This is a genomic window from Pseudomonas sp. HN11, from assembly GCF_021390155.1.
GTDB lineage: Bacteria > Pseudomonadota > Gammaproteobacteria > Pseudomonadales > Pseudomonadaceae > Aquipseudomonas.
Genome location: NZ_CP089985.1, coordinates 983,122 through 1,097,404, shown reverse-complemented (window position 1 = coordinate 1,097,404; position 114,283 = coordinate 983,122). Strand labels below are relative to the sequence as shown.

107 protein-coding genes, 1 other RNA gene, 1 pseudogene and 1 riboswitch (2 of these 110 running past the window's edge) are annotated in these 114,283 nt (G+C 60.2%); of the genes and pseudogenes, 52 read left to right on the top strand and 57 right to left on the bottom strand.

The annotated features are described in order from the left end of the window. Together LVW35_RS04975 and LVW35_RS04970 are read left to right on the top strand one after the other, a co-directional pair. A protein-coding gene (locus LVW35_RS04975) for a DUF1120 domain-containing protein (protein ID WP_233894014.1) crosses the window boundary here: on the top strand, positions 1-316 show its 3' portion. 299 nt of this gene lie to the left of the window's left edge; only the last 316 of its 615 coding nucleotides appear in the window; its start codon lies beyond the left edge, outside the window; its stop codon occupies positions 314-316. Between the two features lie 10 nt (positions 317-326). Next, entirely contained in the window at positions 327-977 is a 651-nt protein-coding gene (locus LVW35_RS04970) for a DUF1120 domain-containing protein (protein WP_233894012.1), read from the top strand. A gap of 3 nt (positions 978-980) precedes the next feature. Here the strand turns inward: LVW35_RS04970 and LVW35_RS04965 are convergent, their stop codons facing one another. The 6 genes from LVW35_RS04965 to LVW35_RS04940 form a co-directional block, all read right to left on the bottom strand. Beyond that, positions 981-2,234 (bottom strand): CynX/NimT family MFS transporter, encoded by a 1,254-nt coding sequence (locus LVW35_RS04965; RefSeq protein ID WP_233894011.1) that lies wholly within the window; start codon positions 2,232-2,234, stop codon positions 981-983. After that, on the bottom strand, positions 2,224-2,883 hold the full coding sequence (locus tag LVW35_RS04960) for a FadR/GntR family transcriptional regulator (protein ID WP_233894010.1): 660 nt from the start codon (positions 2,881-2,883) through the stop codon (positions 2,224-2,226). Before LVW35_RS04960 ends, LVW35_RS04965 begins: the two co-directional genes overlap by 11 nt. 179 nt (positions 2,884-3,062) lie before the next feature. Further along, positions 3,063-3,827, bottom strand: coding sequence for an amino acid ABC transporter ATP-binding protein (locus tag LVW35_RS04955; protein ID WP_003171943.1), 765 nt, complete (start codon positions 3,825-3,827; stop codon positions 3,063-3,065). A gap of 11 nt (positions 3,828-3,838) precedes the next feature. Further along, positions 3,839-4,936, bottom strand: a complete 1,098-nt coding sequence (locus LVW35_RS04950) for an amino acid ABC transporter permease (protein WP_016978216.1) — start codon at positions 4,934-4,936, stop codon at positions 3,839-3,841. 10 nt (positions 4,937-4,946) lie between these two features. After that, a complete protein-coding gene (locus tag LVW35_RS04945; RefSeq protein ID WP_233894009.1) occupies positions 4,947-6,128 on the bottom strand; it encodes an amino acid ABC transporter permease in 1,182 nt (393 codons plus the stop codon). A gap of 72 nt (positions 6,129-6,200) precedes the next feature. Continuing rightward, positions 6,201-7,232 (bottom strand): amino acid ABC transporter substrate-binding protein, encoded by a 1,032-nt coding sequence (locus LVW35_RS04940; protein WP_233894008.1) that lies wholly within the window; start codon positions 7,230-7,232, stop codon positions 6,201-6,203. A gap of 346 nt (positions 7,233-7,578) precedes the next feature. Between LVW35_RS04940 and LVW35_RS04935 the strand changes: the two genes are divergently transcribed. Both LVW35_RS04935 and rhlB read left to right on the top strand, forming a co-directional pair. Then, on the top strand, positions 7,579-8,235 hold the full coding sequence (locus LVW35_RS04935) for an alpha/beta hydrolase (protein WP_233894007.1): 657 nt from the start codon (positions 7,579-7,581) through the stop codon (positions 8,233-8,235). A gap of 102 nt (positions 8,236-8,337) precedes the next feature. Beyond that, positions 8,338-9,789, top strand: coding sequence for an ATP-dependent RNA helicase RhlB (rhlB, locus tag LVW35_RS04930; protein WP_233894006.1), 1,452 nt, complete (start codon positions 8,338-8,340; stop codon positions 9,787-9,789). Positions 9,790-9,842: 53 nt separating this feature from the next. Here rhlB and moaE read toward each other — a convergent pair whose 3' ends face one another. The 5 genes from moaE to LVW35_RS04905 form a co-directional block, all read right to left on the bottom strand. Further along, positions 9,843-10,292 (bottom strand): molybdopterin synthase catalytic subunit MoaE, encoded by a 450-nt coding sequence (gene moaE, locus LVW35_RS04925; RefSeq protein ID WP_233894005.1) that lies wholly within the window; start codon positions 10,290-10,292, stop codon positions 9,843-9,845. A 2-nt stretch (positions 10,293-10,294) separates the two neighbouring features. Further along, positions 10,295-10,537 (bottom strand): molybdopterin converting factor subunit 1, encoded by a 243-nt coding sequence (moaD, locus tag LVW35_RS04920; protein ID WP_233894003.1) that lies wholly within the window; start codon positions 10,535-10,537, stop codon positions 10,295-10,297. Next, positions 10,534-11,007 (bottom strand): cyclic pyranopterin monophosphate synthase MoaC, encoded by a 474-nt coding sequence (gene moaC, locus LVW35_RS04915; RefSeq protein WP_233894002.1) that lies wholly within the window; start codon positions 11,005-11,007, stop codon positions 10,534-10,536. The genes moaD and moaC overlap by 4 nt, the downstream gene beginning before the upstream one ends. A 96-nt stretch (positions 11,008-11,103) precedes the next feature. Continuing rightward, positions 11,104-12,498, bottom strand: a complete 1,395-nt coding sequence (locus LVW35_RS04910; RefSeq protein ID WP_233894001.1) for a PhoH family protein — start codon at positions 12,496-12,498, stop codon at positions 11,104-11,106. Between the two features lie 341 nt (positions 12,499-12,839). Continuing rightward, a complete protein-coding gene (locus tag LVW35_RS04905; protein ID WP_233894000.1) occupies positions 12,840-13,964 on the bottom strand; it encodes a polysaccharide deacetylase family protein in 1,125 nt (374 codons plus the stop codon). 132 nt (positions 13,965-14,096) lie between these two features. Here LVW35_RS04905 and yaaA point away from each other — a divergent pair, with 132 nt between their 5' ends. From yaaA to LVW35_RS04830, 15 genes are all read left to right on the top strand, one after another. Then, positions 14,097-14,876 (top strand): peroxide stress protein YaaA, encoded by a 780-nt coding sequence (yaaA, locus tag LVW35_RS04900; RefSeq protein WP_233893999.1) that lies wholly within the window; start codon positions 14,097-14,099, stop codon positions 14,874-14,876. 899 nt (positions 14,877-15,775) lie between these two features. After that, on the top strand, positions 15,776-17,092 hold the full coding sequence (locus LVW35_RS04895) for a nucleotide sugar dehydrogenase (protein WP_233893998.1): 1,317 nt from the start codon (positions 15,776-15,778) through the stop codon (positions 17,090-17,092). A gap of 106 nt (positions 17,093-17,198) precedes the next feature. Then, the gene (alg8, locus tag LVW35_RS04890; RefSeq protein ID WP_233893997.1) at positions 17,199-18,680 is read left to right on the top strand and encodes a mannuronan synthase; all 1,482 of its coding nucleotides are present in this window, start codon (positions 17,199-17,201) and stop codon (positions 18,678-18,680) included. A gap of 38 nt (positions 18,681-18,718) precedes the next feature. Continuing rightward, a complete protein-coding gene (locus tag LVW35_RS04885; protein WP_233893996.1) occupies positions 18,719-19,885 on the top strand; it encodes an alginate biosynthesis protein Alg44 in 1,167 nt (388 codons plus the stop codon). A 2-nt stretch (positions 19,886-19,887) separates the two neighbouring features. Then, positions 19,888-21,288, top strand: a complete 1,401-nt coding sequence (gene algK, locus LVW35_RS04880) for an alginate biosynthesis TPR repeat lipoprotein AlgK (RefSeq protein ID WP_233893994.1) — start codon at positions 19,888-19,890, stop codon at positions 21,286-21,288. After that, a complete protein-coding gene (locus LVW35_RS04875; RefSeq protein WP_233893992.1) occupies positions 21,285-22,772 on the top strand; it encodes an alginate export family protein in 1,488 nt (495 codons plus the stop codon). Before algK ends, LVW35_RS04875 begins: the two co-directional genes overlap by 4 nt. Further along, positions 22,772-24,361, top strand: a complete 1,590-nt coding sequence (gene algG, locus LVW35_RS04870; protein ID WP_233893990.1) for a mannuronan 5-epimerase AlgG — start codon at positions 22,772-22,774, stop codon at positions 24,359-24,361. The genes LVW35_RS04875 and algG overlap by 1 nt, the downstream gene beginning before the upstream one ends. Positions 24,362-24,372: 11 nt before the next feature. After that, positions 24,373-25,821, top strand: coding sequence for an alginate O-acetyltransferase (locus LVW35_RS04865; protein WP_233896405.1), 1,449 nt, complete (start codon positions 24,373-24,375; stop codon positions 25,819-25,821). Positions 25,822-25,829: 8 nt separating this feature from the next. Beyond that, positions 25,830-26,939 (top strand): mannuronate-specific alginate lyase, encoded by a 1,110-nt coding sequence (locus LVW35_RS04860; protein ID WP_233893988.1) that lies wholly within the window; start codon positions 25,830-25,832, stop codon positions 26,937-26,939. Between the two features lie 88 nt (positions 26,940-27,027). Further along, the gene (locus LVW35_RS04855) at positions 27,028-28,560 is read left to right on the top strand and encodes an MBOAT family O-acyltransferase (protein WP_233893986.1); all 1,533 of its coding nucleotides are present in this window, start codon (positions 27,028-27,030) and stop codon (positions 28,558-28,560) included. A gap of 11 nt (positions 28,561-28,571) precedes the next feature. Then, entirely contained in the window at positions 28,572-29,741 is a 1,170-nt protein-coding gene (locus LVW35_RS04850; RefSeq protein WP_233893984.1) for an alginate O-acetyltransferase, read from the top strand. Positions 29,742-29,757: 16 nt separating this feature from the next. Continuing rightward, on the top strand, positions 29,758-30,414 hold the full coding sequence (locus LVW35_RS04845) for an alginate O-acetyltransferase AlgF (protein WP_233893983.1): 657 nt from the start codon (positions 29,758-29,760) through the stop codon (positions 30,412-30,414). Positions 30,415-30,520: 106 nt separating this feature from the next. After that, positions 30,521-31,972 (top strand): mannose-1-phosphate guanylyltransferase/mannose-6-phosphate isomerase, encoded by a 1,452-nt coding sequence (locus tag LVW35_RS04840; protein ID WP_233893982.1) that lies wholly within the window; start codon positions 30,521-30,523, stop codon positions 31,970-31,972. A 144-nt stretch (positions 31,973-32,116) separates the two neighbouring features. Then, the gene (locus LVW35_RS04835) at positions 32,117-32,581 is read left to right on the top strand and encodes a multidrug transporter (RefSeq protein ID WP_233893981.1); all 465 of its coding nucleotides are present in this window, start codon (positions 32,117-32,119) and stop codon (positions 32,579-32,581) included. Positions 32,582-32,595: 14 nt separating this feature from the next. After that, positions 32,596-33,408 (top strand): SDR family oxidoreductase, encoded by an 813-nt coding sequence (locus LVW35_RS04830; protein WP_233893980.1) that lies wholly within the window; start codon positions 32,596-32,598, stop codon positions 33,406-33,408. Here LVW35_RS04830 and LVW35_RS04825 read toward each other — a convergent pair. After that, on the bottom strand, positions 33,405-34,262 hold the full coding sequence (locus LVW35_RS04825; RefSeq protein ID WP_233893979.1) for a LysR family transcriptional regulator: 858 nt from the start codon (positions 34,260-34,262) through the stop codon (positions 33,405-33,407). The two genes, LVW35_RS04830 and LVW35_RS04825, sit on opposite strands and share 4 nt — an antisense overlap. A gap of 111 nt (positions 34,263-34,373) precedes the next feature. Here LVW35_RS04825 and LVW35_RS04820 point away from each other — a divergent pair, with 111 nt between their 5' ends. The 5 genes from LVW35_RS04820 to LVW35_RS04800 all read left to right on the top strand — a co-directional run bounded on the left by LVW35_RS04820 (position 34,374) and on the right by LVW35_RS04800 (position 37,436). After that, positions 34,374-35,558 (top strand): MFS transporter, encoded by a 1,185-nt coding sequence (locus LVW35_RS04820; protein WP_233893978.1) that lies wholly within the window; start codon positions 34,374-34,376, stop codon positions 35,556-35,558. Continuing rightward, positions 35,555-35,956 carry a DUF4440 domain-containing protein gene (locus LVW35_RS04815; protein ID WP_233893977.1) on the top strand — a complete coding sequence of 134 codons (402 nt, stop codon included), beginning with the start codon at positions 35,555-35,557 and terminating at the stop codon, positions 35,954-35,956. The genes LVW35_RS04820 and LVW35_RS04815 overlap by 4 nt, the downstream gene beginning before the upstream one ends. Before the next feature lie 105 nt (positions 35,957-36,061). After that, entirely contained in the window at positions 36,062-36,532 is a 471-nt protein-coding gene (locus LVW35_RS04810; RefSeq protein WP_233893976.1) for a hypothetical protein, read from the top strand. A gap of 69 nt (positions 36,533-36,601) precedes the next feature. Continuing rightward, a complete protein-coding gene (locus LVW35_RS04805) occupies positions 36,602-36,988 on the top strand; it encodes a hypothetical protein (protein WP_233893975.1) in 387 nt (128 codons plus the stop codon). Then, entirely contained in the window at positions 36,978-37,436 is a 459-nt protein-coding gene (locus tag LVW35_RS04800; protein WP_233893974.1) for a hypothetical protein, read from the top strand. Before LVW35_RS04805 ends, LVW35_RS04800 begins: the two co-directional genes overlap by 11 nt. A 6-nt stretch (positions 37,437-37,442) precedes the next feature. Here the strand turns inward: LVW35_RS04800 and LVW35_RS04795 are convergent, their stop codons facing one another. From LVW35_RS04795 to LVW35_RS04780, 4 genes are read right to left on the bottom strand one after another with little or no spacing between them, the layout of a single operon-like run. Further along, the gene (locus LVW35_RS04795) at positions 37,443-38,306 is read right to left on the bottom strand and encodes an efflux RND transporter periplasmic adaptor subunit (protein WP_233893973.1); all 864 of its coding nucleotides are present in this window, start codon (positions 38,304-38,306) and stop codon (positions 37,443-37,445) included. A gap of 10 nt (positions 38,307-38,316) precedes the next feature. Then, positions 38,317-38,517 carry a DUF1656 domain-containing protein gene (locus LVW35_RS04790; protein ID WP_034102272.1) on the bottom strand — a complete coding sequence of 67 codons (201 nt, stop codon included), beginning with the start codon at positions 38,515-38,517 and terminating at the stop codon, positions 38,317-38,319. Next, positions 38,507-40,696 (bottom strand): FUSC family protein, encoded by a 2,190-nt coding sequence (locus LVW35_RS04785; RefSeq protein ID WP_233893972.1) that lies wholly within the window; start codon positions 40,694-40,696, stop codon positions 38,507-38,509. The genes LVW35_RS04790 and LVW35_RS04785 overlap by 11 nt, the downstream gene beginning before the upstream one ends. 10 nt (positions 40,697-40,706) lie before the next feature. Further along, the gene (locus LVW35_RS04780) at positions 40,707-42,218 is read right to left on the bottom strand and encodes an efflux transporter outer membrane subunit (protein ID WP_233893971.1); all 1,512 of its coding nucleotides are present in this window, start codon (positions 42,216-42,218) and stop codon (positions 40,707-40,709) included. Between the two features lie 182 nt (positions 42,219-42,400). Here LVW35_RS04780 and LVW35_RS04775 point away from each other — a divergent pair, with 182 nt between their 5' ends. From LVW35_RS04775 to LVW35_RS04755, 5 genes are all read left to right on the top strand, one after another. Then, entirely contained in the window at positions 42,401-43,369 is a 969-nt protein-coding gene (locus LVW35_RS04775; RefSeq protein ID WP_233893970.1) for a LysR family transcriptional regulator, read from the top strand. A 62-nt stretch (positions 43,370-43,431) separates the two neighbouring features. After that, entirely contained in the window at positions 43,432-44,406 is a 975-nt protein-coding gene (locus LVW35_RS04770; RefSeq protein WP_233893969.1) for a 2-hydroxyacid dehydrogenase, read from the top strand. A gap of 107 nt (positions 44,407-44,513) precedes the next feature. Next, positions 44,514-45,416: a chemotaxis protein CheV gene (locus tag LVW35_RS04765; RefSeq protein WP_016974976.1), complete on the top strand. Its 903-nt coding sequence runs from the start codon at positions 44,514-44,516 to the stop codon at positions 45,414-45,416. After that, positions 45,413-45,895, top strand: a complete 483-nt coding sequence (locus LVW35_RS04760; protein WP_233893968.1) for a GNAT family N-acetyltransferase — start codon at positions 45,413-45,415, stop codon at positions 45,893-45,895. The genes LVW35_RS04765 and LVW35_RS04760 overlap by 4 nt, the downstream gene beginning before the upstream one ends. 108 nt (positions 45,896-46,003) lie before the next feature. Then, positions 46,004-46,747 (top strand): YkgJ family cysteine cluster protein, encoded by a 744-nt coding sequence (locus tag LVW35_RS04755; RefSeq protein WP_233893967.1) that lies wholly within the window; start codon positions 46,004-46,006, stop codon positions 46,745-46,747. A 104-nt stretch (positions 46,748-46,851) separates the two neighbouring features. Here LVW35_RS04755 and LVW35_RS04750 read toward each other — a convergent pair whose 3' ends face one another. Both LVW35_RS04750 and LVW35_RS04745 read right to left on the bottom strand, forming a co-directional pair. Next, a complete protein-coding gene (locus LVW35_RS04750) occupies positions 46,852-47,622 on the bottom strand; it encodes a transporter substrate-binding domain-containing protein (RefSeq protein WP_233893966.1) in 771 nt (256 codons plus the stop codon). A 164-nt stretch (positions 47,623-47,786) separates the two neighbouring features. Continuing rightward, entirely contained in the window at positions 47,787-48,020 is a 234-nt protein-coding gene (locus LVW35_RS04745; RefSeq protein WP_233893965.1) for a hypothetical protein, read from the bottom strand. A gap of 217 nt (positions 48,021-48,237) precedes the next feature. Between LVW35_RS04745 and LVW35_RS04740 the strand changes: the two genes are divergently transcribed. The 6 genes from LVW35_RS04740 (at position 48,238) to LVW35_RS04715 (ending at position 57,718) form a co-directional block, all read left to right on the top strand. Continuing rightward, positions 48,238-49,404, top strand: a complete 1,167-nt coding sequence (locus LVW35_RS04740) for an efflux RND transporter periplasmic adaptor subunit (RefSeq protein WP_233893964.1) — start codon at positions 48,238-48,240, stop codon at positions 49,402-49,404. Then, positions 49,401-52,490, top strand: a complete 3,090-nt coding sequence (locus LVW35_RS04735; protein WP_233893963.1) for a multidrug efflux RND transporter permease subunit — start codon at positions 49,401-49,403, stop codon at positions 52,488-52,490. Before LVW35_RS04740 ends, LVW35_RS04735 begins: the two co-directional genes overlap by 4 nt. Before the next feature lie 26 nt (positions 52,491-52,516). Next, on the top strand, positions 52,517-53,194 hold the full coding sequence (locus LVW35_RS04730) for a heavy metal response regulator transcription factor (protein WP_233893962.1): 678 nt from the start codon (positions 52,517-52,519) through the stop codon (positions 53,192-53,194). Beyond that, the gene (locus tag LVW35_RS04725; protein WP_233893961.1) at positions 53,184-54,548 is read left to right on the top strand and encodes a heavy metal sensor histidine kinase; all 1,365 of its coding nucleotides are present in this window, start codon (positions 53,184-53,186) and stop codon (positions 54,546-54,548) included. Before LVW35_RS04730 ends, LVW35_RS04725 begins: the two co-directional genes overlap by 11 nt. Before the next feature lie 265 nt (positions 54,549-54,813). Further along, positions 54,814-56,136, top strand: a complete 1,323-nt coding sequence (locus LVW35_RS04720) for an OprD family porin (protein ID WP_233893960.1) — start codon at positions 54,814-54,816, stop codon at positions 56,134-56,136. A gap of 85 nt (positions 56,137-56,221) precedes the next feature. Next, positions 56,222-57,718, top strand: coding sequence for a sensor domain-containing diguanylate cyclase (locus LVW35_RS04715; RefSeq protein ID WP_233893959.1), 1,497 nt, complete (start codon positions 56,222-56,224; stop codon positions 57,716-57,718). 53 nt (positions 57,719-57,771) lie between these two features. Here the strand turns inward: LVW35_RS04715 and lpxC are convergent, their stop codons facing one another. The 18 genes from lpxC to rsmI all read right to left on the bottom strand — a co-directional run bounded on the left by lpxC (position 57,772) and on the right by rsmI (position 77,357). After that, positions 57,772-58,683 (bottom strand): UDP-3-O-acyl-N-acetylglucosamine deacetylase, encoded by a 912-nt coding sequence (gene lpxC, locus LVW35_RS04710; RefSeq protein ID WP_003171886.1) that lies wholly within the window; start codon positions 58,681-58,683, stop codon positions 57,772-57,774. 112 nt (positions 58,684-58,795) lie between these two features. Continuing rightward, complete coding sequence (ftsZ, locus tag LVW35_RS04705) at positions 58,796-60,001, bottom strand: cell division protein FtsZ (protein WP_016974964.1); 1,206 nt, start codon at positions 59,999-60,001, stop codon at positions 58,796-58,798. 130 nt (positions 60,002-60,131) lie between these two features. Next, the gene (ftsA, locus tag LVW35_RS04700) at positions 60,132-61,394 is read right to left on the bottom strand and encodes a cell division protein FtsA (RefSeq protein ID WP_233893958.1); all 1,263 of its coding nucleotides are present in this window, start codon (positions 61,392-61,394) and stop codon (positions 60,132-60,134) included. Between the two features lie 15 nt (positions 61,395-61,409). Then, positions 61,410-62,279 (bottom strand): cell division protein FtsQ/DivIB, encoded by an 870-nt coding sequence (locus LVW35_RS04695; RefSeq protein WP_233893957.1) that lies wholly within the window; start codon positions 62,277-62,279, stop codon positions 61,410-61,412. Between the two features lie 4 nt (positions 62,280-62,283). Continuing rightward, positions 62,284-63,240, bottom strand: coding sequence for a D-alanine--D-alanine ligase (locus LVW35_RS04690; RefSeq protein ID WP_233893956.1), 957 nt, complete (start codon positions 63,238-63,240; stop codon positions 62,284-62,286). Beyond that, positions 63,237-64,682, bottom strand: coding sequence for a UDP-N-acetylmuramate--L-alanine ligase (murC, locus tag LVW35_RS04685; RefSeq protein ID WP_020301253.1), 1,446 nt, complete (start codon positions 64,680-64,682; stop codon positions 63,237-63,239). Before murC ends, LVW35_RS04690 begins: the two co-directional genes overlap by 4 nt. Next, a complete protein-coding gene (murG, locus tag LVW35_RS04680) occupies positions 64,675-65,745 on the bottom strand; it encodes an undecaprenyldiphospho-muramoylpentapeptide beta-N-acetylglucosaminyltransferase (RefSeq protein ID WP_233893955.1) in 1,071 nt (356 codons plus the stop codon). The genes murC and murG overlap by 8 nt, the downstream gene beginning before the upstream one ends. Beyond that, positions 65,735-66,958, bottom strand: a complete 1,224-nt coding sequence (gene ftsW, locus LVW35_RS04675) for a putative lipid II flippase FtsW (RefSeq protein WP_058422954.1) — start codon at positions 66,956-66,958, stop codon at positions 65,735-65,737. The genes murG and ftsW overlap by 11 nt, the downstream gene beginning before the upstream one ends. Beyond that, positions 66,955-68,301 carry a UDP-N-acetylmuramoyl-L-alanine--D-glutamate ligase gene (gene murD / locus LVW35_RS04670; protein ID WP_233893954.1) on the bottom strand — a complete coding sequence of 449 codons (1,347 nt, stop codon included), beginning with the start codon at positions 68,299-68,301 and terminating at the stop codon, positions 66,955-66,957. The genes ftsW and murD overlap by 4 nt, the downstream gene beginning before the upstream one ends. A 6-nt stretch (positions 68,302-68,307) precedes the next feature. After that, the gene (gene mraY / locus LVW35_RS04665; RefSeq protein WP_233893953.1) at positions 68,308-69,390 is read right to left on the bottom strand and encodes a phospho-N-acetylmuramoyl-pentapeptide-transferase; all 1,083 of its coding nucleotides are present in this window, start codon (positions 69,388-69,390) and stop codon (positions 68,308-68,310) included. Continuing rightward, positions 69,390-70,760 (bottom strand): UDP-N-acetylmuramoyl-tripeptide--D-alanyl-D-alanine ligase, encoded by a 1,371-nt coding sequence (locus tag LVW35_RS04660; protein WP_233893952.1) that lies wholly within the window; start codon positions 70,758-70,760, stop codon positions 69,390-69,392. The genes mraY and LVW35_RS04660 overlap by 1 nt, the downstream gene beginning before the upstream one ends. Then, on the bottom strand, positions 70,753-72,216 hold the full coding sequence (locus tag LVW35_RS04655; RefSeq protein WP_233893950.1) for a UDP-N-acetylmuramoyl-L-alanyl-D-glutamate--2,6-diaminopimelate ligase: 1,464 nt from the start codon (positions 72,214-72,216) through the stop codon (positions 70,753-70,755). The genes LVW35_RS04660 and LVW35_RS04655 overlap by 8 nt, the downstream gene beginning before the upstream one ends. After that, positions 72,216-73,958 (bottom strand): peptidoglycan D,D-transpeptidase FtsI family protein, encoded by a 1,743-nt coding sequence (locus LVW35_RS04650; protein ID WP_233896404.1) that lies wholly within the window; start codon positions 73,956-73,958, stop codon positions 72,216-72,218. Before LVW35_RS04650 ends, LVW35_RS04655 begins: the two co-directional genes overlap by 1 nt. After that, on the bottom strand, positions 73,958-74,251 hold the full coding sequence (gene ftsL / locus LVW35_RS04645) for a cell division protein FtsL (RefSeq protein WP_003216203.1): 294 nt from the start codon (positions 74,249-74,251) through the stop codon (positions 73,958-73,960). The genes LVW35_RS04650 and ftsL overlap by 1 nt, the downstream gene beginning before the upstream one ends. After that, positions 74,248-75,195 (bottom strand): 16S rRNA (cytosine(1402)-N(4))-methyltransferase RsmH, encoded by a 948-nt coding sequence (gene rsmH / locus LVW35_RS04640; RefSeq protein ID WP_442799600.1) that lies wholly within the window; start codon positions 75,193-75,195, stop codon positions 74,248-74,250. Before rsmH ends, ftsL begins: the two co-directional genes overlap by 4 nt. Beyond that, positions 75,192-75,647 carry a division/cell wall cluster transcriptional repressor MraZ gene (gene mraZ / locus LVW35_RS04635; RefSeq protein WP_004371993.1) on the bottom strand — a complete coding sequence of 152 codons (456 nt, stop codon included), beginning with the start codon at positions 75,645-75,647 and terminating at the stop codon, positions 75,192-75,194. The genes rsmH and mraZ overlap by 4 nt, the downstream gene beginning before the upstream one ends. Positions 75,648-76,001: 354 nt before the next feature. Beyond that, positions 76,002-76,355: RNase P RNA component class A (rnpB, locus tag LVW35_RS04630), an RNA gene on the bottom strand. 96 nt (positions 76,356-76,451) lie between these two features. After that, positions 76,452-77,357: a 16S rRNA (cytidine(1402)-2'-O)-methyltransferase gene (gene rsmI / locus LVW35_RS04625; protein WP_233893949.1), complete on the bottom strand. Its 906-nt coding sequence runs from the start codon at positions 77,355-77,357 to the stop codon at positions 76,452-76,454. Between the two features lie 176 nt (positions 77,358-77,533). Between rsmI and LVW35_RS04620 the strand changes: the two genes are divergently transcribed. The 4 genes from LVW35_RS04620 (at position 77,534) to LVW35_RS04605 (ending at position 80,980) form a co-directional block, all read left to right on the top strand. Continuing rightward, a complete protein-coding gene (locus LVW35_RS04620; RefSeq protein WP_233893948.1) occupies positions 77,534-79,345 on the top strand; it encodes a penicillin-binding protein activator in 1,812 nt (603 codons plus the stop codon). Then, positions 79,345-79,716 (top strand): YraN family protein, encoded by a 372-nt coding sequence (locus tag LVW35_RS04615; protein ID WP_233893947.1) that lies wholly within the window; start codon positions 79,345-79,347, stop codon positions 79,714-79,716. Before LVW35_RS04620 ends, LVW35_RS04615 begins: the two co-directional genes overlap by 1 nt. A gap of 92 nt (positions 79,717-79,808) precedes the next feature. Beyond that, positions 79,809-80,402, top strand: coding sequence for a phosphoheptose isomerase (locus tag LVW35_RS04610; protein WP_233893946.1), 594 nt, complete (start codon positions 79,809-79,811; stop codon positions 80,400-80,402). Further along, the gene (locus LVW35_RS04605; RefSeq protein ID WP_012722284.1) at positions 80,399-80,980 is read left to right on the top strand and encodes a BON domain-containing protein; all 582 of its coding nucleotides are present in this window, start codon (positions 80,399-80,401) and stop codon (positions 80,978-80,980) included. Before LVW35_RS04610 ends, LVW35_RS04605 begins: the two co-directional genes overlap by 4 nt. 58 nt (positions 80,981-81,038) lie before the next feature. On the opposite strand, the gene LVW35_RS04600 is transcribed toward LVW35_RS04605, so the two are convergent. Beyond that, complete coding sequence (locus LVW35_RS04600; protein WP_233893945.1) at positions 81,039-81,812, bottom strand: OmpA family protein; 774 nt, start codon at positions 81,810-81,812, stop codon at positions 81,039-81,041. Between the two features lie 192 nt (positions 81,813-82,004). Beyond that, complete coding sequence (locus tag LVW35_RS04595) at positions 82,005-82,649, bottom strand: MBL fold metallo-hydrolase (protein WP_233893944.1); 645 nt, start codon at positions 82,647-82,649, stop codon at positions 82,005-82,007. Between the two features lie 191 nt (positions 82,650-82,840). Here LVW35_RS04595 and LVW35_RS04590 point away from each other — a divergent pair, with 191 nt between their 5' ends. Together LVW35_RS04590 and LVW35_RS04585 are read left to right on the top strand one after the other, a co-directional pair. Continuing rightward, positions 82,841-84,166, top strand: coding sequence for an AAA family ATPase (locus tag LVW35_RS04590; protein ID WP_233893943.1), 1,326 nt, complete (start codon positions 82,841-82,843; stop codon positions 84,164-84,166). Positions 84,167-84,171: 5 nt separating this feature from the next. Then, entirely contained in the window at positions 84,172-84,861 is a 690-nt protein-coding gene (locus tag LVW35_RS04585) for a retron system putative HNH endonuclease (RefSeq protein ID WP_233893941.1), read from the top strand. Between the two features lie 41 nt (positions 84,862-84,902). Here the strand turns inward: LVW35_RS04585 and LVW35_RS04580 are convergent, their stop codons facing one another. The 5 genes from LVW35_RS04580 to LVW35_RS04560 form a co-directional block, all read right to left on the bottom strand. After that, positions 84,903-87,632 carry a LuxR C-terminal-related transcriptional regulator gene (locus LVW35_RS04580; protein WP_233893939.1) on the bottom strand — a complete coding sequence of 910 codons (2,730 nt, stop codon included), beginning with the start codon at positions 87,630-87,632 and terminating at the stop codon, positions 84,903-84,905. Positions 87,633-87,818: 186 nt separating this feature from the next. Continuing rightward, on the bottom strand, positions 87,819-89,183 hold the full coding sequence (locus tag LVW35_RS04575) for a DUF1329 domain-containing protein (protein ID WP_233893938.1): 1,365 nt from the start codon (positions 89,181-89,183) through the stop codon (positions 87,819-87,821). Between the two features lie 27 nt (positions 89,184-89,210). Next, positions 89,211-91,070 (bottom strand): DUF1302 domain-containing protein, encoded by a 1,860-nt coding sequence (locus tag LVW35_RS04570; RefSeq protein ID WP_233893937.1) that lies wholly within the window; start codon positions 91,068-91,070, stop codon positions 89,211-89,213. Between the two features lie 332 nt (positions 91,071-91,402). Beyond that, positions 91,403-93,085, bottom strand: coding sequence for a fatty acid--CoA ligase (locus tag LVW35_RS04565; protein ID WP_233893936.1), 1,683 nt, complete (start codon positions 93,083-93,085; stop codon positions 91,403-91,405). 131 nt (positions 93,086-93,216) lie between these two features. Beyond that, positions 93,217-93,849 carry a LysE family translocator gene (locus tag LVW35_RS04560; protein ID WP_233893935.1) on the bottom strand — a complete coding sequence of 211 codons (633 nt, stop codon included), beginning with the start codon at positions 93,847-93,849 and terminating at the stop codon, positions 93,217-93,219. A gap of 85 nt (positions 93,850-93,934) precedes the next feature. Between LVW35_RS04560 and LVW35_RS04555 the strand changes: the two genes are divergently transcribed. The 3 genes from LVW35_RS04555 to LVW35_RS04545 all read left to right on the top strand — a co-directional run bounded on the left by LVW35_RS04555 (position 93,935) and on the right by LVW35_RS04545 (position 96,774). Continuing rightward, positions 93,935-94,900 carry a 2-hydroxyacid dehydrogenase gene (locus LVW35_RS04555; protein ID WP_233893934.1) on the top strand — a complete coding sequence of 322 codons (966 nt, stop codon included), beginning with the start codon at positions 93,935-93,937 and terminating at the stop codon, positions 94,898-94,900. 30 nt (positions 94,901-94,930) lie between these two features. Continuing rightward, positions 94,931-95,929 (top strand): class I SAM-dependent methyltransferase, encoded by a 999-nt coding sequence (locus LVW35_RS04550; protein WP_233893933.1) that lies wholly within the window; start codon positions 94,931-94,933, stop codon positions 95,927-95,929. Between the two features lie 50 nt (positions 95,930-95,979). Next, positions 95,980-96,101, top strand: a riboswitch (yybP-ykoY riboswitch). A gap of 88 nt (positions 96,102-96,189) precedes the next feature. Then, positions 96,190-96,774, top strand: coding sequence for a TMEM165/GDT1 family protein (locus LVW35_RS04545; RefSeq protein ID WP_016978300.1), 585 nt, complete (start codon positions 96,190-96,192; stop codon positions 96,772-96,774). A 43-nt stretch (positions 96,775-96,817) separates the two neighbouring features. Here LVW35_RS04545 and LVW35_RS04540 read toward each other — a convergent pair whose 3' ends face one another. Further along, positions 96,818-97,636 carry a M48 family metallopeptidase gene (locus tag LVW35_RS04540; protein WP_233893931.1) on the bottom strand — a complete coding sequence of 273 codons (819 nt, stop codon included), beginning with the start codon at positions 97,634-97,636 and terminating at the stop codon, positions 96,818-96,820. Between the two features lie 243 nt (positions 97,637-97,879). On the opposite strand from LVW35_RS04540, the pseudogene LVW35_RS29070 reads away from it, so the two are divergent. After that, positions 97,880-99,160, top strand: a pseudogene (locus LVW35_RS29070) (HAMP domain-containing protein); the annotation flags it as partial. 15 nt (positions 99,161-99,175) lie between these two features. After that, positions 99,176-100,018: a methyl-accepting chemotaxis protein gene (locus tag LVW35_RS29065; RefSeq protein ID WP_442799664.1), complete on the top strand. Its 843-nt coding sequence runs from the start codon at positions 99,176-99,178 to the stop codon at positions 100,016-100,018. Between the two features lie 121 nt (positions 100,019-100,139). Here the strand turns inward: LVW35_RS29065 and LVW35_RS04530 are convergent, their stop codons facing one another. The 3 genes from LVW35_RS04530 to LVW35_RS04520 are packed head-to-tail and all read right to left on the bottom strand — an operon-like array spanning position 100,140 to position 101,251. Continuing rightward, positions 100,140-100,760 (bottom strand): SOS response-associated peptidase, encoded by a 621-nt coding sequence (locus tag LVW35_RS04530; protein WP_233893929.1) that lies wholly within the window; start codon positions 100,758-100,760, stop codon positions 100,140-100,142. Between the two features lie 36 nt (positions 100,761-100,796). Further along, a complete protein-coding gene (locus tag LVW35_RS04525) occupies positions 100,797-101,057 on the bottom strand; it encodes a putative signal transducing protein (RefSeq protein WP_033899411.1) in 261 nt (86 codons plus the stop codon). A gap of 11 nt (positions 101,058-101,068) precedes the next feature. After that, positions 101,069-101,251, bottom strand: a complete 183-nt coding sequence (locus LVW35_RS04520; RefSeq protein WP_010213079.1) for a CPXCG motif-containing cysteine-rich protein — start codon at positions 101,249-101,251, stop codon at positions 101,069-101,071. A gap of 132 nt (positions 101,252-101,383) precedes the next feature. Between LVW35_RS04520 and LVW35_RS04515 the strand changes: the two genes are divergently transcribed. Next, positions 101,384-102,547 carry a 1-acyl-sn-glycerol-3-phosphate acyltransferase gene (locus tag LVW35_RS04515; protein WP_233893928.1) on the top strand — a complete coding sequence of 388 codons (1,164 nt, stop codon included), beginning with the start codon at positions 101,384-101,386 and terminating at the stop codon, positions 102,545-102,547. A gap of 3 nt (positions 102,548-102,550) precedes the next feature. On the opposite strand, the gene LVW35_RS04510 is transcribed toward LVW35_RS04515, so the two are convergent. Then, positions 102,551-102,808: a hypothetical protein gene (locus tag LVW35_RS04510; protein ID WP_233893927.1), complete on the bottom strand. Its 258-nt coding sequence runs from the start codon at positions 102,806-102,808 to the stop codon at positions 102,551-102,553. A gap of 183 nt (positions 102,809-102,991) precedes the next feature. Between LVW35_RS04510 and LVW35_RS04505 the strand changes: the two genes are divergently transcribed. Beyond that, positions 102,992-103,201, top strand: a complete 210-nt coding sequence (locus LVW35_RS04505; RefSeq protein ID WP_233893926.1) for a hypothetical protein — start codon at positions 102,992-102,994, stop codon at positions 103,199-103,201. A gap of 57 nt (positions 103,202-103,258) precedes the next feature. On the opposite strand, the gene LVW35_RS04500 is transcribed toward LVW35_RS04505, so the two are convergent. Further along, complete coding sequence (locus tag LVW35_RS04500) at positions 103,259-103,846, bottom strand: YajG family lipoprotein (RefSeq protein ID WP_233893925.1); 588 nt, start codon at positions 103,844-103,846, stop codon at positions 103,259-103,261. Positions 103,847-104,040: 194 nt separating this feature from the next. Here LVW35_RS04500 and LVW35_RS04495 point away from each other — a divergent pair, with 194 nt between their 5' ends. Both LVW35_RS04495 and mqo read left to right on the top strand, forming a co-directional pair. After that, positions 104,041-104,274 (top strand): hypothetical protein, encoded by a 234-nt coding sequence (locus tag LVW35_RS04495; RefSeq protein ID WP_233893923.1) that lies wholly within the window; start codon positions 104,041-104,043, stop codon positions 104,272-104,274. 718 nt (positions 104,275-104,992) lie between these two features. Further along, positions 104,993-106,501 (top strand): malate dehydrogenase (quinone), encoded by a 1,509-nt coding sequence (mqo, locus tag LVW35_RS04490; protein ID WP_233893922.1) that lies wholly within the window; start codon positions 104,993-104,995, stop codon positions 106,499-106,501. Between the two features lie 62 nt (positions 106,502-106,563). Here the strand turns inward: mqo and LVW35_RS04485 are convergent, their stop codons facing one another. The 4 genes from LVW35_RS04485 to LVW35_RS04470 all read right to left on the bottom strand — a co-directional run bounded on the left by LVW35_RS04485 (position 106,564) and on the right by LVW35_RS04470 (position 108,476). Continuing rightward, complete coding sequence (locus LVW35_RS04485) at positions 106,564-106,851, bottom strand: PA4642 family protein (protein ID WP_233893920.1); 288 nt, start codon at positions 106,849-106,851, stop codon at positions 106,564-106,566. A 75-nt stretch (positions 106,852-106,926) separates the two neighbouring features. Beyond that, on the bottom strand, positions 106,927-107,412 hold the full coding sequence (locus LVW35_RS04480; protein WP_233893919.1) for a hypothetical protein: 486 nt from the start codon (positions 107,410-107,412) through the stop codon (positions 106,927-106,929). Positions 107,413-107,447: 35 nt separating this feature from the next. Next, positions 107,448-107,915: a WbuC family cupin fold metalloprotein gene (locus tag LVW35_RS04475; protein ID WP_233893918.1), complete on the bottom strand. Its 468-nt coding sequence runs from the start codon at positions 107,913-107,915 to the stop codon at positions 107,448-107,450. A 3-nt stretch (positions 107,916-107,918) separates the two neighbouring features. Further along, complete coding sequence (locus tag LVW35_RS04470) at positions 107,919-108,476, bottom strand: hypoxanthine-guanine phosphoribosyltransferase (RefSeq protein WP_010213093.1); 558 nt, start codon at positions 108,474-108,476, stop codon at positions 107,919-107,921. 164 nt (positions 108,477-108,640) lie between these two features. On the opposite strand from LVW35_RS04470, the gene upp reads away from it, so the two are divergent. Continuing rightward, on the top strand, positions 108,641-109,279 hold the full coding sequence (gene upp, locus LVW35_RS04465) for a uracil phosphoribosyltransferase (protein ID WP_010213094.1): 639 nt from the start codon (positions 108,641-108,643) through the stop codon (positions 109,277-109,279). A gap of 2 nt (positions 109,280-109,281) precedes the next feature. Then, entirely contained in the window at positions 109,282-110,556 is a 1,275-nt protein-coding gene (locus tag LVW35_RS04460) for a uracil-xanthine permease family protein (RefSeq protein WP_233893917.1), read from the top strand. A 123-nt stretch (positions 110,557-110,679) separates the two neighbouring features. Here LVW35_RS04460 and hisC read toward each other — a convergent pair whose 3' ends face one another. From hisC to murA, 4 genes are all read right to left on the bottom strand, one after another. Next, on the bottom strand, positions 110,680-111,732 hold the full coding sequence (hisC, locus tag LVW35_RS04455; RefSeq protein WP_233893916.1) for a histidinol-phosphate transaminase: 1,053 nt from the start codon (positions 111,730-111,732) through the stop codon (positions 110,680-110,682). A gap of 3 nt (positions 111,733-111,735) precedes the next feature. Beyond that, positions 111,736-113,058, bottom strand: a complete 1,323-nt coding sequence (gene hisD, locus LVW35_RS04450) for a histidinol dehydrogenase (protein ID WP_233893915.1) — start codon at positions 113,056-113,058, stop codon at positions 111,736-111,738. 127 nt (positions 113,059-113,185) lie between these two features. After that, entirely contained in the window at positions 113,186-113,821 is a 636-nt protein-coding gene (hisG, locus tag LVW35_RS04445) for an ATP phosphoribosyltransferase (RefSeq protein WP_003188599.1), read from the bottom strand. Positions 113,822-113,977: 156 nt separating this feature from the next. After that, on the bottom strand, positions 113,978-114,283 hold the end of the coding sequence (gene murA, locus LVW35_RS04440) for a UDP-N-acetylglucosamine 1-carboxyvinyltransferase (RefSeq protein WP_010213103.1). 960 nt of this gene lie beyond the right edge of the window; the window shows 306 of its 1,266 coding nt (coding positions 961-1,266); its start codon lies off the right edge, out of view; the stop codon is at positions 113,978-113,980.

The following is a 114,283-nucleotide window of genomic DNA, read 5'->3' as shown; positions in this document are numbered from 1 at the left end:
TTTCGGCCTGGGGCTGATCAACGAAAGCATACCGTTGGGCTACATGCGGCTGAACCTCAACTCGATCGTGGCCGACGGCGTCAGTATGTACCCCATAGGCTCCAGCGGTCCTTCAACCTGGGCGCCCACGAGCGTGCTGTCCCATTATTTTCTCTCCGCATTTTCACTGACCCCAAATCCGACAGTCCCGGCACCGGTGCAGCAAGTGACAGCAGGCGTGCTGATCACACCCACTATCGCCCCAAGTGAAACGCTGCCTTTGACTGAAGCAGTCCCTATCGACGGTTCCGTGACCCTATCCATGCACTACCTGTAGGAACTTGATCATGAAAACGTTATTGATGCCTTTGGCGACCTGTGCGTGGCTGGCCTACATCGGAGCCGCCCAAGCCGCCTCCACCGTCGAACTGACCGTCGGCGGTTTGATCACCCCCATGGCCTGCACACCGGTGCTGTCCGGTGGCGGCTTGATCGACTTTGGCAAGATCTCCCAACAAGATCTAAACCAGGCCACGGGCACCCGGCTACCGCTCAAATCGTTAAGCCTGACTGTTAACTGCAATGCCCCCGGTCGCTACGCACTGCGCATGCGCGATAACCGCGACGGCACCGCCCACGTCAACAGCGAGATCTACTATGGCCTGGGCCTCGATAGCGCCGGCAATAAGATTGGGGTGTACTCGGTGAAGTTCGACCCCAAGCAAACCGTGGCCGACGACCTACCCGTGACCTATGGCACCGAGTCCACCACCGGCGGTCTGGCCTGGCGCACCTCCAATCTTAATCCCATCGACATCGGTTCACGCAGCCTGCTGGGCTTTACCGATGTGGCCGGCAGCACCGCAGGGCCTTCGGCGATCCAAAACCTGGCGAGCACCCTGACCCTGGAGGCGGTGATCAACGCCAAGCAGAACCTGGACCTGAGCGTGGAGACAGCGATGGATGGGTCGGCCACGCTGGAAGTGGTGTACCTGTAGCCCTCAGACTTTTTCGCTGCTGACGTTGACGTACAACGCACGACCGGCGCCGTACCCGGTGATGATCGCACCCAGGCCGATCACGCCGAATACCCAACCGGTGGCCCCCCAGCCGCCGGTCCAGTCATGCAGTACGCCCACCGCCAGTGGTCCCATCGAGGCCAGGGTGTAGCCGATGCCCTGGGCCATGCTCGACAGGTTGGCCGCAACATGAGAATTCCGCGAGCGCAGCACGATCAATGTCAGCGCCAGGCTGAAGGTGCCGCCCTGGCCCAGGCCAAGCAAAATCGCCCAGCCCCACAACCCATCAAGCGGTGCAAACAGGCAGCCAAACAGCCCGCCGAGGGTCAGCAGCATCACGACTACGATGGCCAGACGCTGGTCCTTGCCACGGGTCGCCAACCACGGTGCGGTAAGGGCGCTGAACAGTTGCACAATGATCGAACCAGACAGCGCCAGGCCCGCTTCGGTGGCACTCAAACCACGGCTGATCAGTATTGAAGGCACCCAACCAAATACGATATAGGCCAGGGACGATTGCAACCCCATGTACAGGGTGACTTGCCAGGCCAGCGGGTCACGCAGCAGACCCTTTACCCGATAGGCGACTTGATGGGCGCCATGTTTCTGCCCGACTTGTGGCAACCAGAACAGCGCCGCCAGCAGCGCTGGCACAATCCAGAAGCCCAGGCCGAGGGACCAACTGTCATTGAAATAATGACTCAACGGCACCGTGGCTCCCGCCGCCAGCGCCGCGCCCAGGCACAGCGCCATGGTGTAGACGCCGGTCATGGTGCCAGCTTGCTTGGCGAAGTCGCGCTTGACGATGCCGGGTAGCAACACCCCGATGATGCCGATACTGGCACCGGCAATCAGGCTGCCGACGAACAGCCCGGTTTCGCCAAACGAACTGCGCAGGCTGATGCCGCCGGCCAGCGTCAGCAGAATCCCCAACACAACGCGCTCGGCACCAAAGCGCCTGGCCAGGATCGGCGCCAGCGGCGCGAACAAACCCAGGCACAACACAGGCAAGGTGGTCAGCAAGCCGGCCTTGGCTGCCGATAATCCCAGGCTGCGCGAGACGTCACTGAGCAGCGGCGACAGGCTCGACAACGCCGGGCGCAGGTTCATCGCCACCAGTACCAAGCCCAGCAGCAACAGCCATGGGCGACTCACCACCGGGTGGCTGTGCTGGACCACGTCGTCGTCGGCTTCAGCGTCGATCAACAGCTCTTCGAGTTTGTTTTCAGGGTTCATTGATCAACTGCCGGCAGAGGGATTTGGCGCGTTCCGGGTCCTGATGTTCAACGGCATCCAGCAAGGCTGTATGCAGGTCAAACACCGCCTGGCGCCGGGGCGAAATATTGAGGGTCTGGCGCAACTGAGCGCCGACGATGGCGGAGAAATATTGGTACAGCTCACTCAATGCTGGGTTGTGAGCCGCGTCTACCAGGCGTTTGTGGAAGATCAGGTCCGCGCTGATGTAGGCCTCAAGGTCACCGTGGTACAGCGCGGCGCTGACGTCGAGGGCTTCGTGCAGTTTTGTGAGGTCATCGTCGGTGCGGCGCATTGCTGCCAGGCTGATCGCCTCCACTTCCAGGATCTGCCGCGTCTCCTGCGCCTGTTCCAAGGTGCAATGGGACAGGGCGCGCATCGTGCCCAACGGGTCGGTCATCGAACGCAGATAGCTGCCGTCGCCCTGACGGATCTCTATCAACCCGGAGAACGCCAGCACACGCATGGCTTCACGCACGGTATTGCGGCTGATGCCCAGCTCAGCGCAGAGCTCGGGCTCCGTCGGCAGGCGCTCTCCGATGGCCCACACACCCTGGCTGATGCGCAGGCGCAGTTGCTCCAGAGCCTGGTCCACCAGGGAGCGTTTGATAAGGGGGGCGATATCTGTCATAGGGTTTGCACTTTCGTCCAATCATAGGATGAATTTTCCTACAGCCTATTCGGAGCTGTCTACAAAGGCAACGCACTAGGGTTATTGGGCGGGTAAAGGAGCAACACAAGCCTCCTGACAAAAACCAAGTGGCAAAAATAAACCCGGCACCAGGCCGGGTTTATTTGTTCAACCATCGATCAATGCAAAATCTGGCTCAAGAACAACTTGGTCCGGTCATTCTGCGGGTTGTCGAAGAAGTCATTCGGCGCCGCCTGTTCCACGATCTCGCCCTTGTCCATGAAGATCACGCGGTTGGCCACGGTGCGCGCAAAGCCCATTTCGTGGGTCACGCACAACATGGTCATGCCGTCTTCGGCCAGACCGATCATGGTGTCCAGTACCTCTTTCACCATTTCCGGATCGAGTGCCGACGTCGGCTCGTCGAACAGCATGATTTTCGGCTTCATGCACAGCGCGCGGGCAATCGCCACACGCTGTTGCTGGCCACCGGACAGTTGCCCCGGAAACTTGTGAGCCTGCTCCGGGATACGCACACGCTCGAGATAATGCATGGCGATTTCTTCGGCCTTGCGCTTGGGCATCTTGCGCACCCACATCGGCGCCAGCGTGCAGTTCTGCAGGATGGTCAGGTGCGGGAACAGGTTGAAGTGCTGGAACACCATGCCGACTTCACGGCGGATCGCTTCGATCTGCTTGAGGTCGTTGGTCAGTTCCACGCCATCCACCACAATGCGGCCCTGCTGGTGTTCTTCCAGGCGGTTGAGGCAGCGGATGGTGGTGGACTTGCCCGAACCCGACGGGCCGCACAGCACGATACGCTCACCCTGCTTGACGTTGAGGTTGATGTCTTTCAACACGTGGAACTGGCCGTACCACTTGTTGACGCCCTGCATCTGGATAATGCCTTCAGGGCTCACAGGCTGTTTGATCGCTTCGCTCATAACAACAACTCCTAACGCTTGTGGCCAGTGTCGAGCTTGTGTTCCAAATGAATGGAATAGCGCGACATACCAAAACAGAAAATCCAGAACACCAGGGCCGCGAACACGTAGCCTTCGGTGGCCATGCCCAACCATTTAGGGTCGGCGGCGGCTTGCTTGACGCTGTTGAGCAGGTCGAACAGGCCGATGATGATCACAAGGCTGGTGTCCTTGAACAACGCGATAAAGGTGTTAACGATGCCGGGGATAACCATCTTCAGGGCTTGCGGCAGAATCACCAGGCCCATGCTGCGCCAGTAACCCAACCCCATCGCGGCGGCGGCTTCGTATTGACCTTTGGGAATCGCCTGCAAGCCACCGCGCACCACTTCAGCCACGTAGGCCGACTGGAACAGGATCACGCCGATCAGCGCCCGCAGCAGTTTGTCGATGCCCATGCCTTCCGGCAGGAACAACGGCAGCATCACCGAGGACATGAAGAGCACGGTGATCAACGGCACGCCGCGCCAGAATTCGATGAAGGTCACGCAGACCACCCGAATCGCCGGCATGTTTGAGCGCCGCCCCAACGCGAGCATGATGCCTAGCGGCAAGGCACCAGCGATGCCGACAGTGGCAATTACCAGGGTCAGCATCAGGCCGCCCCATTGGCTGGTCGCCACGTTGGTCAGGCCAAAAGCCCCACCGTGCAGCAGGAAGAATGCGATGATCGGGTACAGTACCAGAAAGCTCAGGCCGTAGACCGCCTTGCGCTGGAAGCGCGAGATAAACAACGGCGCCACACCGACGATGGCCAGCCACACGGTCAGGTCCACGCGCCAGCGCAGGTCGCCGGGGTAGTAGCCATACATGAACTGCCCGAAGCGTTGTTGGATAAACACCCAGCAAGCGCCCTCTTTGGTGCAATCGGCGCGGGTGGTGCCGACCCAGTTGGCGTCGATGATCGCCCAGCTCAGAATCGGCGGCACCACCAGGTAGATCAGGTAGAACGCCAACAGCGTCAGCAGGGTATTGAGCCAGCTGGAAAACAGATTGGCGCGCATCCATGCCATCGGCCCGAACACTTTGTTCGGCGGCGGCATATCCGGTTTGAAAGTATGTGAACTCATGGGCGTTTCCTCACCGCTCGATCAGCGCAATGCGCTTGTTGTACCAGTTCATCAGCAGGGAAATACTGATGCTGATCGCCAGGTACACGCTCATGGTGATGGCAATGACTTCGATGGCCTGGCCGGTCTGGTTGAGCACCGTGCCGGCAAATAGCGAAACCATTTCCGGGTAACCGATACCGGCGGCCAGCGACGAGTTTTTCGCCAGGTTCAGGTATTGGCTGGTCAGCGGCGGGATGATCACTCGCAGGGCCTGCGGAATGATGACCTTGCGCAGCGTCGGCCCAGGGCGCAGGCCCAGGGAGCGCGCGGCTTCGGTCTGGCCATGGCTGACGGACTTGATCCCCGAACGCACGATCTCGGCGATAAACGCTGCCGTATACACGGTAAGCGCCAGGGTCAGTGCCAGCAGTTCAGGGATGAGTACCCAGCCACCGACAAAGTTGAAGCCTTGCAGCTTGGGCATTTCCCAGTGCAGCGGCGCGCCAAAAATCAAGGCGCACAACGCCGGGATCACGATGAACAGCGCCAGGCCCGCCCAGAATTTATGGAACGGGACGCCGGTCGCTTCAAAACGCTTGTTGGCCCAACGCGCCATCAGCACGATCGCGACAATGGCCACCACAACGCTGACCACAAACGGCCAGAACCCGTCAGCGGCAATCGCTGCCGGCATGTTCAGGCCACGGCTGCTGACGAAAAAGGTATCGCCGAAGTTATGGCTGTTACGCGGCCCCGGCATGGTCAGGAACACCGCGAAGTACCAGAACAGGATTTGCAGCAGTGGCGGGATGTTGCGGAACACTTCCACATACACGGTGGCCAGCTTGTTGATCATCCAGTTCGGCGACAACCGCGCCACGCCAATGACAAACCCGAGCAGGGTCGCCAGGATCACGCCGATAAAGGTCACCAGTAAGGTATTGAGCAAACCGATTACGAAGACCCGGGCATAGCTGTCCGATTCGGTGTAATCGATCAAATGCTGCGCGATGCCGAAGCCGGCACTGCGTTCAAGAAAGTCGAAACCCGAGGTAATGCCCCGGTGCTGAAGGTTGGTCTGGGTATTGTTGAAGAGGTACCAGCCCAGCGAGACCACCGCCACAATCGTGATGATCTGGAAGAGCCACGCACGCACTTTGGGGTCGCTGAAGCTGAGCTTCTGCTTTGGTGCGCCGATTTGATTTTGCATGAAGTGCCCCGCAAATAATGGAACAGAACATCACCCGGCGGTTGGCCCACCGGGTGACAGAACCATCAGCGATCAGCGCACAGGAGGTGCGTATTGAATGCCGCCGTTGTTCCACAGCGCGTTCAGGCCACGGTCGATTTCCAGCGGGGTGCTTTTACCGAGGTTGCGCTCGAACACTTCACCGTAGTTACCGACTTGCTTGACGATCTGCACGACCCAATCTTTCTTCACTTTCAGGTCTTTGCCGTATTCGCCGTCAGCACCGAGCAGACGCGCAACGTCCGGGTTTTTGGTGGACTTGGCTTCCGCTTCAACGTTTTTCGAGGTGATACCGGCTTCTTCAGCGTTGAGCATGGCATAGCCTACCCAGCGCACGATGGCCAGCCACTCGTCGTCGCCGTTACGCACGACCGGGCCCAACGGTTCTTTGGAAATGGTTTCCGGCAGAACCACGTAGTCCTTAGGCGCGGCCAGCTTGCTGCGCTGGGCGAACAGTTGGGACTTGTCGGAGGTCAGTACGTCGCAACGACCGGATTCCAGCGACTTGGCGCTTTCGTCGGAGGTGTCGAAGGTGATCGGGGTGTATTTGAGGCCGTTGCCACGGAAGTAGTCGGAAACGTTCAGCTCAGTGGTGGTACCGGCCTGGATGCAGATGGTTGCACCGTCCAGTTCCTTGGCACTTTTCACGCCCAGCTTGTTGTTTACCAGGAAGCCGATGCCGTCGTAGTAGGTGATGAAGCCTGGGAATTTCAGGCCCATGCCGGCGTCGCGGGAGCTGGTCATGGTGGTGTTACGGGAGAGAATGTCGACTTCGCCGGACTGAAGCGCGGTGAAACGCTCCTTGGCATTCAACTGGCTGAATTTGACCTTGGTAGCGTCGCCGAAAACGGCAGCGGCCACGGCGCGGCACACGTCAGCGTCGATCCCGAGGATCTTGCCGCTGGCATCCGGAACCGAGAAACCCGGCAGACCGTCACTCACGCCACATTGCACAAAGCCTTTCTTCTGCACGGCGTCCAGAGTGGCGCCAGCTTGGGCGAAACCACTGACACCCAGTACGGCCGCCGCAGAAACGATGGCCAGGGTGGATTTCAATACCTTCATTCAAACCTCCAGTTTGCTCTTGTTGTGTCGGAGCTCGAACCTCAGCGCACCCTTATGAGGCGATATCGACCCGTGTTGGCTTTTTTTAGGGTCAAGCGGCATGAAGTTGTCGCAGTAATTCCAGTTGCTATCCCCCAAGCGGCAGTCACTGATAGTGTTACCGTTCTGAGATAGCGCTGACATCGTTCAACACATAGCAAGGCCCGTACCAGAGTGCCGGTCGAGTCGATTCAGCCCTGGGTCAATAGAAAAAGATTCAACCTTGCGACATCTTCTTAACAGATCAACTTGTCGCGCACCGTTCCGTCGCACTTAATCGGAGCGCACGCACATTAATGGAGCAGACATGAGCGAACCCTTGATTCTTCAGCCCGCCAAGCCCGCAGACGCCTGCGTAATCTGGTTGCATGGCCTGGGTGCCGATCGCTACGACTTCCTGCCAGTGGCCGAAGCGCTGCAGGAAAGCTTGCTGACCACCCGCTTCGTTTTGCCTCAGGCGCCGACTCGGCCGGTGACCATCAATGGCGGCTATGAAATGCCCAGTTGGTACGACATCAAGGCCATGAGCCCGGCGCGGTCTATCAGCCTGGAAGAGTTGGAAGTCTCGGCCAAGATGGTCACGGATTTGATCGAGTCGCAGAAGAGAACCGGAATAGACGCGTCGCGGATTTTCCTCGCGGGTTTTTCCCAAGGCGGCGCCGTGGTTTTTCACACCGCATTCCTGAATTGGGAAGGCCCATTGGGTGGCGTGATCGCCCTCTCCACTTATGCGCCGACCTTCAGTGATGAACTGGAATTATCCGCCAGCCAACAGCGCATTCCCGCGCTGTGCCTGCACGGCCAGTACGATGATGTGGTGCAGAACGCCATGGGCCGCAGCGCCTACGAGCATTTGAAAACCCGTGGTGTCACCGTGACATGGCAGGAATACCCAATGGGCCACGAAGTGTTACCCGAGGAGATCCGCGATATCGGTGCCTGGTTGACCGCTCGCCTGGGCTGAAACCCACCGTTTATGTAGCCGTATGACAGACGCACTACGCCGCGCCCGATTCTTGCATTACACTGGCCGGCGTATATTCCTTAACCAATTAATGAGATCACCGTGCTCGAAGCACTCAAGAAGATGTTCGGCAAAAGCGAGGCCGAGCCGCTCGCGCCTGTTCCCAGTGCTCCTGCCCCGGCAACCGGCAGCCGCAATGGCAGTAAACAGCCCGAGCCGACTGCGCCTGCCGCCCAGCCCAGGACGCCTAAGGTGACACCGCCTGAAACGATTAAAGAAGCCGCACCGGCGCCCAAGCCGCGCCGTGAGCGTGCGCCAAAACCGCCCGTGATCCCTTGGAAACTTGAAGACTTCGTCGTCGAGCCCCAGGAAGGCAAGACCCGCTTCCACGACTTCAAGCTGGCCCCGGAACTGATGCATGCCATCCAGGACCTGGGTTTCCCTTACTGCACGCCGATCCAGGCGCAGGTGCTGGGCTTCACCCTGGCCGGCAAAGACGCCATCGGCCGCGCCCAGACCGGCACCGGCAAGACCGCCGCGTTCCTGATCTCGATCATCACCCAACTGCTGCAAACGCCGCCGCCGAAAGAACGCTACATGGGTGAGCCGCGCGCACTGATCATCGCCCCGACCCGGGAGCTGGTGGTACAGATCGCCAAGGACGCCGCCGACCTGACCAAGTACACCGGCCTCAACGTGATGACCTTCGTCGGTGGCATGGACTTCGACAAGCAGCTCAAGCACCTTGAAGCCCGTCACTGCGACATTCTGGTCGCCACGCCGGGCCGCCTGCTGGACTTCAACCAGCGCGGCGACGTGCACTTGGACATGGTCGAAGTAATGGTGCTGGACGAAGCCGACCGCATGCTCGACATGGGTTTCATCCCACAAGTGCGCCAGATCATTCGCCAGACCCCACCGAAATCCGAGCGTCAGACCCTGCTGTTCTCCGCGACCTTCACCGAAGACGTGATGAACCTCGCCAAGCAGTGGACCACCGACCCGTCCATCGTCGAGATCGAGGCGGAAAACGTCGCCAGCGAAAACGTCGAGCAACACATCTATGCCGTGGCCGGTGCCGACAAGTACAAGCTGCTTTACAACCTGGTCAACGACAACGGTTGGGAGCGCGTGATGGTGTTCGCCAACCGCAAGGACGAAGTGCGCCGCATCGAGGAACGACTGGTGCGTGATGGTGTGAACGCCGCGCAACTGTCCGGCGATGTGCCACAGCACAAGCGTATCAAGACGCTGGAAGGCTTCCGCGAAGGCAAGATCCGTGTATTGGTGGCCACTGACGTGGCAGGTCGCGGGATTCACATTGATGGCATCAGCCACGTGATCAACTTCACCCTGCCGGAAGTGCCGGACGACTACGTGCACCGCATTGGCCGCACCGGGCGGGCCGGGGCGGCGGGTGTGTCGATCAGCTTCGCCGGTGAGGATGACTCGTACCAGTTGCCGTCAATCGAGGCGTTGCTGGGGCGCAAGATCAGTTGTGAGACGCCGCCGACGCATTTGCTGCGGGCTGTGGAGCGTAAGCGCCCTAGCTGAATGCGCTGCTAACTCCTGTAGGAGCCGGCTTGCCGGATCCTACAGGGGTCTGTTTATTTCCAGCGGTCTGCTGCAGCTTGATCGCTGTGCCGCCCTTCCACCCAGCGTGGCCCCTCACTGGTACTTTCCTTCTTCCAGAACGGCGCCCGCGTCTTCAGGTAATCCATCACAAACGCACAGGCATCAAACGCCGCCTGCCGGTGTGCGCTGGCGGCCGCAACAAACACAATCGGCTCACCCGGCTCCAGCGCGCCGATGCGGTGCAGCACTTCCAACTTGAGCAAAGGCCAGCGCTGTTCAGCCTCCACGGCTATCTTGGCCAGGGCCTTTTCGGTCATACCGGGGTAGTGCTCCAGAAACATCCCCGCGACATCCAGGCCGTCATTGAAGTCGCGCACGTAGCCAACAAAACTTACCACCGCGCCCACGCCGACATTGGCCGCATGCATGGCGTTGACTTCAGCACCGGGATCAAACGCCTGAACCTGGACACGAATGGCCATGATCAGCCTCCGGTCACAGGAGGGAAGAACGCCACTTCGTCGCCAGGTTGCAGCGGCTCGTCGAGGCTGCACATTTCTTCGTTACGGGCGCACATCAGGCTGGATTCATTGAGTACTGCGAATTCCGGATCACTGGCCAGCGCGAGGCGCACCGCATCAACGGTGGCGAAATCACCTTCCATCTCCAGCGAGTCAAAACCCACCGCCTCGGCGTAACGCGCAAAAAACAATACGTTGATGCTCATGCCTGGTCCGCCTTGAAGTGCCCGCTCTTACCGCCGAGCTTTTCCAGCAGGCGAATGTTTTCGATGGTCATACCGCGATCCACAGCCTTGCACATGTCGTAGATGGTCAATGCAGCGACGCTGGCGGCGGTCAACGCCTCCATTTCCACGCCGGTCTGGCCTGAGAGTTTGCAGCGCGCCAGGATATGCACCGAGTCTGCGCCATCGGCACTCAGTTCAACCTTGACGCCCGTCAACATCAACGGGTGACAGAGAGGGATCAAGTCACTGGTTTTTTTCGCCGCCTGGATCCCGGCGATGCGGGCCACGGCAAATACGTCGCCCTTGGGATGGACGCCGTCGACAATCATTTGCAGGGTCTCGGGCAGCATGCGCACACGCGCTTCGGCCACCGCCTCACGGAACGTCACGGACTTGTCGGTGACGTCGACCATATGGGCGCGACCTTGGGAATCGAGGTGAGTCAGCACGGGGCCTCCTTGAGGCAGCAAAAAAGCTACAAGCTGCAAGCGGCAAGTGAAAAGCTCACTCGGTCCGCTTGCAGCTTGTAGCTTAAAGCTTGCGACTCAGAGATGCGACTCTGCGTATTCAGCCAGAATCGAACGTGGGACGCCCTGAAGCGCAATGTGCACGCCGTTCGGGAAGTCTTTGAAGCGTTCCGTCAGGTAGGTCAGCCCGGAGCTGGTCGCGGACAGGTAAGGGGTGTCGATCTGTGCCAGGTTGCCCAGGCACACCACTTTTGAGCCAGCACCGGCACGGGTGATGATGGTTTTCATCTGGTGCGGGGTAAGGTTCTGGCATTCATCGATCAAGATCAGACTTTGCTGGAAGCTGCGGCCTCGGATGTAGTTGAGGGATTTGAACTGCAACGGCACTTTGCTGAGGATGTAGTCGACGCTGCCATGGGTGTTTTCGTCATCCATGTGCAAGGCTTCGAGGTTGTCGGTGATCGCCCCCAGCCACGGCTCCATTTTTTCCGCTTCGGTGCCGGGCAGGAAGCCGATTTCCTGGTCCAGGCCCTGCACACTGCGGGTGGCGATGATGCGGCGATAGCGCTTGGTCACCATGGTCTGCTCGATGGCGGCAGCCAGGGCGAGAATGGTTTTACCGGAACCGGCAGCACCGGTCAGGTTGACCAGGTGGATATCCGGGTCGAGCAGCGCATACAGCGCCAGGCTCTGGTAGATGTCACGCGGTTTCAGGCCCCAGGCTTCCTGGTGCAACAGGGGTTCCTGATGCAGGTCGAGAATCAGCAACTTGTCGACCTGGATCTCTTTGATCCAACCCACAAAGCCCTGTTCGTCAATGATGAACTCGTTGATGTGCACGGCCGGCAGGTTGTCGATCAGCTGCACCTGGTGCCAGGTGCGGCCATGGTCCTGACGGGTTTCGACCTTGCTGACCAGGTCCCAGAAAGAACCCGTCACCGTGTGATACCCACGGGAGAGCATCGACACATCGTCGACCAGTTGGTCGGTACTGTAGTCCTCGGCAGCGATCCCACACGCTCGTGCCTTGAGGCGCATATTGATGTCTTTGGTCACCAGCACCAGACGCAGGTCCTTGTGGCGCGCGTGCAGGTCGATCAATTGGTTGATGATTTTGTTGTCGTTCAGATTCTCCGGCAGCAGGCTGTTGGGCTCGCTGCGCTTGCTCATCAGAATCGACAGCAAGCCCTTGGGTCCGCTTTTACCACGCTGGATCGGTACGCCGACTTCGACGTCCTCCGGCGACGCTTCGCCCAATGTCTTGTCGATCAGGCGGATAGCCTGGCGACATTCGGCGGCAACGCTGTGGTGCCCGCTTTTGAGTTTGTCGAGCTCCTCAAGCACGATCATCGGGATGGCGACGTGGTGTTCTTCGAAGTTGAGCAGTGCGTTTGGATCGTGGATCAGTACGTTGGTATCAAGCACATAAAGGATTGGCTGGTCGGAAGAAGGGTTACGTCCATGATCATCCATACTCGGTCACCTTTTGTGGGAGCCATTCGACGCAATACCTGGGCGGTGCTGCGCCTCGATTCGACCACCGACTGCACCTGAGTGACGTCAAGCGCAGTGCCCACATGAGGAGTCTTGGAAGACGCCACCTGTGCTGCAGGGTTCGGCGATCTGACTTCGTAATACCGCAAAACCCATGACAGGAAAAAGCACTTTGACGCTTTTTTGAAGTTTATTTTTCAGGATGACGAATAGCACTAGCCGAGTACCCCGTACCCCGCTAAAGTCGGAAGTCCGCCTGCATCGAAACGTCGCACAAAATCACCCCAAAAATGCATAAACCCCAACAGGGCCGGGCATTTTCAGCGAAACGCCTCTCGGCAGTCCTGCCAACCCAGACCACTCTGCGCCGTCGCCTGTAACAGCATGGGCAAAGCGACCCGTGCCTTGTCCTGGGTGTCATGAAACACAATCACGCCTTTGCGCCACAGCAGCATCAAGGTCAGCACCCGTTGCGCCGACTCATCGGCCTTGAGCTTGCCCGGTTCGTCCTGGGAGTCGATGTCCCACAATGCCACCTGCAAGCCTTGGGCCTGGAAAAAGCCTTGACTGTCTGCGCGACGCTGCCCATAGGGCGGACGGAACAACGGCACGTAGTTTTCCGGCATCAGGTTTTGCGCCAGTGACGCGCTGCGGGTGATTGAACTCTGCCACTCGACCCAATGGCTGTGAGCACGGTACTGCCAACCCTGGGTGCCCACACATTGCCCTTGATACAGCGCCTGCACATCAGCCACGGAACTGCGCTCGACACGGGCTTGCAGGCTGCTGCCGAGGGCGAAGAACGTGGCCGTCATCTTTTGCTTGCGCAAGTAGTCGGTGAGCCAGTCGGTATTGCCGCTGACTGGCGCGGGGCCGCCGTCAAAGGTGAGCAGGAACAGGCGGTCGTTGAATTCATCGCCATTGCGCTCATGGTCGCCGAAACGTGCGATTTCACTGCTGATCTGCGGGAACAGCGCGGCCTTGCGCAGTAACTCGTCCAGATAACGCTCATGGAAAACATGACTCGGGCCGGCCCAGCCTATATAGAAGGAGTTTTCACTGACCTCGAACTTGCCGGCCTGCTCGCGTAGATCGTCCATGCTCTCCACCAAGTAGCAGAACGAGGCATCTACCTCGCAGCTCTGCTGGGCAAAGGTGTAGTTCTCCAGCAGGCGCTGCCAGAGCTGCCGGCGCAGGTCGTCGATGGAGGCCAGGTTGATGATTTTCAGGCCCAGGCGCTGTTTAAGCGCGGCTTCATCCTGATTCTCGCTGGCCAGCAGGCTGTGGGCGAACATCAGAATCTCCGCGCGCGAGGCCACGTCGAACAGCGCCGGGCTGCCGAGTTTTTCGGGCCAGGTGCCACGGTCCAGGCTGGCCACATCCACGGGCGCCGCCTGGGCATTCAGGCATAACAAAAATGCCGACAACAAAAGCGCTATTCGCACACGGGGTCTCCCTTTCCAGAGTCGTCGACCATCATAGCGGATCATGCCTATCGCCATCATAGGTGGAGTCGAACTGCCCAACCCCCTAGAATCCTGCCCACGCTACGAGCCCCGATTACAGGAGACGACTTCATGCTGATGGTGATTTCACCCGCCAAAACCCTCGATTTCGAGACCGCACCCGCGACCCAGCGCTTTACCCAGCCGCAGTACCTGGACCATTCTCAGGAACTGATCGAGCAACTGCGCGAGTTCAGCCCGGCACAGATCAGCGAATTGATGCACGTGTCCGACAAGATCGGCGGTCTCAACGCCGCCCGTTTCGGCAGCTGGACCCCGGCGTTCACCCCGGCCAACGCCAAACAAGCGCTGCTGGCATTCAAGGGCGATGTGTACACCGGCCTGAATGCCGAGACCTTCAGTGATGCCGACTTCACCTACGCCCAGGACCACCTGCGCATGCTCTCGGGCCTTTACGGCCTGTTGCGCCCGCTGGACCTGATGATGCCGTATCGCCTGGAGATGGGCACCAAGCTGCCTAACGCCCGTGGCAAGGACCTGTATGCTTTCTGGGGCACGCGCATCAGCGAATGGCTGAACGAAGCGCTGACTGAACAAGGCGATGACGTGTTGCTCAACCTGGCCTCCAACGAGTACTTCTCGGCGGTCAAGCGCACCGCCCTGAACGCGCGGATCATCAACACCGAGTTCAAGGACCTGAAGAACGGCCAGTACAAGATCATCAGTTTCTACGCCAAGAAGGCACGGGGCATGATGAGCCGCTTTGTGATCGAAGAGCGCATCAACGACCCGGCGAAGCTCAAGCAGTTTGACGTGCAGGGGTATCGCTTCAATGCCGAGCAGTCGAAGCCGGACAATCTGGTGTTCCTGCGCGATCACGCACCGGAATAAAGCTCTGCCCCGTTCTCACAGACGCTGATGATCAAATGTGGGAGCGGGCTTGCTCGCGAAAGCGGTGCATCAGTGATGAATGTATCAACTGACACCCAGCATCAGCGAGCAAGCCCGCCCCCACATTTTTAGTCGCGTTTCACCCCCTGAATCGTCATTATTTTGGCGTCAAAAAATATCCTGACGCATCTCTAACAATTCTTTCACTCGACATTCGTCGATTTTTTTCGTAGTGGCACCACTTTTTTAAAACACTAGTGGCACAAAACTATCCCAGCGCGCCAACTCCCTATAACTACTGGCCCAAATAGCAAGTGCTATCAATATAATACCAGTGCCATCTCTCCTAATATTTCAAGAAATTTCCGGAAACAGGATGAGCGGCCCGGAACTTCGTCTAAACGCACGGCTCATACCACCGGTAACGAAATTCTCTGTTTCTGTAAGAGATGACTTACATGGCGACCAAGGAAGTAGCGAAGTTGTCCCATCAACTTTGACTCATGGGTCATATCATCAACTGATATGAGTTGAGGGCGGCGATAAGGATGAATTGCTAACCCCTATAGGCCAAGGCAGCGCTTACCCAAATGTGTCAGTGATGACACCCAAGGTGTTGATACTTAAGGGCTATTCGCCTCTATCTGCACCCTGTGGCACTGGCGTCGGTATCTTCCCCAAGAAGGCCGGCTGCATTTTAGGGCAAGCCCCAATAACAAGGCCAAGTTGCGCACAACTTGAGTGCAATAGTTAGTCACTCACTATTTAACATGCCTGTACGCGGTAAGTCGGCGTCTATTCGCCCAACTTTCGCGGCATTCAGTGACGCTTGCAAACATGAACTCCGGCCAATTATTGGCATGATTAATACAGTCTTCAATGACAAAGAGGTAAATGCGATGCGCATCAGCATATTTGGTCTCGGTTACGTTGGCGCAGTATGTGCCGGTTGCCTGTCTGCCCGTGGCCACGAAGTGGTTGGCGTAGACATCTCCAAGGACAAGATTGACCTGATCAATGCCGGCAAATCGCCAATCGTTGAACCGGGCTTGGGCGAGCTGTTGAGCCAGGGTATTCAAACAGGCCGACTGCGCGGTACAACCAACTTCGCCGAAGCCATCCGCGATACCGACCTGTCGATGATTTGCGTCGGTACACCGAGCAAGAAAAACGGCGACCTGGAACTCGATTACATCGAAGCCGTATGCCGCGAAATCGGTCTGGTCCTGCGTGACAAAGCCACCCGCCACACCGTAGTCGTACGCAGCACCGTGCTGCCAGGCACCGTGGCCAACGTGGTCATCCCGATCCTTGAAGACTGCTCCGGCAAAAAAGCCGGCGTCGACTTCGGTGTCGCGGTCAACCCGGAATTCCTGCGTGAATCCACCGCCATCGCTGACTACGACTTGCCACCAATGACCGTCATCGGCGAGTTCGACAAAGCCTCCGGCGATGTCCTGCAATCGCTGTACGAGGAACTCGACGCACCGATCATCCGCAAGGACATCGCCGTTGCCGAGATGATCAAGTACACCTGCAATGTGTGGCACGCCACCAAAGTGACCTTCGCCAACGAGATCGGCAACATTGCCAAGGCTGTCGGCGTCGACGGTCGCGAAGTGATGGAAGTGGTTTGCCAGGACAAGACCCTCAACCTGTCCCAGTACTACATGCGCCCAGGCTTCGCCTTCGGTGGTTCGTGCCTGCCTAAGGACGTGCGCGCCCTCACCTACCGCGCCAGCTCCCTGGACGTGGAAGCGCCGCTGCTGAACTCGCTGATGCGCAGCAACGAGTCCCAGGTACAGAACGCCTTCGACATCGTTTCCAGCCACGACAAGCGCAAAGTCGCCCTGTTGGGCCTGAGCTTCAAGGCGGGTACCGATGACTTGCGCGAAAGCCCACTGGTCGAGCTGGCCGAAATGCTGATCGGCAAGGGTTTCGACCTGAGCATCTACGACAGCAACGTCGAGTACGCTCGTGTCCACGGCGCGAACAAGGACTACATCGAAGGCAAGATCCCGCACGTGTCGTCCCTGCTCAACTCGGACTTCGACGACGTGATCAATAACTCCGACGTGATCATCCTGGGCAACCGCGATGAGAAATTCCGTGCCCTGGCGCAGAACGCACCGCACGGCAAGCAAGTGATCGACCTGGTGGGCTTCATGTCCAAGGCCACCAGTGCGACCGGTCGTACCGAAGGCATTTGCTGGTAACGGAAGAGCAGCGGCAAGTTTCGAGCCGCAAGCTGCAATTAAAGACACCTCCACTTGCAGCTTGCGGCTTGCAGCTCGCCGCTTTCATCACCTTCGGATGACGCTTATGTCCAAGTTAAAACATGTACTGATGCAATCCGCCGGCTGGCTGTTCTTTCTCAGCCTGCTGATGGGACTCGCCACGCTGCTGCCGGCGAGTACGTTCGACTCCGAGTCGAAGAATTTTATTTTCCTGATTGGCGCCGTCGGTATCTGGCGCTACTCGATGGGTGCTACGCATTTCTTTCGCGGCATGCTGTTCCTGTACGTGGTCTACCCGCACCTGCGCCGCAAAGTGCGCAAGCTGGGCAAAGCGGCCGACCCGTCCCATGTGTTCCTGATGGTCACCAGTTTCCGTATCGATGCGCTGACCACCGCGCAGGTCTACAGCTCGGTGATCCGTGAAGCCATCGAATGCGGCTTTCCCACTACCGTGGTCTGCTCGCTGGTGGAAATGTCCGATGAGCTGCTGGTGAAAAGCCTGTGGGAACGCATGAACCCGCCGGAACACGTGAAGCTCGACTTCGTGCGTATTGCCGGTACTGGCAAGCGCGACGGCCTGGCCTTCGGTTTCCGCGCCATCTCCCGCCACCTGCCAGATGAACGCGCCGTGGTGGCCGTGATCGACGGCGACACCGTGCTCGCCGAAGGCGTCGTGCGCAAGACCGTGCCGTGGTTCCAACTGTTCGACAATGTAGGCGGCTTGACCACCAACGAATTCTGCGAAGTGCGCGGCGGCTACATCATGAGCGAATGGCACAAACTGCGCTTCGCCCAACGCCACATCAACATGTGCTCCATGGCCCTGTCCAAACGCGTACTGACCATGACCGGTCGTATGTCGGTGTTCCGTGCCAACGTGGTGACCGACCCGGGCTTTATCGCCGACGTGGAAAGTGACTCGCTGCAACACTGGCGCCTGGGTCGCTTCAAGTTCCTTACCGGTGATGACAAGTCCAGTTGGTTCAGCCTGATGCGCCTGGGTTACGACACCTTTTACGTGCCGGACGCGGCGATCCACACCGTGGAACACCCGCCGGAAAAGAGCTTTATCAAGGCCAGCCGTAAACTGATGTTCCGCTGGTACGGCAACAACCTGCGCCAGAACTCCCGCGCCCTGGGCCTGGGTGTGCGCCGGTTGGGCTTGTTCACCAGCATTGTGTTGTTCGACCAGCGCGTGTCGATGTGGACTTCCCTGCTCGGCCTGACCGTGGCGATCATCGCCACCTTCAAGTACGGCGGCGCGTTCATCCTCGCGTACCTGCTGTGGATCGGCATCACCCGCCTGATTCTGACCCTGCTGCTGTCGTGCTCCGGCCACAAGATCGGCCCGGCCTACCCGATGATCCTCTATTACAACCAGATCATGGGCGCGCTGGTGAAGATCTATGTGTTCTTCCGCCTTGATCAACAGTCCTGGACCCGCCAGGACACCAAACTGACCCGCGATTTGGCCAGCTTTCAACGTTGGTTCAACACCTGGTCGTCTCGGACCATGACCTTCTCCGCCGGCAGCATTTTCGTCGCCGTGTTGCTGATGATGGTCTGACCCTGCCAAGCCTGAATTAACTCTAGGAAATTGCCCTGATGAACAGCCAAGTAAACGCCAACGTAGTCCACGAATCCGAAGCCCAGCGCCAACATGCCCGGGTCAAAATCCCGGCCAAGCTGCGCTTCTTCAATACCGACCGCACGCAGACCGAAGCACGGGTGATCGACCTCTCCGCCGGTGGCCTGGCGTTCACCGCCACCCAGCCGCTGACCGTCGGCGAAGTGCACAAGGGCCGTCTGCAATTCGTGATCGATAACCTCGGCCTGGCCATGGACGTAGAGCTGCAGATCCGCTCCTATGACCGCCAGACCGGCCGCACCGGTTGCCAGTTCCAGAACCTCGACGCCCAGGATATTTCCACTCTGCGCCACCTGATCACCTCGCACTTGTCCGGTGACATCGTGACCATGGGCGACGTGCTGGCGACCCTGCAACGCGACAACTTCACCAAAGCGCGCAAGGTCAAGGACAGCGGCAGCAACATGAGCGCCTTCGGCCGACTGCGCGCCGTGACGTTCAGCCTGGCGATCTTCCTGGTCGGCCTCGCGGCATTCGGTTTTGTCTTCAAGTCGGTGTACGGCATGTACTTCGTCAGCCACGCCCAGGCAGGGCTCGTCAGCGTGCCAGGCATGAACGTGACCATGCCGCGCGACGGTACGGTGCAAAGCCTGCTCAAAGGTGACGGTATCGCCGCCAAAGGCGCGCCACTGGCGACGTTCAGCACCAGCATGCTGGATGTGCTCAAAGGCCATCTGGACGAAGACCAACTGCAACCGGCCAAGGTCGAGGAGCTGTTCGGCAAGCAAATGACCGGCACCCTGACCTCGCCTTGCGACTGCATCGTTGCCCAGCAAATGGTTGCCGACGGTCAGTACGCCAGCAAGGGCGACGTGATCTTCCAACTGGTACCCCGCGGCGCCCCGGCCAACGTTGAAGCACGCTTCACCTATCGCCAGTTCGGCGACGTTCGCCCAGGTACGCCAGTGAGCTTCCAGGTGGCCGACGAAGAACAAGTTCGCACCGGCATCATCGTCAGCAGCACCAGCCTGAACAGCGCCGACCTGTCCTCCGACATCCGCGTGCAGATCAAACCTGACGCACCGCTGGACAGCACTTACGCCGGGCGCCCGGTGGAAGTCACCAGCGACCGTGGCCCATCGCTGAACTGGCTGATCGATAAAGCCATGGCTGCGGGTCTTTAATCATGAGCGCCCTTCGAAACCTGCCGGTGCCCCTGGCGCTGGCCATCGCCCTCGCCGGTTGCGCCGGTTGCGCCGGCCTGCCCGACCAACGCCTGGCCAATGAAGCGCTCAAGCGTGGCGACACCGTCACCGCGCAGCAGAATTACCAGCAACTGGCAGACCTGGGCTACAGCGAGGCCCAAGTGGGCCTGGCAGATATCCAGGTAGGCACCCGCGATCCGGCGCAAATCAAGCAGGCCGAAGCCACCTACCGTGCGGCGGCGGACACCTCGCCCCGCGCCCAGGCCCGTCTCGGTCGCCTCCTGGTGGCCAAGCCTGGCAGCACCGAAGCCGAACACCATGAAGCCGAAGGCCTGCTGAAAAAAGCCTTTGCCAATGGCGAAGGCAACACCCTGATCCCGCTGGCGATGCTGTACCTGCAATACCCGCACAGCTTCCCGAATGTGAATGCCCAGCAGCAGATCAGCAAATGGCAGGCCGCCGGTTACCCGGAGGCCGGCCTGGCCCAGGTGCTGCTGTACCGCACCCAGGACACCTACGACCAGCATCTGGATGATGTGGAGCGCATCTGTAAAGCCGCGCTGAACACCACCGATATCTGCTACGTCGAGCTGGCCACGGTCTACCAGAAAAAAGCCGAGCCGGAAAAACAGGCCGAGTTGCTCAAGCAGATGGAAGCCGGCTACAGCCGTGGCACCGTCACTGCGCAGCGCGTCGACAGCGTAGCCCGAGTATTGGGTGATGCATCGCTGGGCAAGACTGACGAAAAAACCGCCCAGGCCCTGCTGGAAAAAATCGCCCCTGGCTACCCGGCTTCGTGGGTCAGCCTGGCGCAACTGCTCTACGACTTTCCGGAACTCGGCGACGTCGACCAGATGATGAAGTACCTGGACAACGGCCGTGCCGCCGACCAACCGCGCGCCGAGTTGTTGCTGGGCAAGCTCTACTACGAAGGCAAGTGGGTGCCGGCTGACGCCAAGGCCGCCGAAGCGCACTTCGAAAAAGCCGTGGGCAAGGAAGTGGCCGCCGATTACTACCTCGGCCAGATCTACCGCCGTGGCTACCTGGGCAAGGTCTACCCGCAAAAAGCCCTGGACCACTTGCTGACCGCTGCGCGCAACGGCCAGAACAGTGCCGATTTCGCCATCGCCCAATTGTTTTCCCAAGGCAAGGGCACCAAGCCCGACCCATTGAATGCCTATGTCTTCAGCCAGTTGGCTAAAGCCCAGGACACGCCAGAGGCCAATGACTTGGCCACGCAGCTCGAAGCACCGCTGACGCCTGAGCAACGCGCTCAAGGTCAACGCCTGGTGCAACAGGAACTGGCCGCCCGCGGCACCCTGGCCCAGAGCACGCTGCAACTGCACGCCCTGGAAGAAGAAGACGGCGAGGAATCCCTATGAAGCTCAATCCATTCGTCAAGGCCGGCATCGGCCTGACTTTCGCCTTGCTGTGGTCTTGCCCGACCCTGGCCGCGCTGACCGAAGCCAAGAATTTCGGCCTGGAAGTCAAAGCCACCGCGCAGTCCGAAGATGACCGCGATCTCGGCACGCAGAAAGGCGGCGACGTCAACGGCATCGGCCTCGACCTGCGCCCGTGGATCTATGGTGAAAGCGGCGCGTGGAGCGCTTACGCCATGGGCCAGGCCGTAGTGTCCAGCGACATCATCGAGACCGACACTCTGCAACAGTCGGCAGATGACGAAAACCAGCAGACCACCAACAACGACCGCAAAGCCAAGAAAAACTACCTGGCCATGCGTGAATTCTGGGTCGGCTACAGCGGCTTCACGCCCTACCCTGGCGAGATCCTCAAGTTGGGCCGCCAACGCCTGCGCAACGACGACGGCCAATGGCGCGACACCAACATCGAAGCGCTGAACTGGACCTTCGACACCACCCTGCTCAAGGCCAATGTCGGCGTCGCCGAACGTTTCAGCGAGTACCGCACCGACCTCAAGGAACTGTCGCCCAAGGACAAGGACCGTCAGCACCTGTACGCCGACGCCGCCTATCAGTGGACGCCCGGCCAGTGGATCGGCCTGCGCGGTCACCACACCCATGACAACGGCAAGCTCGACTACCCGGAACCCGGTGTGCCGACCGACTCGTTGGATAAGCGCGAAAACGGCGACCTGAGCTGGCTTGGCATCGAAGCCAACAGTGACGCCTACAACTGGCGCAACACCAACACCGTCAACTACTGGGCCAGCATCACCGGCATGCGTGGCGACCGTGATTCGGTCAACGCCCTGAACGCCGACGGCACCCGCCCAACCAACGCCAAGCGCAGTGATGACGTGAGCGGCTGGGCCACCGACCTGGGTATCCGCCTGCGTCTCGACCCGCAGTGGCAAGTCGGTGCGGCCTACTCCCGCGCCAGCGCCGAGTACGAACAGAACGGCCTGCAGAGCAACCGTTCGAACTGGACCGGCACCCAGTCCCGCGTGCACCGCTTCGGCGAAGCTTTCCGTGGCGAGATGAACAACATGCAGTCCATGAGCCTGTTCGGTTCCTGGCAACTGCGTGAGGACTACGACGCCAGCCTGGTGTACCACAAGTTCTGGCGTGTCGACGGCAACAAGCCAGTCGGCAGCAACGGCATCGATGCCGTGCAGAACAACACCGACGACGTGACCGGCGCGATCCTGTCCAGCACTTCCCTGCCGCTCGAAGACGGCAAGAAAGACCTGGGCCAGGAGATGGACCTGGTGGTCACCAAGTACTTCAAGACCGGCCTATTGCCGGCTGCGCTGAGCCAGTCGATCGACGAACCCTCGGCCCTGGTGCGCTTGCGTGCCGGTGTGTTCAAGCCGGGTGACGCCTATGGCAGCCAGGTCGATTCGTACATGCATCGCGCCTTTGTCGACGTGATCTGGAAGTTCTGATGGGAGCCTGCGCAATGAACCCTCACGCCCTCAAAGGCTCGGCCATGTTGGCGGCAGCGATGCTGCTGGCCAGCGGCGCTGCCATGGCCGATGTCGCGCCGCAGGCTAAAGCGCCGACCATCGCCAAAGAGCTGCAACAGGCCAAGACCTACACCATCTCCAGCCCGCCGACCGCGCCGCTGGAAATGGCCAAGCCGCCCCTGCCGGATCTGTCGGGCTACACCGATGCGGCGATGGAAAAGAAGATTGTCAGAAGCAAGCCGGGCAAGATCAGCATCCGCCGCATGATGCAGGAAGACGCCCTCAAGGACTTCATCGGCGGTGACAACAAGATGGCTGAATGGGTGGTACGCCAGCACGGCATTCCCCAGGCGATCTTTGTCGACGACGGCTACATGAACCTCAAGGACCTGCTGGGCAAGGTGCCCAAGCAGTACCTGAGCGAAACCTCGCCGGGCGTGTTCCTCGCCAAGCTGCCGATCGTGGTCGGCCGCAAGGGCATCCTGGAAATCGACAAGAAAACCCAAGAGCTGCGCCTGTCCCAGGAAGCCGGTTCGTTCCTGATCAACGACGGCCAGCTGTTCGTGCGTGACACCAAGGTCACCGGCTGGAGCGAAAAGGCCAACGGCCCGGCGCTGTTCAAGTCGCCCAAGGAATTCCGGCCGTTTCTGCTGGCCTGGGGTGGCACCGAGACCTACATCTCCAAGACCAAGATGGCCAGCTTCGGCTACGCCAACAGTAAGTCGTACGGGGTGAGTATTTCCCAGTACACGCCGAACATGGCCAAGGTGCTCAAGCGTCCCGAGCCGACCGGCTGGATCATCGATTCCGAGTTCTCGGACATGTGGTACGGCTTCTACTGTTACGAGACCACGAATTTCGTGATCAAGGGCAATACCTACAAAGACAACATCGTCTACGGCATTGACCCCCATGACCGTTCCCATGGCCTGATCATCGCGGACAACACCGTCTACGGCACCAAGAAGAAGCACGGCATCATCATTTCCCGGGAGGTGAACGACAGCTTCATCTTCAACAACCGCAGCTACGACAACAAGCTCTCGGGCCTGGTGCTCGACCGTAACAGCGTCAACAACATCGTGGCCGACAACGAGTTCTACCGTAACCACACCGACGGCATCACGCTCTATGAGAGCGGCGACAACCTGTTGTGGGGCAACAAGGTGATCGCCAACCGTCGCCACGGTATCCGCGTGCGTAACAGCGTGAACATCAAGTTGTACGAGAACACCTCGATGGCCAACGGCCTGACCGGTCTATACGGCCACATCAAGGATTTGACCGACACCGACCGTGACATTGCCCTCGACCCGTTCGACGCCAAGGTCTCGCTGATCGTGGTCGGCGGTGAACTGGCGGGTAACGGCAGCGGGCCGCTGTCTATCGACTCGCCGTTGAGCGTGGAGCTGTACCGCGTGTCGATGCTGGCGCCGACCAAATCCAGCGGCATCAGCTTCAACGGCGTGCTGGGCGATCGCCAGGAAGAGATTCTCGACCTGCTGGTGCGCCAGCAGAAAGCCGTGCTGATCGACCCTGTCGAACGCCAGACCGAATTGCAGGACTGAGGATGACCCTTATGCACCCACACATGATCAAACTGTTGAGCCTCTCGGGTCTGACCCTCGGCCTGCTCGCGGCCAGCCAGGGCGTACGCGCCGACGAAATCAAGGCGCCGACCTTCACCGCCGAACCGTGCTGCAGCCTGTGCCCGGCCGCCCACGATGCAAAGAACTACACCACACGCTACCAGCAGAACTTCACCACCCTGGTGCAAGCCCAAGGAGACTGGCTGTTCCGTACCCAGGAAGACCTGCGTACCGAGTTCGACACCACGCCATCCGGCTACAAGCGCATGCAACAGTTGCACGATGCGTTCAAGGCCAAAGGCGTGGAACTGGTGATCGTCTACCAGCCGACTCGCGGCCTGGTGAACCGCAACAAGCTCAATCCCGAGGAAAAAGCCAAGTTCGATTTCGACAAGGCGCTGGGCAACTACAAGACCATGCTCGGCCGTTTCGCCAAGATGGGCTATGTGGTGCCGGACCTGTCGCCGCTGACCAACGAACAACTGCCGGATGAGCTGCCGGCTCACGATTTCTACTTCCGTGGTGACCAACACTGGACCCCATATGGCGCCCAGCGCACCGCGAAAATCGTCGGCGCCAAAGTGCGTGCAATGCCTGAATTCGCGGATATTCCAAAGCGCGAATTCGAAACCAAGCGCTCCGGGCGCATGGGCAAGACCGGCACCCTGCACAATATGGCCGGGCAACTGTGCGGCACCAGCTATGCGATCCAGTACATGGATCAGTTCACCACCGAGCCCAAGGGCGAAGCGGGCGACGGCGACCTGTTCGGCGACTCCGGCGACCCACAGATCACGTTGGTGGGCACCAGCCACAGCGGCAAGAACTACAACTTCGCCGGCTTCCTGCAAGAAGAGATCGGTGCCGACATCCTCAACGTCGCCTTCCCCGGTGGTGGCTTGGAAGGGTCGATGATCCAGTATCTGGGCAGCGAAGAATTCCAGAAAAACCCGCCGAAGATCCTGATCTGGGAGTTCTCGCCGCTGTACCGCCTCGACCAGGAAACCATCTACCGCCAAATGATGGCGCTGCTGGACAACGGCTGCGAAGGCAAGACCGCGCAGATGACGGCCAGCACTTCTTTGAAACCCGGCAAGAACGAATTGCTGGTGAACAGTTCGAACAAAGACCTGCGTAATGCCAATCACCAGGTTGATATCCGCTTCGCCGACCCGTCGGTGAAAACCCTGCAAGCCACCCTCTGGTACATGAACGGTCGCCACGAGGACATCAAGATCGAAAAACCCGAAACATCCGATACAGACGGGCGTTTCGCCTTTGAACTGCGCACCGATGAAGACTGGGCCTCGCAGAACTTGCTGGCCGTGGAAGTACAGGGGCCCGAAGCAGGCGCTGCCACGCAGAAAGTCGAAGCGAAAATTTGCACACGCAACGTATTCCCAGCCGGCGGTCAGCAGACCGCTTCAACTGGGCAATGAGGTTACCTATGCAGAAGTTATTGATTCCATCGTTGCTGGGCCTGGCGATCTTCGCCGGTTCAGTCAACGCCGCAGCGCCACTGCGTCCGCCACAGGGCTACACCGCGCCGATCGAAGCGTTCAAGACCGGCGACTTCAAGGAAAACTGCGACACCATGCCGACGCCGTACACCGGCCCTCTGCAGTTTCGCAGCAAGTACGAAGGCTCGGACAAGGCGCGTTCCACGCTGAATGTGCAATCCGAAAAAGCCTTTCGTGACAGTACCGCCGACATCACCAAGCTGGAAAAAGATACCAGCAAACGCGTGATGCAGTTTATGCGCGACGGTCGTCCAGAACAGCTCGAATGCACCTTGAACTGGCTGACCAGCTGGGCCAAGGCGGATGCGTTGATGTCCAAGGACTTCAACCACACCGGCAAGTCCATGCGCAAATGGGCGTTGGGCAGCATGGCCTCGGCCTATGTACGCCTGAAGTTCTCTGACTCGCACCCACTGGCCAACCACCAGCAGGAGTCGCAGCTGATCGAAGCCTGGTTCAACAAACTGGCCGATCAGGTGGTAAGCGACTGGGACAACCTGCCGCTGGAAAAAACCAACAACCACTCCTACTGGGCCGCCTGGTCGGTGATGGCGACGTCTGTCGCCACCAATCGACGCGACCTGTTTGATTGGGCCGTCAAGGAATACAAGGTCGGCGTGAACCAAGTCGACGACCAGGGCTTCCTGCCCAACGAATTGAAGCGCCAGCAGCGGGCCTTGTCGTACCACAACTACGCCCTGCCGCCGCTGTCGATGATCGCCAGTTTTGCGTTGGTTAACGGTGTGGACCTGCGCCAGGAAAACAACAGCGCACTCAAACGCCTGGGCGACAAAGTGCTGGCCGGGGTGAAAGACCCGGAGATCTTCGAACAGAAGAACGGCAAAGAGCAGGACATGAAGGACTTGAAGCAGGACATGAAATTCGCCTGGCTCGAACCCTTCTGCACCCTCTACACCTGCGCGCCGGATGTGCTCGAGCGCAAGCACGGGATGCAGCCGTTCAAGACGTTCCGCCTGGGGGGTGACCTGACCAAGGTCTACGACCCGACGCATGAAAAAGGCAACAAAGGCAGCTGATTGAACGCAATACAACCTCCCCCGTAATCGTGGGGGGGTTTGGGGGGGCTCTGGCCCTTGACTGTTGGTTAAACATGGAGAGATCGGGATGGTTTTCTCGTCCAATGTGTTCCTGTTTCTGTTCTTGCCGATCTTTCTCGGCTTGTACTACTTGAGCGGGCAACGCTATCGCAATCTGCTGCTGCTGATTGCCAGCTACGTGTTCTACGCCTGGTGGCGAGTGGACTTCCTGGCGCTGTTCGCCGCCGTGACACTGTGGAATTACTGGATCGGCCTCAAGGTCGGTGCGGCCGGTGTGCGCACCAAGCCGGCCCAGCGTTGGCTGTTGCTGGGCGTGGCGGTTGACCTGTGCATCCTCGGCTACTTCAAGTACGCCAACTTCGGCGTCGACAGCATTAACGTGATGATGAAGTCGGCCGGCCTGGAGCCGTTCATCCTCACCCACGTGCTGCTGCCGATCGGTATCTCGTTCTATATTTTCGAGTCCATCAGCTACATCATCGACGTCTACCGTGGTGATACCCCTGCAACGCGCAACCTGATCGACTTCGCAGCGTTCGTGGCGATCTTCCCGCACCTGATTGCCGGCCCGGTGTTGCGCTTTCGCGACCTGGCCGACCAGTTCAACAACCGCACCCACACCCTCGACAAGTTCTCCGAGGGCTGCACGCGGTTCATGCAGGGTTTCATCAAGAAGGTCTTCATCGCCGACACCCTGGCGGTGGTGGCCGACCATTGCTTCGCCCTGCAAAATCCGACGACGGGCGATGCCTGGCTCGGCGCGCTGGCCTATACCGCACAGCTGTACTTCGACTTCTCCGGCTACAGCGACATGGCCATCGGCCTGGGCTTGATGATGGGCTTCCGCTTCATGGAGAACTTCAAGCAGCCGTACATCAGCCAGTCGATCACCGAGTTCTGGCGGCGCTGGCACATCAGCCTGTCCACCTGGCTGCGTGACTACCTGTACATCACCCTGGGCGGCAACCGTAAAGGCACGCTGACCACCTATCGCAACCTGTTCCTGACCATGCTGCTCGGTGGCCTGTGGCACGGTGCGAACATCACCTACATCGTGTGGGGTGCGTGGCACGGCATGTGGCTGGCGATTGAAAAAGCCATCGGCCTCAACACTTCGCCGCGCAGCTTCAACCCGGTGCGTTGGGCTTTCACCTTCCTGCTGGTGGTGATGGGTTGGGTGATCTTCCGCGCCGAGAACCTGCACGTTGCCGGCCGTATGTACGGTGCGATGTTCAGCTTTGGCGAGTGGTCGCTATCGGAACTCAACCGCGCCAACCTCACCGGCCTGCAAGTGGCAACCCTGGTGGTGGCGTACGCAACCCTGGCGTTCTTTGGCCTGCGCGATTTCTACACCAATCGCCCTGCCGAGAAGACCAAGCCGGCCGACCCGAGTCTGATCAAGGCTGTGCCGGGCGACAACCCAGGCAGCATCCACGAACCCGGTTTCACCGTGGGCAAAGATGCCGCCGTACAACCGGCCTACTGGACCGCTGACTGGCCACGCTACGCCATGCGCGCTGCGGTGCTGCTGCTGTTCGTGGCGTCGATTCTCAAACTGTCGGCGCAGAGTTTCTCGCCGTTCCTTTACTTCCAATTCTGAGGGAGCCGACCATGACCCGTTCATTACGCGTCCTCTATATCGGCCTGTTCCTGGTGTTGCTGCTGGCCCTGGGCGCCTGGTCGCTGCGCAGTTTCTTCGGTTTCAGCACCAATGCCGACGCGACCGTGCTCAACGGTCGCTGGACCAAAGCCGTCGAGACCCACTACGACGACGAGTTCCCGATCAAGCGCATCGGCACCAACCTGTGGGCGGCGCTGGATTACAAGCTGTTCAATGAAGGCCGTCCTGGCGTGGTGCTGGGCCGTGATCACTGGCTGTACAGCGACGAGGAGTTCAACCCCGCCGTCAACGAAGACCAGAACCTGCAAGGCAATTACGCGCTGGTCGAAGGCGTACGCCAGAAGCTCAAGGCCCAAGGCATTCAACTGGTCATGGCAATCGTGCCAGCCAAGGTGCGCCTCTACCCGGAACACCTGGGTGACGTGAAACCGGCCAGCATCCACGCCAACCTGTATCAGGACTTTCACGCACGTGTAGCAGCGGACAACATCCCTGCCCCCGACCTGCTCGGCCCACTGCAACAGGCCAAACTCGCCGGCAAACAGGTGTTCCTGCGCACCGACACTCACTGGACCCCGGACGGTGCTGAAATCGCCGCCAAACAGTTGGCCAAGACCATCGCCGACAAGACCCCGCTGAGTGGCGAGCCACAACGCTTCGTCACCGAGGCGGAAAAAACCGAGCCGCACAAAGGCGACCTGCGTCTGTTCCTGCCGCTGGACCCACTGTTCGAAAACCTGATGCCGCCTAAAGAACCGCTGGAAAAACGCGTGACGCACCTGGCCGAAACCCAAGGCGACGACGCGCTGTTCAGCGACAGCGAAACCCCAGTGGCCCTGGTGGGCACCAGCTACAGCGCCAACCCCAACTGGAACTTCGTCGGTGCCCTCAAGCAAGCCCTGGGCAGCGACGTGGTCAGCTACGCCGAAGACGGCCACGGCCCGATCCTGCCGATGCTCAGCTACCTGAAAAGCGATGACTTCAAGAACAGCCCGCCCCAGGTGCTGATCTGGGAGTTTCCTGAACGTTATCTGCCCGTGAACAACGAAATCGGTGATGCCGACCCATCCTGGGTTGCGCAGCTTAAACAAGCCGGTTCGCGCCAACAGAACATGGCTATCAACACTAAATCCGAGACGCCCGACCGGGCGCAAAACTGAAAGAGAGGTAACTCACATGACTTTCACTACAACTCCTCGTCGTCTCGCTAAAACCCTGGCTATCGCGGCCGGCCTGAGCTTCGTATCGATGTCCGCCTTCGCCGGTGGCGACGCCGCCCTCTACGGCCCAACCGCGCCAAAAGGCTCAAGCTTCGTGCGGATCTACAACGCCAGCAACCAGGAAGTCAGCGCCACCGTCGGCGCGACCAACCTGAGCGAGGTCGCACCACTGGCCAGCAGCGATTTCAGCTTCATGCCCGGTGGTGACTACAGCGCCAAGGTCGGCAGCCAGACCGTGCCGGTCAAACTCGCACCGGACCACTACTACACCCTGGTCAACAGCGGCAGCGGCCAGCCACAACTGATCGAAGAGCCACCGTTCAAGAACAAGCAGAAATCCCTGGTGCGCGTGCAGAACCTCAGCGACAAGGCCCTGACCCTGAAGACAGCTGACGGCAAGACCGACGTGGTCAAGTCCGTGGCTGCCAAAGGCCGTGGCGAGCGCGAAATCAACCCGGTAAAGGTCAGCCTGGCGCTGTATGACGGTGACAAAAAAGTCGGCGACGTGAAGCCAGTGGCCCTGGAGCGCGGTGAAGCGGCGGTACTGTACGTCACCGGTTCCGGTTCGAGCCTGTCGCCAGTGTGGGTGAAACGCCCCGTATCGACCCGTTAAACCATTTTTCCGGGTTGGTTGAGGCCAACCCGGACCGAGACAAAAACAAGAGTGAAACGACAAACCTTCGTAGCTCTGACCCAAATCGATTCAAGGAGAAACCCCCATGATTCCAGTAGTCCTTTCCGGTGGTAGTGGCTCACGTCTTTGGCCGCTTTCCCGTAAACAGTTCCCTAAGCAATTCCTGGCCCTGACCGGCGAGCACACGTTGTTCCAGCAAACCCTGGAACGCCTGGTGTTCGAAGGCATGGACTCCCCGATCGTGGTCTGCAACAAAGACCACCGCTTTATCGTCAACGAGCAACTGGCCGCGCGTAAGCTGGAAAGCCAGCGCATCCTGATGGAGCCGTTCGGTCGCAACACCGCGCCGGCCGTGGCCCTCACCGCGATGATGCTGGTCAACGAAGGCCGCGACGAGCTGATGCTGGTGCTGCCGGCCGACCACGTGATCGACGACCAGAAAGCCCTGCAACGTGCCCTGGCCCTGGCCACCGTGGCGGCCGAACGGGGTGAGATGGTGCTGTTCGGCGTACCGGCGACTCGTCCGGAAACCGGTTATGGCTATATCAAGTCCACCGCCGATTCGCTGCTGCCGGAAGGTGTGAGCCGCGTCGAGCAGTTCGTGGAAAAGCCCAATGAAAAACGCGCCGTCGAGTTCGTCAAAAGCGGCGGTTATTTCTGGAACAGCGGCATGTTCCTGTTCCGTGCCAGCCGCTTCCTCGAAGAGCTGAAAAAGCACGACCCGGACATCTACGACACCTGCCTGCTGACCCTTGAACGCAGCGAACAGACCCCCGATACCGTGTCCTTCGACGAAGCCACCTTCGCCTGCTGCCCGGACAACTCCATCGACTATGCCGTGATGGAAAAAACCCAGCGTGCCTGCGTGGTGCCGTTGAGCGCCGGTTGGAGCGACGTGGGTTGCTGGGCCTCGCTGTGGGCCGTCAACGACAAAGATGTCCACGGTAACGTGAGCAAAGGCGACGTGGTCATCCAGGACAGCCGCAACTGCATGATTCATGGCAACGGCAAACTGGTGTCGGTGATCGGCCTGGACAACATCGTGGTGGTGGAAACCAAGGACGCGATGATGATTGCCCACAAGGACAAGGTCCAGGGCGTCAAGCAGATGGTCAACACCCTGAACGACCAGGGCCGCAGCGAAACCCAGAACCACTGCGAAGTCTATCGTCCGTGGGGCTCCTACGACTCGGTGGACATGGGCGGGCGTTTCCAGGTCAAGCACATCTCGGTCAAGCCGGGCGCGTGCCTGTCGCTGCAGATGCACCACCACCGTGCCGAACACTGGATCGTGGTCAGCGGCACCGCCGAAGTGACCTGTGACGAGAACGTGTTCCTGCTCACCGAGAACCAGTCCACGTATATTCCGATCGCCTCGGTGCACCGCCTGCGCAACCCGGGCAAGATCCCGTTGGAGATCATCGAAGTGCAATCGGGCAGCTATTTGGGCGAAGACGATATCGAGCGCTTTGAAGATATCTACGGTCGCTCGACGCCGGTTGAACGCGGCGTGTCGGTGAAAACTATCGCGCAGTAAAACAGTCGTACAAGAAGCCCCCGTCCAGCCGACTGCGTCCCCTATCCGCAGCCGGTTGGGCGGGGGCTTTTTCTTTGGGGCCGTAGTGATCAATCCCACCTACGCTTAAGTTAGGATGCTCATTCCCTACTTGAGGTGGTCTCCATGTTTTTCGGCGTTCTACTGATCATCACCTGGCTGATCCTGTTGCTGCGCTACCCCGCCAAGGCACTGCCCGTATCCCTCGCGGCCGCCGTGGGCTTGGGTTTCGTCGCGATCTGGGTGGTGTGGCTGGACAGCCAGGAAGCCTCGCAACTGGCCCGCCTGGAGCTGCGCATCACCTATGCTGCCGACGAATGCCCCACCGACCGACCGCTCAAACTGACGCTGAACAATGGCAACGATGTGCCGCTCACCGAACTGCGTTGGCGCGTCGCCGCCTACGCACCGGGCGATACGGTGAACCTCGCGGACAACGTCTATGCCGCCCCACGCTATCGCGGGCCCGGTGAGTTGCAAGCCGGCGCCACGTGGGACGACTGCCTGCCCACTCCGCCTCTGCGCCCCGGCTACCGCCCGCAAACCCTGGAATTTCGCGCCGAGCACCTGCAAGGCAGTTTTTCGGACTGACAAAGGATTGATCCATGCCCAACGTACTGATCACCGGTTGTTCCAGCGGCATCGGCCGTGCCCTGGCGGACGCATTCAAAGCCGCCGGCTACACGGTGTGGGCCAGCGCCCGCCGCCCGGAAGACGTCGCCGCCCTCGACGCTGCCGGCTTTAATGCCGTCGAACTGGACGTCAACGACAGCGCCGCTTTGCAACAGCTGGCCGAACAACTGGGCGAATTGGATGTACTGCTCAACAACGCCGGTTATGGCGCCATGGGGCCGTTGCTCGACGGCGGCACCGAGGCGATGCAACGCCAATTCGAGACCAATGTGTTTTCCATCGTCGGTGTGACCCAGGCGCTGTTCCCGGCTCTGCGGCGCAGCAAGGGATTGGTGGTGAATATCGGCAGTGTTTCCGGTGTGCTGGTAACGCCGTTTGCGGGGGCCTATTGCGCGTCAAAAGCCGCCGTGCATGCCTTGAGCGACGCGCTGCGCATGGAACTGGCGCCGTTTGGCGTGCAGGTCATGGAAGTGCAACCCGGCGCCATCAACACCCGTTTTGCGAAAAACGCCGGCGCCCAGGCCGAACTGTTGATCAATGAACAATCGCCATGGTGGCCGTTGCGCGACGGAATCCGTGCGCGCAGCCAGGCTTCCCAGGACAAGCCGACGCCAGCCAATGTGTTTGCGGCGGATGTATTGAAAGCTGTGCAACAACCACAACCGCCCCGCCTGCTGCGCTCGGGCAATGGGAGCCGCGCGTTACCGTTGATGGCGGCGTTGTTGCCCAAAGGGTTGCTGGAGAAGGTGTTGAAGAAACGCTTCGGGCTGGCCGGTTCGCTCTAACCCTTCATAAAGTCAATGAACGCCCGCACCTTCAGGGGCAAATGTCGGGTGTCCGGATACATCGCGTAGATCCCTTGCGGGGCAAAGCGATGGTCCGGCAACAGGCGCACTAATCGTCCGGCGTCCAGGTCATCCTGCACCAGCCATTGCGGCAACACCGCCACACCGTGCCCACGCACGGCGAAGGCTTGGAGAACGGCTGCGCTGTCGGCGACTAGCGACGCATGGCCGGGGCGATAAGAATGTTCGCCGGCTTGTGGATCGGTCACGCTCAACTCCGTCAATCGGCTATGTTCCAGCTTGGGCAACTGTTCCAAGTCATCCAGCGTATCAACCCCTCCAAACTGTGGTGCCGCCACGGCGAACACCTCGAAAGTCGACAACTGCACCGCGCGGTGATTGGAGTCCAGCAAGCGTCCCAACCGAATCGCCACGTCGAAACGCTCGGAGATCAGGTCCGCGTGAGTGGAGGATGTGGATAAGTGTATGTCCAGGTCCGGGTGCAGGCGGCGGAAGGCTTCGACCGCCGGGGCAACCACGGCCAATGCGTATTCCACGGTGGTAGTGATGCGCAACGTGCCTTTGAGTTGGGCATGCTCCGAGCGCGCCTCCTCCACCGCCAATCGCGCCTCTTCGAGCATGCGTGTGCAGCGCAGGTAGAAGCGCTCGCCGGCATCGGTCAGCGCCAGTTGACGGGTGTTGCGGGTCAGCAGAGTGACGCCCAGTTCTGCTTCCAGACGCTTGAGGTTGAAGCTGACCACGGCGCGAGTCTGGCCCAGCAGGTCAGCGGCAGCGGTGAGAGAGCCGGCCTCGACCACGGCCTTGAAGGTGTCGAATCGGTCCAGGCTGACCATCGGCGGCGCCCTCCTTTGTCAAAATATTTTTGACAAAGTAACAGGCAAACCGACGTATCCCAAACAGCACGACCCGCCTACCCTGCCCGCTTCACTCGCTGGATCGCACTCATGACCTACCGTTCGAAAGTCGCCTGGATCTTTTTATTGGGTTTTGCCCTGGACCTGGTGAACATGTTTGTCGCCACGGTCGCCTACCCGGATATCGCCCACGAACTGCATGCCTCGGTCACGCAACTGGCATGGATCAGCAACGCCTACCTGCTCGGCCTGACCGTGATCATTCCGCTCAGTGCCTGGTTGGCTGCGGTGATGGGGGAGCGAACTCTGATCGCGGCAAGCCTGTTGCTGTTCGCCGGGGCGTCGGTGATGGTGGGCCAGGCGAGTTCGATTGAAACACTGATCGGCTGGCGTGCCCTGCAAGGGCTGGGCGGTGGCTTGCTGATTCCCGGCGGGCAGGCCATGGCTTACCGGCATTTCCCGGCGGCTGAACGCAGCCAACTGACAGCGCGAGTGATGTCGGTGGCATTGCTGGTACCGGCGCTGTCGCCGGCGCTGGGTGGTTTGATTGTCGACAACGTGTCGTGGCGCTGGATCTTCTACGCCAATCTGCCACTGGCGTTGATGACCCTGCTGCTGACCGTGCTGTGGATAAAACCTGACAGGCCGTCGAGCCGTCGTGTGCCACTGGACGTGGGCAGTATTTTCCAACAGATACGCAGCCCAATGCTGCGCACCGCGATGCTGATCTACCTGTGCATCCCCGGCGTGTTCATCGGTACCAGCCTCATCGCCATACTCTATCTTCGCGGCCTCGGGTACGACGCCACACAGACCGGCGCCTTGATGCTGCCGTGGGCACTGGCGTCGGCACTGGCGATTTTGCTCAGCAAAAAACTGTTCAACCGCTGTGGTCCGAAGCCATTGTTGTTGGCGGGCATGCTGCTGCAATGCCTGGGCATCCTGTTGCTGAATGGTCCTGCACTAATCATTCCAGCCTATTTGTTGATGGGGTTGGGAGGCAGCCTGTGCAGCAGTACCGCGCAGACCCTGGCCTTTCTCGATATTCCCGCCGAACGCATGGGCCACGCCAGCGCCCTGTGGAACATCAACCGACAACTGAGCTTCTGCCTGGGCGCAGCGGCGCTAAGTACATTACTGTCGGCCTTGGATTCCTTCGCTATAACCTTCACGATGGCGGCAGCCCTGACCCTGCTGCCTCTTTTTGCGGTGCTGCGTCTGGATACGTCCCGAATACGCGCACTGCTTCACCCTGCCAGCGAGCCTCACCGATGATCGATTACAGCGATTTTTTTGACGAAGTGATCCAGACCCATGTCGAGATCGAACAATGGTTTGCCGGCGTTGCGCCCGAAGGCACCTTGCAGAACCTGCTCGCGCGCTTCTCCCCGGAATTCAGCATGGTTGCCCCGGCGACCGGTGCACGGGTGAATGCGGCCGGAGTCAATGCCCTGTTCACGCGCTTGGGCGGCATGCGCCCGGGATTGAAAATCACCTTGAGCGAGATGGCCGGCATCGATCGCCATGCACGTGGCGCCACGGTGACCTATCGCGAGCATCAGGTCGATGACAGCGGTACACAGACGGACCGCCGTGCCACGGTGGTGTTCGAGAAGCAGGCCAGTGGCGCGCTGCTGTGGCGCCATTTGCATGAAACGTTTATCGCGCAATGACATAGCTATCAGGCCGGATCCTACAAAAAACAGCGAACGGCCTGACATCATTTAAAGGAATCAATCCCCAGGCTCTTTCACCTCTGTCGGCTCACAGGTGAAAGGATGCCTAGGGATTTTCTGCAAAGTGGTGTGCCGCAAGCACACACCACCACTCGCCAGAGGCTGACCAGCCTGCTGAACCTCCCCAAACTCTACCGAACAATCGACGCCGACCCGGGCATCGTCGGGGCCGGCGTGGTGCATATCGGTAGTGACTATCAAGTGACGTTGCTGCGTGAGTTTGTGCCGTTGTGCAGCATCAGGCCCAAACGTGTGATTTTGCGGGAGGTGCCGGGGCCTGTGATGACTGCGCAGGAGCATGCGCAGTTGGCGGCGGTGTCGCCGCATGAGTCTCAGCTATGGCGGGAGGCGTCGGGGATGGCTCTATCCTGCGGCGGAGCTGCGATTGGAATCGTGGTGGCAAAGGCAGGCATCGCGACGGCTCCACTCAGTGCAGGTTCCAGCCTGGCCATCTCCTATATTGCTTACACAGCCGCCGCTGCCAGTGGTGTGCAATGTGCCAATGGCTTATGACGAACCTACAAAGAGCTCACTAACCCGGCAGAAAACGATTATTACGACAGCCTGAGTTGGTATCAGACAATGACCTTAGCTCTGGACGGCATCTCATTGGTGGGCGCAGGTAGCACGACATTTGTCACGATAAAGACAGTCATGATGGTCAAAAGCACAACGGGCCGCAATCTGACTGACATTTTGAGGCGAATGAGCCGCCAGGAACGTGCAAAGCTGACAAACGAAGTGCTGCGCCTACAGAACCCTCGTCATCCTCGTGAAATGATCCGCTTAAAGCAGTTGGCCGGGAAACTTCCCAAACGTTTCAGCAATGCCCAATTACGTCAGGACATCCTCATTCAAATTGCCGATCAGTTGGCCGGCGCTTTTGCTGTAGCCGGCAGCGTTCTATCAGGAAACATCAACCACCTCGTCATCGCCCTCTATGAGGAATTCGACAGCCATGAGCACTAAAAGCGGCCCGATGCCAGCACAGGGAACATTGAGCAGTTACACCAGGCGTTTTGCTTTCACCGTAGGGACTGCGGTGGCCATGATCTTGGCCAGCAGTTCAGGCAACCTGTCACATAGCCTGTCCTACTACGCCCGAATCAACTACCTGCCCAGCGAATATGCGATAGCGGCGTGCTTTTCACTGATATTGGCAATGTGCATCGGGTCAGCCCTTGTCGCGGCGGGCTTACGTTCAGGGCCTCCACTACTGGTGGGCGTCGCAACATTGAACGCGTTACTGTCAACTGGCTACTTAGGGAATCATCCCATTAGTCTGTTTGCAGTATTTCCGTTGTTTCAATCACTGGTTTGCCTGCTGATGCTCAACACAAGAAACCACCGTCGATACGTCAGTATGTTGAGGGTCAAACGCCGTCGCAAAGTCAGAGCCAAAATGCTCTGGGAATAACCGACCTCAATCTGCAGATAACTCCCGCACGATCACCGTGCAGGTAATCCCCGCCGCCAACAACACCCCTTCCGGTACCTCATCGATATGAATCCGTACCGGCACCCGCTGGGCCAGGCGCACCCAGTTGAAGGTCGGGTTCACATCGGCAATCAGTTCGCGGCTTTCGGGGTTGTCGCGGTCGTAGATACCTCGCGAGATGCTTTCCACATGCCCCTTCAAGGTCTCGCCACTCATCAATTGCATATCGGCTTTATCACCGACCTTGACGTGGGGAAGCTTGGTCTCTTCAAAGAAGCCATAGACCCAGAACGAGTTCACATCCACCAAGGCCATCTTGGCTTCGCCGATACGGGCATAGTCGCCGCGATGCACATTCAGGTTGGTGACATAACCATCGACCGCCGCCACCACTTGCGTGCGTTTAAGGTTGAGTTCGGCCGCTTCCAGTTGCGCCAACGCGTGTTGGTAGTCCGCGAGTGCCGAGTCGGCGATATTGCTGGCGTCGTCCCGGTTTTCCTTGGAGATCACCAGCGCATCAAGGTCGGCACGGCGATGGGCGTTGACCTTGCGCATTTCCCAGGTGGCTTTGCGCGACGCCACCAGCGATTGCGCCTGTTTGACCGCAATGCGGTAGTGCTCGGGGTCGATTTGCATCAGCAGGTCGCCCTTTTTCACCAACTGGTTATCACGCACCGGCACATCGACCACTTCGCCGGTGACGTCGGCGGCGACGTTGATGATGTCGGCACGCACACGGCCGTCGCGGGTCCACGGGGTTTCCATGTAGTGCACCCACAACGTGCGGCCAATCCAGATGGCCAAGGCCAGGACCAGCAAGGTCGCGAGCAGGCTGAAAAACTTTTTCATCGGAGCATTCTCAACGGTAGACGGTCAGCGCCAGGGCGCCGAACAGGCAAACGAACAGGCTCAGGCGCAGCAGCGCCGGGTGCCAGAAAAAACGGTAAAGGTCGAACCCGGCCAGGAAGCGATCCAGCGCCCAGGCCAGCGCGGCTGCGATCAAAAACATCAGGGTCATGGTCGGCATGTACACGCCGTGGAAGGCGATTTCACGGGGCATGCGGGGATCCTTGCGTGGCACTTTTCAGAGCCGCCAGCGGCGATTGCGGGTCCAAAAGCGAGGTGCGGATAAAGTGCAGGTAGCTTTTCACCCGGCGTAGGGCCGAGGTGTCAAAGTGCGGGGCGAAGGGTTCGTCGGTGGCCTGCACGCGGCTGATCGCATGGTCGACCGCAATGAGGCCACGCTCCAGGTTGCTCGCGCTGGGTTGCAGGAACAGCCGCACCAGCGAGCGGCCCATCACGCGGATCGCCTGGCGCCAAGGCTGGGATTGGGCGTACGCCGGATGCACCGGAAGAATTGCCTGTTCCTTGCGCAATTCGATAATCGCGTGGCCAACCTCCAGCACCACGAACATCCAGCGCAGCAGATCGCGCTGTACCTGCGGTTGGCCGACGGCGAGACCATAGGCCTGGTGCAGCAGGTCACGCGTGCGGCTTTCAAAGCTCGACGCCAGCCCCTTGAGCTTGCCGCTGATGGCGTACACCACCTGTTCCCGCAGGTCCTGTTCGAGGCGGCGCCACAACCAGCGGCTGTTGGGCGGCAGGATGATCGCCCCCGCCGCTGCGCACACCAGCATGCCGATGATCATGGCGATGTAGTCGTTGATGAAGGTGTAAGGGTTGTAGATCGTCAGGTTGTCCGGCACCGAGCCGGTGCTGAAAAAGATCAGCAGCCCCACGCCGACACCCGCGTATTGCGGGCGTGAAGCGAGGAACGCGCCAAAGATGATCACTGGGGCGAGCATCACGCACAGCAGCGGGAAACCGTCGATCCAGGGAAACACGAAGAACATTTCGACAAAGCCCACCAGTGCACCGATCAAGGTGCCGCAGGCCATTTGGAACGCCATGCGTTTCGGGTTGGGTGTGGCGGCGGACAGCCCGACGGTGGCGGCGGCGATCAAGGTCATGGTCGCGCCGCTGGGCCAGGCAGTCGCCACCCAATAACTGCCGAGCACGATCAGGATGAATGACGCGCGAATTCCCGAGGCGGCACAAGCCAGCCAATTGGTCTTGGGGATAAAGGTTTCATCCCACTGCTCCCGTTCATGTCTGTGCTCCGCCAGGGACGCGTGAGTTTGCGTGTAGTTGTGCAGATCATCGACGAAACGATAGAGCAGCTCGTAGGCGGTATGAAAATCCAGCTGTTCGGCTTCGCTTGGGTTCTGTTCCTGAAAGGCCCCGCGCAGGCTGCGGACCTTGGCAGGCAGGCCATCCTTGTAGACGCTCAGTTGGTTGACCAGGCGCGCCGCATCCGGGCTGGTGAGCGCGCGGCCGGAGAAGCCATCGAGCACTTCGGCAAGGTCTTGCAGGCCGGGTTTGATGGCGGCCACCACGTGATCCGCCTCGTCGGTGCGCAGCCGCTCCAACAACTGATGCAAGGCATTGAAGCGTGTGGTGATGCTCATGAATTCGCTGTTGAGGCGACTGAGCCGGCCGTTGCGCCGACGCATGTGCGGGTCTTCGAACACCGTGATGCTGCGCAGCCCTTCCAGGCCCACGGCTTCGGCGATAAAACGCACGTTGCTGGCCTCGAAACCTTCACGCTGGCTGCGCCCGCGCAGGCCATCGGTGACGAACAGCGCAAACACGCCGAAGCGCTGGTACAAGGCATTGCGCATGGCGGCGCTGGAGGTTTGCGGCAAGATTGCGGCGCTGATCAGGGTGGAGCACAGAATCCCCAGGGAGATTTCCAGCACCCGCCACACCGCTGCCATGAAGGCACCATCCGGATGCGCCAGCGCCGGCAGCCCGACCATCGCCGCCGTATAACCGGCAAGTACGAACCCATAGGCGCGAAAGTTGCGATTGCGCGTCGCACCAGCGGTGCAGATGCCCACCCAGATCGCCAGCGCGCCGAGAAACAACTCGGTGTTCTGCGCAAACAAGGCAATCAACACCACCATCACCGCCGACCCCGCCAGGGTGCCGAGGAAGCGATAGAAACTCTTGGCGAACACCTGGCCGCTCTGCGGCTGCATCACGATGAACACGGTGATCATCGCCGTACGTGATTGTGGCAGTTCCAGGCGCATGGCCAACCACAGCGTGAGGAACGCCGCGATCAACACCTTGAAGATATACACCCAGGTCACGCCGTCGCTGCGTGCCCAATCAAAAAAGCCACGGCGCCACTCCAGGGAATGCAGCCAGCGCAGCGGTGCAGGCAAGGGAGTCATCGAGTCCTACTCAGTGATCAAACACGGCGAGCGCCGCAGAGGTTTTGCCCGGGAGGGTCTCGGCGTTTTGTGGCGCATCGTTGCCGGCGCCGAGGCCGCCGCCCAAGGCCGTTACCAGTTCGGCGTGAGCGCTCAGGCGAGCGGCCTGTACCTGCTGCTCGATCTGTTGCTGATGAAACAGCAAGGTTTGCGCATTCAGTACATTCAGGTAGTCGGTGAGGCCGCGTTGATAGGCGATCATCGCAATGTCGTAGGTCTTCTGCGCCGAAGCCACCGACTGCGCGGCGAAGGCGGCTTGCTTGTCCATCGATTCGCGGCGGATCAATTGGTCGCTGATGCCCTTGAGGGCATCGACCAGGGTCTGGTTGTACTGGGCGACGGCGATGTCATAGCCGGCGCTGGCTTCACCCAGTTCCGCACGCAGGCGGCCGCCGTCGAAGATCGGCAAGGTGATCGCAGGCCCCACGCTATAGTTGAATTTCTTGCCCGCCAGGAATTCCAGCATGCCGCCACCGGTGGCCATGTAGCCGAGGCTGCCGACCAGATCGACATTGGGGTAGAAGCCGGCGTGGGCCACATCGATGCCACGGGCCTGGGCCGCGACTTGCCAGCGGCTGGCAACCACGTCCGGGCGTTGGCCGAGCAATTGCGCGGGCAGGCTCGACGGCAACGTCAACGGCGCGGCCAGGGACAGGCTCGGCCGCTGCAGTTGCGCACCCTCCCCCGGACCTTTGCCCGCCAGGGCCGCCAACTGGTTACGGCTAAGGGCGATCTCTTCGTCCAGCGCGTCCAGTTGGCGATGGGTTTCCGGCAACGGGGTTTCGGCCTGGCTGACGTCGAAGTGGGTGCCGATCCCGGCGTTCAGGCGTTTGTTGGCCAAGTCGAGGATCTGTTGCTGCTGCGCCAGGGTCGCCGCGACGATATCGCGGTTGGCGTAATGCAACGACAACTGGATATAGGCGCGCACCACGTTGTTCTGTAATTCGAGTTGGGCCTGGCGTGCCTCGGCGGCGCTCATGTGCGCCAGGTCGACGGCACGCTCGGTGGCACTGCTTTCGCGGCCCCACAGGTCGAGGGCGTAGCTCAGGCCCAGGGACGCATTGTTGTCCCAGGTGTTGGCACCGCTCAGCTCGCCGGGACCATAGAACTGATCCTTCGGCCAGTTGTGGCGTTTGAGGGTGGTGTCGCTGTTGATCTGTAACGACTCGGCAGACTTGGAAATCCCGGCCATGGCCCGCGCTTCACGCACTCGCGCGGCGGCCATGGCCATGCTCGGGCTATGTTGCGTGGCCAGTTCGACCCAGCGGTTCAGTTGCGTATCGCCGTAGGTTTGCCACCATTGCTCGGTGGGCCAGCGGGCGTCCTGGGCGGCGCTCTGGATGGCTTCGTCGGTAGCCAGGTGGTTGGCGTCGAGAGACTGGCCTTGTGGGGCGACTCCTCCGGTTCCGATGCAGCCGCTGATTGCTAACGATAAAGCCCAAACACTGAGAGTCTTAAGCTCTCTGCTGATGCGACGCGGCACGGCAAGCGTATTCCTGAGAGGGTGGAGCGGGAAAGGTGGCGCAATTCTAGGCGGCGGCATGAACGACGATAAGCTGGTATTCCTGTGAATCTTTGTTACCGTTCAGGCGATAATCCGTTGGTAGGGATCACTGGACGGCGTAACTTTCTGTCACAATTTGTTATCTCCCCTGAGAACACTCCATGGACACTTTGCAAAACATGCGCGCCTTCAGTTGCGTGGCCGAAGCCGGCAGCTTCACCGCCGCCGCCGTGCAACTGGATACCACCACGGCCAATGTGTCGCGCGCGGTCTCCAACCTTGAGGCCCATCTGCAAACCCGCTTGCTCAACCGCACCACCCGCCGCATCGCGCTGACCGAAGCCGGCAAACGCTATTTGCTGCGCTGTGAACAGATCCTGGCCTACGTCGAGGAAGCCGAGGCCGAAGCCAGTGACGCCCACGCGCGCCCTGCCGGGCAGTTGAAAGTGCACACCATGACCGGTATCGGCCAGCACTTCGTCATCGATGCCATTGCCCGCTACCGCCGTACCCATCCGGACGTGACCTTCGACCTGACCCTGGCCAACCGCGTGCCGGACCTGCTCGATGAGGGCTACGACGTCTCCATCGTGCTAGCCAGCGAGCTGCCGGACTCGGGTTTCGTGTCCCAGCGCCTGGGCATCACCTACAGCATCGCGTGCGCCTCGCCGGATTACGTCAAGGCCAAAGGTTGCGCGCAGCGCCCACAGGACTTGCTCAACCACGCCTGCCTGCGCCTGGTCAGCCCGGTGATCCAGTTGGATAAATGGACCTTCAACGGCCCTGAAGGCCAGGAAAGCGTGGCGATCAACACCTCGCCGTTCCTGGTGAACTCGGCCGACGCGATGAAAACCGCGATCACCAGCGGCATGGGCGTCGGCCTGTTGCCTGTGTACGCGGCCATCGAAGGCCTGCGCAACGGCACCCTGGTGCGCGTGATGCCCAACTATCGTTCCCAGGAACTGAACCTGTACGCCATCTACCCGTCGCGCCAATACCTGGATGCGAAGATCAAGACCTGGGTGGAATACCTGCGCGGTTCATTGCCGGAGATTCTGGCGACGCATCAAGCGGAACTGGTGGCATATGAGTTGAGTGGCAGCCTCAGCGGCGCGCGGATGGCCAACTGACAAGCGGCAGCAGGAATGTTAGCGTGCTTGGCATTCTTCCGTAGTCGATGAGCCCGCCTGCAATGAAAAAGACTGTCCTCGCCTTCAGCCGCGTCACCCCGGCAATGATCGAACGCCTGCAACAGGACTTCGAGGTGATCGCGCCCAACCCCAAGCTGGGCGACATCAACGCGCAATTCAATGAAGCCCTGCCCCACGCCCACGGCCTGATCGGCGTGGGCCGCAAGCTGGGACGTGAGCAGTTGCAGGGCGCGAGCAAACTGGAAGTAGTGTCCAGCGTGTCAGTGGGCTACGACAACTATGACGTGGCGTACTTCAATGAACGCGGGATCATGCTCACCAACACCCCCGACGTGCTCACCGAAAGCACCGCCGACCTGGCCTTCGCCCTGCTCATGAGCAGTGCCCGCCGTGTGGCCGAACTGGACGCCTGGACCAAGGCCGGCCAGTGGAAAGCCAGCGTCGGCGCGCCCTTATTCGGTTGCGACGTGCATGGCAAGACCCTGGGCATCGTCGGCATGGGCAATATCGGCGCGGCCGTGGCCCGGCGTGGGCGCCTGGGTTTCAACATGCCGATCCTGTACAGCGGCAACAGCCGCAAGCCGGCACTGGAGCAGGAACTGGGCGCGCAATTTCGCAGCCTGGATGAGCTGCTGGCCGAAGCGGATTTCGTGTGCCTGGTGGTGCCGTTGAGCGACAAGACCCGTCACCTGATCAGCACCCGCGAGCTGGGGTTGATGAAGTCCAGCGCGATCCTGATCAACATCTCCCGTGGCCCGGTGGTGGATGAGCCCGCGCTGATAGAAGCCCTGCAAAGCCAGCGCATCCGTGGCGCCGGGCTGGATGTGTATGAACAGGAGCCGCTGGCCGAGTCGCCGCTGTTCCAACTGAGTAATGCCGTGACCCTGCCGCACATCGGCTCCGCCACCCATGAAACCCGCGAAGCCATGGCCAACCGCGCCCTGGACAACCTGCGCAGCGCTCTGCTGGGCCAACGTCCGCAGGACCTGGTGAACCCGCAAGTCTGGAAGGGTTGACACAAATCCCCTGTGGGGGTCATGTACCGCACAAAATGGTTAAAGCCTGGCTCCCCCAAGTCGATAACCTTCCATAGATCGTCATCCCTGATCCACAGAAGGTTTTTATGTCCACCACCAAAGCCCGCGCAGACTCACTGTCGCTTCTGCTCTTTACCTTGCGCAGCGGCAAGCTGATGGCGATCAACCTGCTGAAAGTCAGCGAAATCATTCCCTGCCCGCCGCTGACCAAGCTGCCAGAGTCCCACCCTCACGTCAAAGGCATCGCCACCCTGCGCGGCAATTCGCTGGCGGTGATCGACCTGAGCCGCGCCCTCGGCGAAATGCCCCTGGCGGACCCAGACGGCGGCTGCCTGATCGTCACCGACGTAAGCCGTTCCAAACAGGGCCTGCATGTGCAGGCGGTGAGCAAGATCGTGCACTGCCTGACCACCGACATCCGTCCACCGCCCTATGGCTCCGGCGGTAACCGTGCGTTCATCACTGGGGTCACCCAGGTGGAAGGTGGCTTGGTGCAGGTGCTGGATATCGAGAAAGTCATCCATGGCATCGCGCCGGCACCGATCGAAGCGGCGCCGACCGACCTGACCATGGAAGAGGCTGAAGTGCTGGGCAACGCACGCATCCTGGTGGTGGACGACAGTCAGGTCGCCCTGCAGCAATCGGTGCACACCTTGCGCAACCTCGGCCTCACCTGCCACACCGCGCGCAGTGCCAAGGAAGCCATCGATGTGCTGCTGGAGCTGCAAGGCACGGTCGAGCAGATCAATGTGGTGGTCTCGGACATCGAGATGTCAGAAATGGATGGCTACGCCCTCACCCGCACCCTGCGCGAAACCCCGGACTTCCAGCACCTCTATGTGCTGTTGCACACCTCCCTGGACAGCGCGATGAACAGCGAAAAAGCCCGGCTGGCCGGCGCCGACGCGGTGCTCACCAAATTCTCCTCGCCGGAGCTGACCAAGTGCCTGGTGGTGGCCGCGCAAACGGTGGCGCAAAAAGGTCTGTGAGCGACTATTTCCAACTGTTGCGTCGCGACCTCAGCGGCAGCCTGCCCGCCCCGCAATGGCCCGCCGGTACGCAGCTGGACCACTACCGCGACGAACTGGCCCCGGCAATTCATGCCGTGCTGTGCCTGACCCAGGAACAGGGCGGCGGCCGCGTGCCCAATCTGGAAACCTGGCGACACCAGTTCACCACCGATGCCGAGTTCGATCCCACCCTGTGCTTGGTAGTCAGCAACGACGAAGGCATTCTCGGCGTGGCGCAGTGCTGGACCAGCGCCTTTATCAAGAACCTCTCCGTTCACCCTTGCGCCCAAGGCCAAGGGCTGGGGCGTGCGTTGTTGCTGCACAGCTTCCATGCATTCAAGCAACGCGGCGAACCCTATGTGGACCTCAAGGTGCTGGAGAGCAATGTGCGCGCTCGCCAGCTGTATGAAAGCGCGGGCATGAAATTTGTCCTACGCGATGTCGTCCCACAGGACTAACACGCACTGGCGTGTAACTTGCTTCCACAGAGCCCAATCGGTGAACAGAGGTAAAAACCCGTCACCGTTCTTGCGTGCCCTCTGACCTAGCCTGGTGACAGATCCGCCATGAATACTCAATTTTCCTGCGTCGGTTGCGGCAAATGCTGCTCCGACCACCATGTGCCCCTGACCCTCGAAGAAGCCCGGATGTGGGCGGCGGACGGCGGTAACGTCATCGTTCTGGTGGAAGGTTTCCTGGGCAATGGCCTCGGCCTGCCCCAGCAACAACGCGAGCACGCCGAGCGCCGTTCGGTGGTGGTGCCCAGCGGCAATACCGAGGCGTTTGTGGCAATCACCTTTGCCGCCTACAACGCCGGGCGCTGCCGGAATCTTGACGAAGACAATCGGTGCCGCATCTATGAGCGCCGCCCGTTGGTATGCCGCATCTACCCGATGGAAATAAACCCGCATATCCCGCTGAACCCCGCGGCCAAGGATTGCCCACCAGAGTCCTGGGAACAGGGGCCGGCGTTGATCGTCGGAGGGGAGTTGATGGATCGGGAACTGGCCGAATTGATCCGCCTCTCGCGCCAGGCCGATCGTGACGATGTACAGACCAAGGAGGCGGTGTGCGCTCTGCTGGGCATTCGCACCACAGCGCTCAAGGGCGATGGATTTACCGCCTACCTGCCGGACATGGGCGCATTCGCCCAGGCGATTGAGTTGGCGGTAGATCAGCCGGCCGTGGCCAATGAGTGGGTGTTCCATGTGTCGGGGCTGGACATCGCCGAACAGGTGCTGGATGCCGGGGCGCAGATTGCGACCGAGGTGCCAAGCAATTATGCGTTTATCCCACTACGCGCGGCTTAGACCAGAACTCTCTCGGTAGTTGGAGGAGTCGGCAGGGCGTCGACTCTAAGCGCACCGGGGGAGCAATACTGATCCAGCTCATGCTCCACGCAATTAATTAGCCATCACGGCACGTCCAGACGATAAGGCGCCAGGATCCGCTGGTATTCGCCACTGTGCTTAAGCTGTTCGAGGGCGCGATTGAGTTCAACACGTAACGCCGTGTCAGTATTGCGCAACGCGATCGCCACACCGTCGCCCAGCCGCTCGGCGAGAACGGCGGGGCCCAGAAAGGCGAAATCCTCGCCAGCGGCAGTGTCGAGCAGCGCGTTGCGGATTTCTACTGTGCCCTGCAGGGTGGCATCAATATCGCCGGCTATCAGGCTGCGGACCAGTTCGTCGTTGAGCCAGAAGCTCTTGATGATCACGCCCTTTTGCGCCCATTGCGACCTGGCAAAGGCTTCACGATTGCTCCCCAGTAAAACGCCGACTCGCTTGCCCTTGAGTGACTTTGTCGTCGGCATCAGGCCTGAGTCTCGGCGTGCAACCAGGCGCGTGGTGAAGGGATAGAGGTTATCGGTGAAGCTCACCCAGCGCCGTCGACCGGGTGTGGGTGCGATACCGATGATGGCATCGAAGTGTCGAGCTTCAAGGTCTTGGAAATTTTCGACCAACACCTGATCGACCCAGGTACAGCGCACATTCAATTGCTGACACAGCGCGTTGCCGAGCTCGATGTTCAGACCGACCAATTGCCCTTGCGGGTTACGACTCTGGAAGGGAGGGAACAGGGCGGCCACGCCGAAACGGATTTCCCGCCGTGGTTGATCAATGCCTGCAACGGCATCCACGGCGAGTAACAGGGCAAGCGCTATACAGAGGTGTATCAGAAGCACAGGAAACGTCCTTTTCCAGAAAACGCACCCTGCGCTGCACCCATTGAAAAAACCGGGGTGAAGCGCAAGCAGTGCAAGCTTTCAAGAAACGGTCGCGAGGCTACAAGCGGAAATATCAGCTGAGGCTGTAGGCAACATCCGCCAAATAATACAGTTGATTAATCTTAACGTTTCCCCATGGAACGACGAGTCCCCGGCGGAGCCATGCCCGGGCTCTTGGTATGGCCGTTCTTGGCGCCGTTTTTGTACCAGGGCTGGGCGGCATTCTTGGCCCCGGCCAGTTCACCCGGCTTGAACGGAAACTTGAACGCCGGGATCTCGGCTTTTTCAACGCCTTCGGCGCTGGCCGGATCGACGAGGTCGGCCGCATCAACAGGGGTTTGTGTCGGGGAAGTCATAGGGGCTCCGGCGCGGCTATTGGTGTAAAAGCGCGAGTATAGCGGGGCCGGAGAGTCAAGCGGTAAGCTTCAAGCGGCAAGTTAAGAGCGCTGGCTGTCACGGCTGTCAGTTTGACGTCACGATCCTGACCGGGTCGCAGCGCTATAAAGGCTTCATCCGAACTTCAATTTGCAGCTTGCAGCTTGAAACTTGCAACTGCGCCTCTGGCGTCCTTCTATGCACATTCAACGAAAAACCGCCCTGATCGCGGGTGTCCTCGTGGTGTTGGCCGTTGCAGCCTGGGCACTCACCCGCCCGGCAAAGACCAAGCTGGCGGCGCCCACTGCGATTCCGGTGCGGGTGGTGAGCGTGGCGCAGCAGGATATCCCGCGCTTTGTCAGCGGGATCGGTTCGGTACTGTCGTTGCACAGTGTGGTGATCCGCCCGCAAGTGGACGGCATCCTGACTAAACTGCTGGTGAAGGAAGGCCAGTTGGTCAAGGCCGGTGACCTTTTGGCGACCATCGATGACCGCTCGATCCGTGCAAACCTCGACCAGGCCAAGGCACAACTGGGCGAAAGCCAGGCGCAGTTGCAGGTGGCGCTGGTCAACCTCAAGCGCTACAAGGCATTGAGCGTCGACGACGGCGTATCCAGACAGACCTATGACCAACAGCAAGCCCTGGTCAACCAGCTCAAGGCCACGGCCCAAGGCAACCAAGCCGCTATCGATTCAGCCCAGGTACAACTTTCCTACACCCAGATTCGCTCGCCGGTCAGCGGCCGCGTGGGTATTCGCACCGTGGATGAAGGCAACTTCCTGCGTACAGCCGATACCCAGGGCCTGTTCTCCGTGACCCAGATCGACCCGATTGCCGTCGAGTTCTCCCTGCCACAGCAAATGCTGCCGACTCTGCAGGGCCTGATCGCTGCGCCCACACAAGCCAGTGTCGATGCCTATATGGGCGCCGACACCGACGGTCAGACCGGTGACTTGCTGGGCGAAGGCCACTTGAGCCTGATCGATAACCAGATCAGTTCCACTACCGGCACCCTGCGCGCCAAAGCCGAGTTCAACAATGCCTCGCAACGCCTGTGGCCGGGGCAACTGGTGACCATCAAGATCCAGACCGCCCTCGACAAAAACGCCCTGGTAGTGCCGCCGACCGTGGTGCAACGTGGCCTGGATTCCCACTTCGTGTACCGGGTCAAGGGTGACAAGGTTGACGTGGTACCGGTGCAGGTCACCTACCAGGACAGCGACGTGAACATCATCAAAGGCGTGCAGGCTGGCGATGTGCTGGTCAGTGACGGCCAGTCGCGACTCAAGGCCGGCGCGCAGGTTGAGGTGCTCAAGGAGTCGCCGCAGGTGATCCAGACGGTTGATGCCAAGGTGCGGCCATGAGTCGTTCACCGTCAGCCTGGTGCGTCGACCACCCGGTTGCCACCCTGCTGCTGACCTTTGCCCTGGTGCTGCTCGGGCTGATTGCATTCCCACGTCTGGCTATCGCCCCACTGCCGGAAGCGGAATTTCCGACAATCCAGGTCAGCGCTACTTTGCCCGGCGCCAGCCCGGACACGATGGCCTCGTCCGTGGCCACGCCGTTGGAGGTGCAATTCAGCGCCATCCCCGGCATGACCCAGATGACCTCCAGCAGTGCCTTGGGCTCAAGCCTGCTGACGCTGCAATTCACCCTGACCAAGAGCATCGACACCGCCGCCCAGGAAGTGCAGGCGGCGATCAACACCGCATCCGGCAAGCTGCCCAGCGATATGCCCAGCCTGCCGACCTGGAAAAAGGTCAACCCGGCGGACAGCCCGGTGCTGATCCTCAGCGTCAGTTCCAACAGCATGCCCAGCACCGAGCTGAGCGATTACGTGGAAACCTTGCTGGCCCGCCAGATCAGCCAGATCGACGGCGTGGGCCAGATCAATATCACCGGTCAGCAGCGCCCGGCGATCCGCGTGCAAGCGTCGCCGGACAAGCTCGCCGCCATCGGCCTGACCCTGGCCGACATCCGCCTGGCCATCCAGCAATCGAGTCTCAACCTGGCCAAAGGCGCGATCTACGGCGAGAACAGCGTGTCGACCCTGTCGACCAACGACCAGTTATTCCATCCGGAGGACTATGCCCAGTTGATCGTGTCCTACAAGGACGGTGCACCGGTTCAACTGCGGGATATCGCCAAAGTCATCAACGGTTCGGAAAACGCCTACGTGCAGGCCTGGTCTGGCGACACGCCGGGGGTCAACCTGGTGATTTCGCGTCAGCCCGGCGCGAATATCGTCGAGACCGTTGACCGCATTCAAGCCGAGTTGCCGCGCCTGCAAGCCATGCTGCCGGCGTCGGTGCAGGTCAGCGTATTGACCGACCGCACCAAGACCATCCGCGCGTCCCTGCACGAAGTGGAAGTCACGCTGCTGATCGCGATACTGCTGGTAGTGGCGGTGATGGCGCTGTTCCTGCGCCAGTTGTCGGCGACGATGATTGTGTCCAGCGTCCTCGGTGTGTCGCTGGTGGCCAGTTTTGCGTTGATGTACCTGATGGGCTTCAGCTTGAACAACCTCACACTGGTGGCGATCGTGATCGCCGTGGGGTTTGTGGTGGACGATGCCATCGTGGTGGTAGAGAACATTCATCGCCACTTGGAAGCCGGGCTCGACAAACGCGAAGCGGCGATCAAGGGCGCCGGTGAAATCGGCTTTACCGTGGTATCCATCAGCTTCTCGCTGGTGGCGGCGTTTATTCCGCTGCTGTTCATGGGCGGCGTGGTCGGGCGGCTGTTCAAGGAGTTCGCCTTGACGGCCACCTCGACCATCCTGATTTCGGTGGTGGTCTCGCTGACGTTGGCACCCACCCTGGCCGCGCTGTTCATGCGCGCGCCCACCCATCATGCCCACGACAAGCCCGGTTTCAGCGAGCGACTGCTGGCCGGCTATGCACGCAACCTGCGCCGAGCGCTCGCCCATCAACGCACGATGGCGGCGATCTTCGTCGTGACTCTGGCCCTGGCGGTGGTGGGTTATGTGTTTATCCCCAAGGGTTTCTTCCCCGTGCAGGACACCGGTTTTGTTCTAGGCACCAGCGAAGCGGCGGCCGATGTGTCGTACCCGGAAATGGTCGCCAAGCACAAGGCCCTGGCCGAGATCGTCAAGGCCGACCCGGCGGTGGAAGCGTTCTCGCACTCGGTCGGCGTGACCGGCAGTAACCAGACCATCGCAAACGGCCGCTTCTGGATCGCCTTGAAAGACCGTGGCGACCGTGATGTGTCCGCCAGCCAGTTCATCGACCGTATCCGCCCTAAACTGGCGAAGGTGCCGGGCATTGTGTTGTACCTGCGCGCCGGGCAAGACATCAACCTCAGCTCCGGCCCCAGCCGCGCTCAGTACCAGTACGTGCTCAAGAGCAACGACGGCCCGACGCTCAACACCTGGACCCAACGCCTCACCGAAAAACTGCGCGCCAACCCGGCGTTCCGCGATCTGTCCAACGACCTGCAATTGGGCGGCAGCATCACCCACATCAGCATCGACCGCCAGGCCGCCGCGCGCTTCGGCCTGACCGCCACCGATGTCGACCAAGCGCTCTACGACGCCTTTGGCCAACGCCAGATCAACGAGTTCCAGACCGAGATCAACCAGTACCAGGTGGTGCTGGAGCTGGACACCCAGCAACGCGGCAAGACCGAAAGCCTCAACTACTTCTACCTGCGCTCGCCGCTCACCAACGAGATGGTGCCGCTGTCGGCGCTGGCCAAAGTCGACCCGCCCACGGTGGGCCCGCTTTCCATCAGCCATGACGGCATGTTCCCGGCCGCCAACCTGTCATTCAACCTGGCGCCGGGGGTGGCCTTGGGTGATGCGGTGATCATGCTCAACCAGGCCAAGAATGAAATCGGTATGCCCACCACCATCATCGGCAACTTCCAGGGCGCGGCCCAGGCCTTTCAGAGCTCGCTGGCCAGCCAGCCGTGGCTGATCCTGGCGGCGCTAGTGGCGGTCTACATTATCCTCGGTGTGCTGTATGAGAGTTTCGTGCACCCGCTGACGATCATCTCCACGTTGCCGTCAGCGGGGCTGGGTGCACTGATCATGCTGTCGCTGATGGGCCAGGATTTTTCGATCATGGCGTTGATCGGCCTGGTGCTGTTGATCGGCATCGTGAAGAAGAACGGCATCCTGATGATCGACTTTGCCCTGGAGGCTCAGCGCGTGAAGGGCCTATCGCCGGAGGATGCGATCTACGAGGCCTGCGTCACGCGGTTCCGCCCGATCATCATGACCACCCTGGCCGCCCTGCTCGGCGCGGTGCCGCTGATGCTCGGCGCCGGCCCCGGCGCGGAAATGCGCCAGCCGCTGGGTATCGCGGTGGTCGGCGGCTTGCTGGTGAGCCAGGCACTGACGCTGTTCACCACGCCGGTCATATACTTGTACCTCGAGAAGTTTTTCCACCGGCCCACACCAACGCCTGCGTTGGCGACCACAGATTGAGGCCCGGCCCTGGAGCAAAAAGGCTCATGCGCGTCCTGATTATTGAAGATGAAGAAAAAACCGCGGACTACCTGCACCGCGGTCTGACGGAACAGGGCTACACCGTCGATGTGGCCCGCGAAGGGGTAGAAGGCTTGCACCTGTCGCTGGAGAATGACTACGCAGTGATCGTGCTCGACGTGATGCTGCCCGGCCTCGACGGCTTTGGCGTATTGCGCGCCTTGCGTGCGCGCAAACAGACGCCGGTGATCATGCTCACCGCTCGCGAACGCGTGGAAGACCGCATTCGCGGTCTGCGCGAAGGCGCCGATGATTACCTGGGCAAGCCGTTTTCCTTCCTGGAACTGGTGGCGCGCCTGCAAGCGCTGACTCGCCGCAGTGGCGGGCACGAGCCGGTGCAGGTCACAGTCGCCGACTTGTGGATCGACCTGATCAGCCGCAAGGCCAGTCGCAACGGCCTGCGCCTGGACCTGACCGCCAAGGAGTTCTCGCTGCTGAGCGTGTTGGCGCGGCGCCAGGGCGAAATCCTGTCCAAGACCGCGATAGCGGAAATGGTCTGGGACATCAATTTCGACAGCGACGCCAATGTGGTGGAAGTGGCCATCAAGCGCCTGCGCGCCAAGCTCGATGGGCCGTTCGAACAGAAACTGCTGCACACCATCCGTGGCATGGGGTATGTGCTGGAGAGCCGAAGTGTCAGCTAACTCCATCGCCCTACGCCTGAGCGGCATGTTCACGTTGGTGGCGCTGCTGATCTTCGTGTTGATCGGTGGCGCGTTGTATCAGCAGGTGGACCGCAGCCTGGGCTTGTTGCCGGGTGCCGAGCTGGATGCGCGTTACAGCGTGTTGGAGTCTTCGGTGAACCGCTTCGGCACGCCGGACCATTGGGTGAAGATGCAGGCCAAGCTCAAGTTGTTGGGCGAGGAGGACAAACGCATCCGCTTCTGGGTAGTGAGCAGTGATCCGAACTACGAATACGGCAACCCCGATGCGCAGATCCGCGCCTTCGCCGAAGGGCCGACGGGCAAGCGCGACCTGCGTCTGCCGGGGCGCGAGTACCCGCTCAAGGTGCTGGTGAGTCAGTTCCCGGCCAAGGATCAACGCCCGCCGCTGCGCTTCATGATCGCCATCGACACCGAAAACTTCCGGGCCACCCAGCACCACCTGCTGGTTGCGCTGGTCAGTCTCGCATTGGTCGGTGTGGTACTTGCTTCGTTACTGGGTTTCTGGGTCGCACGTATCGGTCTAAAACCGTTGGGCAAGCTCTCGGATGAAGCGCAGAAACTTGCACCACCCAAGCTCTCCGGACGCCTGCAACTGTCGCCGCTGCCGCCGGAGTTGAGCCAATTCGTCAACTCGTTCAACGCCACGCTGGACCGCGTCGAACAGGCCTATTCTCGCTTGGAGTCGTTCAACGCAGACGTGGCCCATGAACTGCGCTCGCCCTTGACCAACCTGATCGGCCAGACCCAAGTCGCCTTGACCCGCGGACGCTCCGCCGAGCATTACTTCGAGGTGCTGCAATCGAATCTTGAAGAACTGGAGCGCCTGCGTTCGATCATCAACGACATGCTGTTCCTCGCCAGCGCCGACCAGGGCAGCAAGGCCACCAAGTTGATCGAAAGTTCCCTGGCCGATGAAGTGGCAACCACCCTCGACTACCTGGACTTCATCCTTGAAGACGCACAAGTCGAGGTGCAGGTACGGGGCGATGCCACGGTGCAGATCGAAAAAGCCCATCTGCGCCGCGCACTGATCAATCTGCTGAGCAACGCGGTACAACACACAGCGCCGGGTCAGGTCATCGTTGTGAGCATCGAGCTGCTGGACCACCAGGTGACAATCGGCGTAACCAACCCGGGTGACGCGATTGCCAGCAAACATCTGCCGCGCCTGTTCGAACGCTTCTATCGGGTAGACGCTTCGCGCAGCAACAGTGGGGCCAACCACGGCCTGGGGCTGGCCATCGTCAAGGCGATAGCCCTGATGCACGGCGGCGACGTCTTCGTGCGCAGCGAGGGCGGTGATAACACCTTTGGCATTACCTTACCGGTCTAAGGCACGACTGTTGCGATTTGGGTAACAGTCATTATCTTGTTACACTCTGTACCGTACCGCTCGCCTGCGTTAATTTGACGCATCGATGAGCGCGACGGCAAAGGCAGTCTCCGCTTACCCGAATTTCCCTCGACTTATTTCCAGGGCTCTACACTGGGAATCTGTCTTAAAGCCGCTGACTTCAGCGGCTTTTTTTTGCCATAAAAAAGGCCAGGCACACTCAACGACATTGGCCCGTTTCCGTTTGCCCAAAGGAGCTCCACCGGTGAAGAACTCGCTGACGTTCACCCCGTTATTCCTCGCGATTACCGCAACGATTACCCCTCTTGCCCAAGCGGCAGACTCCACCTCCGCCGACGGTTTCGTCGAAGGTGCCCACCTCAATATCAACACCCGCAACTACTACATGAACCGCGACCGTCGCGACCTTCACACTGATGACAGCAAGGAATGGGGCCAGGGTTTCATCGGCACCTTCGAGTCCGGCTACACCCAGGGCACCGTCGGTTTCGGCCTGGACGCCCACGCCATGCTCGGCCTGAAACTGGATGGCGGTGGCGGCACCGATGGCTCCAGCATCCTTCCGTACGGCAGTGGCAACGGCAAAGCGCCGGGCTCGTTCTCGACGGCGGGTGGCACCGTGAAGGTGCGCGCATTCGATACCGAACTCAAAGCCGGCGACCTGTTCCTCAATAACCCGGTGATCGCCGGCGGCGCGACTCGCATGCTGCCGCAGACTTTCCGCGGTGTGAGCCTGGCCAACCACAGTCTCGACGGCTGGATGTTCGAAGGCGGCCAGGCCAGCTTCACCAAGCTCTACAACCAGAGTGGCAATCGGCGCATTGGCACCAGCTACGGCGCTCTGCCGAATAACGCGGACAGCCGGCACATGAACTGGGTCGGTGCGTCGCTCAGCGGCATTGATGGGCTGACCAGTAACCTCTACGCCTCCGAGCTCAAGGATGTGTGGAACCAGTACTACTACGACCTGGACTACACCTATGTGGTGAACGAGAGCGTCAGTCTCAACCCCGGTCTGCACTACTACCACACCCAGGACACTGGGCAATCGCTGCTCGGCGATATCGACAACAACACCTACAGCCTGCACTTCACCGTGGACGTTGGCCATCACAGCGTCACCGCCGCGTACCAGCGGGTCAACGGCAACACACCGTTCGACTACATCGCCCAAGGCGATAGCGTGTACCTGGATAACTCCCAGCAATATTCGGACTTCAACGGCCCCAACGAGCGTTCGTGGAAACTCAAGTACGCCTATGACTTCGGCGGCCTGGGCCTGCCTGGCCTGACCTCGGCCGTGTCCTACATCAGCGGCAAAACCGACCTGACCAAAGTCGACCCGCAAAGCCGAGGCTACAGCGCCTGGTACAGCGCCGACGGCAAGGACGCCAAGCACTGGGAACGGGACATTGACCTGAAATACGTGGTACAGGGCGGCAAAGCCAAAGACCTGGCGGTGCGCCTGCAATGGGCGGTCAACCGTGGCAGCAAAGGCTACTCGGCGGTGGATCGGGACGTGGATGAGTACCGGGTGATCGTCGACTATCCGATCAACGTGTTTTAAGCAGCGATCTTTCTTTTTAACCCGGTATTTAATTTTCATCGGGTAGAACTAAACTGCCAGCATCCTCACCGCTGAAGTCTGCCCGATGAGTCCACGCCCCGTTCGTACTTCCCCTGCACATCCTGAGTTATTACTTATCCTGGGCAGTGGACTCACCGTTGCCCTGATTGTGATCATCGTGGCGGCGCTGTTGATCCGCGAACACGCCAGCACGCTCGAGGCGGCCAAGCGGTCTACAACCAACATTGCCCAACTGATCAATGCCGATGTACTGCGCAACGTCGAGCTGTACGACCTGGCACTCAATGGATTGATTGCGGCCACGCAACGCGAAGACCTGTCCCAGGTTGCAGAAAATATCCAGCATTTGGTGCGGTTTGATTTATCCACGGCCGCTCCGTTCAAAGGCGAAGTGCTGCTTCTGGATGCCAAAGGTGCAGTCGTGGCGGATTCGTCCACGTTACGCCCCACATCACGCAATTTTGCCAACCGCGATTATTTCCAAGTGCATGCCAAGGACGCCAATGCCGGCTTGTTTATCAGTCGACCGTTCAAGATCCATTGCGAGTGCGATCAGGTCTGGCGCATGGCATTCAGTCGGCGTATGTCGGGGCCCAAGGGTGAGTTTGCCGGCGTGGCTGTCGCCACCATGCGCCTGGCATATTTCGACCAGCTCTTCAGCACCTTGACGATCGGCAACAGCAGCAGCGTGAACCTGCTGAACAAGAAAGGCATTCTCCTGGCCCAGCAGCCCCTGCTTGAAAGCGACATGATCGATAAGGACCTGAGTGATCGACCCAACTTCAAGCGAATACTGCACGACGGAAGCGGCAGCTTTCAGGCAATCTCTGCTATCAGCGGCAAGGAACGTCTGTATACCTTTACCAATGTGGGTGAACTGCCACTGATCGTAGTGGTGGCGCTGTCCAGCGACGACGTATTTGCCCCTTGGAAACGTGCGGCACTGCTGACCGGAAGCGCCACCGGCGTGCTCTGTATCGGTTTGTTGTGGCTGACTTGGATGCTGCGCCGGGAACTGCGGCGACGGCGTCGCGCCGAACGGGTACTGTCAGAACTGGCGGCCACCGATGCGTTGACAGGCCTGGCGAACCGACGCGTTCTGGATGAACGCCTGCGCCTGGAGTGGGACCGCGCTCAGCGCTCCACCGACCCCATGACGGTATTGATGATCGACGTGGACCACTTCAAGGCCTTTAACGACCGTCACGGCCATCAAGGCGGGGATGAGGCATTGCGCACCGTGGCTCAGGTGATCAGCAGCAACATCCGCCGCCCTGCCGACCTGGCGGCGAGGTATGGCGGTGAAGAATTCGCGGTGGTGCTGCCGATGACCGACGCCAAGGGCGCCTGGGTGATTGCCGAGCATATCCGCAGCGGTATCGAGCACTTGCCCAAGGTGGCGGGCGATGACCAGCCGATTACGGTGAGCATTGGCATGAGCACATGGGACAAGCGCAGCCGCCAGTCGCTGGAGGCGCTGCTGTTGAGCGCCGATCAGGCGTTGTATGAGGCCAAGCATACGGGGCGTAATCGGATTGTGGATGCCAGGAACCAGGCATAAAAAAAGGCCACCCGAAGGCAGCCTTTCAAAACTAAAGAAAAGAGAGTTGTTACTTACACCGCCGCAACGGGACGCATGTAAGAGATCGGTGCGGTGCTGGCATCTTCGAAGGTCACGACTTCCCAGGCGTCTGTCTGCTCAATCAACTTGCGCAGCAGCTGGTTGTTAAGGGCGTGGCCCGACTTGAAGCCTTTGAACTCGCCTATCAGGCTATTGCCCAGCAGGTAGAGGTCACCGATTGCATCGAGGATCTTGTGCTTCACGAATTCGTCTTCATAGCGAAGGCCATCTTCGTTCAGTACACCATCCGCGTCGACCACGATGGCGTTTTCAACGCTACCGCCGAGTGCGAGGTTATGCTTGCGCAGGTACTCGATGTCACTCATGAAACCAAAGGTACGGGCGCGGCTGACTTCTTTTACGAACGAAGTGCTGGAAAAATCCACGCTTGCACTTTGGGTGCGGTCACGGAATACCGGGTGATCGAAATCGATCTCAAAGCTCACTTTAAAGCCTTCAAACGGGACGAAGGTGGCGCGCTTGTCGCCGTCTTCTACTGTCACTTCCCGCAGAATACGAATGAACTTCTTGGCTGCGTCCTGTTCTTCCAGGCCGGCAGATTGAATCAAGAATACGAAGGGTCCAGCGCTGCCATCCATGATCGGGACTTCGGACGCGGAGAGCTCGACGTAGGCGTTATCGATGCCCAAACCGGCCATGGCCGAGAGCAAGTGCTCCACCGTGTCCACCTTGACGTCACCGTTGACCAATGTGGTCGACATCGTGGTTTCGCCAACGTTTTCCGCGCGAGCAGGAATCTGCACCACAGGGTCCAGGTCGGCACGAACAAACACGATGCCGGTGTCGACAGGTGCAGGTTTGAGGGTCAGGTACACCTTCTCCCCGGAGTGCAGACCTACACCTGTGGCACGGATAATATTCTTCAGGGTGCGTTGTTTAATCATGGCTTGGACCGCTTGAGCGCAAATTGCGAACTGGTATCAACAAAGGCTGGCGATAATAGCAGACCAGACCTTTGCTGAACACCAATCACCTTCATAGCCCTGATACATTCCATCAATCGGCCTGACGACGCAGGAATGCCGGGATGTCCAGGTAGTCCAGATCATCTTGCGGATTCGGGCTACGGGACGCCGCAGCACCGGCCTGGGCCTGGTTGCGCATCACGGTCGGACGGTCCAGATCACGGTAGTTCACCGACGGCAGTTCCTGGCGCGAAGGCGCTGGAGCAGCAGCCGCTTGGCTCGCGTGGCTGGCTTGGGCGTTGTGCAGGGTGTTGTCGATCACCTTCACAGGCTTCTCGATTTTTGCACCCAGGCCGGTGGCAACCACGGTTACATGCAGCTCGTCGCGCATGTCCGGATCGATCACGGTGCCGACTTTGACCATCGCGTGCTCGGATGCGAAGGCTTCGATGATGCTACCCACGTCGGAGTACTCACCCAGGGACAGGTCAGGACCGGCGGTGATGTTCACCAGGATGCCGCGTGCACCTTGCAGGTTCACGTCTTCGAGCAACGGGTTGCGGATGGCCGCTTCAGTGGCTTCACGCGCACGGTTCGGACCGCTGGCGCAGCCAGTGCCCATCATCGCCATGCCCATTTCGCTCATCACGGTGCGCACGTCGGCAAAGTCGACGTTGATCATGCCTGGGCGCTTGATGATGTCGGAGATACCGCGAACGGCACCGGCCAGTACATCGTCAGCCTTGGCGAATGCGGACAGCAGGCTTGCGTCCTTGCCCAGGATGGTCAGCAGCTTCTCGTTGGGAATAGTGATCAACGAGTCGACGCTTTCAGACAGCAGGCGGATACCTTCGTCGGCGATCTGCATACGCTTGCGGCCTTCGAACGGGAACGGACGGGTCACGACTGCGACCGTCAGAATGCCCATTTCCTTGGCCACTTCGGCAATGATCGGCGCAGCACCGGTACCGGTACCACCGCCCATGCCGGTGGTGATGAACACCATGTTGGTGCCTTGCAGCACTTCGGCAATACGCTCGCGGTCTTCCAGTGCGGCTTGACGACCGACTTCCGGATTGGCGCCAGCGCCGAGGCCCTTGGTCACCGCGGTGCCCAATTGCAGGATGGTCCGCGCGCCGATGCTTTTCAGCGCCTGGGCATCAGTGTTGGCGCAGATGAATTCAACGCCTTCAATGTTGCTCTTGACCATATGGTTGACAGCGTTGCCGCCGCCACCGCCGACACCGATCACTTTGATGACCGGGCTTGCGGGGATGTTGTCTACGAGTTCGAACATGTTCCCTCTCCTTTCATTTTCTCTAGTTTTTTCGCCTACTGCTTTGGAGCAGCTCCAAGTTGCAAGCTAAGAGCTGCAAGCTTGGAGCGTGTTACTTGAAGCTTTAACTTGTCGCTTGAAGCTAACTTCGTTAGAAGTTCCCTTTTACCCATGCCTGCAACCGCTCGAACAACGGCGCTTTCACCTCGTCGTCGCTGCGGTAGCTGTCACGGTTGCTCGGGCCCGACAGGGAAATGCCATCGGTCTGCTTTTGCAGCCCGTACAACAGCAAGCCCACACCGGTGGAGTAAATAGGGTTGCGCACTACGTCGCCCAGGCCTTTGACGCCATGGGGCACGCCCAGGCGGACCGGCATGTGAAAGATTTCCTCGGCCAACTCGACCGCGCCTTCCATCTTCGAGGTGCCACCGGTCAGCACGATGCCGGCCGGGATCAGATCTTCGTAACCGCTGCGACGCAGTTCAGCCTGGATCAGGGTGAACAGTTCGTCGTAGCGCGGCTCGACCACTTCGGCCAAGGCCTGACGCGACAGTTCACGCGGTGGACGATCGCCCACGCTCGGCACCTTGATGGTCTCGCCGGCGCCCGCCAGCTTGGCCAGGGCACAGGCGTAGCGGATCTTGATTTCTTCGGCGTACTGGGTCGGCGTACGCAGCGCCATGGCGATGTCGTTGGTCACCTGGTCACCGGCAATCGGGATCACGGCGGTGTGACGGATCGCACCCTCGGTGAAGATCGCGATGTCAGTGGTGCCGCCGCCGATGTCGACCAGGCACACGCCCAGTTCTTTTTCGTCGTCGGTCAGTACCGAGTAGGCCGAGGCCAACTGCTCAAGAATGATGTCGTCGATTTCCAGGCCGCAGCGGCGCACGCATTTTTCAATGTTCTGTGCGGCGTTGACGGCGCAGGTCACTACGTGAACCTTGGCTTCCAGACGTACGCCGGACATGCCCAGCGGCTCGCGAACGCCTTCCTGGTTGTCGATCACGTAGTCCTGCGGCAGCGTGTGCAGCACGCGCTGGTCAGCAGGGATCGCCACGGCCTGGGCGGCGTCGAGGACGCGCTCAAGGTCGGCGGAGCTGACTTCGCGGTCGCGGATCGCCACGATGCCGTGGGAGTTCAGGCTGCGGATATGGTTGCCCGCCACGCCGACGAAAGCCGAGTGGATCCGGCAACCGGCCATCAGCTGCGCTTCTTCGATGGCGCGCTGGATCGATTGCACGGTGGACTCGATGTTCACCACCACGCCCTTCTTCAGGCCCCGGGACGGATGCGTGCCAATACCGACGATTTCGATGACGCCGTCTTCCCCGACCTCGCCCACCAGCGCCACCACTTTGGAGGTGCCGATATCGAGACCGACGATCATTTTGCCGCTTTGCACGTTTGCCATGGGTCCTGCCTCTTCTTAATTCTTCGCGACAGCGGGTTGCGCTGCCGTGGGCGCAGCCGGTTCACGCCAGCCGACGGCAAGGCCGTTGGCGTAACGCAGGTCGACGCTCGCAATGTTCGTAATCTGTTCTTTCAAGGTCTTGTCATAGATGGCAATGAAGCGGCGCATCTTTTCCACCAAGCGGTCGCGTCCCAGCAACAACTGGATGCCCGGGCCGGAACTGCCTGCCCCGGTCGTCAAAAACCAGCTGCCCCGTTCACGCAGTTCCAGGCGTGCAATGGAGAAGCCCATGGGACGCAGCATCTGGCTCAAGGCCTGGTACTGCTGCATCACTTGTTGCTGTGCCCGCTGCGGCCCGAACAGCTGCGGCAGGTGCTCGTAGTTCGCCAGCTCACGCGGGGTAAACGCCTGGCCCTGGTTATTCAACAGCGCTTCGTCGCCCCAACGGGCCACGGGCAGCTGTTCTTCCAGACGGATCGTCACCTGGTCCGGCCATACGCGGCGGACTTCGGCGTGGGCGATCCACGGCATCTGTTCCAGCTCCGAGCGCATACCGGCCAGGTCGATGGTAAAGAAGCTCGCCGCCAGGTAAGGGCTGATGCGCTGCTGTACCGCTTGCTGGCTGATGTAGCTCAAGTCGCCCTGCACGCTGATCCTGGTGATCGGCCGGTCGGCATACGGCAACAGACGCTGTGCGCCCTCGTAGGTTCCGAAGCCCAGCACCACCAGCAACACCGGCCAGTACAGCGCCTTGAGGAAACCAAAGTTGGCTTTCGGCAGGCGCGCCGACATCGGCTCTTTAGCCACCATTCGGCTGGCACCCCGGGGCACCGGCTTGCGGCTCGGTACTTGTGGGGGCTGATGACGAAGCGATGCGCCTTTCATGTCCTTAGCCTCTTGGCTCAATGCTGTCGGCCAGGATCGCCAGCACCAACTGCTGGAAGTCCAGACCTGCCGCACGGGCTGCCATAGGTACCAGGCTGTGGTCGGTCATGCCCGGAGCGGTGTTGACTTCCAGGAACCAGAAATTCCCTTGGTCGTCCTGCATCACGTCTGCCCGTGCCCAACCGGCGATACCCAGCGCCTCACAGGCTTTTGCCGTGAGGTCCATCAATTCCTGTTCTTTGCTTGCGTCAAGGCCACACGGGATCCGGTACTGGGTATCGGAAGCCAGATACTTGGCGTCGTAGTCGTAAAAGGTGTGGGGCGTGCCCAATGCGATAGGCGGCAATACCTGGCCACGCAGGGTGGCGATGGTGTACTCGGGACCCTGGATCCACTGTTCCACCAACACTTGCGAATCGTAGGTACTTGCCGCTTTCCATGCGTCGATCAATTCGGCGGCCGAGTTCACTTTAGCCATGCCGATACTGGAGCCTTCATGGGCAGGTTTGACGATCAAAGGCAGGCCCAGTTCCTTGGCAGCAGAAATACAATCGTCTTCGCTGCACAGCACAGTGTGACGCGGGGTTGGAATGCCCAGGCTGTGCCACACCTGCTTGGTGCGCAATTTGTCCATCGCCAGTGCCGACGCGAGGATGCCGCTGCCGGTGTAGGGGATGCCGGCGCATTCGAGCAGGCCTTGCATGCTGCCATCTTCACCGCCACGGCCGTGAAGGATAACGAAGGCACGGTCGATTTTTTCGGCCAGCAGGCGGGCGAGGAAATCGTCGCCCACGTCGATGCCGAAGGCGTTCACACCAGCGCTTTGCAGGGCTTCGAGCACGGCGTTGCCGGACTTGAGCGACACTTCGCGTTCAGCGCTTTTGCCGCCGAACAGTACGGCTACACGGCCGAAGTCAGCCGGTGCGATTTTGGAAAAGAGGGAGCCGTAGTCGTTGATCATTTCGACTTCCCCTTCGCGGCGGCAAACAGCGGGCTCGCCAGCAACTTAGGCGCAAGACCACCGATATCACCGGCCCCCTGGCACAGCAAAATGTCGCCGGCACGCAGCAGCGGCTTGACGATAGGGGCCAGGTCCACACCGCGTTCGATGTAGATCGGGTCCAACTGGCCACGCTGACGGATGCTGTTGCACAGCTTGCGGCTGTCGGCCCCAGGGATCGGTTCTTCACCGGCCGGGTACACCTCCATCAGCAACAGCACGTTGGCATCGGCCAATACATTGACGAAATCGTCATAGAGGTCCCGGGTACGGCTGTAGCGGTGCGGCTGGTACACCATCACCAGTCGGCGCTCCGGCCAGCCACCGCGCACGGCTTTGATCACGGCCGCGACTTCAGTCGGGTGGTGACCGTAGTCGTCCACCAGCATCACGTCACCGCCTTCTACCGGCAACTGGCCGTAGACCTGGAAGCGACGGCCTACGCCGGCAAAGCGCGACAGGCCTTCGACGATGGCTTCATCGCTGACGCCCTCGTCGGTGGCGATGCAGATGGTCGCCAGGGAGTTGAGTACGTTGTGGTTGCCCGGCATGTTTACCGAGACATCCAGTGGCTCGCGGTCGGGACGCAGCACGGTGAAAAAGGTTTGCATGCCTTCCTGGCGCACATTGATCGCACGCACGTCGGCGTCTTCGCTGAAGCCGTAAGTCACGGTCGGACGCTTGACCTGCGGCAGGATTTCACGCACCACAGGATCGTCCAGGCACACCACCGCCAGACCGTAGAACGGCAGGTTGTGCAGGAAGTCGACGAAGGTTTTCTTCAGTTTGTTGAAGTCACCGTCGTAGGTGGCCATGTGGTCTTCGTCGATGTTGGTGACGACGGCGACCAGCGGTTGCAAGTGCAGGAAGCTTGCATCGCTTTCATCGGCTTCGGCGATCAGGTAGCGGCTGGTGCCGAGCTGGGCATTGGTGCCGGCTGCATTCAGGCGGCCACCGATGACGAAGGTAGGGTCCAGGCCACCGGCGGCGAACACCGAAGCGATCAGGCTGGTGGTGGTGGTCTTGCCATGGGTACCGGCGACAGCGATGCCGTGGCGGTAGCGCATCAGCTCGGCCAGCATCTCGGCGCGCGGGACCACGGGAATACGGCGCTCAAGGGCAGTGGCCACTTCCGGGTTGGAGGTGTTCACGGCGCTGGACACCACCAGCACATCGGCCTCGGCGGCGTTCTCGGCACGGTGGCCGATAAAGATCTGCGCACCGAAGGACTTCAGGCGCTCGGTGACCGGCGACTCTTTCAAGTCTGAGCCGGACACCTGGTAGCCCAGGTTCAGCAACACTTCGGCGATGCCGCACATGCCCACGCCGCCGATACCGACGAAATGAATGCGACGGATGCGGCGCATCTCGGGTTGCGGCATGGCTTTCTGATTTTCAACCATGGGCCACCTCCAGGCAGATATCGACCACGGTGCGGGTTGCGTCAGGTTTGGCCAGGCGGCTTGCGGTGCTCGCCATGCTATTGAGTCGTTCCGGTTGCATCAAAACCTCGGTCAGGCGTGCGGCCAAGTCGGCGGCGCCAGTCGTTCTTTGCGGCAGCAGGAAGGCAGCGCCCTCCCCGGCCAAATATTCGGCATTGCGGGTCTGGTGATCGTCGATCGCGTGGGGCAAAGGCACCAGCAAGGACGGCAGACCGGCGGCAGCCAGTTCACTGACGGTCAGCGCACCGGAGCGGCAGACCACCAGGTCGGCCCAGCCATAGGCGTGGGCCATGTCTTTGATGAAGGGCTGTACGTTCGCCTCAACACCGGCTTCGCGATAACGCGTGGCGGTGACTTCACCGTGATGTTTGCCGGCCTGATGGAAGACCTCCGGGCGTAATTCCACGGGGAGTTGCGCCAGGGCTTCCGGCAGCAGTTTGTTCAACGGCTCGGAGCCCAGGCTCCCGCCCATGACCAGCAAGTGCGGCTTGCGCCCTTCCAATGCTTCACGGGCGATGTCCATGAACAGTTCGGTGCGCACCGGGTTGCCGGTAGTGCGCAGCTTGTCCGAGACGCCAAAAGTCTTCGGGAAGGCCTCGCACACCCGCGCCGCCAACGGCACCAACAGACGGTTGGCGGTGCCAGCGACGGCGTTCTGCTCGTGCACGATCACCGGCACACCGGCAAGTTTGGCGGCGACGCCACCAGGACCGGTCACATACCCGCCAAAACCGAGTACACACACCGGCTTCAATTCGCGAATAACCTTGCGCGCCTGCCATACCGCCTTGAGCAACACGAACGGCGCCTTGAGCAAGGACAACTTGCTCTTGCCACGCAAACCCGTAACGTTGATCAGGTGCAAAGGCAAACCGGCATTCGGCACCAGTTCGTTTTCAATGCCGCGCGGCGTACCCAGCCAGTGCACGGTGTAGCCACGGTTCTGGAATTCCCGCGCGCACGCCAGGGCCGGGAACACATGGCCCCCGGTGCCGCCCGCCATGATCAGCACGTTAGCGCCCATGGGTCGGCTCCTCGGCGAAGTCGCTTTCGCTGAACTCCATCTCTTCGCTGCCCAGGTGGGTTCGACTCTCCCACTCGATGCGCAGCAACAACCCCAGGCACGCACAGCAAATTACCAGCGAACTGCCGCCATAGCTGAGGAACGGTAAGGTCAGGCCCTTGGTCGGCAGCAGGCCGACGTTTACACCGATGTTGATCAGAAACTGGCCGATCCACAGGAACGACAAGCCGTACGCCACATAAGCGGCGAAATACTGTTTGGCCTTCTCGGCCCACAAGCCGATGTACATGCCGCGCACACACACGAACACGAACAGCGCGACAGTGCACAACGAACCCACCACGCCGAGCTCTTCGGCGAGTACCGAGAACACGAAGTCGGTGTGCGCTTCCGGCAGGTAGAATTGTTTCTGCACACTGTTGCCCAGGCCCACGCCCAGCCACTCGCCGCGACCGAAGGCAATCAGCGCCTGGGTCAACTGGTAACCGGAACCAAACTGATCGGACCAGGGGTCGGTAAAGGTGATCAGACGCGCCATCCGGTAGGGTTGCGCCTGTACCAGGACGGTCACGGCCGCCACGGCCAGCACCACCATCAAGGTGAAGCGGAACAAACCCACACCGCCGAGGAACAGCATCGCCGCCGCCGCGCCCATCATTACAACGGTGGCACCGAAGTCAGGTTCCATCAGCAACAGGCCAGCCATCGGCAGCAGCACGATGAACGGCTTGAAGAAGCCCATCCAGCTTTCGCGCACTTCTTTCTGACGACGCACCAGGTAGCCGGCGAGGTAGATCACCACGAACACCTTGGCGATTTCCGAAGGCTGCACGTTAAACGCACCGAAGCCGATCCAGCGCATCGAACCGTTCACCTCGCGGCCGATGCCGGGCAGGATCACCATGATCAGCAAGCCGAACGCACCGATCAGCATCAGCCAACCCAGGCGTTGCCAAGTGGCGATAGGGATCATCATGGTGACGATGCACGCGCCGAGGCCGATCACCAGGTACACCAAGTGACGGATCATCATGTACAGGGTGTTGCCCGACTGCACGGCGGCCACTTCGGACGAAGCCGAGGTGATCATCACCAGACCCAGGCCCAACAGTGCCAGACAACCGGCGAGCATCGGGAAATCGAGGTCGATACCGCGCCCGGTAATGATCGGCGACGGGTACGGCTTGATGATGTTCCGGAAGTTGATACTCATGCCAAGGCCTCCACGGCGCGGGCGAACAGCTGGCCGCGCTCTTCGTAGTTCTTGAACATGTCGAAACTGGCACACGCCGGCGACAGCAGTACTGCGTCGCTCGGCTGGGCCAGGGCTTTGCAGTGAGCGATGGCATCGTCCAGGGAGGTGGCGCGCACTTGCGGCACCGCATCACCCAGGGCGGCGGCGATCAAATCGGAGTCGCGGCCCATCAACACCACGGCGCGGCAATGCTCGGCGACCGGGCCCTTGAGGTCCTTGAAGTCGGCACCTTTGCCGTCGCCGCCGGCGATCAGCACCAGCTTGCCTTCGATATCGGCACCAAGGCCCTCGATGGCCGCCAGGGCCGCACCAACGTTGGTAGCCTTGGAATCGTTGTAATAGCTGACGCCATCGAGGTCGCGCACCCACTGGCAGCGATGTTCGAGGCCGCCAAAGGTACGCAGGGCCGACAACATGGCATCGAACGGCAGGCCAACGGCATGCCCCAGCGCCAAGGCCGCCAGTGCGTTGGACTGGTTATGGGCGCCACGGATTTTCAGTTCGCGCACCGGCATCAGGTTCTGGAATTCGAAGGCCAAGTATTTCTCGCCGTTCTCTTCGCGAATGCCGAAAGCTTTGAAGTCGGGTTTGCCCAGGCCAAAGGTCCAGCACGGCAGACCTTCGCCCATCAGTGGACGGCTCAAAGCATCCTGACGGTTGACCACCACTTGCTTGGCGCCACGGAAGATCCGGTGCTTGGCCAAATGGTAAGCCGGCAGGCCGCTGTAGCGGTCCATGTGGTCTTCACTGACGTTCAACACGGTGGCCACTTCGGCCCCGAGGTCGTGGGTGGTTTCCAGCTGGAAGCTCGACAGCTCCATCACGTACAACTCGACGTCGTCGCTGAGCAGGTCCAGCGCCGGAGTGCCGAGGTTGCCGCCCACGGCCACGCGCTTGCCGGCCGCAGCGGCCATCTCGCCGACCAGGGTGGTCACGGTGCTTTTCGCATTGGAACCGCTGATGGCCACGATCGGCGCCTGCGCGTTGCGCGCGAACAGGTCGATATCGCCGGACAGCTTCACGCCACGGGCAGCGGCGGCTTGCAGGGCAGGTGTCGCGATAGCCAGGCCGGGGCTCACGTAGAGCTCGTCGGCACGGCACAGAAACTCGACATCCAACTCGCCACAACGCACTTCCACGTGCGGGTAGTCACGGCGCAGCGTGACCAGCTCCGGTGGATTTTCCCGCGTGTCGGCCACGGCAAACGGCTTGCCCCGGTTCGCCAGGAAGCGAACCAGGGACATGCCGCTCTTGCCGAGGCCGACAACGATGCGGAAGTGGTCTGAAGCGATCAGGGACACTCGTTTCTACCTCAGTTTCAGGGTGGCAAGGCCGATCAGCACCAGAATCACGGTGATGATCCAGAAGCGGACGATCACACGTGGCTCGGGCCAGCCCTTGAGTTCAAAGTGGTGGTGAATCGGCGCCATGCGGAACACACGACGCCCGGTCAACTTGAAGGACGCCACCTGGATGACCACCGACAGGGTTTCCATCACGAACACACCGCCCATGATGAACAGCACGATTTCCTGGCGGACAATCACGGCGATGGTGCCGAGGGCTGCGCCCAGCGCCAGTGCGCCGACGTCGCCCATAAAGACTTGTGCGGGGTAGGTGTTGAACCACAGGAAGCCCAGGCCGGCACCGATCAGGGCGCCGCAGAACACAATCAGTTCACCCGCGCCCGGTACATATGGGATCAGCAGGTATTCAGCGAATTTCACGTTACCCGACAGATAGCAGAAGATGCCGAGCGCCCCGCCCACCATCACTGTCGGCATGATCGCCAGGCCATCGAGGCCGTCAGTGAGGTTGACCGCGTTGCTGGAGCCAACGATCACAAAGTAGGTCAGCACCACGAAACCGACGCCCAGGGGAATGCTGGCATCCTTGAGCATCGGAATGATCAGGGTGGTTTCGACCGCACTTGGCGCGGTCATGAACAGGAACACCGCTGCGCCCAGGCCAAACACCGACTGCCAGAAATACTTCCAGCGGCTTGGCAACCCTTTGGAGTTCTTTTCGATCACTTTGCGGTAATCGTCTACCCAGCCGATGGCGCCGAAGAGCAAGGTCACCAACAACACCGTCCACACGTAGCGGTTGTGCAGATCAGCCCACAGCAAGGTGCTGATGCCGATGGACGACAGGATCAGTGCGCCGCCCATGGTCGGGGTGCCGGATTTGGACAGGTGCGACTGCGGGCCGTCATTACGAACCGATTGACCAATTTGCAGGTTCTGCAGGGTGCGGATCATCCACGGCCCCAGGAACAGCGACAAACACAACGCGGTCAGCACACCCAAAATCCCGCGCAGGGTCAGGTACTGAAAGACCGCGAAGCCTTTGTGGAACTGTTGCAGATACTCAGCCAGCAGCAGCAGCATTAATGTTTCTCCGTACTTGAGCCACACAAGGCCGCGACGACGTTTTCCATCACCGCGCTGCGCGATCCCTTGATCAAAATGGTTGTGTGTTTGTCATGTTCAGTGGCGGCCAGCGCTTGAATCAGCTCGGCCTGGGTCGCGAAATGGCGCGCACCAGGGCCGAACACGCTGACGGCGTGTGCCATGTGCGGGCCGACGGCGTAAAACGCGTCGACTTTGCCGGCAGCATAAGCGCCGACTTCACGGTGGGACTGTTCGGCCCATTCGCCCAGTTCTGCGATATCACCCAGCACCAGCACCTTGCGGCCGTCGAAGCTTTTGAGCAGGTCGATGGCAGCGCAGATGGAGGACTGGTTGGCGTTATAGGTGTCGTCGATCACGCGCATGCCATTGCTGGCCAGCTGCGCCACGGTGCGCCCTTTGACCGGCTGCACCGCGCCCAAACCTGTAGCGATACCGAACAGCGACACGCCCAGTGCGTAGGCGGCTGCAGCGGCGGCCAGGGCATTGGCGACGTTATGGTTGCCCAGCAGATTCAGTTGCACGTGTTCGCTGCCTTGCGGGGTGTGCAAGGTAAAGGACGGGCAACCACGCGCATCAACGGTAATGTTGGAGGCATGGAAATCAGCCGCGGCATTGAGCACGGCAAACGTCAGGACCTTGCGACCGGCGGCACGTACACGCCAGGTTTCGAAGGCCTTGTCGTCAAGATTCAGTACAGCGGTGCCCGATGCATCCAGGCCTTCGAGGATTTCACCCTTGGCTTCGACGATTTTTTCCGGGCCGCCGAACTCGCCGACGTGGGCGGTACCGGCGTTATTGATGATCGCCACGTGGGGCTTGGTCAGCGCCACGGTGTAGGCGATTTCGCCGACGCGGGACGCGCCCAGTTCGATCACGGCCGCCGTGTGTTCCGGGGTCAGTTCAAGCAGGGTCAGCGGCGCGCCGAAATCATTGTTCAGGTTGCCACGGGTGGCGAGGACCGGGCCGCGCGTGCGCAGCACACCGGCCAGCAGTTCCTTGACCGTGGTCTTGCCGCTGGAGCCGGTGACGGCTGCAACAGGCTTATCGAAGGCAGCACGGTTCAGCGCACCCAGTTGGCCCAGCGCCACACGGGTGTCGGCGACCAGCAATTGCGGCAACGTTGAATCAGGCACTTCGCGCTGCACCAAGGCACCCACGGCACCTTTGGCGGCGACGTCATTCAGGTAGTCGTGACCATCGAAGCGCGGGCCAGCCAGGGCGACAAACAATTGCCCCGGCTTGATGGCACGGCTGTCGATACTCACGCCGTCGAAACTGCAATCGCTCGACAGCACACGGGCCGCCAGGGCCTGGATCAGTTCGCTGAATGTCATCGCTTTAAGCATGGGCGACCTCCCAGGCAGTCAAGGCATGGTCAGCCTCGACCAGATCGGAGAAGGCATGCCGCTCGCCGTTGATTTCCTGATAGTCCTCGTGACCTTTACCGGCCAGCACCACCACATCGTCAGCACCGGCGCTGGCGATCAATTGGGCGATGGCTGCACCGCGACCGGCAACAAAAGTGGCCTTGGACGCGTCTTTGAAGCCGACACGGATGTCGTCGAAAATCTGGCTCGGGTCTTCGCTGCGAGGGTTGTCGTCGGTGACGAGCACGCCATCGGCCAGACGCTCGACAATCTCGGCCATCAGCGGACGTTTGCCGCGATCGCGATCACCACCACACCCGAACAAGCACAGCAGTTTGCCCTTGGCATGCGGTCGCAGGGCGACCAGCACTTTTTCCAGGGCATCCGGCGTGTGGGCGTAATCGACCACTACCAACGGCTGCTTGCCGCCACCCAGGCGCTGCATGCGCCCGACCGGGCCTTCCAGCTTTGGCAGTACGCGCAGGATTTCGTCGAGGGCGTAATCCAGGCCGAGCAATGCGCCGATGGCGGCCAGGGTGTTGCTCAGGTTGAAACGGCCGAGCAGGCTGCTGCGCAAATGATGTTCACCCTGCGGCGTCACCAGTGTGGCGCGCACACCTTCGTCATTGAATTGGGCTTCGCGGCAATACAGGTACGCGCTGGCGTCTTCCAGGCTGTAGCTGATCAGGCGCGACTCGCGGTCTTCGGCAGCCAGTTGGCGGCCGAAGGCGTCATCCAGGTTTACCACGCGGCACTTGAGGTCGTTCCAGGCAAACAGCTTGGCCTTCTCGGCAGCGTAGGCTTCCATGGTGCCGTGGTAGTCGAGGTGATCGCGGGACAGGTTGGTCATCACCACCACATCAAACGCCAGCGCAGCAACGCGGCCTTGGTGTAAACCGTGGGACGACACTTCCATGGCAACCGCCTTGGCGCCGGCCTTTTTCAGGTCGGCCAGGGTCGCTTGCACGGCGATAGGGTTCGGTGTGGTGTGCAGGCCGCTTTGCAGCGCGCCATAAAAACCGGTGCCCAAGGTGCCGACGATGCCGCAATGTTGACCCAGCAGGTCAAGTGCCTGGGCGATCAATTGGGTCACGCTGGTCTTGCCGTTGGTGCCGGTGACGCCGACCAGATTGACGTGTCGACTTGGCTCGCCGTAAAAACGCCCAGCGATGTCAGAAAGTTGCTTGGCCAAACCTTTGACCGGAATCAATGGCACGTCAGTGATCGGCAGCACGGTGGCGCCTTCCACTTCGTAAGCCACGGCGGCCGCACCGCGCTGCAACGCATCGGCGATGTGTGCACGCCCATCGAATTTGCCGCCAGGCACTGCCAGGAACAGGTCACCGGCGCGCACATTACGGCTGTCCAGGCTCAACTCGCGAATCAGCAGATCGCGACCGGCATGGGCAAAAATCTTGTTCAGGCTAAGAGACATCAGCCGCGCCCTCCATTGGCTTTTACCGCAGCGGTTGGTGGTCCGGCATTCGCTTGTTGGGTCGGCGGCAGATTGTCCGGCGTGATGTTCATCAGACGCAGGGTGCCGGACATCACTTTGCTGAACACCGGGGCCGAGACCAGGCCACCGAAGTAACCGGCTTTGCTCGGCTCGTCGATCACCACGACGATGGCGTAGCGTGGATCACTCATCGGGCCGAAACCGGCGAAGAGCGAACGGTAGGAGTTTTCGGCGTAGCCCTTGGTACCCACCGAGGTTTTACGCGCAGTACCCGACTTGCCGGCCACGTGATACGCCGGCACCTGGGCACGGAATACGCCGCGCGGTGCTTCGATCACTTGTTGCAGCATGCCTTGCATGGTCTTGGCGACGTTTTCCGGGATCACCTGTGTGGCTTTCGGGGCTTCGTCGACGTGGATCAGACTCAGCGGAACCATCCGGCCATTATTCGCCAATACAGAGAAAGCGTGGGCCAGTTGGATCGCCGTCACCGACAGGCCGTAACCGTAGGAAAGCGTGGCGGTCTCGGCTTTTTTCCAGTCGCGATAGTTCGGCAGGTTGCCCACGCGCTCGCCTGGGAAGTCCAGGCCGGTAGGTTGCCCAAGGCCGATTTTTTGCGCCAGGTGGTAGATGGTTTCGCCGCCGATATCGAAGGCGACCTTACTCATGCCCACGTTACTGGAGTTGATCAGGATACCTGTCAGATCCAACACTGGACCTTCGGTACGAGACACGTCACGAATGGTGTACTTGCCCAACTGCAAAGTGCCTGGATACACCTCGACCTTGTCGCTGGGCTTCCAGCGTCCGGTTTCGAGGGCGGCGCTCATCGAGATGGCTTTCATGGTCGAACCCGGCTCGAACACGTCGATCATGGCGCGGTTACGCATCATTGCCGGTTGCAGGTTGCGACGGTTGTTCGGGTTGTAGGTCGGCTGGTTGACCATGGCGAGGATCTCGCCGGTCTTCACGTCCATGATCACCAGGCTGCCAGCTTTGGCGCCGTTCTCGATGATCGCGTTACGCAGCTCGCGGTTGGCCAGGTATTGCAGGCGCAGGTCAATCGACAACGCCAAGGGCTTACCGGCCTTGGCGTTTTTGGTGACTTGGACATCCTTGATCAGTCTGCCGCGCCGATCCTTGATGACTTGTCGTTTGCCGGGGACCCCGGCGAGCCATTCATCGTAGGCGAGTTCCACGCCCTCACGACCATGGTCATCAATGTCGGTAAAGCCGACCATATGCGCGGTGGTTTCACCGGCGGGGTAGAAACGACGAAATTCCTCGATGCCATAGACACCGGGAATCTTAAGGTCGAGCACTTGCTGGCCTTGTTCCGGGGTAAGCCCGCGAACCAGGTAGATGAATTCTTTGTTGGCCTGGGCTTCCAGGCGCTCGGCCAAGGCTTTCGGGTCCTGGCCCAGGGCGGCCGCCAGTTCCGGCCACTTGTCTTTGGCGACCTGCAATTCCTTGGCGTTGGCCCACAGGGTGGTCACCGGCGTACTGACGGCCAGGGGCTCGCCATTACGGTCGGTAATCAGACCACGGTGCGCAGGAATCGGGATATGCCGCAGGCTGCGGGCATCGCCTTGGCCGATCAGGAAGTCACGGTCGACCACTTGCAGATCGATGATCCGCCAGGCGATCGCACCGACCATCAATGCCAGCAAGCCGAGCATCAGGCGGAAGCGCCATGGGTAGAGTGCGCCCTCGAGTTTCATCATGGCGCCACCATGCGAACTTCAGCCGCGCCAGGAATGTGCATTTTCAGCTGTTCGGTGGCCAGCACTTCGATACGGCTATGGGCCGTCCAGGTGCTTTGTTCCAGGATCAGCCGGCCCCACTCCGCTTGCGCTTTGTCACGCACACTCAATTCCCCATACAGGGTATTGAGCAGTTGACGGTTGTAGTGCGCGCTGTAAGACACCGCAATCGCGGAAACCAGCACGCCGACAAACAGCAGCAACATAAAGAAGCTGCCGCCCGGGAGGGGCTTGGCGAAAAGCTTGCTCACCGCAACTTCTCCGCGACGCGCATGACGGCGCTACGGGAACGTGGGTTGGCCTTGAGTTCGGTTTCGGAAGCGAACTGCGCTTTGCCATGGATTTTGATTTTCGGCACAAAAGCTTCGAAACGTACCGGCAGGTTGCGCGGCAGGTTGTCGGACTCGCCCTTGACCAGGCGACGCATGAACAGCTTGACGATACGATCTTCCAGGGAGTGGAAGCTGATCACCACCAGGCGACCGCCCACTTCCAACGCCTCAAGGGCAGCCTCAAGGCCGGCCTCCAGGTCGCCCAATTCGTTGTTGACGTGAATACGCAGGCCCTGAAATGCACGGGTCGCCGGGTTCTTGCCCTTTTCCCAGGCAGGGTTGGCGACTTTCAGTACTTCGGCCAGATCGGCAGTGCGCTCGAACGGCTGGATTTCACGGCGCTCGACCACGGCGCGGGCCATGCGGCCGGCGAAGCGTTCTTCACCGTATTCCTTGAACACACGGGCAATTTCTTCCACCGGCGCGGTGGCGATGAACTCCGCTGCGCTGATGCCCCGCGTCGGGTCCATGCGCATATCGAGCGGGCCATCATTCATGAAACTGAAGCCGCGCTCCGGGTCGTCGAGCTGTGGCGAAGACACGCCCAGGTCGAGCAAAACCCCGGCCACCTTGCCCGCCATGCCGCGCTCGGCGACTTCGGCACCCAGTTCGGCAAAGCTGCGCTGCACAACGACAAAGCGGCCGTCTTCGGCCGCTAGCGCTTGCCCGGTGGCAATCGCTTGAGGGTCCTTGTCGAACCCGAGAAGTTTGCCGTCGGGCCCGAGCTGGCTGAGTATCAACCGGCTATGCCCGCCTCTGCCGAAGGTGCCATCCAGATAGCAGCCATCCGCGCGTACGGCGAGAGCCTCAACGGCTTCGTCAAGCAGTACGGTGATGTGGTTAAAGCCGCTATCAATAGTCACAGGATCAAATCACGCAGTTCATCAGGCATGGCGCCCGGTTGTTGAATAGCAGCCAGGTCAGCTGCAGAAACAGCATCCCAGGCATCTTCGTCCCACAATTGGAACTTGTTCAGTTGGCCAACCAGCATTGCGCGCTTGTCCAGCCTGGCGTACTCGCGCAGACGCGGAGGCACCAGGAAACGACCGCTGCCATCCAACTCGAGGTCGACGGCATTACCAATCAGCAAACGCTGCAGGCGACGGTTTTCTTCACGCAATGAAGGCAGGGCGCGCAACTTGGTTTCGATCAACTCCCACTCATCGAGCGGGTACACGCATAAACAAGGGTCAACGGCGTCGATCGTGATGATCAATTGTCCGGAACTTCGCGAAATGAGCTCGTCACGATACCGGCTCGGCATGGCGAGACGGCCTTTTGCATCGAGACTGATAGCGTTAGCTCCGCGAAACACAGATGCGTTTCTCCAAATTTTAGCGTTTTACGTTCAAAAAACCCACTTTGTGCCACTTTCCGCCACTTGCGCACACTATAGGAATGCGCCCACCACACCGTCAAGGCGCGGATTCAAGGAAAAGCCTTACAGAACGGAGATTTAGGAGCGCAAAAGGAGGAGAAACCAGAGTTCGACGATGTTTTTGGCTAAACAAGCGCAGACAGCTCAAAGAGCTATAGCTCGAAGTTAAAGTGATTTATTAAGAGTAAGATTTTTTTGGTATTACGAAGATGCATCTGCCAATGATTTGGCAGGGAGGGATTCTTGCGTCACTACCGGTTTTCTGCCCGAGACCCGGTCAGAAGGAAAAAGGTGGAGAGTCGATCTATAAGCCGGGTTCTGTCTTGAACAGTCATTCGTCTACGATGGCCATCACTGGACATCTTTAGCAACCTACCCGGTCCCAGCGCGGGCCACGCCTTGGGACCCTATTTGGTCTTGCTCCAAGTGGGGTTTACCTAGCCACGAACTGTTGCCAGTCGTGCGGTGCGCTCTTACCGCACCTTTTCACCCTTACCGGCACCGAAGTGCTTAGGCGGTTATTTTCTGTGGCACTTTCCGTAGGCTCACGCCTCCCAGGCATTACCTGGCACTTCGCCCTATGGAGCCCGGACTTTCCTCCCCCCCCTAATTTTCATAGAGGGCAGCGACTGTCCAATCGACTCTCCGCCGCGCAGGTTAACGGCACGGCGGACTTAGGACAAGTAATAAAAGTTCAGAATTGCCATCACGCTCAGACGCAATACAGGTTTAACGCCGGAACTATTCGGCATTCTGCTTATCCAGCGCAGCTTGATACAAGAGGTTCTTGCGCACCCCGGTAATTTCCGCCGCCAGGGCGGCTGCTCGCTTGAGTGGCATCTCTTTGAGCAGCAGATCCAGAATACGCATGGCCTCGCTGCCCACGGCGTCTTCATCCGTTGGTGCCGTCCAGCCCGCCACCAGCACCACGCACTCGCCGCGCTGCTGATTGCTATCACTCTCGACGAACGCACGCAGTTCTTCCAAAGGCAGCCCCTTAAGGGTTTCAAAGGTCTTGGTCAGCTCACGGGCAAGCAAGGCCAGGCGTTCACCGCCGAATACAAGCTCCATGTCCTGCAGGCACTCAAGGATGCGATGCGGGGCTTCATAGAAGATCAAGGTGCGCGGTTCTTCCTTCAGGGCTTGTAGGCGTGCACGCCGGCCTACGGCTTTAGCCGGCAGAAAACCTTCGAAGATGAAGCGGTCGGAAGGCAGGCCAGCCGCCGACAATGCAGCGATCAGCGCGCACGCCCCCGGAACAGGCACTACATTGATACCAGCGGCCCGGGCCTGGCGCACCAGGTGGTAGCCGGGATCGGAGATCAGCGGCGTGCCCGCGTCGGAGATCAGCGCTACATCGTCGCCGGCCAGCAGGCGCACGATAAAGCGACTGCCTTCCTCGCGCTCGTTGTGTTCATGGCAGGCCGCTAATGGCGTGCTGATACCAAAATGTTGCATCAACCGCTGGGAGTGACGGGTGTCTTCAGCCGCGATCAATTTAACCTCGCGCAACACTTTCAATGCCCGGGCACTGATGTCGTCCAGGTTGCCAATGGGCGTCGCCACGACAAAAAGCGAGCCTGCAGTGGAATTCAAAGGACCTGGAGCAGTCAAAACGCACACCTCGATGGTTGGCAAAAACCACATTGTAGCGCGTAGGCACCTTGGAAATATGCCATCACGGCAGATGCCTTTTCAGCCATTCAAAGCCAACAGCAACATTTGCACGACCTAAATCGACGGTTTCACGCCAGTAACATCGCGCCTGGGCCAGTGCTTGGGTACAATTCCACGCTAATTTGATCGGTATCAGGAACACTTACATGATCGCTTGCCTGCGGCTGCTCTCCGCCCTCTGCCTCGCTGCCTTGCTGGCCGCGTGTGCCAGCTCGCCCTCGTCCAGCCTTGGCGACCTTCCACGGACCCCGGACGCCAGTATCGAGCAACTGCTCGAACAGGCCACCACCGCCAAGACGCCAGAAAAGGCCGCATTGCTGCGCCTGAGTGCGGCAGACATGGCCTACAAACAGAACAACCCTGGCCGCTCGTCGCAGATTCTTGCGCAGGTGCCCCTGGATGTCCTCAAGCCGGCCGCGCAAATCTTTGCCAGCACACTGGCCGCCGAACTGGCGATGGCGCGCAACCAGCCCAAGGCCGCGTTGAGCGCACTGAACCACCCAAGCCTGCAAAGCCTGAAGGACCTGCCGCCTGAACAGCAGATCCGCACCGGCAGCGTGCACGCCCGTGCTTATGAAGCCGATGGCCAAACCATGGCTGCCGCCCGCGAACGTGTGGCCATGGCCCCGCTGCTCACTGGCGATGCCGCCAATAGCAACCACGACGCTATCTGGGCATTGATTGCCGCCCTGCCGGCCGAACAGTTGCAAGCCACCGGCAACCCGACACTCGACGGTTGGATTACCCTGGCCCAGGCGGTCAAGGGCGCCGGTACACTGGAGCAACAACAGGCTGCCATCGACACCTGGCGTGCACAGAACCCGGGCCATCCGGCCGCCGTGCAATTGCCGACGCCGCTGACCAAGCTCAAGGAGCTGGCCAGCCAGCCCCTGACCAAAATCGCCCTGCTGCTGCCACAGGACGGCCCGCTGGCGTCCGTCGGCAAGGCGCTGCGTGAAGGCTTCATGGCAGCTCACTACCAGGCTGAACAAGCCGGGCAGAAGCCGCCGGTCATCGAGTTTTATGACAGTTCGCGTCTGACCTCCATCGATGAGTTCTACGCCAACGCCCAGGCCGCCGGTGTGCAATTGGTGGTGGGGCCGCTGGAGAAGCCTCTGGTCAAACAGCTCAGTGCGCGTCCACAACTGCCAATCACCACCCTGGCGCTGAACTACAGCGAGACTGATCGCAGCCCGGCGCAACTGTTCCAGTTCGGCCTGGCCGCCGAAGACGAAGCCCGCGAAGTATCGCGCCGGGCCCGTGCCGACGGCCTGCACCGTGCGGCCGCGATGGTGCCCCGTGGCGAATGGGGCGAGCGTGTCTACAAAGCCTTCCGCCAGGACTGGGAAGCCAATGGCGGCCAAGTCATGGGGGTTGAGTATGTCGATCAGCCCGTCGCCCTCGCCCAGCAAATTGCCGATCTGTTCCAACTGCGCAAAAGCGAAGGTCGCGCCAAAAGCCTGCAGAGCACTGTAGGCACTGACGTGGCCGCGCAACCTTCGCGTCGTCAGGATATCGAGTTCATCTTCCTGGCCGTGCCCCCGCAACTGGCCCAGCAGATCAAGCCAACCCTGAACTTCCAATACGCCGGCGATGTGCCGGTGTATGCCACGTCCCATGTGTTCAGCGCCAGCGGCGACAAAAATCAGTACCTGGACATGACCAACGTGATGTTCTGTGAAACTCCTTGGCTGCTCAACACCACCGACCCGCTGCGCAACCAGGTTGCCGCACAATGGCCGCAAGCCAATGGCAGCCTCGGCCGCCTGTACGCGATGGGTGTCGATGCCTACCGCCTGGCGCCGCGCCTGGGGCAACTCAAGGCACTGCCGGATACCCGTGTTGACGGTCTGTCGGGCAACCTGGGCATCAGCGCCAACCAGCGCGTTGATCGCCAGATGCCATGGGCCAAGTTTGTCGGCGGCGAGATCCAGCGTCTGCCGGACACCCCGCGCTGATGCCCGAGCGGTCCAGCGCACAAAGCGGCAAGGATGCCGAACTACAAGCGTTGAAACACTTGCAACAACAGGGTCTGCGTCTGCTGGCGCAGAACTGGTTGTGTAAACGCGGCGAGCTTGATCTGGTCATGCTTGACGGCGATACAGTAGTATTCGTCGAAGTCCGCTACAGAAAACACGCACAATGGGGTGGCGCGCTCGCCAGTATTGACGGGCGCAAGCGTCAAAAGCTGATACTCGCCGCGCAGTTTTTTCTGCAAACCGAGCATCGCTGGGCCGACGCCCCCTGCCGTTTCGATGTGGTTGCCATAGAAAGCACACCGTCTGGTCAGGCTGATCTGAACTGGCTCAAAAATGCCTTCGACAGCTGATTCGCCGGACATCTTCACCACACACTTTTGCTCTTTGCTTTGCGGGCTGCACACTCCTGTGCCAAACAGCCGCGCTACTTAAGGTCACACAGATGGACATGCAATCCCGAATTCGCCAGCTTTTCCAGGCCAGCATCGACACCAAGCAACAGGCGATGGACGTACTTGCACCGCACATCGAGCAAGCCAGTCAGGTCATGGTCAATGCCTTGCTCAACGAGGGCAAAATGCTTTCGTGTGGCAACGGCGGTTCGGCCGGCGATGCCCAGCATTTCTCGTCCGAGCTGCTCAACCGCTTTGAGCGAGAGCGTCCAAGCCTGCCGGCCATCGCGCTGACCACCGATTCGTCGACAATCACCTCGATCGCCAACGACTACAGCTACAACGAAGTCTTCTCCAAGCAGATTCGCGCCCTTGGCCAATCCGGTGACGTGCTGCTGGCGATTTCCACCAGCGGCAACTCGGCGAATATTATTCAAGCGATCCAGGCCGCACATGATCGCGAAATGATTGTCGTAGCATTGACCGGACGCGACGGCGGCGGCATGGCCTCGCTGCTGCTGCCTGAAGACGTGGAGATTCGCGTCCCGGCCAATGTCACCGCACGTATCCAGGAAGTCCACCTGCTGGCGATCCATTGCCTGTGCGATCTGATCGACAGCCAACTGTTTGGGAGTGAAGAATGACCGTTAACCGCCTGAGCCTTTTGGCCATCACCCTGTGCCTCGCTATCAGCGGCTGCAGCACGGCCATCACCGCGACACGTGACACCCCTATTCAGGATGACAAGGGCACCCGCACATTCGGCAGCAAGATCGATGACTCGCTGATCGAAACCAAGGTCGAGGTCAACGTCGCCAAGGCCGCTCCAGACCTGGGCAATGGTGCTTCGCGCATCGTCGTGACCAGCTTCAACGGCGTCGTACTGCTCGCCGGCCAAACACCACGCGCAGACCTCAAGGCCCAGGCCGAGCAAGCAGCCGCCGCCGTGCAGCGCGTGAAGAAAGTGCATAACGAGTTGCAGGTGATGGACCCGATCACCCTGCTGGCCATCAGCAATGACGCCCTGCTGACCACCAAGATCAAGGCGCAGATGCTCACCGATAACGCGATCCCCGGTTCGCGCATCAAGGTCGTTACCGACAACGGCATCGTCTACCTGATGGGCCTGCTCACCCAGGCCGAAGCCACTCGCGCCGCCAACCTGGTGCAGGGTGTGTCCGGCGTGCAGAAAATCGTTAAAGTCTTCGAGTACATCGATTGATGTAACCAAGCCACAAAAAAGGGCGCCTCATACAGGCGCCCTTTTTATTAGCGAATGTTTACTGGTACTGCGAGTACGGATTGCCCTGGAACTGGTTGTTCTGTTGTGGCGTCTGTTGCTGGGCACCTGGCTGACCGTACTGCTGGCCTGGAATCGGGCCGAGGTTCACTTCAACGCGACGGTTCTGGGCCCGGCCATTGACATCGGCATTGCTGGCAATCGGGTTATCGGGGCCGGCACCGCGCGCAGTCAGATTAGCGCCATTCACACCCTGAGACGTCAGGTAGTTCGCCACGCTCTGAGCACGGCGCTGTGACAGGTCCATGTTCAACTGGCGGCTACCCGTGCTGTCGGTGTAACCCACGATTTGGATGGTGTTCTGGTTGAACTGCTTTAGCGAGTTGGCCAGGTTGTTCAGCGGCTGGTAGAAGCTGCTGGAGATCGCGTCCGAGTTGGTCGCGAAGGTAATGTTGCCCGGCATGATCAGCTTGATCTGGTCACCCTGGCGCTGAACTTCAACCCCGGTATTGGCCATGCTTTCACGCAGTTTCTTTTCCTGCTGGTCGGCGTAGTAGCCGTAACCCGCAGCGCCGGCACCCGCAACGACGGCACCGATCAGCGCACCCTTGCCACGGTTGTTATGGTCAATCGCCGCACCGGCCAATGCACCGGCCAGGGCACCAAGGCCACCGTATTTGGCGGTCTTGCTCATCCCGCCAGACTCATTACTCGCCTGTCCCTGGCTGCTGCCGTCATAAGGGTTAGGTGATGCGCAGCCGGACAACAAGGCTACGGCGGTAGCGACAACAAGCAGACGACGCGAAGTGAACATGAAGGGAGCTCCTACTTTTGCATTCTATGGTGCAAAGGACATTGGCAATGGACCTGTGCCGAGTTTGGAACGCGACAAACGGTAAAAATTCCGTGACTGCGCAAACCGTAGCAGACGCACGCTGAACACGACCTGAGTTTTTGCTACAAGGTTTGCCTGTTATAGAACGCGCTCTGCCCGGCAATTATTCCTTCACGCACGCACAAAAGGGTTTTCGCGCATTTCATCACCCAATCGGGTATCCGGCCCATGACCGGTGACCACCGTTGCGCCCTCGTCCAGGGTGTACAGGCGTTGCTTGATCGAACGCACGATGGTGGCCTGGTCGCCGCCCCATAAATCAGTGCGCCCGATACCGCGACGGAACAGTGTGTCACCGGCAATCAGCAGCTTGGCATCGGCAAACCAGAAACTCATCGACCCCGGCGTGTGGCCGGGTGTGTGCAACGCCACGCCACAGCCGCAGGCCAACTCCTCATCATGTTCCAGCCAGCGATCCGGCGAAGGCACTGGGGTATAGGGCACGCGAAACATCTGGCATTGCATTTCCAGATTGTCCCAAAGGAATTGATCCTCTTTGTGCAAGTGCAAGGTGGCGCCGGTCTTCTCCTTCAACTGGCCCGACGCCAGGAAGTGATCCAGGTGAGCATGGGTATGAATGATGCTGACCACCTTGAGACCTAGGGCATCGAGGCGTGCCAGGATCAATTCATGGTTGCCGCCCGGATCGACCACGATGGCTTTCTTGCTGATCGGGTCGCCGATAATGGTGCAGTTGCACTGTAGGGGGCCTACGGGAAAGGTTTCGCGGATGAGGCTGTTATCTTGAGACCCCATGAATGCTCCGGTAATGTTGACGAAACGCCTGAAGTACTGTGAAAACGCTTAATGCCTGCTAATAACAGCGCGGCAACGTAATGGTTGAAGCGCTGTTAGTATATCCACTTGAACACACGCCCTCTTAATGCAGTGAGCAATTGCGCACTGTCAGAGCCACTGGGTCGTGCCACTCTGCCAGAAGAGAGCTTATGAATCTCACAAAGCTACGCCTTGAAAACTTCCGACGCTTTGCTGAGCTAGAGATAGATTTCGACCAGAAGCTGACGGTAATTGCCGCTCGCAACGGCCAAGGAAAAACCTCGATTCTTGAAGCGATTGCGACAGCCCTGGGACCGTTTGTCGGGGCATTCGACCACGGTGTGTCCAAGCATATCGAACGTACTGACGCTCGTTATGCAAGGGTTGGAGAGGGATTTGAAAACGTCCCGCAGTTCCCCGTTGTCGTCAGTGCCAAAATGGCGAAGCCGGACGTGGAATGGCAGCGGGCTTTGAATGGCCCTAAAAATCGTACAACAAACAAGGAGGCAGAACCCTTAGCTTTCTGGGGTAAAGAGTTTCAGTCCCTGGTACGTAAAAGCTCGGATGTTTCATTACCTGTCGTGCGCTATTACAGCTCGAGACGCCTTTGGGTTAGCCACAAAAATGTGTCTGGCAAAGCAATCCTGACCGAGAGTCGTACGGCAGGATACGAAGATTGCCTATCGGTTTTTTCGACGTTTGTTCAACTGCAGGAATGGATGAAAAAAGCCACACTCGCCTCCATCCAACAGAAGGAACAGTCAGGTTACGAAAAGTCCGATCTGGAACCACGGTTGCAAGGTATTAGAGATGCTGTCGATAAAATTCTGGTCGACGAGGGTTGGAGCGGGTTTCACTACAGTGTCGTTTTTGAAGAGCTCGCCATGTCTCACCCGGATCACGGCGCCCTTCCATTAAGCTTACTCAGTGATGGCGTACGCGCCATGATCACACTGGTAGCCGACCTCGCATTAAGATGCGCACGCTTGAATGGACACCTCAAACACAGAGCGCCACTTGAGACCAGGGGCATTGTGCTCATAGACGAGATCGATCTGCACCTTCACCCCGCATGGCAACAACGGGTCATGGCTAACCTGCGTAACGCCTTTCCAGAGATACAGTTCGTAGTGAGTACGCATAGCCCCCAGGTGCTCTCCACCGTTGAGCGCAAGAATATCCGCGTGGTTTTCCAAGACATGGCAGGGCAGTGGAAAGCCATCAGTCCGTCGCAGGAAGTCAAAGGTATAGAAAGCGCAGTCGCACTAAACGACATCATGGGCGTCAACCCCATTCCACCGGTCACTGAAGCTCGCTGGTTGGCGGACTACATCGCTGAAATTGAAGCGGGCAACCACGAAAGTGTTAGAGGAGCGGAATTACGCGACCGTCTCGTTAATTTCTATGGTTCCAACCATTCGGTCGTTTTGGATGCCGACAGATTGATACGTTTTCAAACCTTCAAGTTGAAAAAGCAATCAAACATCAAGGATTGATCGCCATGCTAAAACTGGATCGCGCTGCTGTGATCGCCCCAGCATGCCTCGCAGAGTATGACTATAACCAGCAAACATGGGATGACTTCCGCCGCCCATGCAAAAGACAATTACGGCACGCCTTATTTCAATTACAAGGTATCCCCGGAGTCACATCGGAGGAGGCCAAGGAATATGGATTACGATGCGCTTATTGCGAAAGTGCTATCTACCACAAAGGACATATCGAACACTTTCGACGAAAAAATCGAAAACACCCTAACGGTTACCCGGAGCTGACATTTGAATGGAATAATTTTTTTCTCGCTTGCGGTTCTACTCATCATTGCGGCCATTACAAGGACCGCCGTGACGCGCCCCTATACGACCCTGACATGCTCATCAAACCTGACGAGCATGACCCAGAATACTTCCTCTACTTCCATTCGACTGGAGAAGTACGCGCGAGGAGCAAGCTGAGTGAAGAAGAGGCACACTGCGCATCTGAAACAATTCGTGTGTTTGGTCTAGACAACAACGCACTTGAAGGCGCACGAGCGAATGCGGTGCGAAGCTACCGCAAGATCAACGACGGTGATTTGGCAGAACTTGCATCGTGGGACGAAGCTGATCGAGTCGCCTATTTACATGGAGAGATTGAGGCCACGCGCTGGCACCCCTACGCCACGACCATCAGGCATTTTTTGCAAGCATAGGCATGAGTGGACTGTTTTACTGCTCGACAACATCTGCCCTCTCACCCTAACAACCCCATTTCCTGTGCCCGAGCCACCGCTTGCGTACGACGCTCCACACCCAGCTTGCTGTTGATGTGGCTCGCGTGAGTCTTGACCGTGTGCAGTGAGATAAACAACCGGTTGCTGATCTCCTGATTGGAGCAACCCTGAGCGATCAATTGCAGCACCGCCAGCTCTCGGGCGCTCAATGTCTCATGAGTCGAAGCTGCCTCCACCACTGCAACCGCCGGTAACAGCGCCAGCAGGCTCTGGCTCAGCGGCCCATGGGGATCTTTGGCAAGCTGCTCGCGCATCCAGTCCGGGTGGGTTTCCAGCAATCGGTCGAAGGGTTGCAACGCGCCACCTGCCCCGGCCTCAAGGGCTTGGGCAAACACTGGACGCGCCTTTGCCTCCCGCCCCTCCCCCAGCAACAGTTGCACCCGCTGGGTCAGGGCCATCAGCGCGATCATCTGACGCCCACTGTTATGAGCCTGTATTGCCAACTCTTCGAGACGTTGCAACGCCGCCGCCGGCTGGTGGCGAGTCGCGTCCAACGCAGCCTGTTGAAGCCCGATGTGCTGCGGCAGGTGTGGGTGGAACTCCGGCGCGGCAGCGGCGTGTTCGCCATTGTAGGTTTGCCCCAGGCGGGTCAGCCAGGCGTCGGCCAGGTCGGTGCGGCCCTGGGCCAACCACAGCTCGCATTTGATCAGGGTGATCATCGCCAGGTAGTAGATCGGTGGCACGTCCCAGATATGCATCAGGCGTTCGGCCTCGGCGAGTTCGGCAAAGGCTTTGGCGAAGTCACCGCGGCGCCCTTCGAAACTAGCGATCACACAATGGCCGATCAACACGCTGATATCGCGGCAAGCGCGGGCTTCGGCAAGGCCGGCGCGCAGGCGTGCCAGCCCGGCCTCGGGCTGGAACCGCACCAGCAGCAAATAACCTTCATAGAGTGACAAGCGCGCGCGCACCGCGTACAGCCGCTGCGGTGCCAGGCCGTGCAAGCGTTGCAGGCCCTGGCGCACCTCATCCAAGGACCGCAGGATCTCGCCGCGCGCCTGCAAAACCCGCGCACGGTCATAATGGGCCAGGGCTTCGAACAAGGGGTTGCCGACGCGCTGCGCCAGCTCAAGGGATTCGCGGTTCAAGCCACGCGCACGCCACAGGTCGGCATCGACGATGGCCAGGTTGGACAGGGTCGACAAACACATCAGCCGCTGGCCGTAACGCCGTTGCGGCAAGCTTTCCAAGGCCTCGCCGCAGTAGCGTTGGGTCAACTCGCGATCGCCCCGGCCACGGGCAATGATCCCGCTCAGCGCCAGCCACTGCGCCAACATCGATTTCTGCGCAGTTGCCGACGGCGCCGGCAGGAAGCGGCTGAGATAACTGGACAGTTCTTCCGCCGCATCCAACTGGCAGGCCAGGCCCAAGGCCCAGCTGTAGAGCACGATCAAGCGCGGCGTGCTGATCAGCAGGCTGTCGGGCAAGTCCATTTTCCAGCGCAGCAACATGCCCACGTTCTGCTCGGCCAGCAATTGTTCTTCGGACAGGTTCTGCACCAGGTTGGCCGCCACATCCAGATGACCGGCGCGCAACGCCTGCTCCACCGCCTCATCGATCAAGCCCTGGGCATTGAACCAACGACACGCGCGCAAGTGCAGGCTGGCCGCCGGCAGCACGTTGCTGCTGGCGCGCCGCGTGCGCAGCAAATCAGAAAAAAGATGGTGATAACGGTACCAATGCCCCTGCTCGTCCAGCGGCACCAGGAACACTTGGTGTGCCTGCAGGTAACGCAGGATTTCGCCACTGTCGTGTGCTTCACGCACCGCGTCGCAGAGTTCGCTGCAGAAACGGTCCTGAGGGGCGGTGTCGTACAAAAACGCCTGCACGTCTGCCGGCAGGCAGTCGATGACTTCTTCCAGCAGGTAATCGCGGATCAGCCCCTCACCGCCGTGCAGGCTCTGCGGCAGGGCGCCGTCGCTGCCCGCTTCAGAAGCGGCCAGCAGCCAGAAACGCAAGCCGGCAACCCAGCCTTCGCTGCGACGGATCAGGTTATCCAGGGCCTCGCCGCGCAAAGAACTGCTATGGCGATCCAGCACCGCCAGTGATTCGTCGTGCGTCAGTCGCAGGTCCTGTTCATGCAGTTCCAGCAGATGACGCGACAACCGCAGCCGTGCCAGATGCCAGTCCGGCCGCTGGCGGCTGGTCACCAATACCACCAAACCATCAGGCAAATGATTGAGAAAAAATTGCAGGCAACGGTCAAGCACCGGCCCCTGGGTCAGATGGTAATCATCCAGCACCAACAGCAAGGGTGCGCGGGTGGACAGGTGCACAGCTAACTCGTCAAGCAGGCCATCCAGCCATTCTTCAAAAGCAAAAGGTTGGTGACGTTGGCGCATTTTCAGCAGGCCCAGGGATTGGGCGCCGAGTTGCGGGAAGAATTGCTGCAAACCGTCGAGCAGGCGCTCGAGGAAACGCCCTGGGTCGTTGTCCCGAGGGCTCAGGCCCAGCCACAGGCTTTGCCAATGGGCCGGCAGGCTCTGGCAGAACTCCACCGCCAACGAACTCTTGCCGAACCCAGCCGGTGCGCTGACCAGCAGCAACCGCCCTTCCAGACCTGCGCTCAGGCGCTCGCACAGGCGCGGGCGCAGCACATAACCATCAGGCAGAGGTGGCCTGTAGAAGCGACCTTCCAGCGTCGGGATTACCGTACTAGCAGGCCCTTGGATTCGGGACAGATCAGTCATCGCCGGGCTCTTGTAGAAGGCTGTGGTCGGCATTGCAGATCTGCGCAGACTAGCGGTAAAAACGGCGGGTTTGTAGATCTTTGCGACATTTGCCTGAAAAAGAACTGCGACAAAAAAATACGCATACAAAAAAGCCCCGAACCGGTCGGGGCTTCTTTGCGAGGATGCGGCCTCGGTCAACGCGGGTTAGCGAACGCCGTCCTGGCGCAGGGCCGCCGGCGTGAAGTCGCTGGTGCTGGCGGTGAAGCCGAAGTCATACGCCTGCTTCTCTTCGTTCTTCATGCCCAGCGCCAGGTAGCGGCCAGACTGCAGGTCGTAGAGGGTTTCCAGGGCGTACCACGGCACTTGCTTGTCGTAGTAGTTCTCGGCATGGGCTTCGGCGACGCGCCACAGTTGGCCACGACCGTCGTAGTGGTCGATCACCGCTGCCTGCCAGGTGTCTTCGTCGATGTAGAAGTCACGTTTGGCGTAGATGTGGCGCTGGCCCTCCTTCAAGGTGGCGACGACGTGCCAGACGCGGCGCAGCTCGTAGCGAGTCAGGTCCTGGTTGATGTGGCCGGCCTTGATGATGTCGGCGTATTTGAGCTTCGGATCGTCGATCTTGTAGCTGTTGGAGGCGATGTAGATCTCTTTCTTGCCTTCCAGCTTCCAGTCGTAGCGATCCGGTGCACCGTTGTACATGTCGAGGTTGTCGGAGGTCCGCAGGCCGTCGGCGGCGGTGCCCGGGCCGTCATAGGACACTTGCGGCGCCCGACGCACGCGGCGCTGGCCGGCGTTGTAGACCCACGCAGAACGCGGTTCCTTCACCTGGTCCAGGGTTTCGTGCACCAGCAGTACACCACCGGCCAGACGGGCCGGCGCCGTCACTTGCTGCTTGAAGTAGAACAGCACGTTGCCCGGGTTTTTCGGGTCGAAGTCTTTCATCTTGTCGCGGAACACGAACTGGTCGCGGAAGTACACCAGGCTGTAGGAACCGTTGGTCTGCGGCGTAGCCTGGGTCACCAGGCGGGTCACGCTGCCACCGCGATAGCGGGTGATGTGGTTCCAGATCACTTCCACGCCGCTTTTCGGGATCGGGAACGGCACGGCGGTTTCGAAATTTTCCAGGCCGTTACCGCCAGACACCAGGTTGGTGTTGGTGGCGTTCTTCTTGATGGAGGCAAACACATCCGCTGGCACCGTGGCACCGCGATGGGTCGGGTAGACCGGCATCCTGAAGGTTTCCGGGTAACGCTTGAACATCGCGTACTGCCCCGGCGCCAGCTTGTCTTTGTACTGCTCGACATTCGCCGCAGTGATGGTGAATTGCGGTTGCTCACTGGCGTAAGGGTTGGCCAGGAACCCACGGGCGTCAACAGCGCCGGCGTTGGTTGGCAGCGGCGACCATTTTGGAATGGTGCCCGCCGCGTTACCGGCCATTTCCGCGCCCATCGGCGTCAGGGTCGTGCCCAGCTTGGCGGCTTCATCCGCCGACACTGCCGCCATGACGTTGCTCGCCAGGATCGACAGCCCAAGCACACCCACGTGCAACAGACTTTTGGTTATTTTCATGTTCTGGTCTTCCTGAAATGCGTGTGCTTAGAAGTTGGCGCCGAAGCTCAACGCGACGAAGTCGCGGTCATCCACCGTACTGAACTTGCCACCAAAGAAGTTGGTGTAGGCCAGGCTGGCGGTGTAGGTGTTTTGATACTCGGCATCCAGGCCCAGGCTGACCGCCTTGCGACCTTCTTCGAAGTTACCGCCTGGGCCTGGCGAGTAACCTTTGACGTCATGGGACCACGCCACGTTTGGCTTGAGGTTGACGCCGGCGAACACATCCGGGTATTCCCAGATGGCGCGAGCGCGGTAGCCCCAGGAGGTGGCGGTGGTGTAACCGTCGTTGTTGCAGTTGGTGTTCAGACCTGCCGCATTGGGCAGACCGGCGCCGGTGGCCGTCGAGTTGTTGAGGGCGTTGCAGAACCCGCCTGGCAGGCTACCTGGACCAAACACCGGATCACGACCGTAACGGGCCTCGGACTTGCTTTCCAGGCCGCCCACATGGGTCACACCAATCTCACCGACGGTGGTCAAGCGGCTGGCGCCCATCACCTGATCGAAGAAATGCGTGAAGGTTGTCTGGAACTGAGTCACTTCCTTGCGGTTATAGCCATGCAGGTCCTGGCCAGGCGTCCCTTTCAGCACGGACGCATTGCCAAAGCCCGGAATGGGCGTGACACCGGCATACAGGATGTCAGTCGTGCTCAGTTGCACCGGCGCATTCGGCCGGTAGCTCAACTCACCGCTCCAGGCCGTGCCCGTAGGTAGCGTGGTGGAGAAGCTCAGACCGTAGAGGCGGATATCTTCCGGGTACTCGACGAAGTAGTTCGAGCTACCGGCCACGATCAGCGGACGCAGCGCAGCCAGCGGCCCCAACGGACGGGTATAAGCCGAGGACGGTGCACCTTGCGCACTGAAGATCGGCGCACGGCTGTGGTAATTCATGAAGTACGCGCCGAACTCGGTATCCAGCGGTTCGAAGTTGTAATGCATGGCCACGCCGAACTGGCCACTGTCCCGCGCATCACGGTCAGGGCCACGACGCACCAGTACGCCTTCGTTATTGACGTCTACACCCAGGGCATTCAAGGTCGGGAACGCAGCGCCCGGAATGGTTGAGCGCTTGTTGAGAACTCGCAGGTTATTGTCGCAACCGTCTGAGATCACGTCCGGCTGCGAGAAAAACGTCCCGCAGTTGTCCGTAACGGTCTGGTCCCACTCCAATTGGTAAAAAGCTTCAGCCGACAAGTTATCCGTCAGCGTCTGTGACACATAGAACATGTTGACCGGAATCAAGCCCTCCTTGATTTCAGCCCCCGGACGCCGGAACGCTGACACGTCGATCGGGTTGATGGAGTTGATACCGCCGCCGATGAAGGTACTTTCACCCCAGCTCACCACCTGCTTGCCGAAGCGCACGTTACCCGGCAAATCGGCAATGTTGTAGTTGTGGTAGATGAAGGCATCGAGAATCTGCCCACCGGATGACTTGGCACCTTCCTTGCGATTGCTGTCGCTGATGTCTTTGAACTCACGGCTTTCGTCTTTCAACTCAAAGTCATACCAGTACTTGCCACGTACAAATACACCGGTATCGCCGTACTTCAGCTCCAGATCATGAATGCCTTTGAAGATCTTCGAGAAGGTCTCACCGCGCTTGAAGTTTAGGTGACCGTCATCGGAAGTCTGGGACAGGCCACGACCACCGTTATTTGCACCAATCAGGTCTTTGTTGGGCTTGGCCGTCGACCAGCTCGCACCCACGGAAAGCGACGAGTCAAAACTCCCTTCGATTTCACCGATATTGAAACTGACGCCGAATGCGGGCCCGGCGAGCGTAGAAGCGAGACTGACGGCCAGGGGCAGTCTTGCCCGGCGCCAGAACTGGTTTACTGAGGTCATCGACGCTACTCCATGTGCATTTTATTGTTATGGCAGTGAGTTCTTTCTGTGATGCATGTAACGGCCGGAATACAACGATTCCAATGCCGCTCGGCAGTCGAGCCCCCATGGCCCGTAGCGGAACATCCGTGAAAAACTCTGGAAGGGACTATAGCCAGCAGGGGGTAGTGCTTGATCCCTCTAAAGTGTGATTTGCATCACCGACCCGTCTGCCACGACCCTTTCGCCACGTCGGCGAAGGCCGACGCGGCAAGGATGGCTGAAAATCGGCAAATCACAAGTGAAGGCGCGAGATAGAGCATTGCCGTGCCACATGGCCACGGCAAACCGGCTCAGAGAGTGGACAGGAAGGTGCTGTTGTTGGCCTGCCATTCGATGATGTCGATACGGATACGTTTTTTATCGAGTTTTCCTACGCTCGTCTTGGGAATTTCCGTAACAACGGCGATCTGGCTTGGAATCGCCCACTTGCTCAAGTGGCCCAGCTCCACGAACGGCTTGAGGTGTTCCTTGAGCTCGCGAGCCCCTATCACATGGCCATCACGCACCACCAGCAAGGCAAACGGGCGCTCGCCCCATTGCGGATCAGCGATGCCCACCACCGCTACTTCGCGTACCGCCGGGTGACGGCTGACCAGGTCTTCAAGAGCCAGGGAGGAGATCCACTCGCCGCCGGTCTTGATCACATCCTTGATACGGTCGCGGATGTCGATCACCCCGAAGGCGTCCAGCGTGGCGACGTCGCCGGTGTGCATCCAGCCGCCTTCCCACAGCTCGGCGCCCTTCTGCGGCTCATTGAAATAGCCTTCGCTGAGCCACGGCGCGCGCAGCACCAACTCGCCCTGAGACTCGCCATCGGCAGGCAGGAAGTTGCCGTCGCCGTCGATGATCGCCGCTTCCACCAAAGGCCCGGGCACACCGGCCTTGATGCGGTACGTGGTGCGCTCATCCTCGGTGCCGGCCATCAGCTCTTCGTTGAGGTGGGCGCAGGACACCAGCGGCCCGGTCTCGGACATGCCGTAGGCGGCAGTCAACTGAATGCCACGGGCCTTGGACGCTTCGTAGAGCGAACGGTTGAGCGCACTGCCGCCGATGACGATTTTCCAGCCACCGAAATCCACATCCTGGGCAGCCTTGGCGTTGAGCACCATCTGCAGGATGGTCGGCACGCAGTGGGAGAAGGTAACCTTTTCCTTGCGCCACAGCTCCACCAGGTATTCCGGGTCATAGCGGCCGGGGTAAACCTGCTTCAAGCCCAGCATGGTCGCCACATACGGCAAGCCCCAGGCGTGCACGTGGAACATGGGCGTGATCGGCATGTACACATCGTTGGTGCCCAGCAACCGTACGCTGTCGACGCTGCCCATGATGGTCGCCACGCTGATGGTGTGCAGCACCAATTGGCGGTGGGTGAAATACACCCCCTTGGGGTTGCCGGTGGTGCCGGTGGTGTAGAAGGTGGTGGCGACGGAGTGTTCGTCGAAATCCTGGAAGTCATACTTTGGGCTGGCGGCGGCGAGCAGGGTTTCGTACTCGCCCACCAGATTGGGCAGCTCGGCGGTCTTGGATTCGCCATCGGTGAGCAGCAGGGTCTTGTCAACGGTGGTCAGTTGCCCGGCAATGGCCTGGTAAAGCCCCACGAACTCGCTGTTGACCAGCACAAAGCGGTCCTCGGCGTGGTTCATGGTGTAGAGGATCTGTTCCGGCGACAGGCGCACGTTGATGGTGTGGATCACCGCGCCAATCATCGGGATGGCGAACATGCATTCCAGGTAGCGATGGCTGTCCCAGTCCATCACGGCGACGGTATCACCGGCCTTGACACCCGCCTCAGTCAGCACATTGGCCAGCCGTGCGACCCGCTCGATCAGGGTCGGGTAGGTGTAGCGCAGTTTGTCGCGGTAGACGATTTCCCGGGTCTTCTCGTAACGGGTGCCGGACATCAACAGGCGTTTGATCAACAGCGGGTATTGGTACGCACCTTCGGCGGGTGGAATGACGCGGGTCTGCAACATACGAATCCCTTTAATGACTGCACGGTCTTGGCTGAAAGAACTGCACTGTAGAGCGCTAATGTTTCAGCCAAATCAGCCAAAGGAATGATTTGCAGACCCCAATGAATGCTAGCTTTGCGCCAGCATCCGGCCTATTTCATGCTGGTGAAGGCCAGTTTCACGCCAATGGCAATCAACACCGCGCCCATGGTCCGATCGAACCAGTGCCCCATCCGCGCAAACCCGGCGCGCACGCGCTGCTGGCTGAACAGCATCGCCACCAGGCAGAACCACAGCGCCGTCGCCACCGCCAGGTACACGCCGTAACCGGCCTGGATCGCCAGGGGCGTGTCCGGGTTGATCACCACGGTGAACAACGACAGGAAGAACAGCGTGGCCTTGGGGTTCAAGCCATTGGTTACGAAACCGGCAGTGAAGGCGCCACGCGGGGTGCGCTCGCCGGCTTCGCGATGCAACTCGCCTTCGGCGGCAGGCTTGGCCGGTTGCGCGCGCAGGGCTTTGAAACCGATGTACAACAGGTAGGCCGCCGCCGCCCACTTGAGCGCGTTAAACAGCACGATGGACTGGGACACGATCAAGCCGATACCGAGCAACGAATACCCCACGTGCAGGAAAATCGCCGAGCCGACGCCCAGTGCAGTCCAGGTCCCGGCGCGGCGGCCGTGAGTGACACTCTCACGCACCACCACCGCGAAATCCGGGCCGGGGCTGGCCACCGCCAACAAGTGAATCAGGGCTACGGTCAAAAATTCGGCGGCGTACATGCTCACTCCAATTAAGTAACTGATTATTTCATCTGATAGGCTCGAAAGATTACGCCTTCGAACCCTGTCGCAAAAGGTACAGTTGATGACGAACAATCGCCGCGCCGTCTTCCTTGATCACCCGTCCCTGGACCTGGGGGACCTCGACCTCAGTGAGCTGCGAGGCAGCTTCAGCGAGCTGCAGTTGTTTACCGACACCACGGCGCAGAACGTGATCGAACGCGTGCAAGGCGCCCACGTGGTCATCAGCAACAAGATCGCCCTCAGCGCCGAAACCCTGGCGACCTGCGCGGAACTCAAGCTGATCCTGGTCTCGGCCACCGGCACCAACAATGTCGACCTGCAAGCCGCCCGCGCCCGTGGCATCACCGTGAGCAACTGCCAGGGCTATGGCACGCCGTCGGTGGCGCAGCACACGATCATGCTGTTGCTCAACCTGGCGACGCGCTTTAAGGATTATCAACGGGATGTCAGCGCCGGCAAGTGGCAGGAGGCCAAACAGTTCTGCCTGCTGGACCACCCGATTGTCGAGCTGGAAGGTAAGACCCTCGGCCTGCTCGGCCACGGTGAATTGGGCGGCGCAGTCGCGCGACTGGCTGAAGCGTTCGGCATGCGTGTCCTGCTCGGCGCTATCCCTGGCCGCCCGGCCCGCGCTGACCGCGTGCCGCTGGATGAACTGCTGGCCCAGGTGGACGCACTCACCCTGCACTGCCCGCTCAACGAACACACCCGCGACTTTATCGGCGCCCGCGAGCTGGCGCTGCTCAAGCCTGGGGCGTTTGTGGTCAACACGGCGCGCGGTGGTTTGATCAACGAACAGGCCCTGGCGGACGCCTTGCGCAGCGGCCATCTGGGCGGCGCGGCCACCGATGTACTGAGCGTGGAACCGCCGGTCAACGGCAACCCACTGCTGGCCGGCGATATCCCGCGGCTGATCGTTACCCCGCATAACGCCTGGGGCAGTCGTGAAGCCCGCCAGCGCATCGTCGGCCAACTGGCGGAAAACGCCCGTGGCTTTTTCGACGGCGCCCCGCTGCGCGTCGTCAGTTGATAAACTGCGCCCCTTTTCAAGGAGCAGACCATGGATCCGCGCAGTGAAGTACTGCTTCGTCAGGCCGAACTTTTTCAAGGCAACCTGCTGTTGGTGGGCTTGCCTGCCGACGACCTGCTGGGTCGCCTGCCCAGCGCCCACGGTTGGTGCTGGCATGCCGGCGATCAGGCGGCACTCGATGCACGCTTCCCCGAGCGCAGCCAATTCGGCGTGAACGTGCCCGAGCGGGCATTTGATGCGGCAGTGATCTTTCTGCCCAAGTCCAAGGACCTCACCGACTACCTGCTCAACGCCGTAGCTTCGCGCTTGCCCGGCGCCGAGCTGTTTTTGGTCGGCGAGAAGAAAGCCGGGATCGAAAGCGCCGCCAAACAGCTGATCCCCTTCGGCAAACCACGCAAGCTCGACAGCGCGCGGCATTGCCAGCTATGGCAGATCACCGTGGCCAATGCCCCCCAAACGGTCGAACTGGAGAGCCTTGCGCAGGTCTTCGACGTGCCGCTGGCCGAGGGTCCGCTTAAAGTGGTGAGTTTGCCGGGCGTGTTCAGCCACGGGCGTCTGGATCGTGGCACCGAGCTGCTGCTGGAGCACCTGGACAAGCTGCCGAGCGGCCATCTGCTGGACTTCGGTTGTGGCGCCGGCGTGTTGGGGGCTGCGGTCAAACGTCGCTATCCGCATAACACTGTGACCCTGTTGGACGTGGATGCATTTGCCGCCGCCAGCAGTCGCTTGACCCTGGCCGCCAATGGTCTGGAGGCCGAGGTGTTGACCGGTGATGGCATCGATGCAGCACCGCTGGGTTTGAACGCGATTTTGAGCAACCCACCGTTCCATGTCGGCGTGCATACCGATTATTTCGCCACCGAGAATCTGCTGCGAAAAGCGGCGAAACACCTGGCAAAAGGCGGCGAACTCCGTTTGGTTGCCAACAGCTTCCTGAAGTACCAACCGCTGATCGAAGAGCACCTGGGCGTGTGCGCGATCAAGGCCGAGGGCAATGGTTTTCGCATCTACCGTGCAAAGCGCGGCTGACGGGCGTTTGAAAAAGAAGGCTTGCCGAATGGATTTTGCCTAGGCAAAATCCGCTCCGTCCTAGGGGAGTAGTCTCCCACGAGCGCCACGCTCGTCCGGCATACGTCAACATACTTGGTCAGCAGACCATGGCGTATGCGACCCAGGAGTCCGCACAGACGGACCGGGGTTTGACAAGACCTATGACACGCACACCTTACCCGGGGCGGGAAGGCTGTACGTGTCATAGCCGTGTCGACCCGCCCCTGGAAACCTACCTGATGCTGGATTCATTACTCGTTCCTACCGCAATCGTTGCCTTGGCCGAAATCGGCGACAAGACGCAGCTGCTCGCGCTCATACTTGCCGCACGCTTTCGCAAACCCTGGCCAATCATCGCCGGCATCGTCGCCGCGACCCTGGCCAACCATGCGGCCGCCGGTGCCGTAGGGGCCTGGTTCGGCAGTTTCTTCTCGGATGCGGTGTTGCACTGGATCCTCGCGGCGAGCTTCTGCGCCACGGCGTTGTGGACCCTGGTGCCGGACAAACTCGACGATGACGAAGCCAGCACCACACGTAAATTCGGCCCGTTCCTGACCACGCTGATCGCGTTCTTCCTGGCGGAAATCGGTGACAAGACACAGATCGCCACGGTGATGCTGGCGGCCCAGTACCCGGAGTTGTGGCTGGTGATTATCGGGACGACCCTAGGCATGCTGATTGCCAACGTGCCGGTGGTGTTGGCGGGGAATTTTGCGGCGGAGAAACTGCCGTTGACCTTGATTCGTCGACTGGCGGCTTCGGCGTTTTTTATCCTGGCGATTGTGGCGGTGTACAAGGCCATGCAGAGCAGCGGGTGGATCTAAATCGATGAGGGTTCCCATGCCTGGCATGGAAACCCTCAACCCTTCAGGACTTTTTGGCCTGCTGGTACAGCGGCATCACCTTCGGAATCGCCGCCTGCAACGAGGCGATTCGACTGTCGGACGCTGGGTGAGTGCTCATGAACTCCGGCGGCGCGCCTTCCGAAGCCTTGGCCATCTTGTTCCACAGCGTAATGGCGGCGTTCGGGTTGTAGCCGGCGCGGGCCGACAGTTCCAGGCCGATCAGGTCGGCTTCGTTTTCATTGCTGCGGCTGTTGGGCAAGGTCATGCCGTAGTTGGCCACGGTATCGGCCAGTGCCAGACTGTCCTGGCCGAGACCGAACAACGCACCGGCGCCCTGCTTGGCCATCTCGATTCCGTAGGCCTTGGACATGGCTTCACGGCCGTGTTCACGCAAGGCGTGGGCAATTTCATGGCCCATCACGGCGGCCAACTCGTCATCGGTGAGCTTGAGGTTGTCGATCAAGGCGCTGTACACGAAGATCTTGCCGCCAGGCCCGCAATTGGCGTTCATCTCGTCGCTCTTGATCAGGTTCACTTCCCACTTCCACTGCGCCGCATCCGCACGGAACGTCGGCGCCTGGGCGATCAAGCGGTTAGCGATGGCCTGCACGCGCTTGGCGTTGGCACTGGTCTTGTCTACCTGGCCCTTGCTATTGGCTTCGCCCAGCGTTTGCTGGTACGACTGAGCATACATCTGGTCGACTTCCTGGCTCGACAGCATGCTGAACATGTACTGCTTGCGCTCAACCCCAACGGCGCCGCCGCTGGTGGTGTTGACCGACTGACAACCGGCCAGCAGCATCGCCGCAACCAAACCACTTATTACCAATGATTTTTTCATCAACACTCTCCCTGAAAAGGCACGCCCTGAAAACATGGCGCGTATCGTAGGCGCACATTTGTAACGGCGCCAGATACACCAGACGTGTAACCGCTGATTTTCCGATACATCTCACACCCCGCCAGCGGCATCGAACATTCCGTTTACGACACATGACACTATTTTTGCCGGCTCCTCCCTCATGCCCATCCTGCCCCTGGCCGATACACAAAACAGGCCTCCTCTCCTGTGCCCGGAGCTTTCATGAAATTCAAGTCGATCCAATTTTCTGTCGCGGCACTGGCCGGGGCCATTGTCCTGAGCGTGGTTGCAGTGCTGGTGCTGTATGCCTTGTTTGCCGGGGCGCGGACCCAAGAGATGGTGCAGGATCGCACCCAGGTGCAGTTCGAACAAATTATCGAGCAACGCCTGACCGCCCTGGCGCAAACCCAGGCCACCTTGATCCAGCGCGAGCTTGAAGCGCCGCTGGTGACCGCCAAGAGCCTGGCCACCGCCAACGCCCTGCTCGGCATGAAAAACGGCAAGGGCGAACCGGCCCTGCAAGTCAGCCGCGAGCAGCTGATCAACCTGCTGCACGAGACCGTGGTGCGCAACCCGAAGATCCTCGGCGCCTACATTGGCTGGGAGCCCAACGCGATCGATCACAATGACGCCGCTTATGTAAACAGTCCCATTGTCGGCATGGCCGCAGACGGTCGCTTCCTGCCATGGTGGTATCGCAACGCCGATGGCAGCCTGGGCCTGGACAAGCTCGCCGACGTCAAAGACCAGAACATCCTCTCCACCGGCGTGCGCGCCAGTGAGTACTACCTGTGCTCCAAAGAAACCCAAAAGGCCTGCGCCATCGATCCCGCCCCTTATAAGGTGGGCAACGCGATGGTGATGCTGGCTTCGTTCATCGAGCCGATCATGATCGACGGCACCTTCCAAGGCATCGTCGGTGCCGACCTTTCGGTGAACTTCATCCAGGACATGCTCACCAGCGCCGATCAAAAACTCTACAACGGTGCCGGTGAACTGGCGCTGATCTCCAGCAACGGCCGCCTGGTGGCCTACACCAAGGACGCCGGCAAGCTTGGCGAGAAGGTCAGCGACCTGCTCGACAGCAACGAACTGGCCAACCTCGGCCAGCTGAAAATCGGCGAGGTCCGCTACGACATCGACAAGGAGCACGGGCATATCGAGTTGTTCCTGCCGTTCAACATCGGCCAGACCGATGCGCGCTGGACCTTGATGATGCAACTGCCGCTGAGTGCGGTAATGGCTGACTCGCAGAAACTGCAAAGCGACCTGGAAGCCCAGCGCAAGACCGACATTTTCGGCATGACCATCGCCGGACTGTTGATTGCCGGTATCGGCCTGCTGGTGATCTGGCTGGTGGGCCACGGCATCGCCCGGCCACTCAAGCAAATGGTCGCCATGCTCAATGATATCGCCCAGGGCGAAGGCGACCTCACCCGGCGCCTGACCAGTGATCGCGCCGATGAACTGGGCGCGATTGCCGCCGGTTTCAACACCTTCCTGATCAAGCTGCAAGGCATGATCACCCAGGTGGTGAGTTCGGTGCAGAAGGTCAGCGACTCGTCGGAGCACACGGCCGACATCGCGATTCGCACCAATCAGGGCGTGCATAAACAAATGGTGGAAATCGATCAGGTGGCCACCGCCGTGCATGAGATGACCGCCACTGCGCAAGACGTTGCACGCAACGCCACCCAGGCTGCGCAGGCCGCCAGCCATGCCGACCAGGCCGCGAGCCAAGGCATGCGCATCGTGCGTGACACCTCCACCTCCATCGGCGCGCTCGCCGAGGAAATCGGCAAGGCAGTGGGCGTGGTGCAAACCCTGGCCAAGGACAGCGAAAACATCAACGCCATCCTCACCGCTATCCGCGGGATTGCCGAGCAGACCAACCTGCTGGCGCTCAACGCCGCCATCGAGGCCGCACGGGCCGGCGAGCAAGGTCGTGGTTTTGCCGTGGTCGCCGACGAGGTGCGCAACCTGGCGCAAAAAACGCAAAAGGCCACCGAAGAAATCCAGACCATGATCCAGCAGTTGCAACAAGGCACGCGGGACGTGGTGCGGGTGATGGAGGACAGCCAGACTCGCACCGATGAAAGCGTGCAACACGCGGCCAAGGCGGCCGAAGCGCTGGAGACGATCACCCAGGCAGTATCGGTGATCAACGACATGAACACCCAAATCGCCAGTGCCGCCGAAGAACAGAGCGCGGTGGCCGAGGACATCAACCGCAACGTGATCAATATCGGCCAGGTGGCCAATGAAGTGGCGGGTGGCGCGGATGAATCCAGCGCGGCCAGTGCGGACTTGACCAAGCTGGCGGAGCAGCAGCGGCGCTTGATCAATCAGTTCAAGGTCTAGGGATTTTCGGTGGTTTGAGGCCGTCTTCGCGAGCAATCCCCACATTTTGACTGTGCTCACACATCCAAATGTGGGGCTTGCTCGCGAAGGGGCCAGTCAACCTAACCCAACACTTACTGACTCACGCCGGCGTCAGGCACTCCGGCCCATTGAGCTTCGGATCGTTGACCATGTTGGCCAGGACCCGCTCGCGCAACACGACGGGTTCACTGGCCAATAGGCCTTGCAACACATGCAGCGGCGTCTCGAGATTGAGCCAGGCTTCCTGCCCGGCCTCATCCAGAATCAGCGGCCGTCGCTGAGCCTGGGCAGCCTGGGTCACCACCGCCGTACTCAGCCACACTTGCTCCTGCACCGGATACGCTTCCCAGATCGCCGCAAAAAACAACGTGGAACCCTCCCCCGGCGTCAGCCAGTACGGCCGTTTGCGCTGGGTGCCACGCCACTCGTAAAACCCATTGGCGGGCAGCAGGCAACGGCGCTGGCGGAACGCTTCGCGGAACATCGGTTGTTCGGCCAGGGTTTCGGCGCGGGCATGGGCGGGCGTGCGGGACAGATCGGTCAACCAGGGCGGCGTCAGGCCCCAGCGGGCGCGGGCCAGGGTGCGCTGGCCATCGGTGGCGCGCTGGATCAGCACCGAATCACTCGGGGAGATGTTCCACTGAGCCTGCTGGTCGGCCGGGAAGCCCGGCAAGGCAGCGAAAGCGGGATTCCAGCGAAACAGGGCATAACGTCCACACATGGGGCAACACGACTCTTGGGTAAACCGACCGACAGCCTAACAGACCAGCACATCAGGGAAGCTGTCGGGTTCGTCACCGGGCAGCGGTTGCGCGCCGATATAGGCGGTAATCAGCTCGCGGGCGTCCATGGCCCGGTCGTTGTCCACCTCCAGGCCCAGCAGGCCGAAAATGGGTAATTCGCCGGTGCCGCCGAGCAGATGACGGCCCACCAGGTGCGCCTCGATGCCTTCACTGGCGAGCATCTGTTGTAGCAGCTCGCCCTCCATCAGGTTTTCCGGCTCATAAATTCGTTGCATGGGCGTACCCGTTATTCGTTTTCGCTACGGGTTTCGAGCATCCACTCTTCCCCATGGACCTGCAGATCGAAAATGATCGGCCGGCAACACACCTGGCAGTCCTCTATATAAGTCTGATCCCCTCCGGACAAATCCACCGTTGTCTCGACCACTTCACCACAATAAGGACAATCGTACGTCGCGTTTTCCAGCATCGCAGCCTCCAAGGTGACTTGTGCGTATAATCGCCGGTCTATTGACAGGGCTATTTTCGGCCGGGCCCATTACTCGTGCCGCACCCTGGTGTTTCCTTTACTTACCCTAGCCGTTTCTAACAAGAGAGCATGATGGGCGAATTCGATACCATCCGACCTTACAACGACAGCGAAGTCCCGGCAGTGCTGGCACGTCTGTTCAGTGACAAGGCCTTTCTGGACATCCTGACCCACTTTCGCTTCCCGCGCTTTGCCGGCGCCTTGGGCTGGCTGCTCAAGCCGATGATCGCCCGCAAATTGCGCCGTGAGTTCGCCGGCGTCACTACCGTGGCCACGCTGCAGGACAAAGTCGAGTACTACGTCGACCACACCATCGACCGGGCGACCGACGGCGTGACCTACACCGGCGTCGAGCAGCTCAAGTCGGGCACGGCTTACCTGTTCCTGGCCAACCACCGCGATATCGTGATGGACCCCGCCTTCGTCAACTATGCCGTGTACCACGCCGGCTTGCCGACGCCACGCATCGCCATCGGCGACAACCTGCTGCAAAAGCCATTCGTCAGCGACCTGATGCGCCTGAACAAAAGCTTCATCGTGCATCGCTCGATCACCGGGCGAAAGGAGAAGATGGCGGCCTATAACCTGCTGTCGGCCTACATCAACCATTCGATCCGCAACGACGGTGCATCGATCTGGATCGCCCAGGCCGAAGGGCGCGCAAAGGATGGGGATGATCGCACCGAGTCGGCGATTCTCAAGATGTTCCACGTCAGCCGCAAGGATGAGCCGTTTGCCGAGGTGATCCAGTCGTTGAACCTGACGCCGGTGTCCATCAGCTACGAATACGACCCGTGCGATACGGCCAAGGCTCGCGAGTTGTACATTCGCGCAACCACCGGCACCTACAGCAAAGCGCCGGGTGAGGATGACGTAAGCATCGCGCTGGGCATCACCGGCTACAAGGGTCGGGTGCACATCAACTTCGCGCCACCGATTACCGAGCGTTTCGAAGACACCAAGCTGCTGGCCGCAGAAATGGACCGGCAGATTCTCGGCGGTTACCGGTTGTTTCCGGTGCATTACCTGGCCTACGCCCAGTGGAGCGATGCCGACCCGCAATTGCAGGTGCCGACGGCGGCCGAAGTGTTCCCGGCGGATGAACTAGCCAAGGCGAAGACGGAGTGGGAGCGGCGCTTGAGCGAATGCCCGGCCGAGCACCGTCCGTTTTTGGTGGTGCAATATGCGACGCCGGTGCGTAATCAGTATCGGGTCAAGGCCGGGATTGCCCTGTAGGGCTTAGAGGCGGGTGCTGAGCCAGGAGATGGCCAGCGCCAGCCCCAGGCAGGCAAATCCGACGCGGTAAGCCAAACGATGCGCCCGCTCGGTGCGCACATCCAGAAACAACATCGGTTGGTCGATTGCGCGGTCCTCGCTTTGCGTGGTCAGGTCGGCCATTGCGCGCTGTTCGAGCAGCCGGGTAATAAACAACAGCGCTGCACCTGGGCAGGCCACTGCTAAAGCAACAACGTTGAGCAATAATGACGGCAGCGCCATCGCAAACCTCGGTTAAACAATGTCTTGGTATCAATTCAGATACAAACCTGAACGGTAGTGGCCTCCCGCGCCGAAAATGCTCCCTCCACCATTGACGGCTAATGTATCCAGTAATTTACGCCGTCACCTGAACGTCACCTTAACAGTCCACTCTGTTGCCCTTTGACGCCTCAGGAGCTTGTCATGTTGCACGCGCAAAACCAGGATCGGCTGTATCTGGTCGCCCAAAGCGATGAGCAGGAAGCGCTGATCGGCGCCTTGGCGTTCAACGTCCAGGATCGTCACTGGCTGGTGTATTGCGCCCTCGGCGGGCACCAGCATGCGGACCTGCCGGAGACCGACCTGCTGACAGGGGTGAGCCTGCTGGATTTCTGTATCAACACCGCGGCGTGAAACTGAAGGCGAAAAAAAGCCGGGCTCACCGCTGAGCCCGGCTTTTTGCTGAATCACTTATTGCGAGCTGAGCAACGAACCGACACTCGGGTCCTTGAACAGGCGGGTCAGGGCATCACTGAGGACATCGCTGACCAGTTTGGTGTTGGTTTCCTGGTTCGGCGACATGCCGAAACGCTGGTTCAGGGACGCACCGTAGCGACCGCTGTAGCGACGGGTGCCGGCGCTGACGTCGGACTTGAAGGTCGCGCCGATGGACGCTTCGGTCACGTACAGGCCGTCTTTAGGCGACTGGTACTTCAATTCCGCCAGGGTGACGGTCAGCTGCGGCGCACCCGGCGCATTGGCGCTCGGGGTGAAACCCAGCAGGCGCACGGCGGCTTCGGCCTGGGCCTGCAGCTTGGGCAGCACGTCCTGGGCATTCACCGAGACCAGGGCGGTTTCCGGGTACAGCCCGCCGCGCGAGCCGAGGGTCGGCGACGGACGACCATCAACCACACGCACCGACACCGGCTGGCCGTGGCCCACAGGCGCCAGCTGCGTGGTGATTTTAGGTTCCGGGGTCAGTTGTTGCGGGCTGTTGGCGCAGCCAACCAGGGTCAAACTGGTCACAGTGATCAAACCGAACAACAGGCGTTGCAACATGTGCTTCTCTCCAGAAATCAGGTACCGACAGGCCGCCAGTATAGCGGTGCGCTACTGCGGGGAACTAGCATCAGTTACAACCTGAGACCCGTTGGCTGGACAGCGGTTCGATGTCACCGATATGTCACACCTGTTACATAGGCCCGTCATCCCGGCCAGGCATGCTTGGCCTCAATCCTAGGAGGTTGATCACCATGCATTTTCTCTGGTCGCTGTTCACGCGCAAGCCCGCCCTTCGCCAGTTCGCCCTGCTCGACGCGCAAGGTCGTTGCCAGGCCTTCAAAGAATGCAACCAGCCACCTGTAGGCGACGGCTGGGTGGAAATCGATGAAATCCGCCTGAGCTGGATGCACCACCCGTTGCCTGCCCGGGCCCGCGTCAGCCCGCGTCCTGCGCGGTCGTCCCGCCACCAGCCGTTGGCCGCCTGACCGAACACCTAATAAAAGTCATAAAACACGCCCATTTCCCTGGCGTTCTTCGCTACAATCTCCCCCCGATTATAAGGACGTCTCCTGATCGGGCCTCGCAGCATCGTTAATGCCTCGGCACTAACCCCCAAAATCGCCCACAGAGAGCCGCCCACACAGATCGAGTGAAGCTGGCGCGCTTGCTGTTTTCTTTGCAAACCACCCGCCTTTACCGAATCTGCCAGAGCTGCCATTGCGCTCGGCCACTTGAGTTGTTTGCCCGTTTTGCCGCGTGTCGGCTAGGGGCCAGGTGCCAGGCTGGGGCAGCCCTTTTTTGAGGTTCACGTCTTCAAAAGAGCGTGAAAAAACGGGTTTTCACAACTTCACAAGAGTGTGGCGAGCAAATGAATAGTTTGGCGTTTGTACAAGCACCATCAGCGTCTGGAACAGCCCAACCACACAGGACCGAGCACGTCTTAAAAACCGGAGCTTGAGCCTGTCCGCTACGGATTGGTTGCACGAAACGCACGCTTTGACCATAAGTCGAATTGCCACAGGCGCCCATGAATGCGTTCATAGGCAGATTAGCCCGGCAGGAAGCGTGCGCTGAACATGCAAGAATTGCGAATCGGACATGGCGATCCTGGCCATGGGTAATCTGGGGCAACACGTGAATCGCCCCGTCACTCCTGGCAGCCATGCCGTCAATTTGGTGCTGCAGATTTTGGAGACGCGTTAAATGGCGCATAACGAAGCAGTCGACGTAGTACTGGTAGGGGCCGGCATCATGAGTGCCACCCTGGCCGTACTGCTCAAAGAGCTCGACCCCGGCCTCAGGCTGGAAGTCGTTGAGCTGATGGATTCGGGTGCCGCGGAAAGTTCCAACCCCTGGAACAACGCCGGTACCGGCCACGCCGGGCTGTGTGAGCTGAACTACACACCGCAGGCCGCCGACGGCTCCATCGACATCAAGAAAGCCGTGCACATCAACACCCAGTTTGAGGTGTCGAAGCAGTTCTGGGCCTACCTGACCCAAAAAGGTACCTTTGGCTCGCCAAAGTCCTTTATCAGCCCGGTGCCACACCTGAGCTTCGTGCAGGGCGAAAAAGGCGTGGACTTCCTCAAGACGCGCTTTGAGACCCTCAGCCAGCACCACGCGTTTTCGGACATGCACTACACCGAAGATCGTAGCGAAATGGCCGAGTGGATGCCGCTGATGATGCCGGGCCGCCCGCTCGACGAAAAAATCGCAGCCACCCGCGTCATGAATGGCACCGACGTCAACTTCGGCGCGCTGACTAACCAATTGCTCGGTCACCTGACCAGCTCGGCCGATGCCCAGGTCAAGTACAGCAAACGCGTGACCGGCCTCAAGCGCAACGGCGCGGGCTGGACCGTGAGCATCAAGGACGTCAATAGCGGCAACAGCCGTGAAGTGGACGCCAAGTTCGTGTTCCTCGGCGCCGGTGGCGCAGCGCTGCCGCTGCTGCAAGCCTCGGGCATCGAAGAAAGCAAAGGTTTTGGCGGCTTCCCGGTCAGCGGCCAATGGTTGCGTTGCGACAACCCGGAAGTGGTCAAGCACCACCAGGCCAAGGTCTACAGCCAGGCCGCCGTGGGTTCGCCGCCGATGTCCGTGCCGCATTTGGACACCCGCGTGGTGGATGGCAAGAAATCCCTGCTGTTCGGGCCATACGCCGGTTTTACCACCAAGTTCCTCAAACATGGCTCATTCCTTGACCTGCCGATGTCGATTCGCGCCGGCAACATCGGCCCGATGCTGGCCGTGGCCCGCGACAACATGGACCTGACCAAGTACCTGGTCAGCGAAGTGCGCCAATCCATGGAGCAGCGCCTGGAATCCCTGCGTCGCTTCTACCCGGAAGCGAAAGCTGAAGACTGGCGCCTGGAAGTGGCTGGCCAACGCGTGCAGATCATCAAGAAAGATCCGAAAAAAGGCGGTGTGCTGCAATTCGGCACCGAGCTGGTCGCGGCCAAAGACGGCTCTCTGGCCGCCCTGCTGGGTGCGTCCCCGGGCGCTTCGGTGACCGTTTCGATCATGCTGGAGCTGATCGAGAAGTGCTTCCCAGGCAAAGCGGCCGGTGAATGGGCCGCCAAGTTGCAGGAAATCTTCCCGGCGCGGGAAAAGGTCCTGGAAACGGACGCCGAGCTGTACCGCAAGGTCAACACGCAGAACAACATCAGCCTGGGACTGGTTGAACCTGCCGTCGAGACTGAAAGCTACGCGTGAGGCGCCATAAAAAACGCCCCGCTCTCAACCTGAGGACGGGGCGTTTTTTGTGTTTCGGATATTCAGCCGCGAGCTTTTTCGATCAGTTCGATGTACTCGTCGGCGTTGCGCTGGTCCTTGATCAGGTCGACGAAGGTCTGGCCATGCTGATCCTTGCCGTCGAGGTCCAGGCCCGCTTCCTTGAAAAAGCCCAGGAAGCGCTCGAAATCGTCGATACGCAGGCCACGATAAGCCTTGATGAGTTTGTGCAGGGACGGTGAAGTCGCGTCGACCGGCTCAAAGTCCAGGAACAACTTGATCTGATCGTCGCCGATCTCGTCACCAATCACCTGCTTCTTATCTTTACGCATTACCGACTCCAGCCTGCAGACATTTACACGGGGCTTGAAGTCTACCTGTGGGGCGCAGCCTTGTGTAGGCGGGGCCTACTTGGCTTTCACAGCCCCAGTGTGCAAATCCGCCCAGATATGCCCATTGGCATAACTGAGAAACTGCACATAAACAGTGTCATTGCGCAACAGGTCGACAATCACGCGGTATTGGGCCACCGGATAGGACAAGGTCAGGGTTTTGCTCTTGTCATCGTAGGCCGGTTTTTTGAGGCTTTTGCTTTCGCCGTCGAAATTGAGCACTACCTGGGTGATAGTCGCGCCCTTGTTCAGGGATTTGCCCTTGAGACGGATCATCAACGGTGAGGTTACCGGGATCGGCTGTTGGCTGGACTGGCGCTGGTTGCCCACTACCACCGCGTACTCAGTGACTTGCAGCAATTGCTGCTGATCCGGCGCTTCGGCGCGCAGGGTCAGGTCGTCCGAGGGCAGGAACTGGCTGTGCATGGGAGCCGGCGCGGCGGCCAACGGCAGGCTGAGGGTCAGCGCCAGGGCGGCGCAAGTGCGTATCAACAGGCTCATGGGCCGCTCCGGCAAGATGGGCCCAGCACTGTAGCTCAATCGAACTGGGCAAGCATCCAGCGCTGATACTCGGCCACGCCGACATCGCCTTCGCGCGGCGCCCAGTTGGCCAGTTCACCTTCGCTTACGGGGCGATACGGCCCGGCCTTGCACTCGAACATCACCGTGTCGGGCTCCAGCACCACCAGGCCGTGGAATACACCGGGCGGAAGATCGACGCCGGCGCAGTCCCCGCCGGCCTGCATCACGCGTTTGGCGAGCACTTCGCCAGTTTCGCTGAACACCAGCAAACCCAGACTGCCTTGCAGCACAAGCAAGGTTTCGGCCTTGTCCGCGCTCAGGTGCCGATGTGGCGGCACATAAGTACTGGGTTGCAGACCTACGGCCAGACGATGGCAAGGTTCTTCCATCTGATGGAAGTTGTGATGATGCCGGCCACGAGGGCTTGCGCCCGCTTTCTCGGCCAGTTCGGCAAACAGCGTCTGATCAAGAAAACGGACCATGGCTTACATCCCCTTAACGGCGTAAATACCATTGGCATTACGCCAATAGCCCTTGTAGTCCATGCCGTAACCGAAGATGTAGCGGTCGATGCACGGCAGGCCGACGTAATCAGCTTTCAGGTCCGGGCGGGCCTTGCGGTCATGGTCTTTATCGATCAGCACGGCGGTGTGCACCTTACGCGCGCCGGCGTGTTTGCAGAAGTCGATGATCGCACCGAGGGTGTGACCTTCATCAAGGATGTCATCGATGATAAGCACGTCGCGGTCGATGAACGAGACTTCCGGCTTGGCTTTCCAGAACAGGTCGCCGCCGCTGGTTTCGTTGCGGTAACGGGTGGCGTGCAGGTAGGACGCTTCCAGAGGAAATTGCAGATGAGTCAGCAACTTGCCGGCAAAGATCAGGCCACCGTTCATCACGCAGAACACCACCGGGTTGGTGTCGGCCATTTCGCGGGTGATGTGCGCGCCCACCTTGGCGATCGCCTCTTCGACTTGCGCTTCGGTGTACAGGCAGTCAGCCTCGCGCATGATTTGACGGATATGCTCGAGATCAGCAGACATGGCGCTCTCCAAGGGGGTGCTGTGGCAAGAAAAGCGGGCGAAGGTACGCTTCTCGCGCGCTCCGGGCAAGCCTTAATGGACTAACGTACTAGATGTCTATAGGACAACACCCTCGGATAGATTAATCTAGGCCGGTTTTTTTGCCCGCCGCCGGAGCCTTTCCCATGCCCACTCGCGAGATCCGCCATCCGCTGATCCGACACAAGCTCGGCCTTATGCGCCGCGCCGACATTAGCACGAAGAACTTCCGTGAGCTTGCTCAGGAAGTCGGAGCGTTGCTCACTTACGAAGCCACCAAGGATTTGCCCCTGGAAACCTACGAGATCCCCGGTTGGGCCGGTCCCGTCCAGGTGGAGAAAATCGCTGGTAAGAAAATCACCGTGGTCCCGATCCTGCGCGCCGGTATCGGCATGCTCGAAGGCGTGCTCAGCCTGATCCCGGGCGCCAAGGTCAGCGCCGTCGGCGTAGCCCGCAATGAAGAGACGCTGGAGGCCCACACTTACCTGGAAAAACTCGTTCCGGAAATCAACGAGCGACTGGCGATGATCATCGACCCGATGCTGGCCACCGGCAGTTCCATGGTTGCCACTATCGATCTGCTGAAAAAAGCCGGTTGCCGGGACATCCGTGCCATGGTGCTGGTCGCTGCGCCCGAAGGCATCGCTGCCGTCGAGAAGGCCCACCCGGACGTGCAGATCTACACCGCGTCCATTGATGAGCGCCTGAATGAACACGGCTACATCATCCCAGGCCTGGGCGATGCCGGTGACAAGATCTTCGGTACCAAGCAGAAGGACGCGTGAGCATGCAGGATGAATTCAACGACCCGCTTTGGCGCCAGATCCTGTCTGGGGCACAAATGCTCTTCGTAGCATTTGGCGCGCTGGTGTTGATGCCGCTGATCACAGGTCTTGATCCAAACGTCGCGCTGTTCACCGCGGGCCTGGGCACATTGCTGTTCCAGGTAGTGACAGGGCGGCAGGTGCCGGTTTTCCTGGCGTCGAGCTTTGCCTTCATTACCCCGATCATTCTTGCCAAGGGCCAATTCGGCCTCGCGGCGACCATGGGCGGGGTAATGGCGGCGGGTTTCGTTTATACCTTCCTCGGCCTTGCGGTGAAGATCAAAGGCACCGGTTTCATCGATCGGCTGTTGCCGCCGGTGGTGATCGGGCCGGTGATTATTTCCATCGGCCTGGCCATGGCGCCAATCGCCGCCAATATGGCAATGGGTAAAGCCGGCGATGGTGCCGAGCTGATCCATTACCAGACGGCGATGATGATTTCGATGCCCGCGCTGCTGACCACGTTGATCGTGGCAGTGTTCGGCAAAGGCATTTTCCGCCTGGTGCCGATCATCTCCGGCGTATTGGTGGGTTTTGCCATGTCATTCTACTTTGGTGTGGTCGACACGGCGAAGATCGCCGCCGCGCCCTGGTTCGCCCTGCCCCACTTCACCGCGCCGGAATTCAACTGGCAGGCGATTCTGTTCATCGTACCGGTGGCCTTGGCCCCGGCGATCGAGCATATCGGTGGCGTGATTGCGGTGGGCAGCGTGACCGGTCGCGACTACCTGAAGAAGCCTGGCCTGCATCGCACCCTGTTGGGTGACGGCATCGCCACCACGGCTGCCGGCCTGTTTGGCGGCCCGCCGAACACCACCTACGCCGAAGTGACCGGCGCGGTCATGCTGACCAAGAACTACAACCCGAAGATCATGACCTGGGCGGCGGTGTTTGCTATCAGCCTGGCGTTTATCGGCAAGTTCGGCGCATTGCTGCAGAGCATCCCGGTACCGGTAATGGGCGGGATTCTGTGCCTGCTGTTCGGCTCGATTGCCGCGGTGGGGATGAACACACTGATCCGCCACAAGATCGACCTGGGGGAAGCGCGTAACCTGGTGATCGTGTCGGTGACCCTGGTGTTCGGCATCGGTGGCGTGCTGGTCGGTACCGGCACTGGCCCGGATGACTTCGGCCTCAAGGGCATTGCCCTGTGTGCGGTGGTGGCGATTGGATTGAACCTGTTGCTGCCGGGCAATGATGGCTGGAAGAACAAGAAGCCTGACGAACCGCTGCTGTAATTAACGGCGAAACCAAAGTGGGAGCGGGCTTGCTCGCGAAGGCGGAGTGTCAGTCGATAACTATGTGACTGATACACCGTCTTCGCGAGCAAGCCCACTCCCACACTTGATTTTCAGCGGATGTTAGAGCTGGCCTAGCCCATCGATCAGCGCCTGGTTCTGCTCAGGCGTGCCGATGCTGATTCGCAGGAATTGGGCAATCCGTTCCTGCTTGAAGTGACGAACAATCACCCCTTGCTCACGCAACTTGGCCGCCAGGCCGGCAGCGTCGTGCTTGGGATGACGGGCAAAGATGAAGTTGGCTGCCGACGGCAACACCTCAAAACCCTTCTCCTCCAATTGAGCGACTAGCTTGTTACGGCTATCGACAATCAATCGGCAGGTCTTCTCGAAGTACTCACGGTCCTCGAATGCCGCCGCCGCGCCGACAATCGCCAGGCGATCCAGCGGGTAGGAATTGAAGCTGTTCTTGACCCTCTCCAGCGCTTCGATCAGGTCCGGGTGGCCCACGGCCAGGCCCACGCGCAAGCCGGCCAGTGAGCGCGATTTGGACAGGGTCTGGGTCACCAGCAAGTTCGGATAACGGTCCACCAGGCTGATCGCGGTTTCACCGCCGAAGTCGATATAAGCTTCATCGACCACCACCACCGAATCCGGGCTTGCCTTGAGGATCTGCTCCACCGCGTCCAGCGCCAGCACGCAGCCGGTGGGCGCGTTCGGGTTGGGGAAGATGATCCCGCCGTTGGGCTTGGCATAGTCCGCCACGCGGAGCTGGAATTGTTCGTCCAGCGGCACCGGGGCGGACTTGATGCCATAAAGGCCGCAGTAAACCGGATAGAAGCTGTAGCTGATATCCGGGAACAGCAGCGGCAGGTCGTGCTGGAACAGGCCGTGGAAGATGTGCGCCAAGACTTCGTCGGAACCGTTGCCGAGGAATACCTTGCCAGCGTCGATCCCGTAATACTTGGCGACTGCCTGCTTGAGCAAGTCGCTGTTCGGGTCCGGGTACAGGCGCAGGTTGTCGTTCAACTCGGCCTGCATGGCGGCCAACGCTTTGGGCGATGGGCCGTAAGGGTTTTCATTGGTGTTGAGCTTGACCAGTTTGGTCAGCTTGGGTTGTTCGCCGGGCACGTAAGGCACGAGGTCCTTGACGAAAGGGCTCCAGAATTTACTCATGTCTCAGTTCCCCTTCTCTTCAAGGATGCGGTATTCGGCGCTGCGGGCGTGGGCACTCAGGGATTCACCACGGGCCAGCACCGAGGCCGTCTTGCCCAGCTCGGAGGCGCCCTGCGGTGAGCAGAAGATGATCGATGAACGCTTCTGGAAGTCATATACCCCCAGCGGCGACGAGAAACGCGCGGTGCCGGAAGTCGGTAGCACGTGGTTCGGGCCCGCGCAGTAGTCACCCAGGGCCTCGCTGGTGTGGCGGCCCATGAAGATCGCACCGGCGTGACGAATCGACGGCAGCCAGGCTTGTGGATCAGCGACAGACAGCTCCAAGTGCTCCGGCGCGATGCGGTTGGCCACTTCGATGGCCTGCTCCATGTCGCGTACCAGGATCAGCGCGCCACGGCCATTGATCGACTTCTCGATGATTTCGGCGCGGTCCATGGTCGGCAGCAGCTTATCGATGCTGGCCGCGACCTGGTCGAGAAACGCGGCGTCGGGGCTGACCAGGATCGCCTGGGCGTCCTCATCGTGCTCGGCCTGGGAGAACAGGTCCATGGCGATCCAGTCCGGATCGGTCTGGCCGTCGCACACCACGAGGATTTCCGAAGGGCCGGCGATCATGTCGATACCGACCTGGCCGAACACGTGGCGCTTGGCGGTGGCGACGTAGATGTTGCCAGGGCCGACCACCTTGTCCACTTTCGGCACGCTTTCGGTGCCATAAGCCAAGGCCGCGACGGCTTGGGCGCCACCGATGGTGAACACGCGGTCAACACCGGCGATGCAGGCGGCGGCGAGCACCAGCTCGTTGATTTCACCGCGTGGGGTCGGCACCACCATGACCACTTCGGTCACGCCCGCCACCTTTGCAGGAATTGCGTTCATCAGCACCGAAGACGGGTACGAAGCCTTGCCGCCCGGCACGTACAGGCCGGCACGGTCCAGCGGCGTGACCTTCTGGCCCAGCACGGTGCCGTCGGCTTCGGTGTAGCTCCAGGAGTCCTGTTTCTGTTTTTCGTGGTAGCTGCGCACCCGCGCCGCCGCCACTTCCAGAGCTTCGCGCTGAGGTGCAGTGATACGCGTCAGGGCCAGCTCCAGGCGTTCGCGCGGCAGGATCAGGTCGGACATCGATGCGACGTCCAGGCCATCGAACTGGCGGGTGAAATCCACCAGCGCCGCGTCACCGCGCTCGCGCACAGCCTTGATGATGTCGAGCACTCGCCCGTTGACCGAGTCGTCGGACACGCTTTCCCAGCTCAGCAGATGATCCAGATGATGGGCGAAATCCGGGTCGGCAGCGTTGAGTCGGGCAATTGCAGTGGACGTGGTCATAGCGAGGGCCTCATAGGATTGGCAAAAATGCTCAGGCGCCGAAAGTTAGCAGTCGATCCGCTTGGGCACCTGAGAATTCTGGCTATGAGGCGGATAGACGGGCGCGACCCAGGGCCGCGCGGGTAAGTCAACCGCGGTGTCGCGACTCTACTGCCTTGCGCAGGGTGTCGATCAACGCCTGGATCCGGGCGTGCTGCATTTTCATCGACGCTTTGTTGACGATCAGGCGGGAGCTGATGTCGGCAATGAAATCCTGTGGCTCAAGACCGTTGGCACGCAGCGTGTTGCCGGTGTCGACCACGTCGATGATCTTGTCGGCCAGGCCGATCAGCGGCGCCAGTTCCATCGAACCGTAGAGCTTGATGATGTCGACCTGACGGCCTTGTTCGGCGTAATAACGCTTGGCGACGTTGACGAACTTGGTCGCCACACGCAGGCGGCCTTTCGGCTCGACGTCGCCGACACGGCCTGCAGTCATCAGCTTGCACAGGGCGATACGCAGGTCCAACGGCTCATACAGGCCCTGGCCGCCGTATTCCATCAACACGTCTTTACCGGCGACACCCAGGTCGGCCGCGCCATGCTCAACGTAGGTCGGCACGTCGGTAGCCCGCACGATCAACAGGCGAACGTCGTCCTGGGTCGTGGGGATGATCAGCTTGCGACTCTTATCCGGATTCTCGGTCGGCACGATGCCCGCTTCAGCCAGAAGCGGCAAAGTGTCGTCAAGGATGCGGCCCTTGGACAGTGCGATGGTCAACATGGGAAACGTCAGTCCTTCATCAGGCTATTGCTGTCCGGTCGCAAACGACGCCGGACACAGATCGAGGCCATTACAGCCTCGATTTGGAACAAATTCAGCATACTGCTTCTTTAATTTATAGCGAGCGGGCTTGCCCCGCTCACTATAAAACAGCAACTAGCCCGGTACGCGGCGGATTTTCGCGCCGAGCATCTGCAGTTTTTCTTCGATGCACTCGTAGCCACGGTCTATGTGGTAGATGCGGTCGATCAAGGTGTCACCTTCGGCGATCAGCGCCGAAATCACCAGGCTGGCCGAAGCCCGCAAGTCGGTGGCCATCACTGGCGCGCCTTTGAGTTTCTCGGTGCCGGTGACGATGGCAGTATTGCCCTCGACCTGAATCTTCGCACCCATACGGTGCAGTTCATACACATGCATGAAGCGGTTTTCGAAGATGGTTTCGATCACGGCACCGGTACCTTC

Excerpts from the sequence above, each read along its gene's own strand:
- LVW35_RS04970 (WP_233894012.1), top strand. The coding sequence starts at position 327 with ATGAAAACGTTATTGATGCCTTTGGCGACCTGTGCGTGGCTGGCCTAC.
- LVW35_RS04965 (WP_233894011.1), bottom strand. The coding sequence starts at position 2,234 with ATGAACCCTGAAAACAAACTCGAAGAGCTGTTGATCGACGCTGAAGCC.
- LVW35_RS04960 (WP_233894010.1), bottom strand. The coding sequence starts at position 2,883 with ATGACAGATATCGCCCCCCTTATCAAACGCTCCCTGGTGGACCAGGCT.
- LVW35_RS04955 (WP_003171943.1), bottom strand. The coding sequence starts at position 3,827 with ATGAGCGAAGCGATCAAACAGCCTGTGAGCCCTGAAGGCATTATCCAG.
- LVW35_RS04950 (WP_016978216.1), bottom strand. The coding sequence starts at position 4,936 with ATGAGTTCACATACTTTCAAACCGGATATGCCGCCGCCGAACAAAGTG.
- LVW35_RS04945 (WP_233894009.1), bottom strand. The coding sequence starts at position 6,128 with ATGCAAAATCAAATCGGCGCACCAAAGCAGAAGCTCAGCTTCAGCGAC.
- LVW35_RS04940 (WP_233894008.1), bottom strand. The coding sequence starts at position 7,232 with ATGAAGGTATTGAAATCCACCCTGGCCATCGTTTCTGCGGCGGCCGTA.
- LVW35_RS04935 (WP_233894007.1), top strand. The coding sequence starts at position 7,579 with ATGAGCGAACCCTTGATTCTTCAGCCCGCCAAGCCCGCAGACGCCTGC.
- moaE (WP_233894005.1), bottom strand. The coding sequence starts at position 10,292 with ATGGCCATTCGTGTCCAGGTTCAGGCGTTTGATCCCGGTGCTGAAGTC.
- moaD (WP_233894003.1), bottom strand. The coding sequence starts at position 10,537 with ATGAGCATCAACGTATTGTTTTTTGCGCGTTACGCCGAGGCGGTGGGT.
- LVW35_RS04910 (WP_233894001.1), bottom strand. The coding sequence starts at position 12,498 with ATGGATGATCATGGACGTAACCCTTCTTCCGACCAGCCAATCCTTTAT.
- yaaA (WP_233893999.1), top strand. The coding sequence starts at position 14,097 with ATGCTGATGGTGATTTCACCCGCCAAAACCCTCGATTTCGAGACCGCA.
- LVW35_RS04895 (WP_233893998.1), top strand. The coding sequence starts at position 15,776 with ATGCGCATCAGCATATTTGGTCTCGGTTACGTTGGCGCAGTATGTGCC.
- alg8 (WP_233893997.1), top strand. The coding sequence starts at position 17,199 with ATGTCCAAGTTAAAACATGTACTGATGCAATCCGCCGGCTGGCTGTTC.
- LVW35_RS04885 (WP_233893996.1), top strand. The coding sequence starts at position 18,719 with ATGAACAGCCAAGTAAACGCCAACGTAGTCCACGAATCCGAAGCCCAG.
- algK (WP_233893994.1), top strand. The coding sequence starts at position 19,888 with ATGAGCGCCCTTCGAAACCTGCCGGTGCCCCTGGCGCTGGCCATCGCC.
- LVW35_RS04875 (WP_233893992.1), top strand. The coding sequence starts at position 21,285 with ATGAAGCTCAATCCATTCGTCAAGGCCGGCATCGGCCTGACTTTCGCC.
- algG (WP_233893990.1), top strand. The coding sequence starts at position 22,772 with ATGGGAGCCTGCGCAATGAACCCTCACGCCCTCAAAGGCTCGGCCATG.
- LVW35_RS04865 (WP_233896405.1), top strand. The coding sequence starts at position 24,373 with ATGCACCCACACATGATCAAACTGTTGAGCCTCTCGGGTCTGACCCTC.
- LVW35_RS04860 (WP_233893988.1), top strand. The coding sequence starts at position 25,830 with ATGCAGAAGTTATTGATTCCATCGTTGCTGGGCCTGGCGATCTTCGCC.
- LVW35_RS04855 (WP_233893986.1), top strand. The coding sequence starts at position 27,028 with ATGGTTTTCTCGTCCAATGTGTTCCTGTTTCTGTTCTTGCCGATCTTT.
- LVW35_RS04850 (WP_233893984.1), top strand. The coding sequence starts at position 28,572 with ATGACCCGTTCATTACGCGTCCTCTATATCGGCCTGTTCCTGGTGTTG.
- LVW35_RS04845 (WP_233893983.1), top strand. The coding sequence starts at position 29,758 with ATGACTTTCACTACAACTCCTCGTCGTCTCGCTAAAACCCTGGCTATC.
- LVW35_RS04840 (WP_233893982.1), top strand. The coding sequence starts at position 30,521 with ATGATTCCAGTAGTCCTTTCCGGTGGTAGTGGCTCACGTCTTTGGCCG.
- LVW35_RS04835 (WP_233893981.1), top strand. The coding sequence starts at position 32,117 with ATGTTTTTCGGCGTTCTACTGATCATCACCTGGCTGATCCTGTTGCTG.
- LVW35_RS04830 (WP_233893980.1), top strand. The coding sequence starts at position 32,596 with ATGCCCAACGTACTGATCACCGGTTGTTCCAGCGGCATCGGCCGTGCC.
- LVW35_RS04825 (WP_233893979.1), bottom strand. The coding sequence starts at position 34,262 with ATGGTCAGCCTGGACCGATTCGACACCTTCAAGGCCGTGGTCGAGGCC.
- LVW35_RS04820 (WP_233893978.1), top strand. The coding sequence starts at position 34,374 with ATGACCTACCGTTCGAAAGTCGCCTGGATCTTTTTATTGGGTTTTGCC.
- LVW35_RS04815 (WP_233893977.1), top strand. The coding sequence starts at position 35,555 with ATGATCGATTACAGCGATTTTTTTGACGAAGTGATCCAGACCCATGTC.
- LVW35_RS04810 (WP_233893976.1), top strand. The coding sequence starts at position 36,062 with ATGCCTAGGGATTTTCTGCAAAGTGGTGTGCCGCAAGCACACACCACC.
- LVW35_RS04805 (WP_233893975.1), top strand. The coding sequence starts at position 36,602 with ATGACCTTAGCTCTGGACGGCATCTCATTGGTGGGCGCAGGTAGCACG.
- LVW35_RS04800 (WP_233893974.1), top strand. The coding sequence starts at position 36,978 with ATGAGCACTAAAAGCGGCCCGATGCCAGCACAGGGAACATTGAGCAGT.
- LVW35_RS04795 (WP_233893973.1), bottom strand. The coding sequence starts at position 38,306 with ATGAAAAAGTTTTTCAGCCTGCTCGCGACCTTGCTGGTCCTGGCCTTG.
- LVW35_RS04790 (WP_034102272.1), bottom strand. The coding sequence starts at position 38,517 with ATGCCCCGTGAAATCGCCTTCCACGGCGTGTACATGCCGACCATGACC.
- LVW35_RS04785 (WP_233893972.1), bottom strand. The coding sequence starts at position 40,696 with ATGACTCCCTTGCCTGCACCGCTGCGCTGGCTGCATTCCCTGGAGTGG.
- LVW35_RS04775 (WP_233893970.1), top strand. The coding sequence starts at position 42,401 with ATGGACACTTTGCAAAACATGCGCGCCTTCAGTTGCGTGGCCGAAGCC.
- LVW35_RS04770 (WP_233893969.1), top strand. The coding sequence starts at position 43,432 with ATGAAAAAGACTGTCCTCGCCTTCAGCCGCGTCACCCCGGCAATGATC.
- LVW35_RS04765 (WP_016974976.1), top strand. The coding sequence starts at position 44,514 with ATGTCCACCACCAAAGCCCGCGCAGACTCACTGTCGCTTCTGCTCTTT.
- LVW35_RS04755 (WP_233893967.1), top strand. The coding sequence starts at position 46,004 with ATGAATACTCAATTTTCCTGCGTCGGTTGCGGCAAATGCTGCTCCGAC.
- LVW35_RS04745 (WP_233893965.1), bottom strand. The coding sequence starts at position 48,020 with ATGACTTCCCCGACACAAACCCCTGTTGATGCGGCCGACCTCGTCGAT.
- LVW35_RS04740 (WP_233893964.1), top strand. The coding sequence starts at position 48,238 with ATGCACATTCAACGAAAAACCGCCCTGATCGCGGGTGTCCTCGTGGTG.
- LVW35_RS04735 (WP_233893963.1), top strand. The coding sequence starts at position 49,401 with ATGAGTCGTTCACCGTCAGCCTGGTGCGTCGACCACCCGGTTGCCACC.
- LVW35_RS04730 (WP_233893962.1), top strand. The coding sequence starts at position 52,517 with ATGCGCGTCCTGATTATTGAAGATGAAGAAAAAACCGCGGACTACCTG.
- LVW35_RS04715 (WP_233893959.1), top strand. The coding sequence starts at position 56,222 with ATGAGTCCACGCCCCGTTCGTACTTCCCCTGCACATCCTGAGTTATTA.
- lpxC (WP_003171886.1), bottom strand. The coding sequence starts at position 58,683 with ATGATTAAACAACGCACCCTGAAGAATATTATCCGTGCCACAGGTGTA.
- ftsZ (WP_016974964.1), bottom strand. The coding sequence starts at position 60,001 with ATGTTCGAACTCGTAGACAACATCCCCGCAAGCCCGGTCATCAAAGTG.
- ftsA (WP_233893958.1), bottom strand. The coding sequence starts at position 61,394 with ATGGCAAACGTGCAAAGCGGCAAAATGATCGTCGGTCTCGATATCGGC.
- LVW35_RS04695 (WP_233893957.1), bottom strand. The coding sequence starts at position 62,279 with ATGAAAGGCGCATCGCTTCGTCATCAGCCCCCACAAGTACCGAGCCGC.
- LVW35_RS04690 (WP_233893956.1), bottom strand. The coding sequence starts at position 63,240 with ATGATCAACGACTACGGCTCCCTCTTTTCCAAAATCGCACCGGCTGAC.
- murC (WP_020301253.1), bottom strand. The coding sequence starts at position 64,682 with ATGGTTGAAAATCAGAAAGCCATGCCGCAACCCGAGATGCGCCGCATC.
- murG (WP_233893955.1), bottom strand. The coding sequence starts at position 65,745 with ATGGGCGCTAACGTGCTGATCATGGCGGGCGGCACCGGGGGCCATGTG.
- ftsW (WP_058422954.1), bottom strand. The coding sequence starts at position 66,958 with ATGAGTATCAACTTCCGGAACATCATCAAGCCGTACCCGTCGCCGATC.
- mraY (WP_233893953.1), bottom strand. The coding sequence starts at position 69,390 with ATGCTGCTGCTGCTGGCTGAGTATCTGCAACAGTTCCACAAAGGCTTC.
- LVW35_RS04660 (WP_233893952.1), bottom strand. The coding sequence starts at position 70,760 with ATGCTTAAAGCGATGACATTCAGCGAACTGATCCAGGCCCTGGCGGCC.
- LVW35_RS04655 (WP_233893950.1), bottom strand. The coding sequence starts at position 72,216 with ATGTCTCTTAGCCTGAACAAGATTTTTGCCCATGCCGGTCGCGATCTG.
- LVW35_RS04650 (WP_233896404.1), bottom strand. The coding sequence starts at position 73,958 with ATGAAACTCGAGGGCGCACTCTACCCATGGCGCTTCCGCCTGATGCTC.
- rsmI (WP_233893949.1), bottom strand. The coding sequence starts at position 77,357 with ATGTGGTTTTTGCCAACCATCGAGGTGTGCGTTTTGACTGCTCCAGGT.
- LVW35_RS04620 (WP_233893948.1), top strand. The coding sequence starts at position 77,534 with ATGATCGCTTGCCTGCGGCTGCTCTCCGCCCTCTGCCTCGCTGCCTTG.
- LVW35_RS04615 (WP_233893947.1), top strand. The coding sequence starts at position 79,345 with ATGCCCGAGCGGTCCAGCGCACAAAGCGGCAAGGATGCCGAACTACAA.
- LVW35_RS04610 (WP_233893946.1), top strand. The coding sequence starts at position 79,809 with ATGGACATGCAATCCCGAATTCGCCAGCTTTTCCAGGCCAGCATCGAC.
- LVW35_RS04605 (WP_012722284.1), top strand. The coding sequence starts at position 80,399 with ATGACCGTTAACCGCCTGAGCCTTTTGGCCATCACCCTGTGCCTCGCT.
- LVW35_RS04600 (WP_233893945.1), bottom strand. The coding sequence starts at position 81,812 with ATGTTCACTTCGCGTCGTCTGCTTGTTGTCGCTACCGCCGTAGCCTTG.
- LVW35_RS04595 (WP_233893944.1), bottom strand. The coding sequence starts at position 82,649 with ATGGGGTCTCAAGATAACAGCCTCATCCGCGAAACCTTTCCCGTAGGC.
- LVW35_RS04590 (WP_233893943.1), top strand. The coding sequence starts at position 82,841 with ATGAATCTCACAAAGCTACGCCTTGAAAACTTCCGACGCTTTGCTGAG.
- LVW35_RS04585 (WP_233893941.1), top strand. The coding sequence starts at position 84,172 with ATGCTAAAACTGGATCGCGCTGCTGTGATCGCCCCAGCATGCCTCGCA.
- LVW35_RS04580 (WP_233893939.1), bottom strand. The coding sequence starts at position 87,632 with ATGACTGATCTGTCCCGAATCCAAGGGCCTGCTAGTACGGTAATCCCG.
- LVW35_RS04575 (WP_233893938.1), bottom strand. The coding sequence starts at position 89,183 with ATGAAAATAACCAAAAGTCTGTTGCACGTGGGTGTGCTTGGGCTGTCG.
- LVW35_RS04570 (WP_233893937.1), bottom strand. The coding sequence starts at position 91,070 with ATGACCTCAGTAAACCAGTTCTGGCGCCGGGCAAGACTGCCCCTGGCC.
- LVW35_RS04565 (WP_233893936.1), bottom strand. The coding sequence starts at position 93,085 with ATGTTGCAGACCCGCGTCATTCCACCCGCCGAAGGTGCGTACCAATAC.
- LVW35_RS04560 (WP_233893935.1), bottom strand. The coding sequence starts at position 93,849 with ATGTACGCCGCCGAATTTTTGACCGTAGCCCTGATTCACTTGTTGGCG.
- LVW35_RS04555 (WP_233893934.1), top strand. The coding sequence starts at position 93,935 with ATGACGAACAATCGCCGCGCCGTCTTCCTTGATCACCCGTCCCTGGAC.
- LVW35_RS04550 (WP_233893933.1), top strand. The coding sequence starts at position 94,931 with ATGGATCCGCGCAGTGAAGTACTGCTTCGTCAGGCCGAACTTTTTCAA.
- LVW35_RS04545 (WP_016978300.1), top strand. The coding sequence starts at position 96,190 with ATGCTGGATTCATTACTCGTTCCTACCGCAATCGTTGCCTTGGCCGAA.
- LVW35_RS04540 (WP_233893931.1), bottom strand. The coding sequence starts at position 97,636 with ATGAAAAAATCATTGGTAATAAGTGGTTTGGTTGCGGCGATGCTGCTG.
- LVW35_RS29065 (WP_442799664.1), top strand. The coding sequence starts at position 99,176 with ATGATCACCCAGGTGGTGAGTTCGGTGCAGAAGGTCAGCGACTCGTCG.
- LVW35_RS04530 (WP_233893929.1), bottom strand. The coding sequence starts at position 100,760 with ATGTGTGGACGTTATGCCCTGTTTCGCTGGAATCCCGCTTTCGCTGCC.
- LVW35_RS04525 (WP_033899411.1), bottom strand. The coding sequence starts at position 101,057 with ATGCAACGAATTTATGAGCCGGAAAACCTGATGGAGGGCGAGCTGCTA.
- LVW35_RS04520 (WP_010213079.1), bottom strand. The coding sequence starts at position 101,251 with ATGCTGGAAAACGCGACGTACGATTGTCCTTATTGTGGTGAAGTGGTC.
- LVW35_RS04515 (WP_233893928.1), top strand. The coding sequence starts at position 101,384 with ATGGGCGAATTCGATACCATCCGACCTTACAACGACAGCGAAGTCCCG.
- LVW35_RS04510 (WP_233893927.1), bottom strand. The coding sequence starts at position 102,808 with ATGGCGCTGCCGTCATTATTGCTCAACGTTGTTGCTTTAGCAGTGGCC.
- LVW35_RS04505 (WP_233893926.1), top strand. The coding sequence starts at position 102,992 with ATGTTGCACGCGCAAAACCAGGATCGGCTGTATCTGGTCGCCCAAAGC.
- LVW35_RS04500 (WP_233893925.1), bottom strand. The coding sequence starts at position 103,846 with ATGTTGCAACGCCTGTTGTTCGGTTTGATCACTGTGACCAGTTTGACC.
- LVW35_RS04495 (WP_233893923.1), top strand. The coding sequence starts at position 104,041 with ATGCATTTTCTCTGGTCGCTGTTCACGCGCAAGCCCGCCCTTCGCCAG.
- mqo (WP_233893922.1), top strand. The coding sequence starts at position 104,993 with ATGGCGCATAACGAAGCAGTCGACGTAGTACTGGTAGGGGCCGGCATC.
- LVW35_RS04485 (WP_233893920.1), bottom strand. The coding sequence starts at position 106,851 with ATGCGTAAAGATAAGAAGCAGGTGATTGGTGACGAGATCGGCGACGAT.
- LVW35_RS04480 (WP_233893919.1), bottom strand. The coding sequence starts at position 107,412 with ATGAGCCTGTTGATACGCACTTGCGCCGCCCTGGCGCTGACCCTCAGC.
- LVW35_RS04475 (WP_233893918.1), bottom strand. The coding sequence starts at position 107,915 with ATGGTCCGTTTTCTTGATCAGACGCTGTTTGCCGAACTGGCCGAGAAA.
- LVW35_RS04470 (WP_010213093.1), bottom strand. The coding sequence starts at position 108,476 with ATGTCTGCTGATCTCGAGCATATCCGTCAAATCATGCGCGAGGCTGAC.
- upp (WP_010213094.1), top strand. The coding sequence starts at position 108,641 with ATGCCCACTCGCGAGATCCGCCATCCGCTGATCCGACACAAGCTCGGC.
- LVW35_RS04460 (WP_233893917.1), top strand. The coding sequence starts at position 109,282 with ATGCAGGATGAATTCAACGACCCGCTTTGGCGCCAGATCCTGTCTGGG.
- hisC (WP_233893916.1), bottom strand. The coding sequence starts at position 111,732 with ATGAGTAAATTCTGGAGCCCTTTCGTCAAGGACCTCGTGCCTTACGTG.
- hisD (WP_233893915.1), bottom strand. The coding sequence starts at position 113,058 with ATGACCACGTCCACTGCAATTGCCCGACTCAACGCTGCCGACCCGGAT.
- hisG (WP_003188599.1), bottom strand. The coding sequence starts at position 113,821 with ATGTTGACCATCGCACTGTCCAAGGGCCGCATCCTTGACGACACTTTG.